At 72.7% G+C, this 113884-nt stretch carries 94 protein-coding genes and 1 pseudogene (1 of these 95 running past the window's edge); 46 read left to right on the top strand and 49 right to left on the bottom strand.

All coding sequences use genetic code 11. The features are described from left to right. The 7 genes from hydA to ACPT94_RS03270 all read right to left on the bottom strand — a co-directional run. Positions 1-95, bottom strand: the 5' portion of a protein-coding gene (gene hydA / locus ACPT94_RS03300) for a dihydropyrimidinase (protein ID WP_360330258.1). It extends 1309 nt beyond the left edge of the window; 95 of the gene's 1404 nt are visible here — the first part of the coding sequence; the start codon lies at positions 93-95; its stop codon lies off the left edge, out of view. Between the two features lie 96 nt (positions 96-191). Beyond that, a complete protein-coding gene (locus ACPT94_RS03295; RefSeq protein WP_360330261.1) occupies positions 192-1034 on the bottom strand; it encodes a nitrilase-related carbon-nitrogen hydrolase in 843 nt (280 codons plus the stop codon). Positions 1035-1214: 180 nt separating this feature from the next. Further along, positions 1215-2798 carry a PucR family transcriptional regulator gene (locus ACPT94_RS03290; RefSeq protein WP_360330264.1) on the bottom strand — a complete coding sequence of 528 codons (1584 nt, stop codon included), beginning with the start codon at positions 2796-2798 and terminating at the stop codon, positions 1215-1217. 27 nt (positions 2799-2825) lie between these two features. Then, a complete protein-coding gene (locus tag ACPT94_RS03285) occupies positions 2826-4109 on the bottom strand; it encodes an aspartate aminotransferase family protein (protein ID WP_360330267.1) in 1284 nt (427 codons plus the stop codon). Further along, positions 4106-4948: a nitrilase-related carbon-nitrogen hydrolase gene (locus ACPT94_RS03280; protein WP_360330270.1), complete on the bottom strand. Its 843-nt coding sequence runs from the start codon at positions 4946-4948 to the stop codon at positions 4106-4108. The genes ACPT94_RS03285 and ACPT94_RS03280 overlap by 4 nt, the downstream gene beginning before the upstream one ends. A 183-nt stretch (positions 4949-5131) precedes the next feature. Next, positions 5132-6733: a hypothetical protein gene (locus ACPT94_RS03275; protein ID WP_425245046.1), complete on the bottom strand. Its 1602-nt coding sequence runs from the start codon at positions 6731-6733 to the stop codon at positions 5132-5134. A 155-nt stretch (positions 6734-6888) separates the two neighbouring features. Further along, the gene (locus tag ACPT94_RS03270) at positions 6889-7140 is read right to left on the bottom strand and encodes a helix-turn-helix domain-containing protein (RefSeq protein ID WP_360330276.1); all 252 of its coding nucleotides are present in this window, start codon (positions 7138-7140) and stop codon (positions 6889-6891) included. A gap of 32 nt (positions 7141-7172) precedes the next feature. On the opposite strand from ACPT94_RS03270, the gene map reads away from it, so the two are divergent. Both map and ACPT94_RS03260 read left to right on the top strand, forming a co-directional pair. Next, a complete protein-coding gene (gene map / locus ACPT94_RS03265) occupies positions 7173-7943 on the top strand; it encodes a type I methionyl aminopeptidase (RefSeq protein WP_360330279.1) in 771 nt (256 codons plus the stop codon). A 252-nt stretch (positions 7944-8195) separates the two neighbouring features. After that, the gene (locus ACPT94_RS03260) at positions 8196-10748 is read left to right on the top strand and encodes an ATP-dependent Clp protease ATP-binding subunit (protein WP_360330281.1); all 2553 of its coding nucleotides are present in this window, start codon (positions 8196-8198) and stop codon (positions 10746-10748) included. Positions 10749-10763: 15 nt separating this feature from the next. On the opposite strand, the gene ggt is transcribed toward ACPT94_RS03260, so the two are convergent. Continuing rightward, positions 10764-12563: a gamma-glutamyltransferase gene (gene ggt / locus ACPT94_RS03255; RefSeq protein ID WP_425245045.1), complete on the bottom strand. Its 1800-nt coding sequence runs from the start codon at positions 12561-12563 to the stop codon at positions 10764-10766. 143 nt (positions 12564-12706) lie between these two features. Between ggt and ACPT94_RS03250 the strand changes: the two genes are divergently transcribed. Next, positions 12707-13468, top strand: a complete 762-nt coding sequence (locus ACPT94_RS03250) for a hypothetical protein (protein WP_425245044.1) — start codon at positions 12707-12709, stop codon at positions 13466-13468. A 320-nt stretch (positions 13469-13788) separates the two neighbouring features. On the opposite strand, the gene ACPT94_RS03245 is transcribed toward ACPT94_RS03250, so the two are convergent. From ACPT94_RS03245 to pcaDC, 4 genes are all read right to left on the bottom strand, one after another. Continuing rightward, a complete protein-coding gene (locus tag ACPT94_RS03245) occupies positions 13789-14208 on the bottom strand; it encodes a DUF6278 family protein (protein ID WP_425245043.1) in 420 nt (139 codons plus the stop codon). A 116-nt stretch (positions 14209-14324) separates the two neighbouring features. Continuing rightward, on the bottom strand, positions 14325-15104 hold the full coding sequence (locus ACPT94_RS03240) for an exodeoxyribonuclease III (RefSeq protein ID WP_360330293.1): 780 nt from the start codon (positions 15102-15104) through the stop codon (positions 14325-14327). 50 nt (positions 15105-15154) lie between these two features. Then, the gene (locus ACPT94_RS03235) at positions 15155-15790 is read right to left on the bottom strand and encodes an MBL fold metallo-hydrolase (RefSeq protein ID WP_360331123.1); all 636 of its coding nucleotides are present in this window, start codon (positions 15788-15790) and stop codon (positions 15155-15157) included. A gap of 40 nt (positions 15791-15830) precedes the next feature. Continuing rightward, positions 15831-17132, bottom strand: a complete 1302-nt coding sequence (gene pcaDC, locus ACPT94_RS03230; protein ID WP_425245042.1) for a bifunctional 3-oxoadipate enol-lactonase/4-carboxymuconolactone decarboxylase PcaDC — start codon at positions 17130-17132, stop codon at positions 15831-15833. A 473-nt stretch (positions 17133-17605) separates the two neighbouring features. Between pcaDC and ACPT94_RS03225 the strand changes: the two genes are divergently transcribed. Continuing rightward, on the top strand, positions 17606-18379 hold the full coding sequence (locus ACPT94_RS03225) for a carbonic anhydrase (RefSeq protein ID WP_425245041.1): 774 nt from the start codon (positions 17606-17608) through the stop codon (positions 18377-18379). Positions 18380-18518: 139 nt separating this feature from the next. Here the strand turns inward: ACPT94_RS03225 and ACPT94_RS03220 are convergent, their stop codons facing one another. The 5 genes from ACPT94_RS03220 to ACPT94_RS03200 all read right to left on the bottom strand — a co-directional run bounded on the left by ACPT94_RS03220 (position 18519) and on the right by ACPT94_RS03200 (position 26524). Then, positions 18519-20756, bottom strand: coding sequence for an SWIM zinc finger family protein (locus ACPT94_RS03220; RefSeq protein ID WP_425245040.1), 2238 nt, complete (start codon positions 20754-20756; stop codon positions 18519-18521). Then, a complete protein-coding gene (locus ACPT94_RS03215) occupies positions 20756-23587 on the bottom strand; it encodes a DEAD/DEAH box helicase (protein ID WP_425245039.1) in 2832 nt (943 codons plus the stop codon). Before ACPT94_RS03215 ends, ACPT94_RS03220 begins: the two co-directional genes overlap by 1 nt. A gap of 117 nt (positions 23588-23704) precedes the next feature. Beyond that, on the bottom strand, positions 23705-24298 hold the full coding sequence (locus ACPT94_RS03210) for a sugar kinase (protein WP_360330308.1): 594 nt from the start codon (positions 24296-24298) through the stop codon (positions 23705-23707). Further along, positions 24295-25443: an ROK family glucokinase gene (locus tag ACPT94_RS03205; RefSeq protein ID WP_360330311.1), complete on the bottom strand. Its 1149-nt coding sequence runs from the start codon at positions 25441-25443 to the stop codon at positions 24295-24297. Before ACPT94_RS03205 ends, ACPT94_RS03210 begins: the two co-directional genes overlap by 4 nt. Positions 25444-25786: 343 nt before the next feature. After that, positions 25787-26524, bottom strand: a complete 738-nt coding sequence (locus tag ACPT94_RS03200) for a GntR family transcriptional regulator (protein WP_360331126.1) — start codon at positions 26522-26524, stop codon at positions 25787-25789. 129 nt (positions 26525-26653) lie between these two features. Between ACPT94_RS03200 and ACPT94_RS03195 the strand changes: the two genes are divergently transcribed. Beyond that, the gene (locus tag ACPT94_RS03195) at positions 26654-27736 is read left to right on the top strand and encodes a Gfo/Idh/MocA family protein (RefSeq protein ID WP_425245038.1); all 1083 of its coding nucleotides are present in this window, start codon (positions 26654-26656) and stop codon (positions 27734-27736) included. Between the two features lie 276 nt (positions 27737-28012). Here the strand turns inward: ACPT94_RS03195 and ACPT94_RS03190 are convergent, their stop codons facing one another. From ACPT94_RS03190 to ACPT94_RS03180, 3 genes are all read right to left on the bottom strand, one after another. Further along, positions 28013-29197 carry a cytochrome P450 family protein gene (locus ACPT94_RS03190; protein ID WP_425245037.1) on the bottom strand — a complete coding sequence of 395 codons (1185 nt, stop codon included), beginning with the start codon at positions 29195-29197 and terminating at the stop codon, positions 28013-28015. An 88-nt stretch (positions 29198-29285) separates the two neighbouring features. Then, the gene (locus tag ACPT94_RS03185) at positions 29286-29954 is read right to left on the bottom strand and encodes a response regulator transcription factor (protein ID WP_425245036.1); all 669 of its coding nucleotides are present in this window, start codon (positions 29952-29954) and stop codon (positions 29286-29288) included. A 4-nt stretch (positions 29955-29958) separates the two neighbouring features. Further along, positions 29959-31254: a sensor histidine kinase gene (locus tag ACPT94_RS03180; RefSeq protein WP_425245035.1), complete on the bottom strand. Its 1296-nt coding sequence runs from the start codon at positions 31252-31254 to the stop codon at positions 29959-29961. A gap of 224 nt (positions 31255-31478) precedes the next feature. Here ACPT94_RS03180 and ACPT94_RS03175 point away from each other — a divergent pair, with 224 nt between their 5' ends. Next, positions 31479-31682, top strand: coding sequence for a hypothetical protein (locus ACPT94_RS03175; protein ID WP_360330326.1), 204 nt, complete (start codon positions 31479-31481; stop codon positions 31680-31682). 92 nt (positions 31683-31774) lie between these two features. On the opposite strand, the gene ACPT94_RS03170 is transcribed toward ACPT94_RS03175, so the two are convergent. The 3 genes from ACPT94_RS03170 to ACPT94_RS03160 form a co-directional block, all read right to left on the bottom strand. After that, the gene (locus tag ACPT94_RS03170; protein ID WP_425245034.1) at positions 31775-32170 is read right to left on the bottom strand and encodes a guanyl-specific ribonuclease; all 396 of its coding nucleotides are present in this window, start codon (positions 32168-32170) and stop codon (positions 31775-31777) included. A 96-nt stretch (positions 32171-32266) separates the two neighbouring features. Next, complete coding sequence (locus ACPT94_RS03165; protein WP_360330332.1) at positions 32267-32896, bottom strand: dihydrofolate reductase family protein; 630 nt, start codon at positions 32894-32896, stop codon at positions 32267-32269. 125 nt (positions 32897-33021) lie between these two features. Next, positions 33022-33855 (bottom strand): AIM24 family protein, encoded by an 834-nt coding sequence (locus tag ACPT94_RS03160; RefSeq protein ID WP_360330335.1) that lies wholly within the window; start codon positions 33853-33855, stop codon positions 33022-33024. Between the two features lie 147 nt (positions 33856-34002). On the opposite strand from ACPT94_RS03160, the gene ACPT94_RS03155 reads away from it, so the two are divergent. Beyond that, on the top strand, positions 34003-34785 hold the full coding sequence (locus ACPT94_RS03155) for an SDR family oxidoreductase (protein WP_360330338.1): 783 nt from the start codon (positions 34003-34005) through the stop codon (positions 34783-34785). Between the two features lie 324 nt (positions 34786-35109). Here ACPT94_RS03155 and alc read toward each other — a convergent pair whose 3' ends face one another. Continuing rightward, on the bottom strand, positions 35110-36234 hold the full coding sequence (gene alc, locus ACPT94_RS03150; protein ID WP_425245033.1) for an allantoicase: 1125 nt from the start codon (positions 36232-36234) through the stop codon (positions 35110-35112). 57 nt (positions 36235-36291) lie between these two features. Next, positions 36292-37629, bottom strand: a complete 1338-nt coding sequence (gene allB, locus ACPT94_RS03145; protein WP_425245032.1) for an allantoinase AllB — start codon at positions 37627-37629, stop codon at positions 36292-36294. Positions 37630-37910: 281 nt separating this feature from the next. Here allB and ACPT94_RS03140 point away from each other — a divergent pair, with 281 nt between their 5' ends. Then, positions 37911-38708 carry an IclR family transcriptional regulator gene (locus tag ACPT94_RS03140; RefSeq protein WP_425245031.1) on the top strand — a complete coding sequence of 266 codons (798 nt, stop codon included), beginning with the start codon at positions 37911-37913 and terminating at the stop codon, positions 38706-38708. A gap of 97 nt (positions 38709-38805) precedes the next feature. Here ACPT94_RS03140 and ACPT94_RS03135 read toward each other — a convergent pair whose 3' ends face one another. Further along, positions 38806-39120, bottom strand: coding sequence for a DUF5955 family protein (locus tag ACPT94_RS03135; protein WP_360330350.1), 315 nt, complete (start codon positions 39118-39120; stop codon positions 38806-38808). A 189-nt stretch (positions 39121-39309) separates the two neighbouring features. Between ACPT94_RS03135 and ACPT94_RS03130 the strand changes: the two genes are divergently transcribed. Beyond that, positions 39310-39909: a nucleotidyltransferase family protein gene (locus ACPT94_RS03130; RefSeq protein ID WP_360330353.1), complete on the top strand. Its 600-nt coding sequence runs from the start codon at positions 39310-39312 to the stop codon at positions 39907-39909. Between the two features lie 186 nt (positions 39910-40095). Then, entirely contained in the window at positions 40096-41721 is a 1626-nt protein-coding gene (gene aceB, locus ACPT94_RS03125) for a malate synthase A (RefSeq protein WP_425245030.1), read from the top strand. A gap of 3 nt (positions 41722-41724) precedes the next feature. Here the strand turns inward: aceB and ACPT94_RS03120 are convergent, their stop codons facing one another. The 3 genes from ACPT94_RS03120 to ACPT94_RS03110 all read right to left on the bottom strand — a co-directional run bounded on the left by ACPT94_RS03120 (position 41725) and on the right by ACPT94_RS03110 (position 43687). Further along, on the bottom strand, positions 41725-42000 hold the full coding sequence (locus ACPT94_RS03120; RefSeq protein WP_425245071.1) for an Rdx family protein: 276 nt from the start codon (positions 41998-42000) through the stop codon (positions 41725-41727). A 17-nt stretch (positions 42001-42017) separates the two neighbouring features. Beyond that, a complete protein-coding gene (locus ACPT94_RS03115) occupies positions 42018-42932 on the bottom strand; it encodes a HipA family kinase (protein ID WP_360330362.1) in 915 nt (304 codons plus the stop codon). Positions 42933-43150: 218 nt separating this feature from the next. Then, positions 43151-43687: a MarR family winged helix-turn-helix transcriptional regulator gene (locus tag ACPT94_RS03110; protein ID WP_360330365.1), complete on the bottom strand. Its 537-nt coding sequence runs from the start codon at positions 43685-43687 to the stop codon at positions 43151-43153. Positions 43688-43760: 73 nt separating this feature from the next. On the opposite strand from ACPT94_RS03110, the gene ACPT94_RS03105 reads away from it, so the two are divergent. Both ACPT94_RS03105 and ACPT94_RS03100 read left to right on the top strand, forming a co-directional pair. After that, positions 43761-43988 (top strand): hypothetical protein, encoded by a 228-nt coding sequence (locus tag ACPT94_RS03105; protein WP_360330368.1) that lies wholly within the window; start codon positions 43761-43763, stop codon positions 43986-43988. Positions 43989-44109: 121 nt separating this feature from the next. Continuing rightward, positions 44110-44817, top strand: coding sequence for a DUF4142 domain-containing protein (locus tag ACPT94_RS03100; RefSeq protein WP_360330371.1), 708 nt, complete (start codon positions 44110-44112; stop codon positions 44815-44817). Between the two features lie 392 nt (positions 44818-45209). Here ACPT94_RS03100 and ACPT94_RS03095 read toward each other — a convergent pair whose 3' ends face one another. Continuing rightward, positions 45210-46745 (bottom strand): IucA/IucC family protein, encoded by a 1536-nt coding sequence (locus tag ACPT94_RS03095; protein WP_425245029.1) that lies wholly within the window; start codon positions 46743-46745, stop codon positions 45210-45212. A 92-nt stretch (positions 46746-46837) separates the two neighbouring features. On the opposite strand from ACPT94_RS03095, the gene ACPT94_RS03090 reads away from it, so the two are divergent. From ACPT94_RS03090 to ACPT94_RS03080, 3 genes are read left to right on the top strand one after another with little or no spacing between them, the layout of a single operon-like run. Further along, entirely contained in the window at positions 46838-48379 is a 1542-nt protein-coding gene (locus ACPT94_RS03090) for an IucA/IucC family protein (RefSeq protein ID WP_425245028.1), read from the top strand. Positions 48380-48428: 49 nt separating this feature from the next. Then, positions 48429-49691 (top strand): VWA domain-containing protein, encoded by a 1263-nt coding sequence (locus ACPT94_RS03085; protein ID WP_360330380.1) that lies wholly within the window; start codon positions 48429-48431, stop codon positions 49689-49691. Next, entirely contained in the window at positions 49691-50494 is an 804-nt protein-coding gene (locus ACPT94_RS03080; protein WP_425245027.1) for a hypothetical protein, read from the top strand. The genes ACPT94_RS03085 and ACPT94_RS03080 overlap by 1 nt, the downstream gene beginning before the upstream one ends. Before the next feature lie 44 nt (positions 50495-50538). Here ACPT94_RS03080 and ACPT94_RS03075 read toward each other — a convergent pair whose 3' ends face one another. Further along, a complete protein-coding gene (locus tag ACPT94_RS03075; RefSeq protein WP_425245026.1) occupies positions 50539-51171 on the bottom strand; it encodes a winged helix-turn-helix transcriptional regulator in 633 nt (210 codons plus the stop codon). An 81-nt stretch (positions 51172-51252) separates the two neighbouring features. Between ACPT94_RS03075 and ACPT94_RS03070 the strand changes: the two genes are divergently transcribed. From ACPT94_RS03070 to ACPT94_RS03055, 4 genes are all read left to right on the top strand, one after another. Continuing rightward, complete coding sequence (locus ACPT94_RS03070) at positions 51253-52461, top strand: pyridoxal phosphate-dependent aminotransferase (protein WP_360330389.1); 1209 nt, start codon at positions 51253-51255, stop codon at positions 52459-52461. 19 nt (positions 52462-52480) lie between these two features. Continuing rightward, entirely contained in the window at positions 52481-53080 is a 600-nt protein-coding gene (locus tag ACPT94_RS03065) for a histidine phosphatase family protein (protein ID WP_425245025.1), read from the top strand. Positions 53081-53186: 106 nt separating this feature from the next. After that, complete coding sequence (locus tag ACPT94_RS03060; RefSeq protein WP_425245024.1) at positions 53187-53855, top strand: hypothetical protein; 669 nt, start codon at positions 53187-53189, stop codon at positions 53853-53855. A gap of 58 nt (positions 53856-53913) precedes the next feature. Then, entirely contained in the window at positions 53914-54336 is a 423-nt protein-coding gene (locus tag ACPT94_RS03055; RefSeq protein ID WP_425245023.1) for an acyl-CoA thioesterase, read from the top strand. A gap of 16 nt (positions 54337-54352) precedes the next feature. Here ACPT94_RS03055 and ACPT94_RS03050 read toward each other — a convergent pair whose 3' ends face one another. Beyond that, positions 54353-54754: a winged helix-turn-helix transcriptional regulator gene (locus tag ACPT94_RS03050; protein WP_360330398.1), complete on the bottom strand. Its 402-nt coding sequence runs from the start codon at positions 54752-54754 to the stop codon at positions 54353-54355. Between the two features lie 203 nt (positions 54755-54957). Here ACPT94_RS03050 and ACPT94_RS03045 point away from each other — a divergent pair, with 203 nt between their 5' ends. After that, positions 54958-56295: an MFS transporter gene (locus tag ACPT94_RS03045; RefSeq protein ID WP_425245070.1), complete on the top strand. Its 1338-nt coding sequence runs from the start codon at positions 54958-54960 to the stop codon at positions 56293-56295. A 67-nt stretch (positions 56296-56362) separates the two neighbouring features. Here the strand turns inward: ACPT94_RS03045 and ACPT94_RS03040 are convergent, their stop codons facing one another. Next, positions 56363-57223, bottom strand: a complete 861-nt coding sequence (locus tag ACPT94_RS03040; protein ID WP_425245022.1) for an NAD(P)H-binding protein — start codon at positions 57221-57223, stop codon at positions 56363-56365. 88 nt (positions 57224-57311) lie between these two features. Between ACPT94_RS03040 and ACPT94_RS03035 the strand changes: the two genes are divergently transcribed. Continuing rightward, positions 57312-58103: an AraC family transcriptional regulator gene (locus ACPT94_RS03035; RefSeq protein WP_425245021.1), complete on the top strand. Its 792-nt coding sequence runs from the start codon at positions 57312-57314 to the stop codon at positions 58101-58103. A gap of 13 nt (positions 58104-58116) precedes the next feature. Here the strand turns inward: ACPT94_RS03035 and ACPT94_RS03030 are convergent, their stop codons facing one another. Beyond that, positions 58117-59748: a serine/threonine-protein kinase gene (locus ACPT94_RS03030; protein WP_425245020.1), complete on the bottom strand. Its 1632-nt coding sequence runs from the start codon at positions 59746-59748 to the stop codon at positions 58117-58119. A 107-nt stretch (positions 59749-59855) separates the two neighbouring features. Here ACPT94_RS03030 and ACPT94_RS03025 point away from each other — a divergent pair, with 107 nt between their 5' ends. Then, entirely contained in the window at positions 59856-60041 is a 186-nt protein-coding gene (locus tag ACPT94_RS03025; RefSeq protein ID WP_425245075.1) for a hypothetical protein, read from the top strand. 193 nt (positions 60042-60234) lie between these two features. Here the strand turns inward: ACPT94_RS03025 and ACPT94_RS03020 are convergent, their stop codons facing one another. The 6 genes from ACPT94_RS03020 to ACPT94_RS02995 all read right to left on the bottom strand — a co-directional run bounded on the left by ACPT94_RS03020 (position 60235) and on the right by ACPT94_RS02995 (position 64144). Then, positions 60235-61605, bottom strand: a complete 1371-nt coding sequence (locus ACPT94_RS03020) for an 8-oxoguanine deaminase (protein WP_425245019.1) — start codon at positions 61603-61605, stop codon at positions 60235-60237. A 28-nt stretch (positions 61606-61633) separates the two neighbouring features. Further along, a complete protein-coding gene (pucL, locus tag ACPT94_RS03015) occupies positions 61634-62536 on the bottom strand; it encodes a factor-independent urate hydroxylase (protein ID WP_360330410.1) in 903 nt (300 codons plus the stop codon). 1 nt (position 62537) lies between these two features. Continuing rightward, entirely contained in the window at positions 62538-62939 is a 402-nt protein-coding gene (gene uraH / locus ACPT94_RS03010) for a hydroxyisourate hydrolase (protein WP_360330413.1), read from the bottom strand. A 7-nt stretch (positions 62940-62946) separates the two neighbouring features. Then, the gene (gene uraD, locus ACPT94_RS03005; RefSeq protein ID WP_425245018.1) at positions 62947-63456 is read right to left on the bottom strand and encodes a 2-oxo-4-hydroxy-4-carboxy-5-ureidoimidazoline decarboxylase; all 510 of its coding nucleotides are present in this window, start codon (positions 63454-63456) and stop codon (positions 62947-62949) included. Positions 63457-63530: 74 nt separating this feature from the next. Continuing rightward, complete coding sequence (locus ACPT94_RS03000; protein WP_360330419.1) at positions 63531-63899, bottom strand: helix-turn-helix domain-containing protein; 369 nt, start codon at positions 63897-63899, stop codon at positions 63531-63533. Continuing rightward, the gene (locus ACPT94_RS02995) at positions 63896-64144 is read right to left on the bottom strand and encodes a YkoF family thiamine-binding protein (protein WP_425245017.1); all 249 of its coding nucleotides are present in this window, start codon (positions 64142-64144) and stop codon (positions 63896-63898) included. The genes ACPT94_RS03000 and ACPT94_RS02995 overlap by 4 nt, the downstream gene beginning before the upstream one ends. A 196-nt stretch (positions 64145-64340) precedes the next feature. Here ACPT94_RS02995 and ACPT94_RS02990 point away from each other — a divergent pair, with 196 nt between their 5' ends. The 16 genes from ACPT94_RS02990 (at position 64341) to ACPT94_RS02915 (ending at position 80711) form a co-directional block, all read left to right on the top strand. Next, complete coding sequence (locus tag ACPT94_RS02990; protein ID WP_425245016.1) at positions 64341-65423, top strand: lytic transglycosylase domain-containing protein; 1083 nt, start codon at positions 64341-64343, stop codon at positions 65421-65423. Positions 65424-65515: 92 nt separating this feature from the next. Further along, positions 65516-66592 carry a sigma-70 family RNA polymerase sigma factor gene (locus tag ACPT94_RS02985; RefSeq protein ID WP_360330428.1) on the top strand — a complete coding sequence of 359 codons (1077 nt, stop codon included), beginning with the start codon at positions 65516-65518 and terminating at the stop codon, positions 66590-66592. A 102-nt stretch (positions 66593-66694) separates the two neighbouring features. Further along, complete coding sequence (locus tag ACPT94_RS02980; protein WP_425245015.1) at positions 66695-67660, top strand: ABC transporter ATP-binding protein; 966 nt, start codon at positions 66695-66697, stop codon at positions 67658-67660. Beyond that, a complete protein-coding gene (locus ACPT94_RS02975) occupies positions 67657-68427 on the top strand; it encodes an MlaE family ABC transporter permease (protein WP_425245014.1) in 771 nt (256 codons plus the stop codon). The genes ACPT94_RS02980 and ACPT94_RS02975 overlap by 4 nt, the downstream gene beginning before the upstream one ends. A 3-nt stretch (positions 68428-68430) precedes the next feature. Then, a complete protein-coding gene (locus ACPT94_RS02970) occupies positions 68431-69246 on the top strand; it encodes an MlaE family ABC transporter permease (RefSeq protein WP_425245013.1) in 816 nt (271 codons plus the stop codon). Positions 69247-69251: 5 nt separating this feature from the next. Then, entirely contained in the window at positions 69252-70499 is a 1248-nt protein-coding gene (locus ACPT94_RS02965; RefSeq protein ID WP_425245012.1) for an MCE family protein, read from the top strand. Further along, positions 70496-71539, top strand: coding sequence for an MCE family protein (locus tag ACPT94_RS02960; RefSeq protein ID WP_425245011.1), 1044 nt, complete (start codon positions 70496-70498; stop codon positions 71537-71539). Before ACPT94_RS02965 ends, ACPT94_RS02960 begins: the two co-directional genes overlap by 4 nt. Then, entirely contained in the window at positions 71536-72666 is a 1131-nt protein-coding gene (locus tag ACPT94_RS02955) for an MCE family protein (protein ID WP_425245010.1), read from the top strand. Before ACPT94_RS02960 ends, ACPT94_RS02955 begins: the two co-directional genes overlap by 4 nt. Next, positions 72663-73799, top strand: a complete 1137-nt coding sequence (locus tag ACPT94_RS02950) for an MCE family protein (protein ID WP_425245009.1) — start codon at positions 72663-72665, stop codon at positions 73797-73799. The genes ACPT94_RS02955 and ACPT94_RS02950 overlap by 4 nt, the downstream gene beginning before the upstream one ends. Then, a complete protein-coding gene (locus ACPT94_RS02945) occupies positions 73796-75091 on the top strand; it encodes an MCE family protein (protein ID WP_360330450.1) in 1296 nt (431 codons plus the stop codon). Before ACPT94_RS02950 ends, ACPT94_RS02945 begins: the two co-directional genes overlap by 4 nt. After that, a complete protein-coding gene (locus ACPT94_RS02940; RefSeq protein ID WP_425245008.1) occupies positions 75088-76362 on the top strand; it encodes an MCE family protein in 1275 nt (424 codons plus the stop codon). The genes ACPT94_RS02945 and ACPT94_RS02940 overlap by 4 nt, the downstream gene beginning before the upstream one ends. Further along, positions 76335-76943 carry a hypothetical protein gene (locus ACPT94_RS02935; protein ID WP_425245007.1) on the top strand — a complete coding sequence of 203 codons (609 nt, stop codon included), beginning with the start codon at positions 76335-76337 and terminating at the stop codon, positions 76941-76943. The genes ACPT94_RS02940 and ACPT94_RS02935 overlap by 28 nt, the downstream gene beginning before the upstream one ends. 42 nt (positions 76944-76985) lie before the next feature. Next, positions 76986-77756: a hypothetical protein gene (locus tag ACPT94_RS02930; protein WP_425245006.1), complete on the top strand. Its 771-nt coding sequence runs from the start codon at positions 76986-76988 to the stop codon at positions 77754-77756. 153 nt (positions 77757-77909) lie between these two features. Further along, positions 77910-78749: a TIM barrel protein gene (locus ACPT94_RS02925; protein WP_425245005.1), complete on the top strand. Its 840-nt coding sequence runs from the start codon at positions 77910-77912 to the stop codon at positions 78747-78749. Between the two features lie 56 nt (positions 78750-78805). Continuing rightward, positions 78806-79699, top strand: coding sequence for a 2-hydroxy-3-oxopropionate reductase (locus tag ACPT94_RS02920; RefSeq protein WP_425245004.1), 894 nt, complete (start codon positions 78806-78808; stop codon positions 79697-79699). A 394-nt stretch (positions 79700-80093) separates the two neighbouring features. Continuing rightward, the gene (locus tag ACPT94_RS02915) at positions 80094-80711 is read left to right on the top strand and encodes a DUF2207 domain-containing protein (RefSeq protein ID WP_425245003.1); all 618 of its coding nucleotides are present in this window, start codon (positions 80094-80096) and stop codon (positions 80709-80711) included. 66 nt (positions 80712-80777) lie between these two features. Here the strand turns inward: ACPT94_RS02915 and gcl are convergent, their stop codons facing one another. Next, complete coding sequence (gcl, locus tag ACPT94_RS02910) at positions 80778-82562, bottom strand: glyoxylate carboligase (protein WP_425245002.1); 1785 nt, start codon at positions 82560-82562, stop codon at positions 80778-80780. A gap of 179 nt (positions 82563-82741) precedes the next feature. Between gcl and ACPT94_RS02905 the strand changes: the two genes are divergently transcribed. Beyond that, positions 82742-83503, top strand: a complete 762-nt coding sequence (locus ACPT94_RS02905) for a hypothetical protein (protein ID WP_425245001.1) — start codon at positions 82742-82744, stop codon at positions 83501-83503. 27 nt (positions 83504-83530) lie between these two features. On the opposite strand, the gene ACPT94_RS02900 is transcribed toward ACPT94_RS02905, so the two are convergent. Beyond that, positions 83531-85132, bottom strand: a complete 1602-nt coding sequence (locus tag ACPT94_RS02900; RefSeq protein WP_360330472.1) for an AMP-binding protein — start codon at positions 85130-85132, stop codon at positions 83531-83533. After that, on the bottom strand, positions 85129-86796 hold the full coding sequence (locus tag ACPT94_RS02895) for an AMP-binding protein (RefSeq protein ID WP_425245000.1): 1668 nt from the start codon (positions 86794-86796) through the stop codon (positions 85129-85131). Before ACPT94_RS02895 ends, ACPT94_RS02900 begins: the two co-directional genes overlap by 4 nt. Before the next feature lie 145 nt (positions 86797-86941). Between ACPT94_RS02895 and ACPT94_RS02890 the strand changes: the two genes are divergently transcribed. The 3 genes from ACPT94_RS02890 (at position 86942) to ACPT94_RS02880 (ending at position 92097) form a co-directional block, all read left to right on the top strand. Next, positions 86942-87772, top strand: coding sequence for a LuxR C-terminal-related transcriptional regulator (locus tag ACPT94_RS02890; RefSeq protein ID WP_425244999.1), 831 nt, complete (start codon positions 86942-86944; stop codon positions 87770-87772). 190 nt (positions 87773-87962) lie between these two features. Next, positions 87963-90785 carry a helix-turn-helix transcriptional regulator gene (locus tag ACPT94_RS02885; protein WP_360330481.1) on the top strand — a complete coding sequence of 941 codons (2823 nt, stop codon included), beginning with the start codon at positions 87963-87965 and terminating at the stop codon, positions 90783-90785. A 520-nt stretch (positions 90786-91305) separates the two neighbouring features. Continuing rightward, on the top strand, positions 91306-92097 hold the full coding sequence (locus ACPT94_RS02880) for a S1 family peptidase (protein ID WP_360330484.1): 792 nt from the start codon (positions 91306-91308) through the stop codon (positions 92095-92097). 180 nt (positions 92098-92277) lie between these two features. On the opposite strand, the gene ACPT94_RS02875 is transcribed toward ACPT94_RS02880, so the two are convergent. Then, on the bottom strand, positions 92278-93507 hold the full coding sequence (locus tag ACPT94_RS02875) for a winged helix DNA-binding domain-containing protein (protein WP_425244998.1): 1230 nt from the start codon (positions 93505-93507) through the stop codon (positions 92278-92280). Positions 93508-93670: 163 nt separating this feature from the next. Here ACPT94_RS02875 and ACPT94_RS02870 point away from each other — a divergent pair, with 163 nt between their 5' ends. The 3 genes and pseudogenes from ACPT94_RS02870 to ACPT94_RS02860 all read left to right on the top strand — a co-directional run bounded on the left by ACPT94_RS02870 (position 93671) and on the right by ACPT94_RS02860 (position 96568). Beyond that, positions 93671-94855 (top strand): magnesium and cobalt transport protein CorA, encoded by a 1185-nt coding sequence (locus ACPT94_RS02870; protein WP_425244997.1) that lies wholly within the window; start codon positions 93671-93673, stop codon positions 94853-94855. A gap of 55 nt (positions 94856-94910) precedes the next feature. Next, positions 94911-95084: pseudogene (locus tag ACPT94_RS02865) on the top strand (helix-turn-helix domain-containing protein); the annotation flags it as partial. A gap of 254 nt (positions 95085-95338) precedes the next feature. Further along, positions 95339-96568 (top strand): GNAT family N-acetyltransferase, encoded by a 1230-nt coding sequence (locus ACPT94_RS02860; RefSeq protein WP_425244996.1) that lies wholly within the window; start codon positions 95339-95341, stop codon positions 96566-96568. A 130-nt stretch (positions 96569-96698) separates the two neighbouring features. On the opposite strand, the gene ACPT94_RS02855 is transcribed toward ACPT94_RS02860, so the two are convergent. The 3 genes from ACPT94_RS02855 to ACPT94_RS02845 form a co-directional block, all read right to left on the bottom strand. Then, positions 96699-97535 carry an alpha/beta fold hydrolase gene (locus tag ACPT94_RS02855; protein WP_425244995.1) on the bottom strand — a complete coding sequence of 279 codons (837 nt, stop codon included), beginning with the start codon at positions 97533-97535 and terminating at the stop codon, positions 96699-96701. 319 nt (positions 97536-97854) lie between these two features. Further along, positions 97855-107388 carry a hypothetical protein gene (locus ACPT94_RS02850; protein WP_425244994.1) on the bottom strand — a complete coding sequence of 3178 codons (9534 nt, stop codon included), beginning with the start codon at positions 107386-107388 and terminating at the stop codon, positions 97855-97857. A 140-nt stretch (positions 107389-107528) separates the two neighbouring features. Further along, a complete protein-coding gene (locus ACPT94_RS02845; RefSeq protein ID WP_425244993.1) occupies positions 107529-110057 on the bottom strand; it encodes a CHAT domain-containing protein in 2529 nt (842 codons plus the stop codon). Between the two features lie 91 nt (positions 110058-110148). Here ACPT94_RS02845 and ACPT94_RS02840 point away from each other — a divergent pair, with 91 nt between their 5' ends. Beyond that, positions 110149-112275 carry a CHAT domain-containing protein gene (locus tag ACPT94_RS02840; RefSeq protein WP_425244992.1) on the top strand — a complete coding sequence of 709 codons (2127 nt, stop codon included), beginning with the start codon at positions 110149-110151 and terminating at the stop codon, positions 112273-112275. A gap of 15 nt (positions 112276-112290) precedes the next feature. Here the strand turns inward: ACPT94_RS02840 and ACPT94_RS02835 are convergent, their stop codons facing one another. Beyond that, positions 112291-112662, bottom strand: a complete 372-nt coding sequence (locus tag ACPT94_RS02835; RefSeq protein ID WP_360330506.1) for a hypothetical protein — start codon at positions 112660-112662, stop codon at positions 112291-112293. A 195-nt stretch (positions 112663-112857) separates the two neighbouring features. Continuing rightward, positions 112858-113643: an alpha/beta fold hydrolase gene (locus ACPT94_RS02830; RefSeq protein WP_360330509.1), complete on the bottom strand. Its 786-nt coding sequence runs from the start codon at positions 113641-113643 to the stop codon at positions 112858-112860. Positions 113644-113884: the final 241 nt, after the last annotated feature.

Here is a 113884-nt window from a genome sequence, read left to right as displayed (position 1 = left end):
GCGGCGATACGGCCGTCCTCGATCAGGACGTCGGCGTGGATCTCGTCGGACGCGGTGATGACGAGGCCACCCCGGATGACGGTACGGCTGCTCATTCTCCCTCTCCTGCCGTGATCAACACTGGTGTGGTGCAGGTCGGTCGGTGCCGCCGGCCCGGCCCCGTGTGCCGGACCGGCGGACGCCCTGGTCGGCTACGGAGCGGTCAGCGGGGGGTACGCGTCGGGACGGCGGTCCCGGTAGAACTGCCAGCGGTCGCGGACCTCGCGCAGCTTGGCCATGTCGAGGTCGCGGACGACGAGTTCGGTCTCCTTGTCGCTGGCCACCTCGCCGACGAACTGGGCCTCCGGATCCACGAAGTACGAGGTCCCGTAGAAGTCGTTGTCGCCCAGTTCCTCGACGCCGACGCGGTTGATCGCACCGACGAAGTACTCGTTCGCCACGGCCGCCGCGGGCTGCTCCAGCTGCCACAGGTAGGCGGACAGCCCGCGCGAGGTGGCCGACGGGTTGAAGACGATCTCGGCGCCCTCCAGCCCCAGGGCGCGCCAGCCCTCGGGGAAGTGGCGGTCGTAGCAGATGTAGACGCCGATCCTGCCGACGGCGGTGTCGAAGACCGGCCAGCCGACGTTGCCGGGGCGGAAGTAGAACTTCTCCCAGAAACCCTTGACCTGCGGGATGTGGTGCTTGCGGTACTTGCCGAGGTACGAGCCGTCCGCGTCGATCACGGCCGCGGTGTTGTAGAGGACGCCGGGCTGCTCCTCCTCGTACATCGGCAGCACGAGGACGATGCCGTGCTCGCGGGCGAGGGCCTGGAAGCGCTGGACGATCGGGCCGTCCGGGATCCGCTCGGCGTACTCGTAGAACGCCGGGTCCTGCACCTGGCAGAAGTACGGCCCGTAGAACAGCTCCTGGAAGCACAGGACTTGAGCACCCTGGGCGGCCGCGTCGCGCACCGCCTGCTCGTGCACCTGGATCATCGACTCCTTGTCGCCGGTCCACGCGGTCTGGAAGACGGCGGCACGGATCACTCTGCTCATCGGGACCTCCGGTCGCTCGGTGTGCGGCGAGCCTAGAAAGTCCGAAAGCGGGCTTTGAGTTGCACGGTGTCACGTCTGCGGGCGTGCGGCGTGTCACCGTGTCACGCGTCGCTCGACCCATGTTTCACCGCCGTTTTCCCAGGTCGTTCCGTGTTTCCCGGCTGTTTCCGGGGTGCCGTGTCAGCCCTGTTGGGCGTCGTGCGCGAGGAGCGCGATGTGCACCGAGGCCGCCTGCTCGAAGTCGTCGAGATCGACACCGAGCCGCGCCTGGATCGCCTCCAGCCGGCGGTACAGCGCCGGCCGGGAGACATGGTGGAGCTGAGCGGTGCGGGACTTGTTGCGGCCGGTGGCGAGGTAGGTGCGCAGCACGGCGAGCAGGTCGTCGCCGGCCGCGCACAGCAGCCCGTCCAGCTCCCGCTCCGCGAAGGCCTGCACATGCGGGTCGTCCCGCAGCAGCCGTATGAGGCCGCGCAGGTGGACGTCCCTGAGGCGGACGACGGCCGGGAGGTCGAGGGCGGCGGAGGAGTCGGCGACGGCGTCCGCGACGTGCTGTGCCTCGCGCAGTCCGGCGGGCACGTCGTCCCAGGCGATCCGGGGACCGGCCGCGGCGACGACCGTACGCGTCCGTCCCGACTCGGTGCGCAGCCGGGCCGCGAAGTGCGCGGCGAGCGCCTCGGCGTCCTGGTCGCGGGCGAGGCTGAGCAGGACGGCGGTGGCCCCGTCGGCGAGCTCGGCGACCAGGCCGGGCAGGCCCAGCAGACGGAGCATCCGGTCGAGCTGGGCGGTGTCGGCGTCACGGACGACGAGCGGGACGAAGGTGCGCCGGTTGACGGGCAGTCCGGCCGCCCGGGCCCGGGGCAGCAGCTGGCGGGCCGGCACGACGCCGGAGACCAGGTCGGTGAGCAGGCCCTGCGCGGACTGCTCCTCCCAGCTGTGGGCGGAGCCGCCGCCGAGCATGCGGTGCAGGACGAGGGCCTCGGCGGCCCGGTCGGCGAGCAGCCGCCCGCCGGCGGTGTCGCCCCGGTAGCCGCACAGCATGATCTGCCCCCAGCGTTCGCCGCGTCCGCCCAGCTCGGCGCGGATCCAGCCGTCGCCCTCGCTGCCGCCGGCCTGGCGGGCGATGCGCTCCCAGTCGCGCAGCACGTCGTCGACGGCGGGCCGCTCCCCCGCGGTGGCCAGGACCCGGTGGGCGAGGTTGGTGACGACGACGGGACAGCCGGTGTGGTGGGCGACCTCGTCCAGCAGCCGCTGCAACGGGGCGCCGGCGGTGATGAGCCCGGTGAGCGCGGTCCGTACGGCCTCCGAGAGGCTGACGGCGGCGAACTTGCGCCGCACGAGCCGGGACTGGACCTCCTCGGTCAGCTCGGCGAAGGGGAAGGGCCGGTGCAGGACGACCATCGGCAGCCCGCACCGCTCGGCCGCGCGCCGCATCACGTCCGGCGCGGCGGGGAAGGCCCGGCCGAGGCCCAGGACGACGGCGGCTGCCTCGGCGCGGTACAGGGACTGGATGTACTCGGCCTGTCTGCCCTCGTCGCCGGCGAGCAGCACCCCGGTGGTGAGGACCATCTCGCCGCCGCTGAGCATCACCCCGACATCGGCGGCCTCCGCGACGTGCACCCAGCGCACGGGCCGGTCGAGCTGGGCCGCGCCGGCCACCACCTCGGGCTCCCCGGCCAGCACGCGCTCCAACGCGAGGACCTGACGGACCGACAGGGCGGGTTCCAGGGGCTCCACGGGCCCCCGGTACTCCGAGGTGGTGGTCATGGCGTAGTTCCCTTGCTCAAGATGCTGCTACTGCGTGCTCCGCAGCGCGCTTTCGAGGATCGCGGCGCCCTCCTCGGCCTCCGCGACGGTCAGGGACAGCGGCGGCGCGATGCGCAGGGCACTGGTGCTGTGGCCGCCGCCCTTGCCGATCAGCAGGCCGTCCGCGCGGGCGGCCTCCAGGACGGCGGCGGCCCGCTCCGGGTCGGCCTGGTCGGTGCCCGGCCTGGTCAGCTCGACGCCGATCATCAGCCCGCGCCCGCGCACCTCCCGCACACCCGGATCCTGGGCGGCGACGGACCGCAGCCGCTCGATGAGCAGGCCGCCGACCCGGCGGGCGTTGCCCTGGAGGTCGTGCTCCAGCAGGTAGGTGAGGTTGGCGAGGCCGGCCGCCATGGTGATCTGGGTGCCGCCGAAGGTCGAGATGCTGTTGGAGTCCAGACAGTTCATGATCTCGGAGCGGGCGATGACCCCGCCGATGGACATGCCGTTGCCGATGCCCTTGGCGAAGGTGACGATGTCGGGCGGACCGCTCCTGTCGTGCGCCTGCCAGCCCCAGAAGTGCTCACCGGTGCGGCCCCAGCCGGTCTGCACCTCGTCGGCGATCCACAGGATCCCGTATGCGTGCAGCACCTCACGGAATGCCGCGTACAGTCCGTCCGGCGGCGACGTGAAGCCGCCGACGCCCTGGATGGGCTCGGCGATCAGGGCCGCGGGCGGCCGGGTGTGGCCGAGGAGGTCCTTGAGGTCCTCGACGCAGGCCGCGATGAACTCGGCGTCGCTGAGCGAGGCGTACGGGCCGCGGGTCCGCACGCCTCCGTGGACGTAGAGCGTCTGCAGCGGGGACAGCGACGTCGGGGACCAGCCGCGGTTGCCGGTGATGCCGACCGCGCTGAAGGAGCGGCCGTGGTAGCTGTTGCGCATCGCCAGGATCGTGTTGCTGCGCCGGTACGCCGTCGCCAGCAGAAGAGCCGTGTCGTTGGCCTCGGTGCCGGAGGTGGTGAAGAAGACGCGGGCGTCGGGGATGCCGCTCACCTGGGCGACGCGCTCGGCGAGCTCGACCATCGGCCGGTTGAGGTAGAGCGTGGACGAGTGCAGGAGCCGCCCGGCCTGATCGCTCACCGCCTTCGTCACCTCGGGCAGCGCGTGCGCGGTCATCGTGGTGAGGATGCCGCCGAAGAAGTCGAGGTACTTGTTGCCCTCGGCGTCCCAGACGTGGCGGCCCTCGCCGTGGGTGATCTCCAGCGGGTTCTCGTAGTAGAGGGCGAGCCAGTCCGGCAGGACCCTGCGGTGGCGGGCGTAGAGATCGCTCATGGCTGCACCAGCCCTTCGTAGGCGTCGGGACGACGGTCGCGGTAGAAGGCCCAGGTCTGCCGCACCCGCTCGACGAGATCGAAGTCGAGATCACGGACGACGAGCTCCTCGTCCTTGTCGCCGGCGACCTCTCCGACGAACTGCCCGCGCGGGTCGACGAAGTACGACGTCCCGTAGAAGTCGTTGTCCCCGTACTCCTCCACGCCGACACGGTTGATCGCGGCGACGAAGTACTCGTTGGCCACGGCCGCGGCGGGCTGCTCCAGCTGCCACAGGTGCGCGGACAGCCCGCGATGGGTGGCGGACGGGTTGTAGACCAGCTGAGCGCCGTTCAGACCGAGCTGGCGCCAGCCCTCCGGGAAGTGGCGGTCGTAGCAGATGTAGACGCCGACCTTGCCGACGGCGGTGTCGAAGACCGGCCAGCCGAGGTTGCCCGGCCTGAAGTAGTACTTCTCCCAGAAGCCCTTGACCTGCGGGATGTGGTGCTTGCGGTACTTGCCGAGGTAGGAGCCGTCCGCGTCGATCACGGCCGCGGTGTTGTAGTAGAAGCCGGACTGCTCGATCTCGAAGACGGGGACGACGATCACCATGCCCGTCTCGCGCGCGAGCTCCCGCATCCGGCGCACGGTCGGCCCGTCGGGAACCGGCTCGGCCCAGCGGTAGTGCTCCGGCTCCTGGACCTGACAGAAGTAGGGAGCGTTGAAGACCTCCTGGAACCCGATGATCCTCGCGCCCTGCCGGGCCGCCTCACGGGCGTGCTCCTCGTGTTTCGCCACCATGGACTCGGTGTCGCCGGTCCAGGTGGCCTGGACCAGGGCGGCACGTACGACGTTGGCCATGAGCTGCTCCTTCGACGGGGAACGTCAGAGCCTCTACGCCCGTAGAAGCAGGCTGTAGAGGCACGAACGTAAGCCTCCGGGACGGGCTTGCCAAGACCATCGTCGTCAACCCGCGAAGTCCATCGCGTTTCACACCCCGGTGGGTGAGTCGTACGGCGCTCGGCGTACCGCGAGGCGCGCGGGTCAGGTGGGGAACCCGGCGACGCGGAGGGCGTGTGCGAGGTCGCGGTGGCGGTCCTTCGAGACAGCCCGGGCGGCCTCCAGCAGCAGCGGGACCAGTGCCCGCGGGTCGGGGGCGGCGCTGCGGGCCACCTCCTCGGGGGTCCGGCCCCGGACGTAGGCGTCGACCAGCGCCCGTGCCGCACGGCGGCGGCCCTGGGTCACCAGCCCGCGGACGGCCTCCCCGATCTCCTCGGCCGGGCGGACGACGCCCTGCCGCAGGATCTGCTCCCCGTCGGCCGCGCGCCCCGCCTCGACCAGGGCGTCCGCGACGGCGACGAGCCGGTCGGCGGGCAGTGAGGCGGCCTCCCAGAGCAGGGTCGTCCAGTCGGCGGTGAGTCCCGCGCGCTGCAGTTCGGCGGCGAGCAGCGGGACACGGTCGGCGGGCCCGTACGCCAGCTCCACGAGCAGCGCGTGCGCCTCGCCGCTGCGCCCCTCACCGCGCAGCCGTACCAGCCGCTCCACCGCCTCGGCGGTCTCCCGTCGCGGCGCCGTGTCCGACGGCCCGGGCCGCGGCTCCGGCCGCGCCTCCACCGCCTCCCCGACCCCGGCGAACCGGGCCCCGCGCGGACTGCGGCGCGAGGCTGCCGCGGGCGCGGGCAGTGCCGCCTCGGCGGCGGGCGGTACGACGACGGGCGCGGCCTCCTCCTCGACCATCCCGGCGAAGCGGGCGCCGCCCCGACGGCGTCTGCGCTGCTTGGGGGCGGGGGCGCTCTCGGCCGGGGCGGGGCCCGGCCCCGGGCTCGGAGTCGGGCCGGGGGTGGGGGCGGGGCGGGCGGCGACGGGTTCCGGAGCGTACTGGTGGTCGGTCGCGTAGGCGCTGTCGACGGACTCGACGAAGGCCCGGACGTCGTCGTACGAGGAGGCCGTCCCGGCGGCCTGGGCGTCGCCGTGCGCAGCGCCTGTCCCGGCGGCCCCGACGTCCTCGTACGAGGAAGCCGTCCCCGAGGCAGCCGTCCCAGGGCCCCTCGTGTCGCCGTACACGGAGGCCGTGGCGCTCACGGCGCTGCCGCCGGCCCGGTGTGCCGGTTGTGCCCCCCGCACCGGCCCGCCCCCCGCACGGCGGTCGCACTCCGCTATCCGGTAACGGAGTTCGGCGCAGCGGGCGGTGGCCCGTTCGTGGTCGTCGCGGGCCCAGGCGAGGTCGAGGCGGAGGGCCTCGGCCTCCTCGTGGGTGTGCGCGGCGTCGAGCAGTCGGCCCAGTTCGGCCTGCCGCTCGAGGGCGTGGTGCTGTTCGCGGAGCATGACGTCGAGCCGGTCGCCGAGGGCGTCGCGGCCGCCCGGACGGTCGTCGTGGGCGGTGAGGGCGGCGAGGTGGAGGGACCGGGCGCGTTCCGCCTCCTGGGCGGCGACGGGTGTGCCGTGCTCCGCGGCGAGGTCCTGGAGCAACGCCTCCACCACGTCCCAGGGCGGCACCTCGCGCCCGTCGAGGCAGGCCCGCATGCCGTCCGGGTCGCGTTGCCAGAAGATCGCGCACCAGCCGGAGCCCTGATGCAGGCGCGCCAGCAGGCCGTCCAGGTAGTTCGCGAACTCCCGCACCTGGCCCGGGAGTCGGTCCAGAGTCATCGCCCAGCTCCCGCCCGATCCGGAACACTCCGGTCCGTAGACAACACCAGCCGTGTTACAGCTGGGCTACGGGCAGTTTTCAAAGGGGACGCGACGGCCTCAGCGCGCGATCCGGGCCGCTGAGCGGCGGACGGGTTCTCCTCCGCGTCGGGCCCCTATACGACGACGAGCGCGCACTGCCCCGCCAGCTCGTCCATCGACAGCCCGAGGGCGCCGGCGAGGGCGGCGACCGTGAAGAAGGCCGGGGTCGGGGCACGCCCGGTCTCGATCTTGCGGAGGGTCTCGGCGGAGATGCCCGCGCGCGCCGCGACCTCGGTCATGCTCCGGCCGCCACGGGCCTCGCGCAGCAGCTTGCCGAGCCGCTCGCCGCGCTCGCGTTCTTCGGGGGTCAACGGGGTCCGCACCATGACACCATTCTAATACCGGTATAGTAATTGGCATGGTGGAACTGAAGACGGACACATCGATCGATGCCATGTACGAGGCGGGCCAGGTGGTCGCGCGCGCCCTGACGGCCGTGCGGGACGCCGCCGACGTGGGCGTCTCCCTGCTGGAGCTGGACGAGCTGGCGCACGGCGTGCTGCGCGAGGCGGGCGCGACCTCACCCTTCCTCGGCTACCGCCCGTCCTTCGCCCCGACGGCGTTCCCGGCCGTGATCTGCGCGTCGGTGAACGACGCGATCGTGCACGGCATCCCCACCCGCTACCGCCTGCGCGACGGCGACCTGGTCTCGATCGACTTCGGCGCCCAGCTGAACGGCTGGGCCGGCGACTCCGCGATCAGCTTCACCGTGGGCACCCCGCGCCCCGCCGACCTCCACCTGATCGAGACCGCCGAACGCGCCCTCGCGGCCGGCATCGAGGCGGCGGTCGTGGGCAACCGCATCGGCGACATCGCCCACGCGATCGGCACGGTCTGCCGCGCCGCCGGATACGGCATCCCGGACGGCTTCGGGGGCCACGGAATCGGCCGCCACATGCACGAGGACCCCGGGGTCCCCAACGAGGGCCGCCCCGGCCGAGGCCTCCCCCTGCGCCACGGCATGGTCCTGGCGATCGAGCCCATGCTGATCGCCGGCGGTGGTGACGGGTACCACGCGGCCCCGGACGGCTGGACTCTGAAGACGAACGACGGTTCGCGAGCGGCCCACGCGGAACACACCGTGGCGATCACGGAGGCAGGCCCACGGATCCTGACCGAGCGACAGTAGAGCACCCCGCCTGAAGGGGCGCGGGGCTGCTGACCGGGCAACGGCAGGGCAGCCCACCTGAAGGGGCGCGGGGAACTGCGCGACCAGCCCCGTACCGCCCGCAGCCGCCGCACGACCCGGATCCCCACGACATGCCGCTCACCAACGACCGTGACAAGGTAAGAACGGTGCCCTCACCCACCTCACCGGTGTAAGCGCCGCAGGCAGGGGCACCCGTCGTCACCGGCAGTGCAGTCGATGGAACGGAACGCCATGACCAGCGGCTTCACCAGCCCGGAGGGCTACAACGACCCCTTCGGTGAATTCCTGGCCCGCTTCTTCGGCGGGCCCCGCCCCGGCCCCCGCCAGATCAACATCGGCCAGCTCCTCAGTCAGCCGGCCAGGGAACTGGTGCGCGGCGCGGCCCAGTACGCCGCCGAGCACGGCAGCCGTGACCTGGACACCGAGCACCTGCTGCGCGCGGCGCTCGCGGCGGAGCCGACCCGCAGTCTGCTCAGCCGCGCCGGCGCGGACCCCGACTCCCTCGCGACGGAGATCGACGAGCGCTCGGGCCCGGTCCAGCATCCGCCGGGCGAGGCGCCGCCGCCCACGTCGCTCTCCCTCACCCCGGCGGCCAAGCGCGCCCTGCTGGACGCGCACGACCTGGCGCGGTCGCGGGGCGCCGGCTACATCGGCCCGGAACATGTGCTGAGCGCCCTCGCGGCGAACCCGGACTCCGCGGCCGGGCACATTCTGAACGCGGCCCGGTTCGCGCCCACGGGCGGCCCGCCCGAGCCCTCGGACGCCACGCTCACCCAGGCCCGCCCGGAGCGGCCCTGGCCCGCCACCACGCCCACGCTGGACAAGTACGGGCGCGATCTCACCGACCTGGCCCGCCAGGGCCGTATCGATCCGGTGATCGGTCGCGACGACGAGATCGAGCAGACCATCGAGGTGCTCTCCCGGCGCGGCAAGAACAACCCGGTGCTGATCGGTGACGCGGGCGTCGGCAAGACCGCCATCGTGGAGGGGCTCGCGCAGCGCATCGCGGACGGCGACGTGCCGGACGTCCTCTCCGGGCGGCGGGTCGTCGCCCTGGACCTGACGGGCGTGGTCGCCGGCACCCGCTACCGGGGCGACTTCGAGGAGCGCCTGAACAACATCGTCGACGAGATCCGCACGCACTCCGACCGGCTGATCGTCTTCATCGACGAGCTGCACACCGTGGTCGGCGCGGGCGGAGGCGGCGAGGGCGGCTCGATGGACGCGGGCAACATCCTCAAGCCGCCACTGGCCCGTGGCGAGCTGCACATCGTGGGCGCGACGACGCTGGAGGAGTTCCGGCGGATCGAGAAGGACGCGGCGCTGGCCCGCCGGTTCCAGCCCATCCTGGTGCCGGAGCCGTCGGTGCCGGACACGATCGAGATCCTGCGCGGGCTGCGGGACCGCTACGAGGCCCATCACCAGGTCCGCTACACGGACGAGGCGCTGGTGGCGGCCGTGGGGCTGTCCGACCGCTATCTCACCGACCGCCGCCTGCCCGACAAGGCCATCGACCTGATCGACCAGGCCGGCGCCCGGGTGCGTCTCGGCGCCCGGACGAAGGGCACGGACGTGCGGGCGATGGAGCGCGAGGTCGAGCAGCTCGCCCGCGACAAGGACCAGGCTGTCGCCGACGAGCAGTACGAGCAGGCCACGCAGCTGCGGGACCGCATCGTCGAGCTGAAGCAGCGGATCGCGGCCACGTCGGGGGACGACGAGGCCGACGAGGGGCAGCATCTGGAGGTCACCGCGGAGGCCATCGCGGAGGTGGTGTCGCGGCAGACCGGCATCCCCGTGGCAAGCCTCACCCAGGAGGAGAAGGACCGGCTGCTCGGTCTGGAGGAGCATCTGCACGAGCGGGTCGTCGGGCAGGACGAGGCCGTGCGCGTGGTCGCCGACGCCGTTCTGCGCTCGCGCGCCGGACTCGCCAGCCCGGACCGCCCGATCGGCAGCTTCCTGTTCCTCGGCCCGACCGGTGTCGGCAAGACGGAACTCGCGCGCGCCCTCGCGGAGGCCCTGTTCGGCAGCGAGGAGCGGATGGTCCGCCTGGACATGAGCGAGTACCAGGAGCGGCACACCGTCAGCCGTCTGGTCGGCGCCCCGCCCGGCTACGTCGGCCACGAGGAGGCGGGCCAGCTCACCGAGGTGGTGCGCCGGCACCCGTACTCGCTGCTGCTGCTCGACGAGGTGGAGAAGGCGCATCCGGACGTCTTCAACATCCTGCTCCAGGTCCTCGACGACGGGCGGCTGACCGACTCCCAGGGCCGCACGGTCGACTTCACCAACACGGTCATCGTGATGACCAGCAACCTGGGTTCGGAGGCGATCACCCGGCGCGGCGCCGGCATCGGCTTCGGCGCGGGCGGGGCCGATGCCGACGAGGAGGCGCGGCGGGAGCAGATCCTGCGGCCGCTGCGCGAGCACTTCCGGCCGGAGTTCCTCAACCGCATCGACGAGATCGTCGTCTTCCGTCAGCTCACCGGCGAGCAACTGCGGGAGATCACCGATCTGTTGCTGGAGCGGACCCGCCGTATGGTGCACTCGCAGGGCATCGCGGTCGAGTTCACCGGCGCGGCCGTCGACTGGCTCGCCGAACGCGGCTACCAGCCCGAGTACGGCGCCCGTCCGCTGCGCCGCACCATCCAGCGGGAGGTCGACAACCAGCTGTCGCGGCTCCTGCTCGACGGCCGGCTCAAGGAGGGCGACCGGGTGACGGTGGACGTGGACGGCGGGCGGCTCGCGTTCCGTACGAGTACCGGCGAACCGCCCGCCCCCGAGCTCTGATCCCCTCCCCGCGCGCTACGGCGCCGGGTGCACCACCTGCGCCGAGCCGCCGCCGCGCCGTACGGTCTCGGCGGCGGCGAGCCACTTGCCGTTCGGCAGCCGCTGGACGCCGGTGGCCGCGCCGATCTCGGGATTCGGCTTGAACGAGTGCCCGATGGCCTCCAGCCGCTTCGCCACGTCGCTGCCGTAGAGGCCGGGTTCGAGTTCGGTCTGGGCGGCGTTGCGCTGGCTGGCGCGGGGTGCGGCGATCGCGTCGACGAGCGGCAGACGGCGGTCGAGGAACTCGGTGAGGGTCTGCAGCACGGTGGTGATGATGGTCGCGCCACCCGGCGATCCGAGCGCCACGACGGGCTTGTCGTGCTGGTCGAGCACGATGGTCGGTGAGATCGACGAGCGGGGGCGCTTGCCCGGACCGGGCAGGTTCGGGTCGTGCACGGCAGGGTTGGCCGGTGCGAAGGAGAAGTCCGTCAGCTCGTTGTTGAGGATGAAGCCGCGGCCGGGGACGGTGATGCCGCTGCCGCCGGTCTGCTCGATGGTGAGCGTGTAGGAGACGACGTTCCCCCACTTGTCGGCCACCGTCAGATGCGTGGTGTTCTCGCCCTCGTACGTCGTCGGCGCGGCCGTGCCGCCGGTGGCGCAGGCCGCCGGGTGGCGCGGGTCACCGGGCGCCACCGGGCTGGTGAGCACGGCGTCGTCCTTGATGAGGCAGGCCCGCGAGTCGGCGTACCGCTGCGACAGCAGGTCCTTCGTCGGTACGTCCTCGAAGGCGGGGTCGCCGACCCAGCGCCCGCGGTCGGCGAACGCGATACGGCTGGCCTCGATGAAGCGGTGCAGGTACTGGGTCTCGCTCGCCTTGGAAAGGTCCGTCTTCTCCAGGATGTTGAGCGCCTCGCCGACGGTGGTGCCGCCGGAGGAGGAGGGCGCGATGGAGTAGACGCCGAGGCCGCGGTACGAGGTCCTGGTGGGTGCCTGGAGCTTGGCGCGGTAGGCGGCGAGGTCCTGGGCCGACAGCTTGCCGGGACGGGCGTTCCAGCCCGACCCCGGGTCCACGGGCGGGTGGTTGACGGTGTCGACGATGTCCTCGGCGATGTCGCCCTTGTAGAGCGCTCGGACGCCCTTCTTCCCCAACTCCGCGTAGGTGCGGGCGAGGTCGGGGTTCTTGAAGGTCGAGCCGACGGCCGGGAGCTGTCCGCCGGGCAGGAACAGCTCGGCGGTGTCCGGGAAGTAGCGGAAGCGGGTCTCGTTGGCGGCGGTCTGGCTGCGGAAGGTGGCGTCGACGGTGAAGCCGTCGCGGGCGAGGCGCTCGGCGGGCTCGAGGACCGAGTCGAGCTTCCTGCTGCCCCACTTGTCGAGCGCGGTCGCCCAGGTGGCGGGCGTGCCCGGGGTGCCGACGCCGAGGCCGCTGCTGACGGCGTCGGCGAAGGCGAGGGGCTTGCCGTTCTCGAGGAACAGGCCGGAGTCGGCGGTCAGCGGCGCGGTCTCACGGCCGTCGATGGTCTGCACCTTGCGGGACTTGGCGTCGTAGTAGACGAAGTAGCCGCCTCCGCCGATGCCGGAGGAGTAGGGCTCGGTGACGCCGAGGGCGGCGGCGGTGGCGACGGCCGCGTCGACCGCGTTGCCGCCCTTGCGCAGGACCTCGATGCCGACCGCGGAGGCGTCCGCGTCGACGCTGGCGACGGCACCGCCGTAGCCGACGGCGACCGGGACCTTCTCAACGGCTGTTCGCTGGGCGGCGGGTGGCGCGGCGGCCCCCACCGAGACCACGGCGGCCGAGACCGCCAGGACCGACAGTTTCCGCGCGACAGGGCGACGCATCCGTACCTCCAGTCCGGGACCGTCAGCGCAGCGTAACGAGATCGCGGGGGCCCCGACAGCCCCCTTCCGGGCACTGTCATACGACTGGCACACTTCGAACACGGGTACGCCCCAGTCGTGTTCGACCGCTAACATGCGCGCCCATGAACGACGACGTGCGCAACATCGCCCTGGGCGTGATCGCGGCCGGCATCAGTGCCGCGCTCGGCTGGGTGGCCCGCACCTATCTGTGGAAGCGGAAACTCCGGCGCAAGCAGGCGTTCTTCGGGCTGCCGGACAACTCGGAGTCGCTGCTCGTCGTCAACCGCGACCCGGCGACCTCCGAACCGGCCGTCCACCGTTTCGACGTCTTCGCCCTCCTGGAGCTCTCCGCGCTGATCAAGGACTGCGGCGCCAACGTCCAGATGGTCACGCAGGACGCGGTCCACCAGGGGTTCGGCGAGCGCACCGAGTTCTGTGTGGGCGGGCCGGGCTCCAACCGGCGTATGACGGCGCACATGTCGGCGATGCTGCCCGGTGTGCGCGTCAACATCGATCCCGAGCCGGGGCCGGACCGGGGCGCGTTCCAGATCGGCAGCGAGCGCTACCGCATGGATCCGGGCGTCACGGAGTACGTGATACTGGCCCGGCTCACCGCCGGCCAGCGCCGTGAGACGCGGCCGGTGTTCCTGTTCTGCGGGCAGCGCGCCATCACCAACCAGGCCGCGACCCGCTACCTCGCCCGCCACCACGAGCGGCTGCACCGCAAGCACGGCAACAGCTCCTTCGTGCTGCTGCTGAAGGTGGTCAACTCGCAGGCGTACGGCCCGGACGTGGTCGAGCTGGTCGCCGATGTGACACGGGCGGCCCAGGCTCCGCTGCCGGCGCAGGCGACCGCTCCACGGACCTCCCACCGCGCGTCCTGACCCGGGGCCACAACCCGTCCGGCGCGCGGCTGACCTCCTCCTCGCCGGCGAACGACCCGTCGTACGTGTCGACTCCGCTGCGCGAGCAGTGATCTGCGGCCGCGGCCGGGCGGGTGGGGCTCGGTGAACTGCCGCCTCTGCGGCCCGGACGAACGGCACATCGTAGTCGATGTCGCCGGTGCTTGAGGATCTTGGAGGGAAAGTCCCTGGCCCGGCCGCTGTGCGGGGCGGTGAGGAACCCGCCGGGGCCGCGGCGGCGGTGATGCGGCCGCCGGCCCGGGAGGTGAGCCACCTGACGGGGGGCCGACGACGCGCGGCTCTCAGGTCTCCGCGACCTCGCCGTACAGCTGGGACAGTTCGGGAACCCCGTTCGCGGCCCATTCGTGGCCGGCCGTCACCACGTCGAACTCCCGTCCCGACGCCAGCCGTACGACGGGGCGGCCGCCCGGCCAGACCTGCCAGACGGCGCCGGCGACGGTGCGCACGATGACCGTGCCGAGGTAGAGCCCGGCGTCGTTGCCGAGGAAGGGCAGGATCTCCTCGTCGTCACGCCATCTCGGCAGGAGTTGGTCGAGGGCCTCCAGGGCGGCCACGGTGTCGTCGAGTCGGACGCCCTCCTGGGCCGCCAGGGAGCGCAGGAGCTCACATTCGGAGAGGAGTTCGGCGACCCCCTCGGGGTCCGCGGCGAGTGTCGCTTCAGCGTCCTTCTTGCGCTTGCTGCCCAGGAAAGGGATGTTCATACGCCCAGCGTGACATTCGCACCGGCGTGCGCACCACAGGCGCGCGGGCAGCCGCCTCCGGTCCGCTCCCCCTTCCCGCCCCGCGTGGCGTCCTGACCCGTACGCGACATTCGGGACTACACGTCCAGGTCGACGACGACCGGGGCGTGGTCCGAGGCGCCCTTGCCCTTGCGCTCCTCGCGGTCGACGTAGGAGTCCTTCACGGCCTTGGCGAACGGCGCGTTGCCGTAGACCAGGTCGATGCGCATGCCGCGGTTCTTGGGGAAGCAGAGCTGGCGGTAGTCCCAGTACGTGAAGGGGTGCTCGTACTTCAGCGGGCGGGGGACGACGTCGGCGAGGCCCGCCTCGCGCAGGGAGGCGAGGGCGGCGCGCTCGGCGGGGGTGACGTGGGTGGAGCCCTCGAAGGCGGCCGGGTCGTAGACGTCGTCGTCCGTCGGCGCCACGTTGTAGTCGCCCAGCACGGCGAAGGGGCGGCTGCCCGCCGCGTCGCCGGCGACGGCGGCCTTCAGGGCCTCGAACCACTGGAGCTTGTAGGCGTAGTGCGGGTGGTCCACCTCGCGGCCGTTCGGCACGTACACCGACCAGACGCGGACCGGGCCGCAGGTCGCTGAGATCGCGCGGGGCTCCGGGGCGCCGTCGTAGCCGGGATCGCCGGGCAGGCCCTTGACGACGTCCTCGACGCCGACTCGGGAGAGCACCGCCACGCCGTTCCACCGGCCGGTGGCGTGGACCGCCGCCTCGTAGCCCAGCTCGCGCAGCTGGTCGAACGGGAACTGCTCCTCGGCGACCTTGGCCTCCTGGAGGCAGAGCACGTCGGTGCCGCTGCTCTCCAGCCAGGCCAGGAGCCTCGGCAGGCGGGCGGTGATCGAGTTCACGTTCCAGGTCGCGATGCGCATGCCTCACAACCTACCCGGAGCCTCTGACAACGCGGTCCGCCAGACCTCCGTCAGACCTCCGCCGAGGCTCCCGACGCCAGCCGGTGGTGCTCGGAGCCGCCCAGATTGCCGAGGTGGGTGTCGTAGATGGGGCGGGCGAGGTCGGTGAGGAGGGCGTCGTGGATGTCGTAGACGCGTTGCGGCGCGACCTCCCTGACGTAGTCGATGACCTCGGCGATCTTGCTCCAGGGGGCCTGGACGGGGGCGAGGAGGGTCTCCACCGGGTGGTCGGGGACGGTGAGGGCGTCGCCGGGGTGGAAGACGCGGCCGCCGTCGATCAGGAAGCCGACGTTGGTGATGCGCGGGAGGTCCGGGTGGATCACGGCGTGCAGTTCGCCGTGGACCTGGACGTCGAAGCCGGCGGCGGTGAAGGTGTCGCCGTGGCCGACGGTGTGGACCCGGCCCGGGAAGGCGGCGGAGATCTTCTCCGCGACCGACCCGAGCGTCCAGATCTGTGCGGCCGGGTCGGCCTCCAGGGCCGCCCGCAGCCGCCCCTCGTCGAAGTGGTCGGGGTGCTCGTGCGTGACGAGGATGGCGTCCGCGCCGATCGCGGCGTCCTCCTCGGTGAAGCCGCCCGGGTCGAGGACGAGTGTGCGCCCCTCCTTCTCCAGGCGGACGCAGGCGTGCGACTTCTTCGTGAGCTTCATGAGCGTCATGGGTCCATCCTGCCTCCGCCGGGCACCCGGTTCACTCGATGGGCGTGGTCTCCTCGCGGATGACCTGCTGCGCCACCCGGAAGGCGCTGTTCGCCGCCGGGACACCGCAGTAGACCGCCGCCTGGAGCAGCACCTCCTTGATCTCGTCCGGGGTGAGGCCGTTGCGCAGGGCGGCGCGGACGTGGAAGGCCAGCTCCTCCAGGTGGCCGCCGGCCACCAGCGCGGTGAGCGTGACGCAGGAGCGCGAGCGCCGGTCGAGGCCGGGACGGTCCCAGATCTCGCCCCACGCGTAGCGGGTGATGAACTCCTGGAAGTCGCCCGAGAAGTCGTCGGCCTGCGACAGCGCCCGGTCCACGTGGGCGTCGCCGAGCACCTCACGGCGCACCTTCAGCCCGGCGTCGTAGGGGTCGGGGCGGCCCATGACCTGCGGTGAGACGACCGGAGCGGCGGGAGCGATCTCGGCGATGGGCGCGGACTGCGGGGGTGCGGCCAGGACCGGCTTGAGGGGGACGCCGGGGAGGGCGGTCTGGCCCGTGCTGTGGTCGTAGGCGGGCTGCCAGGCGGTGGAGAAGTGCCGCACCAGCAGGTCGGTGACGGCGGCGGGCTGCTCCACCGGGACCAGGTGGGAGGCGCCGGGGACGACGGCGAGACGGGCGTCCGGTATGCCGGCGACCAGGGTGCGTGCCTCGGCGGGGCCGGTGACCTGGTCGTCCGAGCCGACGAGGACCAGCGTCGGCACGCCGACGTGCCCGAGTTCGGCGCGCACGTCGAACGCGGCGAGCGCCTCGCAGGCCGCGATGTAGCAGCCGGGGTCGGTGGTGCGCACCATCTGCACCGCCCAGTCGGTGATCGCGGGCTGCGCGGCGGCGAACCCGCTGGTGAACCAGCGGTCGGGCGAGCTGCGGGCGATGGGGTCGAGGCCGTTGGTGCGGACGATCACGCCTCTTTGCCGGAACTCGTCCGCCGTGCCGAAGCGCGGCGAGGCCGCGATCAGCGCGAGCGAGGCGACCCGCTCGGGACGGCGCAGGGCCAGCTCGACGCCGACGGCGCCGCCGAGGGCACAGCCCGCGTAGCCGAAGCGCTGCACACCGAGCGCGTCGAGGGTGGCGAGCAGCCGGGCGGCCAGGTCGGCGACCGAGCCCGCCGGGTGGGCCGGGGCGCCGCCGTGGCCGGGAAGGTCGAAGCGGAAGACCCGCCACTGCTGGGCGAGCTCGGGGACCTGACGGTCCCACATGTGCCAGGTGGTGCCGAGGGACGGCCCCAGGATCAGGACCGGGGCGTCTTCTGGCCCGTCAAAGCGGTATTGCAGGGTGCCGGACGTACTCTCACTCACCCGACTCACGCTCCCACATCTCACAATTCCTCACGTGCTTGGGTCGGAACTCCGTGCAGGCCGTCCCACGTTGTGACAGCCTCGCGAAGATCCTCCACATCGGGTTTCACATACCACCGCGCTTGCTGGTTGCCACGTTGGCGTGTCCGGCCCACCGAGCGAGGAGGTGGTCCGGCACCCCGCCGTTGGCCGGGTACGTGAGACACGACGCGCGTGCATCGTACAGACGCATCCCGCGAAGCTTCGGAAGCGCCATGAGCCGGTGGGTCCGCCGACGGGGTCGCGGGCGCCGCGAGGGCTCCCCCGGCGCGGTCACTCGACGTCATGATCCCGCACTCCTCGTGACTTGGATCAAGGTTTCCTCTCCGCTTGACCGACGCTGTACGGGCGCTAACCGGCCCCTCGCCACTGTGGAATCGCGGGCTCCGCTCAGGTGCCCGAGCAGAGGACACACCGGAAGTGGGGACGCAGTCATGGGTAACGCCGGGCACGCACAGCGCAGGACGCTCCTGACCGGGGGGCTGGTGGCCACCGCGGCACTCATCACGGGTTGTTCGTCCAAGTCGGACGGTACGGCCACGCAGAGGACGACGGTCGCGGGGGCGGCGGCGAAGACCGCCTCACCGTCCGCGAACACCCGGCCGGACTCGCCGTCGGCGGCGTTCGCGAGACTCATGGAGGGCAACAGGCGCTGGGTCGACGGGAAGCTGCAGCACCCCGGCCAGGACCCGAGCCGACGGAAGGCCGTCGCCGAGAAGCAGGAGCCCTACGGCGTGATCCTGTCCTGCATCGACTCCCGGGTGCCGCCGGAGCTGGTCTTCGACACCGGGCTCGGCGACCTGTTCGTGCTGCGCACCGGCGGGCAGGTGGTGGCCCCCGTGGTCACCGGTTCCGTCGAGTACGGTCCGCTGACGTCGGGGACCCCGCTGGTCGTCGTGCTCGGTCACCAGCGCTGCGGCGCCGTCAAGGCGGCGTACGAGGCGATGCGCGACGGCAAGGAACTGCCCGGCACCCTGCCGTCCATAGCCCACGCCCTGCGGCCGGCGTACCGGGCGACGCTGAGGAAGCAGACCGACGACCCCGTCGACGCCATGATCCGCATCCACGCCGAGCAGACCGCCGAGGACCTGCGGGCCAACAAGGCCCTCGCCCCCCTCATCAAGAAGGGCGAACTGGCCGTCGTGAGCGCCTACTACTCGCTCGACACCGGCCGCGTGGAGACCCTCACCGGAGCGCCTTCGGCCTGACGGACGGCAGGGCGGCGTCGGGCGGGGCAGGGAGAGTCCGGGTCCCGCCCGACAGCCGTGCCACGCGTGGAGCGGTGGGGAACCCGCAGCCGTGGGCGTCGCCTGCGCCGGGGCTCGCGTAGGCGGTGCGACGGGGCGCTCAGAGATCCTCGGAGCCGCCCAGGCCCGTCAGGGCGCCCACCGGGTCGGAGTCGGGGGTGCCGCGCGGCCACCAGTCGTCGTGGCCGGGCTCGGACTCGTACGGGTACCACAGCCCGTCTCGGCCGAAGCGGAGTTGGACATGACCGCGGGGATGGGTGAGGTGGTTGCGCCAGGGACGGAAGGCGGGGAGGTCGGCGGCGAGGAGGAGCGGGCGGGCCCGGTCGAAGCGGCCGGCCGGTGGGTCCCAGGGTTCCTCCAGGACGGCGAGTCCGTCCGGGCCGCCCTGCCGCCAGGCGGCGACGGCGCGCGCCAGCTCGGCCGGGGTGCGGCCGGCGGCGGAGGCGAGGGAGGAGTACAGGGCGCGGGTGGCGGCGGTGAGCCCGGAGCCCGGACGGGAGGCGGCGATGCGTACGGCGTCCTGCCACAGGGTCAGTTCGCCGATCTCGTCGTGGCCGGTGGTGAGCAGGGCGTGGGCGCGGGCGGCCGCGTCGGTCGCGAGCTGGTCCAGCGCGAAGGAGTCGGGGCCGTTCGGGACGGAGGGGTACGCCGGGGGCTGCTCGGGGTGCGCAGGCACGGGCAACGGGGGCGGCAGCGGCGGGAGCCGGCGAGCGGGGTCGAGCGCCTCGGTGGCCCGGACGCCCGGCAGGGGCTCCGGCTCCCGCTCCTGCGCGGCACGGGCCGCTCGGGTGGCGTTGCGGCGGGACAGCGCGTCGAGCAGCTCGCGCTCGCCCCGGCCGCGCAGCAGGAGCAGCACGAAGGGGTCGGCGTCGAGCAGCCGCGCGGTCTGGTAGCAGAGGGCGGCGGCATGCTTGCAGGGATGGCCCCGGTCGGGGCAGCTGCAGTGCGGTTCGAGATCGCCGGGGCCGGGGAGCAACGGCACCCCGCACTCGGCGAGGGACTCGGGCATCTCCCTGTCGAGAAGCGCGGCGATGTGACCGGGCCGCTCCACGGCCGCCTCCAGGAAACGCTCCCAGTCCTCGTCGTCGAGGGTGCGCAGCCGCACCTGCACGCGGTACGGCCGGGGACGGCTGCCCTGCACGTACGCGAGGACGAGACCCGGAGTGACCGTGATGGCGTCGACGTTGCCCTGCTCGGCGTAACCCCGGCCGCGCGCAAGACGCTTGGCGTCCAGGGCGCCCTCCTCGAGGGCGGTGATCCAGGCGTTGCCCCACCAGGTCTCGGCGAAGCGGCCGTCGTCGCCGGTGGATCGAGGCGCGAACGGCGGGAAGGTGCGGCGGTGGTCGTTGTCCCGGGAGGGCGCGGCCATGGAGCCGGGGGTGCGGGCGGGGGTGTCTGCGGGGGTGGGCGGGGAGCTGTGGGCGGGCAGGGAGGTGTGGGTGGGCGCTGAAGTGGAGGTGGGGGCGGAGACGGGGGTGGGCGCCGAGACGGGGGTGGGCGCCGAGACGGGGGTGGGCGCCGGTGGCGGTGTGGGCGTCGGTGCCGGTGTGGGGTCGGCTGCCGGGAAGGGGGAAGTGCCGACGTCGGCAGGAGAGTTGCCCTGCTCGGTCGTCTCATCCCCGGCCGTCCCCGCCGACGGCATCCGGAAGGCGTCCGCGAGGAAGTTCCGTACGTCCCGTGCGCGGTCGTCGGCGACACGGTCACGTGGGCGGGTGGGGCGCCGGGTGGCCCCGGCGGCGGGGCCTGTGCCCGTGCGGGGGGATCGACGCGCGGTCCCGCTCCCCGGCGCGCCGGCCTCCGCCGAGCCCTGACGAGACTCCGCTCGGGCCGCCCGCAGGGCCTCGCGGGCCAGGTCGGCGGGGCGCGAACCGGCCCTGTCCCGCGGCGCACGGGGCTCGTCGGCCGCCCGAGCAGCGGCCGTCTGCGGGGCTTCCGACTGCGGGGCCCCCGTCTGCCGGATCTCCGTCTGCCGGATCTCCGTCTGAAGGGCGTCCGTCGGAGAGGTCTCGGTCTGGGAGACCTCCGTCGGAAGGGCCTCCGTCTGCGGGGCGCGCGCCGTACGCCGCAGAGCGGCGCGGGCCGCGTCACCAGGCCGGGGGGTACGGCTCGCGGGTGGCGCCTCCGACGGCCGTTCCGGGGTCTCTCCCCGTTGCTCCGCCGTCTGCGCCTGTGACGCTTCCTCCAGCTGTTCCTTCGGCCGTTCCTCCAGCCGGCCCTCCGGTTGGCCCTTGGGCTGTTCCTCCTGCTTCGCCCGCGCTTGTTCCCGAGCCTCCCGCAGCGCACGCCGTGCCGCGTCGGCGGGCCGGGCGGCGGGCTCACCCGCCTCGAACTGTCCCATCACGCCTCCCTCCGCAGCCGGACCAGGTCGGACAGCTCACGGTCCGTCAGTTCCGTGAGGGCCGACTCGCCGGAGCCGAGGATCGCGTCGGCGAGGGCCCGCTTGGACTCCAGCATCTCGGCGATGCGGTCCTCGACCGTGCCCTCGGTGATGAGGCGGTGCACCTGGACGGGCTGGGTCTGACCGATGCGGTAGGCGCGGTCGGTGGCCTGTTCCTCCACGGCCGGGTTCCACCAGCGGTCGAAGTGGACGACGTGGCCCGCGCGGGTGAGGTTCAGGCCGGTGCCGGCGGCCTTGAGCGAGAGCACCAGGACGGGGGTCGCGCCGCTCTGGAAGCGGTCCACCATGCGCTCGCGCTCGGGCACCGGGGTGCCGCCGTGGAGGAGGTCGACCGGGACCGCGCGGCCGGCCAGGTGGGCGGTGATCAGGCGGGCCATGCCGACGTACTGGGTGAAGACGAGCGCCGATCCGTCCTCGGCCAGCAGGGTGTCCAACAGCTCGACCAGGAGAGCGAGTTTGCCGGAGCGGGCGGCGAGGGCGTCGCCGGTGGTGGGGGCTTCCTCCTTGAGGTACAGCGCCGGGTGGTCGCAGATCTGCTTGAGCGCTCCCAGGAGCTTGAGCACCAGGCCGCGGCGGGCGATGCCGTCCGCCGTCTCGATGGCGAGCATCGACTCGCGCACCACCGCCTCGTACAGCGCGGCCTGTTCCCGGGTGAGGGGGACGGGGTGGTCGGTCTCGGTCTTGGGCGGCAGCTCGGGGACGATCCCGGGGTCGGACTTCTTGCGGCGCAGCAGGAAGGGGCGCACCAGGCGGGCGAGTCGCTCCACCGCCTCCTGGTCCTCGCCCGTCTCCACCGCGCGCGCGTGCCGGGCGCGGAAGGACTTCAGGGGGCCGAGGAGCCCGGGCGTGGTCCAGTCGAGGAGGGCCCACAGCTCGGAGAGGTTGTTCTCGACGGGGGTGCCGGTGAGGGCGACGCGCGCGGGGGACGGGATGGTGCGCAGCGCCTTCGCGGTCGCCGAGTAGGGGTTCTTGACGTGCTGGGCCTCGTCCGCGACGACCATGCCCCAGGGCCGGCCGGCCAGCGTCGGGGCCGCCGAGCGCATGGTGCCGTACGTGGTGAGGACGAAGCCGCCGGTCAGGTCGTCCAGGGTGCGGTCGGGGCCGTGGTAGCGGCGGACGGGGACGCCGGGGGCGAAGCGGGTGATCTCACGCTGCCAGTTGCCGAGGAGGGAGGCCGGGCAGACCACCAGGGTGGGTTCGGTGCGGGCCCGCTTCAGGTGCAGGGCGATGACGGTGATCGTCTTGCCGAGGCCCATGTCGTCGGCGAGGCAGCCGCCGAGGCCGAGGGAGGTCATGAGGTCGAGCCAGGCCAGGCCGCGCAGCTGGTAGTCGCGCAGGGTGGCGTGCAGTCCCGCGGGCGGCTCGGCGGGGCGTACGCCGGTGGTGAGGCGGTCGCGCAGGGCGGCCAGGGCGCCGACGGGGACCGCCTCGACGGTCTCGCCGTCGACCTCCGCGGTGCCGGTGAGAGCGACGGACAGGGCGTCCACCGGGTCCAGCAGGCCCAGTTCGCGCTTGCGGGCCTTGCGGACGAGGGCGGGGTCGACGAGGACCCACTGGTCGCGCAGGCGGACGACCGGGCGGTGGGCTTCGGCGAGCGCGTCCATCTCGGTCTCGCTGAGCGGGTCGCCGCCGAGGGCCAACTGCCAGCGGAACTGCAGCAGTTCCTCGCTCTCGAAGAAGCCGGTGCCGTCGGTCGCCGAGCCCGGGGCGGGCCGTACGACCGCGGCCGCGGTCAGGTCCTGGGCGAGGTCCCTCGGCCAGTGCACGGCGACCCCGGCCGCGGCGAGACGGGTCGCGGCCACGCCGAGCAGGTCGCTCAGCTCGTCCTCGGAGAGGGCGAGGACGTCCGGCGCGTCCTGGTCGGCGAGCCGGGCCAGCGGCGGCCAGACGCGGGCGGCGCGCCGGACGGCGAGGGCCGCGTCCACGCGCGCGCGGGGGCCGAAGGCGGAGTCCGCCTCGCCGGCCCACAGGGCTGTCGCGTCGGTCACCAGCGTCGGGTCGGCGAGGCTGTGCACCTGGACGACGGCGGCGCCCGCACGGCGCGCTCCCTCGGCCTCGTCGAACAGGTCGTACGCCGACAGGTCCAGCCGGAGGGAGATCCGTACGCCCGCGTCCATGCCGGCGGCGACCTCCGCCGCCCAGTCGTGGGCGCCGGGCAGCCGCTGTGGCGGGCGGTCTGCGAAGGGTTTCCCGGACGCGTACGGGGCGGCGGGGGTGCGGGGCAGGGTGTCGGCGACGGCGTCCAGGAAGGACCGCAGGAGGGCCTCCGGCTGCGGCAGCCGGAGCGGGCCGGGGCCGGGCAGCGGTACGGCGTGACCCTCGTGGGGAAGGGCCGCGGCGATCGCACGGAGGTGTGCGATGTCCTCCGGGGTCAGCGGGCCCGCCCGCCAGGCGTCGTGGCCGGTGGGGGTGAGGCCGGGCAGCAGACGGCCGCGGGCGGCGAGCCGCAGCGCGTGCAGCGCGGCCGCGCCCCAGCAGGCGGTCGCGGGGTGGGCGGCGGGGTCGCGGCGGGCGCGCACCAGGAGTGGGAGCGCCGTGTCGAGGGGCAGCGACAGCGCGGGGGCCTGCCGGCGGCGGACGGAGGCGCCATGCCTGCGTACGACGGTCAGCTCGGTGCGCTCGGTGCCCGCCGGGGCGGGCAGCGGGCCGTCGTCCGGGTCCCAGAAGGCGATCCGGCCGTCGCGCGGGAGGGGAGCGGGCAGGAAGACGGCGGCGAGGCGCACGCCGATCGGCTCCGCCGGGTGCCCGGCGACCGCAGTCGTGTCGCGCATACGCAGTGTCCACCTCCCGCCCGCGTGTCGGATCAGTTGTCTTCGACTCTACGGGCGGGGTCTGACAATCGGCCCCGGAGACCGGGAGGGGCGCCGTGCCTGGCGGCCGTCGGACCGTCAGGGGACCGTGCGGGAGACGACGTACACCATGGGGTACACCGGGTTGCCGGTGTTCACCACCACGTCCAGCGTCGGCTTGGGGTTCTTCTGCTCGTGGACGAAGCCGAAGTTGTCGCCGGGGCGGGAGCCGGGGCCGGAGAACCGCCAGCCGGTGACGTGCTGGTCGCGCTCGCCGATGGTGATGTCGTCCTTCGTCAGGGAGGCCCGGCTGAGGCCGAGCTCGGCGAGGAAGGCGTCCAGGCCGGCGTGGGTGGTCTGGAACTGCACGTAGAGACGGCTGGTCTTCCAGTTGTTCGTCTCGTAGTAGGCGACCTTGTTCGACGGGTGCGGGACCGGCACCTGGTACAGGCGGCGCTGGACCCTCGACGGCCAGCCCTCGGTCAGCCCGGTCGCCGAGTACTTCGCCTCCTTGTCCTTGCCGCTGTCGCGGCTCTGGTTGGCGGAGATCACCAGGTAGCCGGCCGGGACGCCGATGAGCAGCACGATGATGAGCAGGGTGAGCGCCCTGCGGCGGATCACATGGCCCCGGGTCTCCTGCGGGCGGGAGGGCTCGTCCCCCGGTGAGGCCTGGTGCGGCAGGGACGCCGTCATGCGGTGTCCCGGGCCCGGCGGGCGGCCTCCGCGAACCGCTCGTAGCGCTCGTAGCGCTCCACCCGGCGCCGCTTGGCGCGGCGGAAGCGGCGGGCGACCAGACGGGCCAGGTCGGCGGCGCCGACCATGCCGGCCTCGGGGCCGAGCTGGGCACGCACGATCCGGGCCTCGGGGCGGTAGCCGCGGCCGGTGAGGTGGCGCTTGAAGGCGTCCCGCGCGGGGCCGATCAGCAGGTCGTCGGCGGCCGAGACACCGCCGCCGATCACGAAGCACGACGGGTCGAGGGCGGCTGCCAGGTTGGCGATGCCGACGCCGAGCCACTGGCCGATGTCCTGGAGCAGCTCGATGCACATCGCGTCGCCCTCACGGGCCAGCTCCGTGATCATCGGGCCGGTGATGTCACCGATCTGCCCCTTGACGTGCTCGATGATCCCGTACGCCACCGGCGAGTCGGCGGCGGCCAGCTCCTTGGCCTCCCTGACCAGCGCGTTGCCGGAGCTGTACTGTTCCCAGCAGCCGCGGTTGCCGCACGGGCAGCGGTGGCCGCCGGGCACGACCTGCATGTGCCCGAACTCGCCGGCGACGCCGTACTTGCCCCGCTTGACCTGGCCGTCCTCGAGGATCGCGCCGCCGATACCCGTGCCGAGGGTGATCATGACGAGGTGGTCCTCGCCGCGGCCGGCGCCGAAGCGCCACTCCGCCCAGGCGGCGGTGTTCGCGTCGTTGTCGACGAGGACCGGCACGGAGAGCCTGCCCGAGAGGCGGTCCCTGAGCGGCTCGTTGCGCCAGGACAGGTGGGGCGCGAACAGGACGCGGTTGCGGTCGGCGTCGACCCAGCCGGCCGCACCGATGCCGACGGCGTGCACGTCGTGCCGGTCGGACAGGTCCAGGACCAGTTCGACGATGGTGTCCTCGACGACCTTCGGGCTCTTGGACTTGTCCGGCGTCTCCGTGCGGACCTTCTCCAGGATGTTGCCGTCGGCGTCGACGACTCCCGCCATCACCTTGGTGCCGCCGATGTCGATACCGACCGTGGGCACACGGGGTGCGGTCAGATGGGAGCGGCGCTCGCGGGTACCCACGGTTCGCAGGGCGGGGGCGCGGCGGGAGCCGATGGGGGCGGTGAAGGTGCCGTAGGTGCTCATCGTCGCCGATTCTGCCTCACGCCCATGGGGGGTGCCGAGCGGGGGAGTAAAGGGGCGTCCTTGTGTTGTGCCGTCCGCGGACGCGTTGTGCCTGGTCACGCGCAGGCGGCGGAGTCGCGCATCGACACGGCCCACGACCCTCGATCCCGGGGCGGCTCGTGACGCGGACCGTCCGGGTCGTTTCCGTCGGCCGTCCGGCGTGTCGGTTTCTCCGGTGTGATCGTGGTCGGCACTCGGCGTGGCCGTCGGTTCGTCGCGGATTGTCCGGACAATGCGACCAATGCGGACCCGTGCAGGCACGCCCAGGACGCGGTCCGGGCACGCCCGGCACTCCCCGCCGCGCTCAGGACCGTACGAGCAGCTGGAACTCGAAGGAGTAGCGGGTCGGCCGGTAGATGTGGTCGCCGAACTCGACCGCGCGGCCCGTGTCGTCGAAGGTCGTGCGCTGCATGGTGAGCAGCGGGGCGCCCTCGGGCTCGGCGAGCCGCTCGGCCTCGTCGGCGGTGGCGGCGCGGGCGCCGATGGACTGGCGGGCGCTGTGCAGGGTGATGCCGGCGGCCCGCATCAGGCGGTACAGGCCCGTGGCCTCCAGTTGGGCGGTGTCCAGGTCGAGCAGGCCGGAGGGGAGGTGGTTGCACAGGTACGCCATCGGCTCCCCGTGCGCGAGACGCAGCCGCTCCACCCGCTGCACGTCGCCGCCCTCCGCGACGCCGAGCGCGGCCGCGACCTCGGCGGTCGCGGGGACGACGGTGTTGACCAGGACCGTGGTCGCGGGGCGCTGGCCGGCCGCCTCCAGGTCGTCGTAGAGGCTGCTGAGCTCCAGGGGGCGCTTGACCTGGCTGTGCACGACCTGGGTGCCGACGCCCCGGCGGCGCACCAGCAGTCCCTTGTCGACGAGGGACTGGATCGCCTGGCGCACGGTGGGGCGGGACAGGCCGAGCCGGGCGGCGAGCTCGATCTCGTTGCCCAGCAGGCTGCCGGGTGTGAGGGATCCGTGCTCGATGGCGGCTTCGAGCTGTTGGGACAACTGGAAGTACAACGGCACCGGGGAGCTTCGGTCCACGCGGAGTTCCAGCTGCACGGTCGGGTCCACTTCTGGTTTCGGCACGGGCCGAGCGTAGCTCCGCGGCCGGTTGACGGGAAGTTGTGTAGTTCGATTGTCCGGACAAACGCATTGACAGGGCGCGGGCTCCGACGCCACCTTGAACACATGCGCATCGGGGTCATCGGTACGGGCCGCATCGGCACCATTCATGCGAACACACTCAGCCGTCACCGCGAGGTCGGATCCCTCATCCTGACGGACACGGAGCCCGCGCGGGCGCAGGAGCTGGCGCTCCGGCTGGGCGAGACGGCCGCCCCCGGGGTGGACGAGATCTTCCGGTGGGGCGTGGACGCCGTGGTGATCACGACGGCGACCTCGGCCCACGCCGAACTGATCGGGCGGGCCGCGCGCTCCGGCCTCCCCGTGTTCTGCGAGAAGCCCATCGCCCTGGATCTGGCCGGGACCTTAGCGGCGATCGCCGAGGTGGAGACTGCCGGAACGATCCTTCAGATGGGGTTCCAGCGCCGCTTCGACGCGGGCTACACGGGGGCGCGGGAGGCGGTGCGCTCGGGGCGGCTGGGGCGTCTGCACACCGTGCGGGCGGTGACGTCCGACCAGTCGCCGCCACCGGCTGAGTGGCTGCCGGTGTCCGGGGGCCTGTTCCGGGACGCGCTGATCCACGACTTCGACGTGCTGCGCTGGGTGACCGGACGCGAGGTGGTCGACGTGTACGCCGCCGGCTCGGACGCGGGGCCCGCGATGTTCCGTGCGGCCGGGGACGTGGACACGGCGGCCGCCGTCCTCACCCTCGACGACGGCACCCTCGCCACGGCCACGGCGACACGGCTGAACGGCGCGGGCTACGACGTCCGCATGGAGCTCGCCGGCGAGCTCGACCAGATCGTCGTCGGCCTGGACGACCGCACCCCGATCGCCTCCACCGAGCCCACCGGCCCGCCGGCCGCGGACAAACCCTGGACCGGCTTCCTGGAGCGCTTCGCCCCCGCGTACGAGAGCGAACTGAACGCGTTCGTGGACGTCATCCGGGGCGGGCGCCCCAACCCCTGCGACGGCCGCGAGGTCCTCCAGGCCTTCCGGATCGCGGAGGCCTGCGAGATGTCCCGCCGGGAGCGCAGAGCGGTGGCGTTGGCGGAGATTCCCGGAGGGACGGGACCGGGAACGGGAACGGGTGCGCGGGAACCGGTGGGGGGAGCACCGGAACCGCACGGCACTCCCCGCCCCGGCTGACACCGCAATCCCTGCTTGGCCGGCACGGCGCACCTTGCCCGGGCCGACACAGCAAGCCCTGCCTGGCCGGCACAGCACGCCCCGGTCGGGCTCACACAGCACGCCCCCGCTTCCGCTGACACAGCACGCCCCGCTTCCGCCGACCAGCACGCCCTGCCTCGCCCGACGCCTGACACGACACCCCCCGGCCTCGGCTGACTCGATGCCCCCGGCCTGGGCCGACTCGGCGCTCCCGGCCTCGGCCGGCTCGGCGCTCCCCGGTCGCGGCTGAGTCGTCTACCAGCGCACCGGCAGGCTGCGCACCCCGCGCATCAGCATGCCCGGCAGCCACTCGCCGGGTGGGCCGTCCAGGGCCAGGCCGGGGGCGCGCTCCAGGAGGGAACGCAGGGCGATGCGGGCCTCCAGGCGGGCCAGGGGGGCGCCCAGGCAGTAGTGGATGCCGTGGCCGAAGGCGAGGTGGCCGCGGGTCTCGCGGCGGATGTCGAAGCGGTCGGGGTTGGGGTGGCGGGCCGGGTCGCGGTCGGCGGCGGTGAGCCCGATCATCACCGCCTCGCCCTGTGCGATGGGGGTGCCGCCGATCTCCAGAGGCTCGGCGGCGAAGCGGAACGTCGCGTTCTCCACCGGGCCCTCGTAGCGCAGGGTCTCCTCGATCGCTCCGTCCAGGAGGGTCGTGTCGGCGCGCAGGGCAGCGAGTTGACCGGGGTGGGTGAGCAGGGCGTGGACGGCGTTGGTGATGAGGTTGACCGTCGTCTCGTGGCCGGCGATGAGGAGGATGAACGCCATGCCGCGCAGCTCGCCGGGCGAGAGCCGGTCGCCGTCCTCCGTGGTGGTGCGGATCAGCTCGCTCAGCAGGTCGCCGCCCGGCCCGGCGCCCCGCTTGGCCTCGATCAGCTCGGTGAGGTACTCGGCGAGCCGGACGAAGGCGTCGTACTCGCTCTCCGCGCTGGTGGGCGCGACGGCCTCCGTCGAGAGCTTGCGGAACTCCGTGCGGTCCATCTCGGGGACGCCGAGCAGCTCGCAGATGACGGTGATCGGGAGCGGGTAGGCCAGGGAGTCGACGAGGTCGGCGCGGCCGTGCGGCAGCATCGCGTCGAGGAGGTCGTCGGTGATCTGCTGGATCCGCGGCCGCAGTTCCTCCACGCGGCGCATGGTGAAGGCTCGGGAGACCAGCGCGCGCAGGCGGGTGTGCTGCGGCGGGTCGGCGACCAGCAGGTACTTGCCGATCAGCTCCTCGTCGAGGAACGTGACGCCGATCCGGCTGCCGTCCTTGGCCAGCCGCGGGTCGGCGAGCGCCGCGCGCGCCTCCTCGTACCCCACGACGAGCCAGGTCACGTGGTGCGCGTCCGGCTGGGGCAGCCGCACCCGGTGCACCGGGCCGCGCTCACGCAACCGCGCGTACACCGGGTGCGGGTCCCTCCGGAACCCGTCTCCCCACTCCCCCAGATCGATCACGTCGGTCATACCGCTTCCCCCCTGCCGTCACTGCCTCAACGTGCGGGACGCCCGCCAAGTGCCCGCTCTCCACGAGGGATCCCTCGATCCCGGCTTCCTAGTGCCCCTCCTCCAGCAGCCTGGCGTCGTACACCAGCAACGCGATCTGCACCCGGTTGTTGAGGTCGAGCTTGGCCAGGACGCGGGAGACGTGGGTCTTGACGGTGGCGACGCTCATGAACAGTTCGGCTGCGACCTCGGCGTTGGACAGGCCGCGGCCCACGGCGACGGCGACCTCGCGTTCCCGCTCGCCCAGGGCGGCGATGCGCTCACGCGCGCGTGCCCGCCGGGTGTCGGCGGCCGAGCCGGCCGCGTGGTCCATCAACTGGCGGGTGACGGTGGGCGACAGGACGGGGTCGCCGGCCGCGACCCGGCGCACCGCGTCGAGGATCTCGGCCGGCGGCGTGTCCTTCAGGACGAACCCCGCGGCTCCGGCGCGCAGCGCCCGCAGCACCTGCTCGTCGGCGTGGAAGGTGGTGAGGACGACGACCTGCGGGGCGTCCTTGCGGGCGCGCAGCCGCTCGGTGGCGGTCAGACCGTCCACCGACGGCATCCGGATGTCCATCAGGACGACGTCGGGGCGGGTGCGGTCGACGAGCGCCTCGGCCTCGCCGCCGTCGGCGGCCTCGCCGACGATCTCGATGTCGTCGGCGCCGCCCATCATGAAGGACAGACCGGCCCGCACCAGGGGATCGTCGTCGACGAGGAGGAGTCTGATCGCAGTCATGGCCTTACGTAATCACGGTCGCGGCCGACGAGTCGTCCGCTTCCCGGGCCGGCCACGGCAGCCATGCCCGTACCTCGAAGCCGCCGTCGTCGCGCGGCCCGTGCTCCAGGCGGCCGCCGGTCAGCGTCGCGCGCTCGGTGAGGCCGATCAGGCCCTGCCCGGAGCCGGGGACGGGCGGTACGTCGCCCTCGGGGGCGGGGTTGCGGACGGTCACGGTGAGCCCGCCGCCGGGTCCGCCGCTGACGGTGACCGCGGCCTCGGTGCCGGGGGCGTGCTTGCGGGCGTTGGTGAGGCACTCCTGGGCGATGCGGTACGCCGTGCGGCCGACGGAGGCGGGGACGGCGGCGGGGTCGGTCACGCGCTGGTCGAGGGTGACCTTCATGCCGGCCTCCCGGGACTCGGCGACCAGCGCGTCCAGGCCGGCCAGCGTCGGCTGCGGGCGTCCCGGGTCGTCGGGTTGCCCGGCCCGCAGCACGCCGATGATCTCCCGCAGGTCCTGGAGGGCCTCGTGGGCGCTCTCCCGGATCACGCCGGCCGCCCGCGCGATCTCCTCGCGGGGCGCGTCCGGCCGGAACTCCAGCGCGCCCGCGTGCACGCTGAGCAGGGTCAGCCGATGGGCGAGGACGTCGTGCATCTCGCGGGCGATGGCCTCGCGGGCCAGCCGCTGCGCCTGCTCGGCGCGCAGCCGCGCCTCCGTCTCGGCGCGCCGGGCCCGGTCCCGCAGGCTCAGCATGAGCTGCCGCTTGGAGCGGACGAACATGCCCCAGCCGATGATCGCGAGGGTGAGCAGCACGGTCCACACCACCGCCGGCCCGTACTCCAGGTCGGGATCCGGGCGCGCCCAGATGAGCACCGGGATCAGCGCGAGCTGGACGCCGCCGATCCAGGCGACGTACCGGAAGGGGCGGTGCACGGTGAGGGTGAAGAGGGCGACCACGCCGGCGCCGGCCGAGGTGGTCGCGACGAAACCGAGGGGTATCGCCGCGACGGCGAGGGCGACGGGCCGGCGGCGGCGCAGCCAGACGGCGGCGCAGGAGAGCGCGCCCAGCAGCTGGTCGGCCACGTAGAGCGCGTGCGGGAGTCCCTCCTGTGCGGGAAGGGTGTCCGCCACCCCGATGCCGATGGCGACGGCCATGAGGAAGCAGCAGAAGTCGACGATCCAGTCGCGTACGGTGCGCCGGGGCCGGCGCCCGGACGGCCCGGCGTCGGGGTCCAACTCGGCGGCCACGGCGGACGGCAGCAGCCATCGGCGCTGCGGAAAGGCCGGCGCGGTCCGCGCGGCCTGGTCGTCACCCCTCATGGTCGATGAATCTACGCAGTGGGCCCCCGCGTCACCTCGCCTCGGACGGGATCGGCGACCAAAGCGGACCGGCCGTCCACGGAAGTCGACGAGACGGTCCGTCAAAAGGCTGACGCGGCCCCACCTTTCGGCGCGGAGGGCGGGGCGCGGGCGCGCCTTCCGTCGGACATGGCTCGCCCCGCGGCCGATGTGGGTGGGGGGACCGCGGGGCGAGAGTCCTTGCCATGAAGCAGTTGTTGGAATTTCTTGGATTCCTCGCCCTGTTGCAGGGCACCGGCGGCCTGGCGTACGAGCTCACCGGCAAGCTGCGCTGGGGCGTCACGCAGCGGTGGGCGCTCCTGGACGGCTACGAGATCTATGTCAGCATCGCGTTGATCGTCCTGGCGTTCGCCCTGTTCGCCGCCGCCGAGAGCCGGAAACCCCGATGAGCTCGGACCGGACTCGCGGCCGGGTCGCGCCCTTCCTCGGGTGCCGACGCCTCAGGTGCCGGCGCCTGAGGCGTCGACCGTGAACGGCCGGTTCAGCAGTCGTAGTCGATGAGGTCGAAGCTCGCGTAGTGGTCGGCGGTGTAGTAGTCCTCCTCGTACTGCTGACCGGTCACGATGCGACGGGCGCCGCGCGTGGAGGAGCCGGGCGTCTTGACCGTGTACTCGTGGTAGTAGCCCGTGGACTGCCTGGGGAGGACGCGTTCCCGGTTCTGGAAGACCGAGCCGTCCTGCGAGTACGGGAACGGTCCGCCCTGCTCGATCAGCCGCAGCGTGGTGTACGCCTGGGAGGGCAGGTCGCTGTAGCAGATGCTGCCGACCGCCGTCGCCGCGGCGTTCGCCGAACCGGCGGAGACGGTGCCGCCGACGAGCAGGGCGGACAGGAGGGCGGCCGCGCCGCCGGTACGAGTGATGTGTGGGGGGAATCTCATGCCCTCATGATGACGCGCGTAGACGATGGCATGTCAATGACAACTCCGAGGATTCTCCCGTCAAGTCCGTTGAGTTTTCGCGAAGTTAACCCGCGGCTAGCCGTTGTCCGGAAGTTCGTACGAACCGTACAGAGGGCGGCCGTCGAGGGCGTACGTCTGGATGGAGACGCCCGCCGCGGTGATCCGGCCGTCGATGTGCCGGAAGGCGGTGGGCGGGGCGCCCTCGGCGAACAGGCGCCGGCCCGTGCCGAGCACGACCGGGAACGTCAGCAGGTGAAGGGTGTCGACGAGATCCAGCGCGAAGAGGCTGCGGGCCAGGGCTCCGCTGCCGTGGACCTGGAGCTCCCCGTCGGTCTTCTCCTTCAGCGCGGTGACCTCCTCGGCGAGGTCGCCCTGGATCGCCGTGGCGCCGGACCAGACGGGCTCGGCGAGGGCGGTCGTGGTGACCACGTACTTCGGCAGGGAGTTCAGCCGGGACGCGATCGGGTCGTCCGGGTCGGTCACCTTCGGCCAGTACGAGGCGAAGATGTCGTAGGTACGGCGGCCGAGGAGGAAGGCGCCGACGCCGTCGAAGACCTCGTTGACGAACCGGCCGAAGTCGTCGTCGCCGTAGGGGACGCTCCAGCCGCCCTGCTCGAAGCCGTCCCTGGTGTCCTCGTGGGGGCCGCCGGGGGCCTGGTACACACCGTCGAGGGTGACGAAACTGGTGAGAACGAGCTTTCCCATGGCGGGTGCTCTCCTTCTGACGCTCTGGTGGGGTCCACTGTCATCAGGGCAGACCCCACCAGGGCCCGCAACTCATCGGTTCGTCCCGCTCGGGTTCCTCCCCCTCGGCTTCGTCCCGCTCTGGTTCATCCCGCGTGCGTCGAGAACAGTCCGCCCGTGGGTCCCTGCTTGTCCCCGCCCTGGGCCTTCTTCAGGGCGTTGGCGAGGCTCTCGATGGTGAGGGACTGGAGGATCACGCTGCCGTTGCCCTCCAGGGTGGCCAGGGAGAGGCCCTCGCCGCCGAAGACGGCGTTCATGATCCCCTGGCGGTTGAGGCCGCCGACGCGCTGGACGCCGTACTGGATGCCCTCCTCGAAGGCGACCACGCAGCCGGTGTCGACCTCGATGCGGCCGCCGAAGTCGGCCGGGTCGAGGTCGATGAAGTTGCCCGCGCCGGCGATGATCACTGTCCCGTACCCGGTGAACTTCTCCAGGACGAAGCCCTCGCCGCCCTTCATGCCGGTACGGCCGCCCTGGAAGGCGATGCCGAAGTCGACGGTGGACTCGGCGGCGACGAAGGCGTCCTTCTCGGCGAACCACGCGCGCGTGCCGTCCAGCTCCAGGGCGCGCATCTCGCCCGGGAGCACGCCGGCGAAGCCGACGGTGCCCTCGCCGCCCTGCGCGGTGAAGTACTGGAACGCCAGCGACTCGCCCGCGAGGGCGCGCTGGCCGACCTGCATGGCGGTGCCCATGGCCTGGCGCAGCATGCCGCCCATTCCGCCACCCGCGCCGCCGCCCGAGCCTCCGTTCCGGGGCTGCTGACCGCCGTCGTTCGACGGGCCGCCGAGACGGGTCTCCATGGTCACGTTCGTCGTCTTGAACAGGAACTTCCCGGCCTCGCAGTACACGGTCTGGCCGGGGTTCAGATGGACGACCGCCATCTGCATGGCGTTGCCGACGATTTCTTGCTGAAGAGTCACACGGGGTGAACGTGGGAGGCGGAGGCAAGAGTTCCGACGCCGCCGCTCGGGCCTGCCACCGCGGGCCGCCGCCTCGGCCTGCCGTGCGACGAGCTCCATGTCCGTTCGCCGCCAGCGCCGGCGGCCGGCGGCCGGTGGGATGGCTCCATGACGATTTCGAACGGAACCCTCGACAGCGACGGAATCCTGGACGGCGACGGAACCCTGGACGGCAAGGTGGCCCTGGTGACCGGCGGCAGCCGTGGCATCGGCGCGGCGACGGCGCTGCGGCTGGCCCGGGAGGGCGCGGACGTCGCCCTGACGTACGTGAACGGCAAGGAGGCGGCCGAGGACGTCGTACGGGCGGTGGAGGGCCTCGGGCGGCGTGCGGTGGCGCTGCGGGCGGACTCCGCGGACGCGGCGGAGGCGGCGGCAGCGGTGGAGCGTACGACGGCGGCGCTCGGCGGCCTCGACGTGCTGGTGAACAACGTGGGCGTCGGGCTGCTCGGGCCGCTGGAGGAGCTGTCGCTCGCCGAGGTGGACCGGGTGCTCGCCGTGAACGTGCGGGGGGTGTTCCTGGCCTCGCAGGCGGCCGCCGCCCGCATGACCGACGGCGGTCGGATCATCACGATCGGCACCTGCATGACACAGCGTGTCCCGGGCCCCGGCGGCACGCTCTACGCGATGAGCAAGTCGGCGCTCGTCGGGCTGACGAAGGCGCTGGCCCGGGAGCTGGGGTCGCGCGGGATCACGGCGAACGTCGTGCACCCCGGGCCGATCGACACGGACATGAACCCGGGGGACGGACCGTACGCGGCCGGACAGGCGGCGATGACCGCGGTGGGGCGTTTCGGGACGGTGGATGAGGTGGCGTCGATGGTGGCGTATCTGGCGGGGGCGGCCTATGTGACGGGTGCCGAGTTCGCGGTGGACGGGGGCCATGCGGCGTGATGCCGTAGGGGTGTTTCGCCCCCGTCGCCCCTACCACGCGTCCCCTCCCGGGGGCTGCCGCCCCCGGGCCCCCGCTTCGGCCCCGAACGGGCCTCGTCCTCAACGCATCGGGAAGCATCCCCGGACAGGCTGGGCTGGGTTCGCCCTGACCGGCGCTCGACGGCTGACGTCGGGCGGGGTGGCCCGGCTCGCTCTTGACCCGACCGAGTCGGGGGGTGGGTGGGCATGGGCCCGCGGGTCCAGGGGCGGAGCCCCTGGCGGGGTCGAAGGGGCGGAGCCCCTGGCGAGGGGACGGGCAGGGGCGGCGGGGCGAGGACAGCCCTGTCAGCCGCCCAGTTCCTGGTGCCGCGCCGCGAGGCGCCTCGCGCCCTCCTCCGTGAGGGAACCGAACAGCCGCAGTCGCGAGATGCCGCCGTCCGGGAAGATGTCCACGCGCGCGTGGGTGCCCACGGCCGGGGTCGGCAGGACGAAGCGGTGGTTGGTGTCGGGCTGGAGGCGGGTGCGCGGGAGGATCTCCCGCCAGTCGCCGGCGTCACCGTCGTCGGCGTCCTTCACCGACACCGACGCCCAGCCGGCGCTGTTCCCCTTCAGGTACGCCGTGTCGATCTCCAGGGCGCGGATCCGGGCCTGGGCGGCCAGGCGGTAGCGGATCCAGTCGTGGCCCTGGTCGCGGCGCCGGCGTGTCTCCCAGCCGTCGTCCATCTTGCGGGAGCGGCCGGGCTGGATGGTGTTACCGGCCGGCGAGTAGAAGCGGTTGGAGGCGTCCTCGGCCAGGCCGCCGTTCTCCAGGGCGACGACGTCGAAGGTGCCGAGGACCGAGAGCCAGGCGGGGTCGGGGACGACCTCGCCGTACACGCGGAGGCGGGCGATGCCCCCGTCGGGGTGCTGGTTGACGCGCAGATGGGTGAAGCGCTGCTCCACGGCGACGGAGAAACCGTTCGCCGCGTGGCCGCCCACCGGGGTGCGCGGGACCAGCGTCGTCCACTTCACGTCGTCCCGCAGCAGTTCCTCCGGGGACGGGGAGCCGGCGACCGACGTGGCCTCGACCGACACCGCCTGCGGGTAGTTGCCGCGGAAATGGGCCGTGTCGACGACGATGCCCCGGATCACACCGGGCGCTCCGAGGCGGACCAGCGCCCAGTCGTGGTCGTCGGCCGTGGGCCAGGGGTGCTCGGCGGAGGCGCCGCGGCGGCGGCGTGTCTCCCAGCCGTCCATGATCTTGCCCTTGTGCCCGAAGTGCTCGGGGTCGAACTCGGCCCGCCCGGGCAGCAGCAGATTCTCCCGGTGGGCGAAGAACTCGTCGTTGGCGGCGATGACGCCGGCGCCGAGGTGCCGGTCGGCGAGGTTGGCGTGGTGGGTGAACGGGAAGTCGGCGGTGCGGTGGTCCGCGTACGGGTCGCCGCCTCCGTAGGGGTTCGCGTCGCCGGTGAAACGAGGTATCGCCGTCACAGTGATCAGGGCTTCCTTTCGGGAGTCGGCCGGTGCGGGCGCGGGCGCACGGGGGTGTCAGTGGGGTCTGGTGAGCAGGCGTCCCTTCGGTTCGGTGAACTCGCCGTCCACGACGATGCGTTCGCCGCGCAGCCAGGTGGACTTCACGACGCCGTACAGGGTGCGGCCCGCGTAGGCCGTGACCCGGTTGCGGTGGTGGAGGGCCGCCGGGTCCACGGTGAAGGTCTCGTCGGGGGCGAGGACCGCGAAGTCGGCGTCGCGGCCCGCCTCGACGGCGCCCTTGTGGCCGAGGCCCACGAGGGCCGCCGTACGCGTCGACATCCAGCGGACGACGTCCTCCAGGCCGTGTCCGCGCTTGCGGGCCTCGGTCCACACCGCGGACAGGCTCAGCTGGAGGCCGGAGATGCCGCCCCAGGCCGTGGCGAAGTCGCCGGTCTTGAGGTCGGCCGTGGACGGGGAGTGGTCGGTGACCACGCAGTCGATGGTGCCGTCCGCCAGCGCCTGCCACAGCAGGTCCTGGTTGGCGGCCTCGCGGATGGGCGGGCAGCACTTGAACTCGCTGGCGCCGTCCGGGACTTCCTCGGCGGTGAGGGTGAGGTAGTGCGGGCAGGTCTCGACCGTGATCCGCACGCCCTCCGCCTTGGCCTGCGCGATCAGCGGCAGCGCGTCACTCGACGACAGGTGCAGGACGTGCACGCGCGCGTGGTGGCGCTTCGCCAGCGCGACGAGCCCGGCGATGGCGGTGTCCTCGGCGCGGCGCGGGCGGCTGGCGAGGAAGTCGGCGTACTTGGGGCCGCCCCGCTGCGGGGCGGCGTCGAGGTGGTGCGGGTCCTCGGCGTGCACGATCAGCAGGCCGTCGAAGCCGGCGATCTCCGCGACGCACCGGGCGAGCCCGTCCTGTTCGAGGTGCGGGAACTCGTCCACGCCCGACGGCGAGAGGAAGGCCTTGAAGCCGAAGACGCCGGCGTCGTGCAGCGGACGCAGGTCCTTGACGTTGTCGGGGAGCGCGCCGCCCCAGAAGCCGACGTCGATGTGCGCCTTGTCGGCGGCGACGTCCCGCTTCGTACGGAGGTTGTCGACCGTGGTGGTCGGCGGGAGGGAGTTGAGCGGCATGTCGACGAGGGTGGTGATGCCGCCGGCCGCCGCCGCGCGCGTGGCGGTCCAGAAGCCCTCCCACTCGGTGCGCCCGGGGTCGTTGACGTGCACATGAGTGTCGACCAGACCCGGGAGCAGGACGTCGTCGCCGAGGTCCTCCAGGCGGGCGCCCGACGGTACGCCGGCGTCGTGGGGCAGTACGGCCGTGATCTTCCCGGCGGACACGACGACCGTGGCGGCGCGCGTCCCTTCCGGAGTGATGACGCGCGTCGAGCGCAGCACCAGTTCAGCGTCGGACACCCGGACCCCTCTCTGCCGCCGTTGCACTTCCGGGAAACGGGATCTGCTCCCGTGTGCCTTCCACGAAACGGAATTCAACGTTCTGTTGAAGGAGTCTTCACTCCCGGTCGCACGCCGTCAAGGGTGCACTTCTTCATGGTGCACACCTCGACGCATCCTGGATGTTTCCACAAAGCGAAATTATGATTCCAGCACGCAGAACGTAGCTACGCACCACCGGGGAGTCAACCGACCGCCGGGTAGGCTTCAGCTCTTCCCGCCAGTTTCGAAAGGAACGCGCCGTGCCGACGTCCAGCGCCAGCACCTCCGACTCCGCCAAGTCCACCGGCGGAGGGGTCCAGTCCCTCGAGCGCGCCTTCGATCTGCTCGAGCGGATGGCGGACGCGGGCGGCGAGGTCGGCCTGAGCGAGCTGTCCGCGAGCAGCGGGCTGCCCCTTCCGACCATCCACCGCCTGATGCGCACGCTGGTGGTCTGCGGTTACGTCCGCCAGCAGCCCAACCGGCGGTACGCGCTCGGCCCCCGCCTGATCCGCCTCGGCGAGTCCGCCTCCCGGCTGCTGGGCACCTGGGCCCGCCCCTACCTGGCCCGCCTCGTGGAGGAGACCGGCGAGACCGCGAACATGGCGCTGCTGGACGGCGACGAGATCGTGTACGTGGCGCAGGTGCCGTCGAAGCACTCGATGCGCATGTTCACGGAGGTCGGCCGCCGCGTGCTGCCGCACTCCACGGGCGTCGGCAAGGCCCTCCTCGCCGGCTTCCCCGACGACGAGGTGCGCGCCCTGCTCCACCGCACCGGCATGCCCGCCGCGACCGAGAAGACGATCACCACCCCGGACGGTTTCCTGGCGGCCCTCCAGGACGTCCGCGGCCAGGGCTACGCGGTCGACGACAACGAGCAGGAGATCGGCGTCCGCTGCCTCGCGGTCCCGGTCCCCGACTCCCCCACCGCGGCGGCCATCTCGATCTCCGGCCCGGCGGGCCGCGTCACCGAGGCCGCCACGGAGGAGATCGTGCCGGTGCTCAAGCAGGTGGCGGTGGAGCTGTCGGAGGCGCTGTCGAACCCGGGGCCGGCCGCCTAGGCACTCGGCGGCCGGCCACCCATCACCCGTGTGAACAACCCTGCGGGTCGATACACCTGAACCCGCGGCCGTCGGCAGCCGGCAGCCCCCTGGCGGATCAGCGGCGCGGCGGCTCCCCGAACAGTTCCACCGCGTTCCGCACCTCCGACAACCCCCGGGCCAGCGCGCTCACCGAGCCGATCGCGCCTGCGATCAGCAGCAGGGAGCGGCGCAGGCGGGGGATCTCCGGAACGCCGTGGGTCGCCATCGCGGCGAGGGCGGCGAGTTCGTCCTCGGCGATCACCCGGTCCGGGAAATCGGACGGGTGCGCGGCGAGTTCACGGCGCAGCCGGGACACCGCGGTCCGCAGTTCCGCCACCCTCGGATCCTCGTCGCTGCCCGTCACCGGCTTCTGCCCCAAGCTACGCAACACAGCTCTCCCCCCTCGCACGCCCCTGTGCGCAAGTTCGTGGTGCCCAGCGTGCGTCCCCATGGCGCTGGTCAGGCACACCAGGAGACGCGGGTCAGTAAACGCCACCCCGCACCGGGTTCGCCACCGCGCGGACGGAAATTCAGCCGGACGAAACCACGCGGCCGTCGCCGCGTCAGGTATGCAGAACGTATGACGCACAAGGAACACGAGGTCGCCGGGCTGCTCCTCGCGGCGGGCGGGGGGCGGCGCCTCGGCGGGCGCCCCAAGGCGTTGTTGACGCACCGGGGGCGGCCGCTCGTGGAGCACGCGGTGGAGGTGCTGCGCGCGGCCGGCTGCGCGCGCGTGCACGTGGTCCTGGGGGCCGCCGCCGACGTCGTACGGGAGCGGGCGCGGCTCGACGGGTGCGTGCTGGTCGTGAACCCGCGGTGGGAGCAGGGCATGGGGTCCTCGCTGCGGGCCGGGCTCGATTCCCTCGCCGGGACGGGGGCGCGGGCCGCACTGGTCTCGCTCGTCGACCAGCCGGGCATCGGGGCGGAGGCGGCCGGGCGGGTGCTCGGCGCGTACGAGGGCGAGTCGTCGCTGGTGTCGGCCGCCTACGCCGGGACGCGCGGGCACCCCGTGCTGTTCGGGTCCGCGCACTGGGCCGGCATCGCGGCGACCGCGACCGGCGACCGGGGGGCACGTGCCTACCTGACGGCGCACGGCGAGGCGATCACGCTCGTCGAGTGCGGGGACGTGGCCGAGCCCTACGACATCGACACGGCCGAGGACCTGGCCCGCCTGGAGTGAACCACGTGGCACGCCGGGCCGGGCTGCTCGACCCGGAGAATCTTGAGATCAACAAACCATTGAACTTCCACGATGAGGAAACTAGTATCCACTTTCCAGAGGCGCTCGGTCGGCCATCGAGTGCTCTCCGCCCTACCCGGGTCTCCTGGCACCCGGTGCCTCGCTCGCTGAAGGAAGTGACAGTTCATGTCCGCACCAGCGCCGTCCCCGCTGGCCATCGTCGACGCCGAGCCCCTGCCCCGGCAGGAGGAGGTCCTCACCGACGCGGCCCTCGCCTTCGTGGCCGAGCTGCACCGCCGGTTCACGCCCCGGCGTGACGAGCTCCTCGCCCGCCGCGCGGAGTGCCGCGCCGAGATCGCCCGCACCTCCACCCTCGACTTCCTCCCGGAGACCGCCGCCATCCGCGCCGACGACTCCTGGAAGGTGGCCCCCTCCCCCGCGGCCCTCGACGACCGCCGCGTCGAGATCACCGGCCCCACCGACCGCAAGATGACCATCAACGCCCTCAACTCGGGCGCCAAGGTCTGGCTCGCCGACTTCGAGGACGCCTCGGCGCCGACCTGGGAGAACGTCGTCCTCGGCCAGATCAACCTCGCCGACGCCTACACCCGGAACATCGACTTCACCGACGCGAGGTCCGGCAAGTCGTACGCCCTGCGGCCGAACGAGGAGCTCGCGACCGTCGTCATGCGGCCGCGCGGCTGGCACCTGAACGAGCGTCACCTCGTCGACGCGGACGGCAGCCAGGTCCCCGGCGCCTTCGTCGACTTCGGCCTCTACTTCTTCCACAACGCCCAGCGCCTGCTCGACCTCGGCAAGGGCCCGTACTTCTACCTCCCGAAGACCGAGTCGCACCTGGAGGCCCGCCTCTGGAACGACGTGTTCGTCTTCGCGCAGGACTACGTCGGCATCCCCCAGGGCACCGTCCGCGCCACCGTCCTCATCGAGACGATCACGGCCGCGTACGAGATGGAGGAGATCCTCTACGAACTCCGCGACCACGCCTCCGGGTTGAACGCGGGCCGCTGGGACTACCTGTTCTCCATCGTCAAGAACTTCCGTGACGGCGGCGCCAGGTTCGTCCTGCCGGACCGCAACGCGGTCACGATGACGGCCCCGTTCATGCGGGCGTACACCGAACTCCTCGTCCGCACCTGCCACAAGCGCGGCGCGCACGCGATCGGCGGCATGGCGGCGTTCATCCCCTCGCGCCGGGACGCGGAGGTCAACAAGGTCGCCTTCGAGAAGGTCCGCGCCGACAAGGACCGTGAGGCGAACGACGGTTTCGACGGCTCCTGGGTCGCCCACCCCGACCTGGTGCCGATCGCCATGGAGTCCTTCGACAAGGTCCTCGGCGACCGGCCGAACCAGAAGGACCGGCTGCGCGAGGACGTCCACGTCGAGGCGGCCGACCTGATCGCGATCGACTCGCTGGACGCCAGGCCGACGTACCCCGGGCTCGTCAACGCCGTGCAGGTCGGCATCCGTTACATCGAGGCCTGGCTGCGCGGGCTCGGCGCGGTCGCCATCTTCAACCTGATGGAGGACGCGGCCACCGCGGAGATCTCGCGCTCGCAGATCTGGCAGTGGATCAACGCCGGCGTCGAGTTCGAGAACGGCGAGAAGGCCACCCCCGAGCTGGCCCGCAAGGTCGCCGCCGAGGAACTCGCCGCCGTCCGGGCGGAGATCGGCGAGGACGCCTTCGCGGCCGGGCACTGGCAGCAGGCCCACGACCTGCTGCTCCAGGTCTCCCTCGACGAGGACTACGCGGACTTCCTCACCCTGCCGGCGTACGAGCGGCTCAAGGGCTGACGCTCACGCGGGCCTGTCCGAGTGGCCCAGGGACTTCCCCGGGGCCACTCGGTCGCGTACGAGCCGCTTGACCGCCGTCGGCTCCGGGAAGCCCTGCTCGCGACGGTCCCAGACGACCTCGCCGTCCACCCGGACCACGAAGACCCCGCCCCTGCCGGGCTTGAGGGCCAGTTCGTCGAGCTCCTGCTCGAAGGTCGTCAGCAGTTCCTGGGCGAGCCAGGCGGCGCGCGGCAGCCAGCGGCACTGGGTGCAGTACTCGATCTGGACGCGGTGGGCCACGTCCACGGCGGGGTCCGTCATCCCAGGTGCACCGACCAATCCTGTTCCGCGGCCGGCTTGCCGTGCAGGTCGGGAACCCGCTTGAGCCAGCTCGGCCGTCCCCGCCGGGTCCTCGCCGCGCGCAGGGCCTCCTCGGCGGCGAGCTCCTCCCGGCTGGGGAAGTCGGTGGGCAGCCAGGCCGCGGAGGCCTGCACGCGCGCGTGCAGGTGGTCCACGTACGCCGTCCGGGCGTCGTCGGGGGTCGCGAAGCCGGGTTCGTCCGCGAGCCAGGCGTCCGGGACCTCGGCGACGATCTCCCGCAGCAGCTCCTCGGTGACCTTCGGCGCCAGCTCGGCGTCGGCGGCGCGCACGTCGGGCGCGTAGTGGCCGAGGGCGTGGTGGCGGAAGTCGTAGGCCTTCGCGGGGTCGGAGCCGTCCCAGCGGTGGTGGAAGACGAGCGCGGCGCCGTGGTCGATCAGCCACAGGCGCGGGGGCACGGTGCCGAGCGTCGGCCAGACCATCAGGTTGGAGCTGTGGACCGTACGGTCCACATTGACGGTGAGGGCGTCGAGCCAGACGATCCGGCCCGCCTCCAGGGAGTCGACGCGGAAGGCCTGGGCGACCTCGGGGGTGAAGTCCTCGGCGCCCGGCAGGTAGTCCATGCCGAGGTTGACCCCCGCGCTGGCGCTGTGCAGGTCCCGCACCTCCTGGTGGGGCTCACTGTCGGCGATCGCCGGGTCGAAGTGGACCAGGACCAGCTCCGGGAAGCGCAGCCCCAGGGCCCGCGCCAGCTCACCGACGACGATCTCCGCGACCAGCGCCTTGCGGCCCTGCGCCGACCCGGTGAACTTCACGACGTAGGTCCCCAGGTCGTCGGCCTCGACGACGCCGGGGACGGAACCGCCGGAGCGCAGGGGCGCGACGTAGCGGACAGCGGTGACTTCCTTCAGCATTTTTTCCAGGTCACCCACCCTTCGGCCCTGCGGTCCACGACTGACCCCCGGATTCGCTCGACTCGGAGAGTCTGCCACGATCAGCCCCGAGGAGAACCGGGGAGCCCCGACCGGCCCGGTGATCTCCCTGCCGCCCCAGCGGTCCGTCCAGGCGGCGCGCCTCTTGCTCCGGCCACAGAAGACCCGCCTGGAATCAGCGCGGGCGGCCGCGCGACGCGTCAGGCGTCGGGTGCCGCGGCGATGTCCGACGCCCAGCCCAGTGGATGCGGTTCCGAGTCGTTCAGCGCGGGGACGAGAGGCTCGCCCCCGGCCTCGTTGAACGCGGTGAGCGCCTCGATGAGCGCCCCCCGCTGCTGAGGGGTGAGCCGCTCGACGACAGCCGCGATCTCGGCGCGTCGCCGGGCGGTGACGTCCTCGACGGTGCGCCGTCCCTCCTCGGTGAGCCGCAGGAAGGTCTCGCGCCGGTTGTCGGGGTTGGTCTGCCGATCGGCGAGCCCGGCCGCGATCAGCCGGTCCACCATGCGCATCGCCGTCGAAGGGGCCACCTGAAGCAGGTCGGCCAGCTCCACCAGCTTGGTGGCTCCCCGCGTGGACAACACCACCAGCATCCGGAACTGCGGCAGCGTCACCCGCTCCTCGACCTCGGTCAGCGACCGGGCGGAGACCGCCACCAGCAGGCGCGAGGCGGTCAGAACCGCCCGGGTGACGGCATCGACATCGTCCGTGACCCCCACGGGGGCTTGGTGCTCCGGCATGCGTCCTTTCTACCGTGCGGGAGTGCGTCCCCCGTCACCCGATGGGAACGGATCCGCCCTCTCCGTGGCCGTGATGTCGGAGCAGGAACGCCGCGTCGTCGTCGTGAGGGTGGCCCGGAGGCATCCCTTCCTGCGGCCGGCCGCCGCCGGCCCGCAGCCGGCCATGAGGTGGCGGGCGACGGCCCGGCTGCCGGCCGACTCGACCGCCGCCACCCGATCCGAGTTCCGCGCACACCGTCACGCCGTCACCGCCCATGCGGCCGAGGCGCGCGTCCCGCAGCACGGCGCACCATCGACTTGACCGTTCCTTGAACATTCGCAAGCGCCGGGCCGTACCTCTTCCTGCGTGCCGTGCCGGCCGCACCAGGTGTCCGCTCCCACCACATGGAGGAACCGCTCTCTGCTCCGAACCGGGAGACCACATGAATTCGAACCGACACGCCGTGCCGACGAGGGCCTCGACGCGGACGGTCGCGATCATCGCGGCCGTGTGCGCCGTGATCGCCGCCGCCGTCATCGCGGTCCGGGCCACGGGCGACGAAGCCTCGGCCAGTGAGACGACCGCCGGTCAGGCCCAACACGTCGGCGGGCATTCCGTCGACGCCGGCACGGCGGGGCAGGCAGCCGCGGGCCAGAGCGGATCGGCCACCCTGACCGTCACGGAAGTGGACCGCACGTTCCTGGTGAAGGTGCGCCAGGCCGGACTCTGGGAGATCCCAGCCGGACGACTGGCCCAGACGAACAGCTCCAACGAGGTCGTCAAGCGCGCGGGAGACCACCTGATCGACGGTCACAGCAAGCTCGACCAGCTGGTCCGCGAGGACGCCAGGATCCTCGGCGTCGAGCTCCCCAACGAGGCCACCGAGGAACAGCAGGGCTTCGTCAAGCAGTTGGAGGCCGCCAAGGGCGAGGAGTTCGACAAGCTCTTCGCCAATATCCTGCGCTCCACGCACGGCAAGATCTTCGCGACGATCGGTGAGGTCCGGGCCGCGACGCAGAACGACCTCATCCGCCGGCACGCCCGCCAGGCCAACCAGACGGTCATGGACCACATGGAAGTCCTCGAGGACACCGGCCTCGTCGACGCCTCGACCTTCCAGGAGATCGAGAAGGCCGTGGCCCCGAAGTAGGAGCCACGCCGACCAGCCCTTCGTGCCGCGCCCGGAGCTGCCCGTCGTCCGCGCGAAGGGCTGGTGAGCCGCCGCCATGGCGAAGCCTTGGGAGGAGCAGCCCGAAACCACTGGCTCGCCTATTTTGCACTGTGCAATGATTAACGGGGGTCAGGCTGACGGCCGGTGACCCGCCACGCGCCCGGGAGTGACACCGGCACGGTTACGCGGCACAGGGCGGCACACCGGCCGTCGGCTGACCTTCCCCGACCGCCGCGCGGGCGACAGCCGCCGGCGCCACCGCGTCCTCCGGCCACACGCAGCAACCGCTCGGTCCGCCATGCCGGGAGGCGACCCCGGTCAGCCGGGTTCGCCGGCCCGCCGAAGCCGGGAAGTCCCCGGCCGGCCGGGAATCAGGTGCGGACCAGGGGGTTCGGAAGGGGCAGGTAGCGGGCGTCGGCGCCGTCCGCGCCGGTCCAGCGCAGCAGGAGGTTGGTCTTGCCGGGCAGGGTGGGCGCGGTGAGCAGGGCGTGGACCTCGGGGAGGTCGTGGCGGGCGAGCTCGCGGCGGGCGGCGGGCCAGGGGTCCAGGCCCGGGTGGTGCTCGGCCAGGGCGGCGGCGACCTCGGTGAGGTGGTTGACGACCAGGCAGTACACCAGTCGCTCCCAGCCGGCGGCGCGGGACACGTCCGGCAGCAGCTTGACGCCCTCGGCGTCCCGGAAGAGGGCCTGCGCGGGGAGGCCGTCGGCGTCGACGGCGACCAGCGTGTTCTGCAGGTGGGCCTCGAGGACGACGCCGTGGTCGGCGAAGGCCGTGAGCGCCGGGGGGACGACGACGGCGAGGTACGCCTCCCACCAGGCCGCCGGGTCCGCCGCGCCGGCCAGGGGGCTGTCCGGGGCTCCCTCCACGAGGCCCGCGGCGAGCCACGGGGTCGCGCCGGGCAGGACGTGCTCGCCGAGCCCGTCGCGGACGAGGACGGCCAGTTCCTCGAAGGCGAAGGCGGCCGTGCGGTGGCCGCGGTCGCTCAGCCAGGCCGCCCGGCCGTCGAGCGCCGCGAAGGCCTGGGTGACGGCCGCGTCGGTCCGGCGGAGTTTCAGCAGGTCGTGGCGCCACAGCCGGCGGATGTCGTTGGTGATGCGCACGTCGAGGCTGAACTTCAGGAACAGGTCCCGCTCCGGCGCGTACACCGTGCGCACGGCGGCGGTCGGCCAGGTCTCGAACGCGGTCGTGCCGAGCCGGACCAGGCGGCCGTCGGCGAAGGCCGGCGCGAGGGCGCGGCGTGCCAGGTCGAGCTGCCAGGGGTGGGCGGGCAGCAGCCGGTAGCCGGGCGGGGCCTCGCCGAGCGCGTCGAGTGCCCGGGTGTCGCCCTCCTCGACGACCAGGTCCTCGCGCAGTCCGAGGAGGACGAGCGGGAAGCGGGCGTGCGCCTCGGGGGCGTACGGCAGCCACGCGCCGACCGGGCCGCCGCCGCGTGCCTTGGGGGCGGGGTGGTGGGGGTGGCCGGTGACGAGGGACTGCTCGGAGCGCAGGTAGGCGTCGTCGGGCGCCGTGGCACGCGCGCGTGCGGTGAGCAGGGCGGCCACCGCGTCCCTGCTGTCGAGCATCTCGGCGGGCAGCTCGTGGTTGGCGAGGCCGGTGTGGCGGCGCAGCTCCGCCGTGACGAGGGTGACGAGGCCGGCGTGGTCCAGGCGGTGCCAGGCGCCGGCCGCGTGGACCTCGGGCTCGGCGGGGCGCCGGGTGCCGCGGACCCGCAGCGTGCGGCCGGAGGGCAGCCGGTACACGAGCCGTCCGCCGTGCTCGGACAGCGGCTCGGCCACCTCCCGCAGCAGACAGTTCAGCAGCGGCGCGGCCGCGTAGGCGTCGGCGAGGCCGTCGGCGCCTGCGCGTGCGGTGAGGTCGGCGGGCGCCACGGCCTCGGCGGGCGGGGGGATGAGGTCCACGCGTTGCACTCGTTCCCTACGGTTCTTTCGGGCGGAGACGATCAGTATCGCTGGCGTCGCGGCCCGCCCTGACGCCCTACTCGTACCCGAGGAGCCCGACCGTGCACCGTCCCCCCACCGCCGAGGCCGAGCTGGCCGCCGAGCTCGCCGCCGTGCGCCCCGCGCTCGGCCCACGGTTCGCGGCCGAGCTGCCCGGCGCCCGCGCGGCCGTGCTGACGCGGCTGTGGCGGGCGCTCGCCCATGAGCCGCTGCCGTGGATCGAGCGCCGCGAGCCGGGCCGGGAGGGCCTCGCGCTGCACCTCTCCGACGGCCGCCGCCTGCACGGCCCGCCGGCCGACCCGTACGCGACCGCCGCCTACGTGACCGCCGTACGCCTGGACAAGGCGGTGAGCGGGGGGACGGCGGGCGGCGGGGTGGTGTACGACGATCCCGCGCGGCTGATGACGGAGCTGGCGGTGCCGCACGGCGCAGGCCTCGCCGCGGAACTCGCCCACAGCGTCGCGTCGTTGGCCCTGTCCCGGGCCGGCCAGGACCCTCACTCGACGGGGTGGCCCGCGCGGGACTGGGAGTGGGAGCAGCGGGTCGTCGACGGGCACCCGTACCACCCCAACTGCCGTTCCCGGCCCGGCTTCTCGGTCGCCGAGCAGCTCGCGTACGGGCCGGAGCACCGGCCGCCCCCGGTGCGGCTGGGGCTGCTTCCGGTGCCGGGCGCGGAGTGTCTCGTCGCGGGTGAGTGGCCGGGGGAACTGCGGGACGGGGAGCGGCTGTTGATCCCCGTGCATCCGTGGCAGGCGCAGCATGTGCTCAAGCGGACCTGTGAGGAGGGGCTCGCGGCGCATCCGCTGATGTCGCTGCGCACGCTCGCCGTGCCGGACGGACCCCATGTGAAGACGGCGTTGAGCGCCCGCCTGACGTCCTCCGTGCGGGACATCTCCATCGGCTCGGTGGTCTCCTCGGCGGCCCTCTCGTCGTTCGCGGAGACGCTGGCGGCGCGCACGGAGGGATTGCTCCACATGACGCGGACGTTGGGCGCGGTGACCGCCGACTCCCCCGACCTGGCCGCCGTGTTGCGCGAGTCGCCGGCCGTGTACGCCGGGCCGGGCGAGCGGGTCGTACCGGTGGCGGCCCTCGCCACCACCGAGCTGCCCGCCTCGGCCGCCTGGCTGGCGGACTTCGCGCGCCTCACGCTCACCGTCGGGCTGCGGCTGCTGGAGCTGGGCGTCGCGCTGGAGGCGCACGGGCAGAACCTGCTGGTCGTGCTGTCGGCGTCGGGCGTCCCGCTGCGGCTGGTCTACCGCGACCTCGCCGACATCCGCGTCAGCCCGGCCCGGCTGGCCCACCACGGTCTGCCGCTGCGGGAGTTGCCGAAGCTGCCGGAGCGGATCCTCACGGACGACGTGCGGGCGCTGCGGCGCAAGCTGTTCGGCTCGCTGGTGGCGGGCGCGCTGGCGGCGACCGCCGGAAGCGGAAAGGCCCTGGGGACGGCTCTGGAGGCGGCCGTGCGGGAGGTGCCGCCCACCGCGGACCTCGCCGCGCTGTGCGAGGAGCCGCTGCCGGTGAAGGCGTTGACGCTGATGCGGCTGTCGCCGGGGGTGGCCGGTGACCAGTGGGCGCAGCTGCCCGGTCCGCTCCGGGCGCGGTAGCCCCGAGGTCGTTTTGTGGCCGGACACCTCTGATCAATAAGATCCGCCGATGATCAGAACACAACGGCTGGCGGCGGGCGTGTGCGCCCTGCTCGCCGCGCTCGCGGCCGGGATCGCGTTCCCGGCCGGGGCGGCCGCCGACGAGACCACAGCCCTCGCGCCCAAGGTCGACCTGGTCCTCGACGTCAGCGGCTCGATGCGGACCAAGGACATCGACGGCGGGACGCGGATGGCCGCGGCCAAGCAGGCGTTCAACGAGGTGCTGGACGCGACCCCGGAGAACGTCCTTCTCGGCATCCGCACCCTCGGCGCCAACTACCCGGGGGACGACCGGAAGACGGGCTGCAAGGACACCGCGCAGCTCTACCCGGTCGGCCCGCTGGACCGCACCGAGGCCAAGACGGCGGTGGCCACCCTGTCCCCCACCGGCTGGACGCCGATCGGCCCCGCCCTGCTGAAGGCGGCCGACGACCTCGAGGGCGGCACCGGCTCCAAGCGCATCGTGCTGATCAGCGACGGCGAGGACACCTGCGCACCGCTCGACCCGTGCGAGGTGGCCCGCGAGATCGCGGCCAAGGGCATCGGCCTGACCATCGACACCCTCGGCCTGGTGCCCAACGTCAAGATGCGCCAGCAGCTCAGCTGCATCGCCGAGGCCACCGGCGGTACGTACACCTCGGTGGAGCACACCGACGAACTCGCCGACCGCGTCAACCAGTTGGTGGACCGGGCGGCGGACCCCGTGGTGACGCCGGTCGCCACCCAGGGCGCGGACTCCTGTGCGAAGGCGCCGACGCTGAAGTCGGGTCTGTACACCGACCGTGAGGAGTTCGGCCAGGAGCGCTGGTACCGCGTGGACGTCGACCCGGGCCAGGAGCTGCGGGCCTCGGTGAGTGTGTCGGCGGACCGGACCATGAACCCCGACTACGGGGTGCTGCTGCGGGCGGTCACGGTCCACGACCGGGAGATCGTGCGCGGCGAGGCGGCGGGCAACGGCCGTACGGACGTGATCTCGACCGGTCTGCGCTACCCGAAGGCGGAGAGCGACGAGGACGAGGCACCGGCCGAGACCGTGTGCCTGCAGGTGACCAACTCCTTCTCGGCGGCCGCCGGGGTGAAGACCACGCCCGGTATGCCGCTGGAGCTGACCGTGGACGTCGTCGACGGCCCCTCGCAGGCGAGCGACGTGGCCTCCTTCGGTCTCGGCCGCGGCTGGTGGCTGCTCGGCGCCCTGGTGCTGACCGGCTTCGTCGCGGGTCTGCTCTGGGGCTGGCTGTCCCGTTGGCGTGTCGCGGTCTGGAGGACCAACTGATGCGGATCACACGCGTGGTGAGCGCGACCCTGCTGGCGCTCGGCCTGGCGGCCGGCCCCGCCGCGGCCGACTCCACCCCCTCGGCGAGCCCCTCGGAGGACAGCTCGGCGCCGACCGAGGCGGGTACGTCGTTCCGTACGGCGACGGAGGTCGACCAGGGCCGGACGGCGACGGCGAGCGGCTCCGCCGGCGACTACCTGTACTGGTCGTTCCCGGCCGACGCCGGCCAGCGTCCCACCGTCGAGGCGAAGGTGAAGCTCCCGCAGGAGCACACCGGCCAGACCTGGCAGATCGACGTGTACGACGGCCTGCGCCGCCGCCAGGCCTGCCAGTACGGCGCCCAGACGCGTACCGCCGCCCCGGGCGCCGCCTCCCTCGAGCTGGCCTGCGTCCTGCGCACGGTCCGCGCCTGGTCCGAGCCGTGGGCGAACGACCCGCTGCCGGGCACGTACTACGTCCGCCTGACGGTCGTCGGCCTGAAGACGGCCGACCTCGGTCTCCCGGTCGACGCCGAACTGCGGGTGGACTCCAAGGACATGGGCGGTTCGGCGGCGGTGGACGGCCGGCTGGCCGAGCCGCTCGTGCCGGGGGTCGCGGTCGAGTCGGAGGCGGAGAAGGACGACGCGTCGAGCTCGGCCGTACTGTCCAGCATCGAGCCGGACGACGGCTGGTCGTCCGGATGGTGGTCGGACCGCTGGGTGTGGACGGCGGTGGGCGGTGTGCTGGCCGCGCTCGCCGGGATCGGCGGGTACGCGCTGACGCGCGGCTCGGGCCGCCCCTCACGGGTCCCGCCGACCGCCTGACACCCTCTCGGAAGGCCCACCGCATCGTGGCGGTGGGCCTTCTCTCATGCCTCCCGCAGCGCCTTGGCGAGCGTGCCGTCACCGCTCACGCCGATCCGCCCGGAGCGCACCGCGTCGCGGAGGCTCACCTCCCCCTGCGCCAGGGCCGTGCAGGTGCCGGCGTCCAGGACGAGCCGCGCGTCGGGCTCCCCGGGGGCGGGCCCGTCGCCGTACACGGGACCCTCCACCGCACCGGCGAACAGATGGAAGTCCCCTTCCTCCAAACGGACTTCGACGAGTCCGCCGCCCTCCCCCTCCAGCGCGCGCAACAGGGGCAGGGCGAACCAGTGGGCGCGCACGGCGTCGGTGGGCCGCCGCTCCCCCAGCTCCGCCTGCCCCCACGCCCCGAGCGCCTGGAGGACGGGGAGCAACTGCCGTCCCCGTGCGGTGAGTTCGTACACGTAGGCCGCGCCGGGCGGCGGCAGCCGGCGTCGGCCGAGGAGCCCGTCGCGCTCCATGTCCTTCAGCCGTGAGGCGAGTACGTCCGTGCTGACGCCCGGCAGGTCGGCGTGCAGGTCCGTGTAGCGGCGCGGGCCGGCGAGCAGTTCCCGGACGATCAGGAGGGTCCAGCGGTCGCCGACGGCGTCGAGCGCGCGGGCGGCGGAACAGTACTGGTCGTAGCTTCGGCGACGAGACATGCGACGCAGTCTAGACATGTCATTGGACTTTCCAAGCGGGAACTTGGTAAAACCAAGCAACACCAGATACCGGAGGGACGCATGGAGTTCCGGCAGTCGAACAAGCTCAGCGAGGTCTGTTACGAGATCCGCGGCCCGGTGATCGAGCACGCCAACGCACTGGAGGAGGCGGGCCACAGCGTGCTGCGCCTGAACACCGGCAACCCCGCGCTGTTCGGCTTCGAGGCGCCGGAGGAGATCCTCCAGGACATGATCCGGATGCTCCCGCAGGCGCACGGCTACACGGACTCACGCGGCATCCTCTCCGCCCGCCGGGCGGTCGCCCAGCGCTACCAGAACCGAGGCCTGGAGGTCGACGTCGACGACGTCTTCCTCGGCAACGGCGTCTCCGAGCTGGTCTCCATGGCCGTACAGGCACTGGTGGAGGACGGCGACGAGATCCTGATCCCGGCCCCCGACTTCCCCCTCTGGACGGCCGTCACCACGCTCGCCGGCGGCAAGGCGGTCCACTACCTCTGCGACGAACAGGCCGAGTGGTACCCGGACCTGGACGACATGGCGTCGAAGATCACCGACCGCACGAAGGCGGTCGTGATCATCAACCCGAACAACCCCACGGGGGCCGTCTACCCGAAGGAGATCGTCGAGGGCATCCTCGACCTGGCCCGCCGCAACGGCCTGATGGTCTTCGCCGACGAGATCTACGACCAGATCCTCTACGACGACGCCGTCCACCACTCCGCCGCCGCGCTCGCGCCGGACCTGGTGGTCCTGACCTTCTGCGGCCTGTCGAAGACGTACCGCGTGGCGGGCTTCCGGTCGGGCTGGCTGGTCGTCACCGGCCCCAAGCAGCACGCGAAGGACTACCTGGAGGGCCTCACCATGCTGGCCTCCATGCGCCTGTGCGCCAACGCGCCCGCCCAGTACGCCATCCAGGCCGCGCTCGGCGGCCGCCAGTCCATCCACGAACTGACCGCACCGGGCGGACGACTGCGCGAGCAGCGGGACGTCGTCTGGGAGAAGCTCAACGAGATCCCGGGCGTGTCGTGCGTGAAGCCGAAGGGCGCGCTGTACGCGTTCCCGCGTCTGGACCCCGCGGTGCACAAGATCCACGACGACGAGAAGTTCGTCCTGGACCTCCTGCTCCGGGAGAAGATCCAGGTGGTCCAGGGCACCGGCTTCAACTGGCCCACCCCCGACCACTTCCGCATCCTCACCCTCCCGTACGCGGAGGACCTGGAGGCGGCGATCGGACGGATCGGGCGGTTCCTCGGCGGGTATCGGCAGTAGTCCCTCGTAGCCTGAGGGCATGGGTGATCTCTTCCTCGTCCGGCACGGCGAGACCGAGTGGTCGCGGTCCGGCCGGCACACCGGATCGACGGACGTCCCGCTGACCGAGCACGGGCGGGAGGAGGCGCGGCGGCTGGTGCCGCTCATCCGCTCGCACCGGATCGGGGCCGCGTTCGTCAGCCCCCTGTCGCGGGCGCGGGAGACGGCGGAGCTGATCGGGCTGCGCTCGGTGCGGGTCGACGCGGACCTGCGGGAGTGGGACTACGGCGGCTACGAGGGCGTGACCACCGTCGAGATCCAGCGTGAGCGGCCGGGCTGGTTCCTGTTCACGGACGGGGTCGCGCCGGGGCCGCCGGAGCGTCCCGGGGAGACGCCGGAGCAGGTCGGGCAGCGGGCGGACCGAATGCTGGCCAAGGTGGACGCGGCGCTCGCCGACACGGAAGGGTGCGTGGTGCTGGTGGCGCACGGGCATTTCCTGCGCGTGCTCACCGCGCGGCGGCTCGGTCTGCCGGCCTCGCACGGGGCGCTGTTCCAGCTGGCGACGGGGACGCTGTGCCGGCTGGGCACGGAGCACGGGCGGCCGGTGATCGCCGGGTGGAACGTCCGGCTGGCGGGCTGAGCGGTCGGGGCCGACTGTCAGACCGGCGTCGTAGTCTTCGAACGGGCTGATCGCAGCGGCTGCGGGGCCCTTGGGGAAGCATGCCGGGCACCGGGAGGAGCACGCCGTGACACGACCGCCGACCGCCGCCCAGCGGCGTGTGATCGACGCCGCCGATCCCGTCACCGGGCGCCTGAGGGGTACGGAGACGCAGCTCGCGGCGCTGGTGAAGCGGGGGCTCGCCTTCCGGCACCCGCGCCCGCCGCACGACCACTTCCTGACGCCGGCGGGGCACCGGATACGGGAGGCGGCGCCCGAGCCCTCCGCGCCAGGGCCTTCCGCGTCCTCGGCCCCCACCTCCGAGGCTCCGGCGCCCGAGGCCCGGGAGGCGGACACCGGCGTGTTCGCCGCGCGGGTCGGGGGCGAGGAGCGGCCGGACACGCGGCCGTCCCGCGCACGGGAGGTGCACAGTGCCTGGCAGGGGCTGCTGGAGCTGCGCCGGATGACCAACCCGGACGGGGCCGTGGACCGGCCGTGCGGCTGGGAGCGTACGCATCTCGTGCGGGCCGCCGCGCTCGCCCTGGAGGCGGCCGGGCACCGCCCCGCCGGGCCGGACGCCGACGGCTACCGGGTGCGCGCGACGCCGCAGCCGGAGGCCGTCGCGGTGCACGGGCCGGACGACGGGACACTGCGGGCCTGTGCGACGACACTGGAAGAGGCCGGCTGGCAGGTCGGCGAGCACACCGAACCCCGCACCAGAACGCGCTATCTGCTGGCTTCGCCCCGCCGGGTGTGACGGACATGTCAAGATCGGTGGACAGGGCATCGATACTCGTCGACGAGCAGGGGAAGCAGTGAGCGAGCCGTTCTCCGTCCGGATCACCGTCCGCGGCTACGAGACCGACGTACAGGGCCACCTCAACCAGAGCGTGTACATCAACTACGCGGAGCACGCGCGCTGGTCGCTGCTCCAGGCCGCCGGCATCACCCAGGCCCGGCTGATCGGCACGGGCGTCGGACCGGTCGCCCTGGAGACGACGATCCGCTACAAGAGCGAGCTTCTCGCCGGCGACGAGGTCGACGTGACGTGCTCCTTCGCATGGGGCGGAGGCAAGACGTTCCGCATCGAGCAGACCATCCGCAAAACGGACGGCACGGTCGCGGCCGAGCTGACGGCGGTGGGCGGGCTGCTCGACCTCAAGGAGCGGCGGATGGTGGCGAACCCGCAGGACCACTTCAAGGCGCTGGCCTCCGATCCGAGCCTGTTCGGCCTCTGACCGGCGCCGGCGCCGCCTACGCGTCGACCAGTTCCGGCGCGTGCTCGTCGTCGTAGGCCGCGCGTGCCTCGGCGATGTAGACCCTGTTGCGCTCGGCCCAGTCGGTCAGGCGTTGCAGGGTCTCGTGCAACTCCCGTGCCACGGGGGTGAGTTCGTACTCCACTTTGGGCGGCACCGTGGGGTGCACGGTGCGGGTGACGAGTCCGTCGCGCTCCAGGTTGCGCAGGGTGAGGGTGAGCATCCGGCGGCTGATGCCCTCGATGCCGCGCTCCAGTTCGGTGAAGCGGATCGGGCCGTGCGCGGCGGCGACCAGGATCTGCACGCTCCACTTGCCCGAGACCCTGTCAAGAACTTCACGGACCGGGCACGCGTGCGCGTTCACGACCTGCGGGGTAACACCGGTGTTCCTCTGGGACATCGAACTGCCTCCTTACGGCCCTCCCCATGGTGACCCACCATGAACTCCGTTACAAGACGTGCACCAAGGGCACGTACGGTTCCTACGGAGAATGCGGAGGCCGGCAGGCCATGTCCCTCACGGTCGAGTCACCGAACCGGATGTCACACCCCCGAACGTACTCCCGCTGGGCGTCCCTGGTCGTCCTGTGCGCGGGCACGCTGATGACGATCCTGGACGGCAACATCGTCACCGTGGCGATGCCAGCCGTCCAGAGCGACCTCGGCTTCAGCGGCCCGGGCCTGGCCTGGGTCGTCAACGCCTACCTGATCCCCTTCGGCGGGCTGCTCCTGCTGGCGGGCCGGCTCGGCGACCTGGTCGGGCGCAGACGGATGTTCGCGGCGGGCCTGGCGGTGTTCACGGCGGCGTCCGTGCTGTGCGGGGTCGCCACCAGTCAGGGGATGCTCGTCGCGGCGCGTGCCCTGCAGGGCGTGGGCGGGGCGATGACCTCGGCGGTCGTCCTGGGCATGCTGGTCGCGCTGTTCCCCGAACCCCGTGAACAGGCCCGCGCCATCGCGGTGTTCAGCGCCGTCGGCGCGGCGGGCGGCGCGCTCGGCACGTTCCTCGGCGGGGCGCTGACGCAGGCCCTGAGCTGGCACTGGATCTTCCTGATCAACCTGCCGATCGGCGTCGCCGCCTGGCTCGCCGCCGTCCGTGTCCTCGCGCCGGACGACGGCGCCGGGCTCGGCAAGGGCGCCGACTACCCCGGTGCGGCCCTGGTCACGAGCGCCCTCATGCTCACCGTGTACGTCATCGTCGGCGCCGGCGACCGCGACGCCACCGCCACCGCACTGCTGGCCCTGCTCGCCGGCGCGCTGTTCGTGGCGTTCGTCCTGCGCCAGGCCCGTGCCGCACGCCCCCTGCTGCGCCTGAGACTGTTCGGCTCCCGGCTGCTGAGCGGCGCGAACGCCGTCCAGATCCTGATGATCGCCACGATGTACGGCTTCCAGTTCATCGGCGCGCTGTACCTGCAACGCGTCCTGGGCTACAACGAGTTGGCGACCGGTACGGCGTTCCTGCCGGCGCCGATCGCGATCGGTCTGCTGATGCTGGGCCTGTCGGCGCGGACCATCGCCCGGTTCGGCGCGTACCGGGTGCTGCTGGCCGGGCTGCTCCTGATCACCGCCGGGATGGCGCTGCTGAGCCGTGCCCCGGCCGACGGCTCGTACGCGGCGGACGTCCTGCCGCCCATGCTGCTCCTGGCCGCCGGTTTCGCCGCAGCGATGCCCGCACTGACCGGGCTCGCCATGTCCGGGGCGCGCGAGGAGGACACCGGACTGGCCTCCGGGCTCTTCAACACCACACAGGTGGTGGGCGGTTCGCTGGGTCTGGCGGTGCTCTCGGTGCTGGCGGCGAGCCACACCGACGGTCTGCTCGCCGAGGGCACGGAGCTGGTGGCGGCCACGGCGGACGGCTACCGGCTGGCGTTCCGGGTCGCGACGGTGATCGCGGCGGGGGCGCTGGTGCTGGCGGCGGCGGTGCTGCGGGAGCGGCGGCACTGAAAGGGGCCCACGGTGCCCCGTAGGGGTGGGGCGGTGGACCGTGATGTCCGCCGCCCCTTCCCGGAACTCAGCCCGCCCCGAAAGCCTCCTCGTGGTCCTCGGCCCACTCGCGGTACGTCCGTGCCGGCCGCCCCAGCAGTTCGGGCACGTCGTCCGTGACGACGGCGTTGCCGCCCCGGCGGACGAAGGCGCTGCCGGCCAGGACACCCTCCGCCTGTGCCTCTGCGAGCCCCCAGGCCAGCAAGTGCTCACGCGTCTCCTCCGGCGAGAGGTCCCGCGTCGTGACCGGCCGGCCAAGGATCTCGGCGAGGACGGCGGCCTGGCCGGGGACACTGATGGTCTCCGGCCCGGTCAGCGTGTACGTCCGCCCCGCGAGCCGGCCGTCGACCAGGACCCGCGCGGCCACCTCGGAGACGTCCCGCGGGTCGATCACCCCCTGCCGACCGGGACCGCTCATGTTGGGCACCGGCTCGCCCGCCCGGATCGCCGCCGCCCAGCTCAGCGTGTTCGAGGCGAAGGACGAGGGCCGCAGGACCGCCCACTCGGCCCCGCTCTCGCGCACGGCCCGCTCACCGGGGAGGTGCCACGCGCCGGAGGGGCCCACCTCGGGGTCGCCCGTCGCGATCGCGGAGAGCTTCACCAGCCGGCCCACGCCCGCCGCCACCGCCGCCGCGACCAGGTCCTGGTCGTACCGGGTGTCCGGCCCGGGCACGCCGACCAGGAAAGCGGCCGTCACCCCGGCCGTCGCCGCCTCCAGGGACCCGGGGTCGCCGTAGTCCCCCCGGACGAGTTCCACTCCCGAGGGGACGCGGGCCTTCGCGGGGTCGCGGGCCAGGGCGCGCACCTTCTCGCCACGCGCCGCCAACTGCCGTACGAGTTCACTGCCGATGGTGCCCGTTGCACCGGTCACGAGGATCATGGACTCCACGGTGACGGGCGGTGCCCTCCGGTCTCTAGGAAATTCCGGCACGCTTCGGCCGCCCCCGCGGGCCCGCCCCGCGCTTACGGTGAAGGGCGTGACGAACGCCCTCGCCGAGCAGTCCCTGCCCGTCCCGGAGACGGCCCGCCCCTGGATCACCGACATGGCGTCGGTGCGGGTGACCGGCCCGCTCCGGGACGCCTTCACGCACGTACCGGACACCGCGACGCAGGTGGTCTTACGGGTGGAGGACGACGGGCGGCGGGACACGCTGGTCGTCGGGCCGCGCACCCGTGCCTCGTACCACGCGGACGCGGACAGGCGGGTGGTGTCCTGCGTGCAGTTGCGCCTGGGACCGGGCGCGGCGCGCCCGCTGCTGGGCGTGCCGGCGATGGACCTCGTCGGCAGAGTCCTGCCCCTGCGCGAACTGCCGTCCGCGACAGCCCGCCAACTGGCCCGTGACCTGGTGGACTTGGAGCAGGATGAGCTCGCGACCCACCTGGCGGCCACACTCCCCTCTCCCGCCGCGCCCTCCCGCGACCGGCTGTTGCGGGCCGCCGTGGCCGCCCTCTCGACCCACCGCGACCGCACCTCCGCCCCCGTGAAGGAGGTCGCCCGCGAACTCGCCGTCAGCGAGCGACAGTTGCGCAACCTGTTCGCTGAGGGCGTCGGCGTCTCCCCCAAGCACTACGCCCGCATCCACCGCGTACGACACGTCCTGGCCCACGCGACCACCGCCCCCTGGGCCGAACTCGCCGCCGCCACCGGCTACTACGACCAGTCGCACATGACCGCCGACTTCCGCACCCTCATGGGCGTGCCGCCGGGGGCGTTCTTCACGGGCCGCCTTCCCGACGCCCAGCCCTGCCAGGCCTTGGCCCGCCGTTGACGTACGACGGTTGTCAGACTGCCGCCCGCCAGATCGTCATGTCCCCGGTCACGAAGGCGATGTTCGGCAGCGCGGTCGACTTGGTCTGGATCACGAACAGCGCGATGTCCCCGGAGGAGTGCTTGATGCAGATCTCGCTGCCGTTCGCCGTCGCGGCCAGCGGGAGACGTCGGCCTTCGGGGTCGGAGAGGGCGATACGGCACGAGTCGAGGGTGGCCCCCGGCTTTGTGTACAGCAGGGCGAACTCGCTCGTGTCGCTCTCCAGCGCGCAGGTCTGCCCGCACACGAGGCGGATGTCGCCCTTGCGGTCCTCGCGCGGGACGCGTGGGTCCTTGAAGCTCAGCGAGGTCTTCCCGTCCAGCAGGACGAGGGGGTACGGGGTGGCTTGCGGCGACTTGGAGGCGGCCGGGGAAGGCTGCGACGCTTCGGATTTCCGGCCACCGGTCCCGGATGTCTCGCCACCGGCCCCCGAGGTCGGCGCGGATGCCGCCGGCGAATCCGACGCCGACGACTGTGCGCCCTCCTCCGAGCCGGGCGTCGACGGTGCGCCCGCAACCCATTCGCGGAACCTGTGCCCCGCGTCCGTGACCGTCCACGCCAGGCCCGTCAGCACCATCGCCCCCGCCGTCACGGCCGTGGTGGTGATGAGCGCGGTACGCCGCCTGCGCGCCCGGCGCTCGTCCGGCGCCGGCGGCCGCAGCGGCGCGACCAACGGCTGCGTGTGCACCGGGGTGGGATCGGGGAGCGGAGCCGGAACCATCACCTCCGGCCCCATGACGTCCCGCCAGACGGCCGGCCCGGCGCCCGCGTCGGCGTCCGCGCCCAGCCGCTGCCGACACCACTCGACGATCTCCGCCAAGCCGGCCCGCTCCCCCGGAGCGGCGGCCAGGCACCGGGCGATCAGCGGACGGAGCTGCTCGGGTAGCAGGGACAGGTCGGGTTGGTCATGCACGATCCGGTACAGCACGCCGACCGCGGAACCGTCCCCGTACAGCGGACGGCCCAGCGCCGCGAATGCCGCCGTCTGACCCAACGCGAAGACGTCGGTCGCCGCCGTGACCTCACCGCCGGACGCCTGCTCGGGAGCCATGAAGTGGGGCGTGCCGACGGCTGAGCCGGTGGCTGTGTGAGAGCTGAAGTCGGAAGCCAGGGAAATACCGAAGTCGATCACCCGGGGCCCGTCGGCGGCCAGCAACACGTTCGACGGCTTGAGGTCCCGGTGCACGATGCCCGCACCGTGGATGGCCTGCAGCGCCTCGGCCACCCCCGCCATCAGCCACAGCACCGCGGGCACCGGCAGCGGTCCGCGCCGGGCGACGGCCTCCGTCAGGGAGGGGCCGGGCACGTAGAGCGTGGCCAGCCAGGGCGGTACGCCGTCCGCGTCGGCGTCGATCAGCTCGGCGGTGTACGCGCCCCGCACCCGCCGGGCCGCCTCCGCCTCCCGGCGGAATCGTCGCCGGAAGGCCGGATCGTCGGCCAGTTCCGGCCGTACCACCTTGATCGCCACCGGTCGGCCGCCCTGCGTGTGCGACAGATAGACCCGGCCCATGCCCCCAGCGCCGAGCCGAGCGGCCAGGCGGTAGCCGGCCACGACGGGCGGGTCGTCCGCCTGCAGTGGCTGGAACACCTCGGTCGCGTTGTTCATCGGCCCGCTTCCCCCCTCATCCCCTGAATCCCTGGTCAATCGTGAGTTGACCGAGGCAGAAGCCTAAGCGGAATTCGGATGCGGAAAGCTCCGATCAACTGGGCGAGATGCCCCAGTCCAGGACGATCGGGTGGGCCGACGGCTCCCGCGTACATGGCGGCCACGTGCTGCAGGCCGGTGGTCGCCATCTGCACGGCGGGGAGTTTCTCGTCGACGGGGTGGACGTCGTCGCTGGGGTGGGTGTCGTCGACATTGCGGGCGGCGGGGACACGGCGGCTCCTCCGGTCGGTTAACACGTCGGCTCTGACATGGGTTTCATGAAGGTGGTGCGCGGTCGTGCGGGACCGAGGGAGGGGAGCTCCCGGGGCGCGTGCGTCCAGCACGCACCCCGGGCACGGCCGCCATGGACCCCGCTCGGGTCCACGGCTGCCGGTCGGGAGCCGTCCCTCCCGACCGGAGTTCAAGTGCCGTACAACGCTGTCTTGTTCAGTGACCGGCGATCTCGGCCAGCCGCTGCGCCTCCGCCCGCGTCGAGCGGGCGATCGCGTCCTCGTCGGCGGTGAGCAGGCGGCCGTTCTCGACGATCTGACGGCCGTTCACGAAGGAGGCGGTGACCGGGGCCGCCGCGCCGAAGACCAGCGCGGTCACCGGGTCGGCGATGGAGGCGTGGGCGAGGGTGTCCAGCCTCCACAGCACCAGGTCGGCCAGCTTGCCCGGCTCCAGGGATCCGGTCTCGCGGGCGCGGCCCAGGACCTGGGCGCCGCCGTAGGTGCCGAGGCGCAGGGCCTGACGGGCGGTCAGGGCGGCCTCGCGGTGGACGCCGAGGCGGTTGATGAGGAGCGCGTTGCGCAGCTCGGTGTGGAGTTCGCCGGACTCGTTCGACGCGGTGCCGTCGACGCCGAGGCCGACCGGGACGCCGGCGGCGAGCATGTCGGGGACCCGCGCGATCCCCGCCGCGAGGCGGGCGTTGGAGGACGGGCAGTGGGCGACGCCGGTCCTCGTGCGGGCGAAGGCGTCGATGTCGGAGTCGTTCATGTGGACGCAGTGCGCCATCCACACGTCCTCGCCGAGCCAGCCGGTGGACTCGAAGTAGTCGGTCGGGCCCATGCCGAACAGCTCGTGGCAGAACTTCTCCTCCTCCACGGTCTCCGAGCCGTGGGTGTGCAGGCGCACGCCGAGACTCCGGGCCAGCTCCGCGCCCTGACGCAGCAGTTCGGTGGAGACGGAGAAGGGGGAGCAGGGGGCGACGGCGACCTGGGTCATCGCGTCGAAGGAGGCGTCGTGGTGCTGCCGTACGGTCTCCTCGGTGGCGGTGAGGGCGCCCTCCAGGGTCTCGACGGCGAAGTCCGGGGGCAGGCCGCCGTCCTTCTCGCTGCGGTCCATGGAGCCGCGGGCGAGGGTGAAGCGGACGCCCATGTCGCGGGCGGCGCCGATGATCGCGCCGGAGAGGTCGCCGGAGCCCCGCGGGAAGACGTAGTGGTGGTCCATGGCCGTGGTGACGCCGCCGCGGGCCATCATCGCGAGCGAACCCTGCGCGGCCGCCCGCACCATCGGCTCGTCGATGCGGGCCCAGGTGGGGTAGAGCGCGACGAGCCAGTTGAAGAGATTGTGGTCGGTGGCCAGGCCCCGGGTGATCCACTGGTAGAAGTGGTGGTGGGTGTTGATCAGGCCGGGGGTCACCAGGTGGCCGGTGCCGTCGACGCGGCGTACGACGTCCGCCAGGCCCTCGGGGGCCCGGCCTTCGCCGACCGATTCGATCAGGTTGTCCGCCAGGACGACGTGACCCGAGGGGTACTCGGTGTCCTGCGCGTCCACGGTCGCGATCGCCGCGTTCTCGATGACGATGCGCTGAGCCATCGTTCGTCCTCTACTTTCCGTGTCCGCGTCAGAGGTTGGTCAGGTCCGCCGGGATCCTCGCCTCGCAGCCGTCCCGCAGGACGGTCGCCTCGATCAGGCCGTAGGGGCGGTCGGCGGCGAAGTACACCGCTCCGTCGGCGGTATCGTTCTTCAGCCCGAACGGCTCCAGGTCCACCAGGAAGTGGTGCTTGTTGGGGAGCGAGAAGCGGACCTCGTCGATCTCGTCGCGGTGGTCGATGATGCGCGCGCCCATCGCGTACAGGGTCTGCTGGAGGGACAGGGAGTACGTCTCCGCGAAGGCCTGCAGCAGGTGCTGCCTGACCTGTGCGTAGGACTCGTCCCAGTCGGGCGCCGACGGCGCGTCGCCGGACCAGTTGAAGCGCCAGCGACCCGAGACGGACGTGGCGAGGACACGGTCGTACGCCTCCGGAAGCGTCGTGTACTTGTCCTTGACGTAGCCCCAGAACTCGGAGTCGGTCGAGTTCATGACGGTCAGGTCCTTCAGACCGGAGACGACCTCCCACGACGCACCGTCGTACGTGATCTGGGCGAGCCGGGTCTCCTGGCCCGTGCGGACGAAGGAGTGCGCGCCCCTGCCGGAGTGCTCGATGCGCTCCCAGGCGTACTCCTCGATGCGGATGCGGGCCCGGTGAATCGGCTCCTGCGAGGTGACGAAGTGGCGGGCGAGGTGGATGCCGAACTGCTCGGCGGACTCGATGCCGTACTCCTTGGCGAAGGCGTACACCGTGTTCTTGGTGGTGTCGGTCGGCAGGACGTGGGCGTTCGAGCCGGAGTAGTGGACCTCGTCCATGTCGCCGCTCAGCGACACCGAGACGTTCAGGTCCTTGATGTGGTGGGTGGCGCCGTCCCGCGTGATCCTGACGACTCGGTTCTCGGCCTTGCCGTACTGGTTCTGTCCCAGAATGGGCATGCTAGCTCCCTCGGTATACGGAGTAGCCGAACGGGTTGAGCAGCAGCGGCACGTGGTAGTGCTCGCCGGGGTTCACGGCGAAGGTGATCGCCACCTCCGGGAAGAACACGGCACCGCTGTCCCGATTCGCGGGGGCGTCCTGCTGCGCATCGGCTTGCTTCTTCGCGATGTTCTCGAAGTACGCCTCGACCGCGAAGTCGAGCCGTACGTGAGTCGTCCCCTCCGGCAGGTCCGGGAGGTCCCTGCACCGTCCGTCCGCGTCGGTCGCGGAGCCGCCGAGTGCCCGCCAGTCCGCGGCACGCCCCGAGCGGGCGGACAGGTGGACGGAGACACCCTGGGCGGGGCGGCCGACGCTGGTGTCCAGGATGTGCGTGGACACCGAGGCGGTGGTGCTGGTGCTCATGCTGCTCTCAGTCCTCTTCGACGAGTCGGGCCAGGCGGACACGGTTGATCCTGCCCAGCTCGGTTCGGACGATCTCCCGCTCCCGCTCCGGCGTGTTGCCGATCCGTTCCCTGACCGCGTCGCGCATCTGCTCGCCGGTGCGGCCGGTGGCGCAGATCAGGAAGACATGGCCGAACTTCTCCTGGTAGGCCAGGTTCAGTTCGAGCATCTCCGCCCTGAGTTCCTCGGAGGCCCCGGCCATACCGCGCTGCTCTCGGGCGGACGTCGGGTCGCCGGGCCTGGGGCGGCCGATCGGGGGGTGCCCGGCCATCGCCTCGTCCAGATCAGTGGCGGTCAGCTCGGCCATGGCGGCGTCGCTCGCCCCGTAGAGGTCGGCGGCGGTGGCGTAGGGGCGGGCGCCGAGCAGCCGCTCCACCCAGGCCGTGGCCGCGCAGACCTCGTGCAACTCGGCCCGGGCCGCCTGTTCCTCCAGGGCGTTGAGGCGGGTGAGCCCCGAGGGCTTGGCAGTCGACGTCATGCCGACAGCTAACGCCCTCCACACACAACACGTCAACAGTTTGTTGAAAAATCGGCGTTACGGAGAGCCTCCGGTCAGCCGTCCTTCTCCCGGTTGAGGTAGTTGTAGACGGTGAAGCGGCTGACCCCGAGCGCGCTCGCCACGGTCTCCACGCCGTGTCGCACGGAGAAGGCGCCGCGCGCCTCAAGCATCCGGACGACCTCCTGCTTGGCCTTGCGGTCCAGGTCGGCCAGCGGCTTGCCCTTCTTGCGCTCCATGGCGGCGAGGATGTGGTCGAGGGAGTCGGCGAGCTGGGGCAGCCGTACGGCGACGGCCTCGGCGCCCTCCCAGGAGAGGACGACGTCGTCGGGGCCGGCCTCGTCCGGCGGGAGCATCTCGCCACCCATGGCGTCGACCAGTGGCTTCACGGCCGTGATGAAGGGCTCGTCGCCGGCGCCGCTCACTGGCCCTCCTCGAGGACGTTGACCTGGAGCGAGATCCGGGTGGCGCCCGCACCGAGCGACTTGCGCAGCAGGGCGTCCACGGCGGCGAGCACCACGTCGGCGCCGCCCTCCGCGGTGTTGCCGAACGGCCCGACGTCGACCGCGTCCAGGTCGGCCGCCTCGATCACCTCACGGGCGGCCAGCGCGTGCGCGGGCGCCTCTTCGAGGTCGAAGGGCTCGGTCGTGAACTCCACTCTCAATCGCACTGTGCCCCCATGGCATCCGCTCCGGCCGGCGCGTTCCGCCAGGTCCGCGGTCAGGGACGGGTCCGCCCCGGCCGTTCGGTGTCGACCTTAACCGAACGGTGCCCCGCACCTGCCCTTGACGGAGAGCCCGGTTCGCCGCGACGGATCCCGCGGTTGCCGCGACGGAACCCCCACGTCTCCCCGTAGAGCAGAGCAGATGACCGATTCCGCGCAGGAGGGGACCGCAGACATGGCGCAGCGGGCAGTCAGACGGGGCAGGGCAACGGCGATCGCGGTGGCGGCCATGGCCGCGCTGACCGCCTCGCAGGCACCGGGGGCGGTGACCGCGCGGGCCACGCAGCCCGCGCCGGAGGCGCCCGTCGAGCGCGTGCCGAGCGTGTCGGGCGACACTCCGTACCGCACGGAGCTCCCGCCGCTGCGGGGCCCGGAGCGGCGGGAGGCCGAGAAGCGGACAGCCGGGGTGGCGCCCGTCGCCGGGGCGCTGCCGGCGAGCGTGTTCGCCGCCTACCGCCGGGCCGAGGAGGAGCTCGCGCGGACCGACCCGGGATGCGGTCTGCGCTGGCAGCTGCTGGCCGCGATCGGCCAGGTGGAGTCCGGGCAGGCGCGCGGCGGCCGGGTCGCGGCGGACGGCACGACGCTGACGCCGATCCTCGGCCCGCGGCTGGACGGCGACGGATTCGCCGAGATCCGGGACACCGACGGCGGCGCACACGACGGCGACACGGCGTACGACCGGGCGGTCGGCCCGATGCAGTTCATCCCGTCGACCTGGGCGGTCTGGGGTGCGGACGGCAACGGCGACGGCCGCGCCGACCCGAACAACGTCCACGACGCCGCGCTCGCCGCCGGACGCTACCTGTGCGCGGGCGACCGGGATCTGTCCCAGCCCGCCGACCTGGATCGCGCGATCCTCGGCTACAACCGGTCCCGGGCCTATCTGCGGACGGTCCGGGCCTGGTACGAGTACTTGCTCGACGGGCACCGGGTCGTTCCCGACGCCGCCGCCTCCCCCGCCGAGCCTTCCCCGGCGCCGTCGCGGACCCGGTCCGCCACGCCCGCTCCGAAACCGTCACCACGCTCGGAACGGGGCGGCGCCTCGCCCACGCCGACGGCCCCGGTCGCACCCTCCTCGCCCTCCCCCGGCCCGTCTCGTACGGCGATCGCGCCCGAGGAGCCGGAGGAGCCCGTGGCCCCGCTCCCCAGCACCGGCGTCGGCCTGTCCCCGGACGATGCGCTGCCGCTGGTCGGGGGTGATGACGGACCGTTGCCGACTCGATAGCGGCTGCCCTCTCCTCAACCGCGGATACTCGGCGGTAATGTCGCCACCCGTCGGGAAGCACCGGCCCGGCGGGTGAGCGCGAAGGGGCCCTCATGGCGACGACGGACATGCCTGCGGAGACGGAGATACAGGCGGCCCACGACCGTTGGCAGCGTATGTGGTGCCATCGCGAGCACCTGCTCAAGGTGGCGCGCCGCAGGTCGGTGAGCCTGGAGGACGCCGAGGACGCGGTGCACGAGGCGATGCTGCGCGCCGCGGAGCGCCCGGACCTGGACGACGAGCGGCTGGCCGCGTGGCTGACCACGGTGACGATGCGGCTGTGCGTCGACCGCCACCGCCAGGTCAGCCGGGAGGCCGAGGTCCACCGCAGCCCCACGCTGGTGGAGCCGGGCCCGGTGCCGGTCGAGGAAGTGGTGTGCGACCGGGCCGAGGCCAAGTGGCTCGCCGTCCGCAGCGGGGAACTGCCGGCCCGCCAGGCAGAGGCGCTGAGGCTGAAGTCGGAGGACCTGGACGTCAACCAGGTCGCCGTCCGGATGGGCCTGAGCTACCGGACCGTCGAGTCACTGCTGGCCCGCGCCCGGCGGACGCTGCGCAACTCGCTCGCCGGCACGCTGGGCCTGGCCCTCTTCCTGTGTGGGCGCGGCAGGCCGCGGGCGGGCGGCCACGCCCAGGCCGTGGCGGTGGCCTCGACGGCGGCGACCCTGGTGGTGGCCGGGTTCGCCCTGCCGTACGTCCACGACTGGGACGGTCGGGGCACGGGACCGCAGCCCTCCGTCTCGCCGGCCCCGGAGGCCTGGCAGCGGCCGTACAACGAGGACCGTGTGCCGCCCTCGCACGGACACGGGCGTCCGGCGGTCTCGTCGCCCGCTGCTCCGCGGGCGACGCCCGCCCCCGGCGAGGGGGCGCTGCTGCCGCTGTCGGTGACGTCCCTGCCGGAGGTCGAGCTGTCCGTGGGGCCGCAGCTGCCCGCTCCCGAGGTGCCGGACGTCGCACCGGGGGTGCCGGACCTCCCCGTCGCCCTCCAGGCCCCGGACACGGTCGACCTTCCGCGGACCGTGCCGGACATCCCCGCTCTGCCCGAGGTCGCGGACACCCCGGACGCTCCGGAGGCTCCGGACGCTCCGGAGGCCCCCGCGTTGCCCTCCGCCCCGGTGAGCGCGCTGCCGTAGCCCCTCCTCGAAAAAAATCCGGGTCCGTCGCGACGGACACCCCGCCCAGCCCCGTAGAGCAGATGTCAAAGCTGCTCCACAGCCGGCTGAAGGGTGGACCGGATGGGTGTCGAGATCTGTGTGGAGGGACTGACCAAGTCCTTCGGTCACCAGGTCATCTGGCAGGACGTCTCGCTGACGCTGCCCGCCGGGGAGGTCTCCGTGCTGCTCGGCCCCTCGGGGACGGGCAAGTCCGTGTTCCTCAAGACGCTCGTCGGGCTGCTGAAGCCGGACCGGGGTTCGATCCGGGTCGCGGGCCGGGACATCACCAAGCTGCGGGAAAACGACCTGTACGAGGTGCGGAAGCTCTTCGGTGTGCTGTTCCAGGACGGCGCGCTGTTCGGGTCGATGAACCTGTACGACAACGTCGCCTTCCCCCTGCGCGAGCACACCCGCAAGCCCGAGAGCGAGATCCGGCGCATCGTGCTGGAGAAGATGGACATGGTCGGGCTGATCGGCGCCGAGGGGAAGCTGCCCGGCGAGATCTCCGGCGGAATGCGCAAGCGGGCCGGGCTGGCACGGGCGCTGGTGCTCGACCCGGAGATCATCCTCTTCGACGAGCCGGACTCGGGTCTCGACCCGGTGCGCGTCGCGTATCTCAACCAGCTGATCGTCGACCTGAACGCACAGATCGACGCGACCTTCCTGATCGTCACGCACGACATCGCCTCGGCGCGCCAGGTCCCGGACAACATCGGGCTGCTGTTCCGCCGTGAGCTGGTCGTGTTCGGGCCCCGCGAGAAGCTGCTGACCAGTGACGAGCCCGTCGTACGACAGTTCCTGAACGGCCGGATGCAGGGGCCGATCGGCATGGCGGAGGAGAAGGACGCCGCCCAGGTCGAGCAGGAGCTGGCCCAGCTCGGCGAAGGCGAAGGCGGCGGCCGCGGCGGCAAGGTCACCGGAACTCCCGGCGGCCAGGCACTGACTCCCCGTCTGCTGCCGGGCCCCGGCATCACCCGGCCGCCCCGCTGGGAGGCGATCGCGAGACGGGAGACCGAACTGCGCCGGAAGGAGGTGGCGGACGCGTGAGCCTGTCTCCGACCGGGGCGCTGCGGCACTCGGGCAACCTGTTCGCGATGGCCCTGGACATCCTGCGGACCCTGCCGCGACGCCCTTTCCAGGTACGGGAGTTCATCCAGCAGGCGTGGTTCATCGCGTCCGTGACGATCCTGCCCACCGCTCTCGTCTCGATCCCCTTCGGCGCGGTGATCGCGCTCCAGATCGGCAGCCTGACCCGGCAGCTCGGGGCGCAGTCGTTCTCCGGTGCCGCCTCGGTGCTGGCGGTCCTGCGCGAGGCTTCGCCGATCGTCACCGCGCTGCTCATCGCCGGCGCGGGCGGCACCGCGATCTGCGCGGACCTCGGGGCGCGGAAGATCCGCGAGGAGATCGACGCGATGCAGGTGCTCGGCATCGACCCGATCCACCGGCTGGTGGTGCCGCGCGTGCTGGCGTCGATGGTCGTCGCGGTGCTGCTCAACGGCCTGGTGTCGGTGGTCGGTGTCGCGGGCGGCTACTTCTTCAACGTCGTCCTCCAGGACGGCACGCCCGGCGCCTACCTCGCCTCCTTCACCACGCTCGCCCAGCTGTCCGACCTGTGGGCGGCCGAGGTCAAGGCGCTGGTGTTCGGGGCGATCGCCGCGATCGTCGCCTCGTACAAGGGACTGACCGCGAAGGGCGGCCCGAAGGGCGTCGGCGATGCCGTCAACCAGTCCGTGGTGATCACTTTCATGCTGCTGTTCGTGACGAACTTCGTGATGACCGCGGTGTACTTCCAGGTCGTCCCGCAGAGGGGTTAGCACATGGGACTTCTGCAACGCCCCCTGCGCTCCCTGGAGAAGCTGGGTGCCCAACTCTCCTTCTACGGCCGCTCCCTGGCCTGGACCGGGCGCACCCTGCGCCGCTACAAGAAGGAGATCCTGCGGCTGCTGGCCGAGGTGAGCTTCGGCCGGGGCGCGCTCGCCGTGGTCGGCGGCACGGTCGGCGTGATCGCCTTCCTGTCGTTCTTCACCGGCACCGAGGTCGGCCTCCAGGGCTACGCCGCCCTCAACCAGCTCGGCACGTCCAACTTCGTGGCGTTCCTGTCGGCGTACTTCAACACCCGCGAGATCGCCCCGCTGGTGGCCGGGCTCGCGCTGTCCGCGACTGTCGGCGCCGGATTCACCGCGCAGCTCGGCGCGATGCGGATCAGCGAGGAGACCGACGCCCTGGAGGTGATGGGCGTGCCCTCGCTGCCGTTCCTGGTGACCACGCGCATGATCGCCGGCTTCGTGGCGGTGATCCCGCTGTACGTCGTCGGGCTGCTGTCCTCGTACCTCGCCGCCCGAACCATCACCACCGGCTACTACGGGCAGTCGACGGGCACGTACGACCACTACTTCCACCAGTACCTGCCGCCCGTCGACGTGTTCTGGTCGTTCGGCAAGGTGATCGTCTTCGCCGTGCTGATCATCCTGGTGCACTGCTACCACGGCTACTACGCGAGCGGCGGCCCGGCGGGCGTCGGCGTCGCGGTGGGCCGCGCGGTGCGCACCTCCATCGTCGCCGTCAACGTCGTGGACTTCTTCCTGTCCCTGGCGATCTGGGGCGCCAACACGACCGTACGGATCGCGGGGTGACATCGATGAGAGTGCTGAGACTGCGGCTGTACGGAGTCGCCTTCATCGCGGTGCTCGCGCTGCTGCTGTCGCTGGCCGTGGCCGTCTACCAGCAGGCGTTCACGCCCGTCGTGCGGGTCACGCTGGAGGCCGACGGCCTCGGCAACCAGCTCGACCGGCGCGCGGACGTCAAGCTGCGGGGGCTGCTCGTCGGGGAGGTGCGCGGGGTGCGCGCGGACGGCAGGAAGGCGACGCTCGACATCGCGCTCAAGCCGGAGCACGTGCGGCTCATCCCGGCGGACGTGCACGCGCGGCTGCTGCCGAAGACACTGTTCGGCGAGAAGTACGTCGACCTGGTCGTGCCCCGCGGTTCGTCCGCCCGGGCCATCCGCGCGGGCGACGTCATCACCCAGGACCGCACGCGGGCCGGCATGGAGCTGCAGCAGCTGATGAACGACCTGCTGCCGCTGCTGCGGGCCGTGAGACCCGGCGAGCTCAACGCCACCCTCTCGGCGTTCGCGGGCGCGCTCGAGGGACGCGGCGACCGGATCGGCGACAACCTCACCCGCGTGGAGGACTATCTGCGGCGCCTCAACCCGCATCTGCCCTCGCTGGAGGAGGACATCTCGCGGTTCGCGGACGTCGTCGAGACGTACGGGGACGCGGCGCCCGACCTGATGGCGATTTTGCGCAACACCGTCACCACCAGCCGCACGATCGTCGAGAAGCGGGACCGGCTGGCCGCCGCGCTCGCCTCGACCACCGGCGTCGCGGGCACCGCCGAGGACTTCCTGGACACCGACGGGGACCGGCTGATCACCCTCGGCCGGGTGTCCCGGCCCACGCTGGAGCTGTTCGCCCGCTACTCGCCCCAGTACCCGTGTCTGCTGGAGGGCCTGGTCCGGCAGGAGAAGGTGTCGGAGGAGGCGTTCCGGGGCGGGAAGATGCGGATCACCCTGGAAGTCGTCCGCCGGCGGCCCGCGTACGAACCGGGCGAGGAACCGCGCTACGGCGAGCGGTCCGGGCCCGACTGCCGGGGCCTGCCCCACCCGACGGTGCCCGCACCACCCACCAAGCTCGACGACGGTACGAAGTCAGGGAGGGCCGGCAGTGTGCTGCCCGGAGGGATCGACGTGTCCGCCACCGAGGCCGAGCAGCGGGCGGTCGGCTCGCTCGTGGCACCCGTCATGGGCGTACCGGCGGACGAGGTGCCGCCCGTCGCGACGCTGCTGTTCGGGCCCCTGGCCCGGGGGACGACGGTGAGCGTCGCATGAGCGTGAGGACGACGGCAGCGCGGCAGACCGCCGCGCCACTGGTCAAGTTCAGTCTCTTCGCGGTGGTGACGATCCTGGCGACCACCTTGCTCGCCGCCACCATCGTCAACCTCGACTTCTCGCCGGAGCACACCTACCGTGCGGTGTTCAGCGATGTCACGGGCCTGGAGGAGGGCGACGACATCCGGGTCGCCGGGGTGCGGGTCGGCGAGGTCGAGGACATCCGGATCAAGGACCGGACGCTGGCGGAGGTCGCCTTCACGGTCAGCGCGGACCGACCGCTGCTCACCAGCACCGGCGCGGTGGTCCGCTACCGGAGCCTGGTCGGGCAGCGGTACATCGCGCTGACCGAGGGCACCGGCGACGGCACCCGGCTGCCGCCCGGCGGGCGTATCCCGCTGTCGAGGACCCAGCCGGCGCTGGACCTCAACGTGCTGCTGAACGGCTTCAAGCCGCTGTTCGCCGCACTCAGTCCGCAGGACGTCAACCAGCTCGCCACCGAGATCATCAAGACGCTGCAGGGCGAGGGCGGCACCGTGAACAGCCTGCTCGCGCACACGGCCTCGCTCACCACCACACTCGGCGGGCGCGACCAGCTGATCGGATCCGTGATCAACAATCTCAACTCCGTCCTGGAGACGCTCGACCAGCGCGGCGGCCGGTTCTCCGACCTGCTCAAGCAGCTGCGGCGGGTGATCTCCGGCCTGTCCGCCGACCGCAAGCCCCTCGGCGAGTCCCTGGTGAGCATCGGCGACCTGACGGAGGCCACCTCCGGGCTGCTCGCGGACGCCCGCCCGCCGCTCAAGGACGACATCGCCGGGCTGACCGAGCTCACCGGAACGCTGAACGACAACGAGAAGACCGTGGAGGGCGTGCTGAGGCGGCTGCCGAACAAGCTCAACGAGCTGACCGGGACGGCGTCCTACGGCTCCTGGTTCAACTTCTACCTCTGCGACTTCGACGGCCGGATCGTGCTGCCGAAGACGCGGGAGGTGCTCACTCCGGAGCTGCATGTGGCGCGGGCGAGGTGCGGCGGATGAAACTCCAAGTCCCCCGTCCGAAGCTCCCCCGTCCGAAGCTCCCCCGTCCGAAGCTGCCCCGGCCGAAGCTGCCCCGGCCGAAGCTGCCCCGTCCGGAGCTGCGACGCCCGCGCCTGAAGCCGTTCCGTGTGGGGGCACCTCCCACGCCTTTCGGGCAGTGGGGGAACAACCCCGTGGTGGTCGGCGCCGCCGGGCTCACCGCGCTCGCGCTGTTGACCGTCGCCGCGTTCAACGCCGACGACCTTCCGGTGATCGGCGGCGGCGAGACCTACAGCGCCGCCTTCGCGGAGGCGGGCGGGCTCAAGCCGGGCGACGAAGTGCGCATCGCCGGGGTCAGGGTCGGCAAGGTCGAGGAGGTCGATCTGGACGGCGACCACGTCAAGGTGACCTTCAAGATCAAGGGCGACCCGGAGTTCGGCACCACGACCGGCGCGTCGATCCGGGTGAAGACGATCCTCGGGGCGAAGTACCTGGCCCTGCACCCCGAGGGGCCGGGCCGGCTCGCTCCCGGCAGTGAGATCCCGCTGAAGCGAACGGTCCCGGCGTACGACGTCGTGCAGGCATTCAGCGACCTCACGACCACCACGGAGGAGGTGGACACGGAGCGGCTGGCCAAGGCCCTGAACACGATCTCCACCACCTTCGAGGACTCCCCCGAGGAAGTACGGGCCTCCATCAAGGGCCTGTCCAAGATCTCCAAAACGGTGGCCGAGCGGGACAAGGAGCTGCGCGGGCTGCTCGACCACGCGAGCGGAGTGACGGGGGTGCTGGCCGAGCGGTCCGCGGACCTCACCGCGCTGGTCGGCGACGGCGACAAGCTGTTCAAGGAGATCAGCAAGCGGCGCAAGGCGATCAACAAGCTGCTCACCACCTCGGCCGCGCTCGGCATCCAGCTCTCCGGGCTGGTCGAGGACAACGACAAGGAGATCGGGCCCGCGCTCAAGGGCCTGAACCGCGTCGTCGAGATGCTCGAACGGAACCAGTCGAGCCTGGACCGGAGCGTCAAGCTGCTCGCGCCGTATGTGCGCCTGTTCACCAACACTCTCGGCAACGGCCGTTGGTTCGACAGCTACGTCCAGAACCTGGTCGCCGCCCCGGTGGTGCCCCGGACGGGAGGAGACCGGTGAAGAAGCCCAGGATCACGGGGCGGCGGGCGGTCGTCGTCGTCCTCGCCCTCGTCGTCGGCGCCGCGTTCGTGGTGTGGCCTCGGTCGGAGACCGTGCGGGTCACCGCGTACTTCCCGCGCACCGTCGGCATCTACCCCGGCTCCGACGTCCGGGTCCTCGGCGTCCGGATCGGCGAGGTCGCGGAGATCACGCCGGAGGGTGGGCGGGTGCGGGTGGTGCTGGAGTACGACGCGGGCCGCAAGGTCCCGGCGGACGCCCAGGCCGCCATCATCAACTCCTCGGTGGTCAGCGACCGCTACGTGCAGCTGCTGCCGGTGTACCGCGAGGGTCCGGCGCTCCGGGACGGCGCCGTCATCCCCGAGTCGCGCACGGCCGTACCCGTGGAGCTGGACCGTGTCTTCGACAGCCTGCACACCACGTCGGAGGCGCTCGGCCCGAAGGGGGCCAACGAGGACGGCTCGCTGGCGCGGCTGCTCGGGGTGAGCGCGGACAACCTGGAGGGCCAGGGCGAGGACCTCCACCAGACGGTCGAGAACCTCTCGCTGGCGGTCACCACGCTCTCCGACGGCCGGAGCGATCTGTTCGGCACCGTACGGAACCTTCAGGTGTTCACCGCGGCGCTGGCGGCCGACGACAAGAGCGTGCGGTCGTTCAACACCACGCTCGCCAAGGTCGCCGGTCAACTCGCCGATGAACGCAAGGACCTGGCGGAGGCCCTGAAGCACCTGGGCACGGCGCTCGGTGACGTGTCCGGCTTCGTGAAGAAGAACAAGGAGTCACTGACGTCGAACGTGAAGGGGCTCAGCAAGGTCACCGAGGTGCTCGTCACCCAGCGGGCGGCACTGGAGGAGCTGCTGGAGGTCGCCCCGACGGGCCTGTCGAACCTCCAGAACGCCGGCAACCCGTCCTCCGGCACCCTCGACACCCGCAACAACCCCGACCATCCGCAGGACCCGGCCGCGCTGCTGTGCTCCATCCTGCGCACGACCGGGGACGAGGGCGGCAAGAACCCTGACTGCCGGGAGCTGGAGAAGCTGTTCGACTCCCTGCCCGAGGTGCCGAAGGCCCCGGCCGTGCCGAGCACGGGCCCGGTCGACCGGACGCTGGGCGGAATCCTGGAGGCCGACGCATGAGCGGGATTCCCACGACGAGGACCGTCGCCTGGGCGGCGGCCGGCTCACTGCTGCTGTCCGGCTGCCAGTTCAACGGCTGGTACGACGTGCCGCTGCCCGGAGGCGCCGCCGCGGACGGTGACGCCTACCGGGTCACCGTCGAGTTCCGCGATGTCCTGGACCTGGTGCCGCAGTCCGCGGTGAAGGTCAACGACGTCACCGTGGGCGCCGTCGAGAAGGTGGAGCTGGACGGCTGGCACGCCACGGTGCGGCTGCGGGTCGCCGACTCGGTGAAGCTGCCCGGCAACGCGGTGGCCGAGCTGCGGCAGACGAGCATGCTCGGCGAGAAGTATGTGGCGCTGACCTCCCCCATGGGCACCGCGCCCGTCGGCCGGCTCCGGGACGGCGACCGGATCCCGCTGGCCCGCAGCGGCCGGAACCCCGAGATCGAGGAGGTGCTGTCCGCGCTGTCCGCGCTGCTCAACGGCGGCGGCGTGGCCCAGCTGAAGACGATCACAGTGGAGCTGAACAAGGCGCTGGAGGGCCGGGAGAACCGGGTCAAGGGGCTGCTCAAGGAGCTGAACACGTTCCTCGGCGGCCTGGACGGGCAGCGCAAGGAGATCGTCCGCGCCCTGGAGGGCATCGACCGGCTCGCCAAACGGCTGGCGAAGGAGAAGAAGACCATCGCCGTGGCCGTCGACACCCTGCCGCCCGCGCTGAAGGTCCTCGCCGACCAGAGACGGGATCTGACCAAGATGCTCACGGCCCTGTCCGACCTCGGCACGGCGGGCACGAAGGTCGTGAACGCGTCGCACGACGACACGGTCGCCGACCTCAAGGCACTGCGGCCGATCCTCGTCCAGCTGAACAAGGCGGGCAACGACCTGCCCAACTCCTTGGAACTGCTGACCACTTATCCGTTCCCACGCAACGCCGTGGACGCCGTCAAGGGCGACTACGTCAATCTGGCGGTGACCGCCGACCTCGATCTGTCGAGCATCTACGGCAACCTCGCCGACGCGCCACACGGGAGCGGGGACTCCCCGAAGACACCCGGCCTCCCGGACACGCCGGAGCTGCCGGACCTCCCGAAGGTGCCTGGCGTACCGAAGCCCGCTCTGCCGGGCACCCCGGGCCTGCCGGACACGCCCGCCGAGCCGTCGGCACCCTCCGGCGACGGCGGCGGCCCGCTGTGCCCGCCCGTGTGCACCGGCACGCAGGCGGCGTACGGGGACGGGCGCGCCGCCGACGGCCTCCGGCCGGGCATCGACCTCGCGCTCGCGGAGCTCTTGCTGAAGGGGATACTGCCGTGATCACACGTACGGTCAAGGCGCAGCTGCTGGCCTTCGCCACCGTCACCGCGGTGGGGGTGTCGTACGTCGGCGCCGAGTACACGGGCCTGGTGGACGGGCTGCTCGGCCGCGGCTACACCGTGCGGGCCGACTTCGCCGACTCCGGGGGCATCTACACCGGTGCCGAGGTCACCTACCGCGGGGTGCCGGTGGGCCGGGTCGGCGCGCTGCGGCTGAGCGGCGACGGCGGTGTCTCGGTGGCGCTGGAGATCGAGGACGGCGCGCGCATCCCGGCGGACACCCTCGCCGTGGTGGCCAACCGTTCGGCGGTGGGCGAGCAGTACGTCGATCTGCAGCCGCGCCGGGCGGACGGCCCCTATCTGCTGGCGGGCAGCACGATCCCGCGCGGCAGGACCCGGGTGCCGCTGCCCACCACGGACATGGTGGTGAGCCTGGACCGGCTGGTGAATTCGGTGGGCAAGGACGATCTGCGGGTCACCGTGGACGAGTTGGGCAAGGCCTTCGCCGACACCGGGCCGGACCTCAGCCGGCTCGTGGACTCGGGCAACGCGCTCGTCGAGTCGGCGTCCGACGCGCTGCCGGAGACGATCGACCTCATCGAGGACTCACGGACGGTCCTGAAGACGCAGGCCGACCAGGGTTCGTCGATCAAGTCGTTCTCGCGTGACCTCGCCGCGCTCACCGCGCAGTTGAAGGCGAGCGACGGCGACCTGCGCAAACTGATCGGCAACGCGACGCCGGCCGCCCACGAGGTGAACTCGCTGCTGAAGTCGACCGGCCCCAGGCTGTCGGTCCTGCTGGCGAACCTGATCAGCGGCGGGCAGGTCACGCTGGCGCGGCTGCCCGGAGTGGAACAGGCCCTGGTCACCTTCCCGGTGGTGGTCTCCGACAGCTACACCGTCCTCCCCGGCGACGGCACCACCCACTTCGGGTTGGTGGTCGACGCCGACGATCCGCCGTCGTGCACGCGGGGATACGACACCCCGCGACGCGACCCGGCGGACACCAGCACCCGCCCGGCGAACACCGAGGCGCGCTGCACGGAGCCGCGTGGCAGCGACAGCTCGGTGCGGGGTGCGCAGAACGCCCCCGGCGCACGGTCCGGCGCGAAGGGCGCCGACCGGGCCGCGTACGTCTCGCCGTACGACCCGCAGACCGGTCTCGCGACGGGGCCGGACGGAAGATCCGTCGAGATCGGCTCGACGGGCGGCCAGCAGGCCGTGTTCGGAAAGGAGTCCTGGCAATGGCTGCTCGTCGGACCGATGGCGTGAACGGGAGCCTGTTCGCGGCGTTCCTCAGCTCGCCGGCACGGCTGGTACGGCCGCTGCTGCGGCTCCTGGCCGGGCGGGCGGACGCCCGTGGCCGAGGCCTCGTGCGCGCCCGGTTGCTGCCGGCGGGGCTGGTGACGGCGACGGTGCTGACGACGGCGGCGGCCGTCTGGCTGAGCGTGCGGGTGTACGAGCAGCGCCAGGCGGAGCAGCGCCGCCAGGACATCCTCGCGGCGGCCCGTCAGTCGGCGCTGAACTTCACCTCGCTCGACTACCGGCACTACGACCGGGACAGCCAGAACGTGCTCAAGGGCGCCACGGGCGAGTTCAAGGAGCAGTTCGCCGCGCAGACCACGGAGCTGACCGAGCTGGTCGCGCAGAACAAGTCGGTGTCCGAAGGCCAGGTGCTGGAGGCGGGCATCGTCCGGGCCGACGACCGATCGGCCCGTGTGCAGGTGGTCGCCGACAGCAAGGTCACCAATGTCGCCGTGCCCCGGGGCGAGCCCCGCACGTACCGCCTGCAACTCGACCTCGTCCTGGAGAACGGCCGCTGGCTGACGTCCGACGTGGAGTTCGTCGGCTGACCCGCCGTCCGCCCCGCTGTACGACCAGTAAGGAGAACGACCGTGGCGAACCTGACTTCCAAGCCCCGCGGCTCCGGCTCGCCCACCCGGCGCGCCCTGAGCGCGGCGGCCCGGGCGGCGGCCAAGCGTGCGGAGCGCGCCGAGCGGATCAACGAGAACGAGGTGGACGAGGGGAAGGAGCCACGGCGGGCCGAGGACCAGACGTCCGGACGCACCGTGCTCATCGAACCGCCGGACGGCTGGGACGACCCGCCGGAGCCGCGACCGGACTCCGCCGAGGACGACGACGTGCTGCCGGCCCGCCCCGGGCGGGGCCGCAGGGTGCTGACGGCGTCCCTCGCGCTGCTCCTCGTGGCAGGCCTGGTCGCGGTGGCCGTCCTCGGGTGGCAGTTCCGCGAGGGACGGGCCACTGAGCAGGCCCGCGAGCAGGCGCTCGCGGCGGCGCGTGAGGCGGCGCCCGTCGTGCTGTCGTACGACCACCGCCACCTGGACCGCGACTTCGCCCGGGCGCGCGCCCTGCTGACCGGGAAGTTCCGCGACGAGTACGCCAGGACGACGAAGGCGGTGGTGGGGCCGACCGCCGAGAAGTACGACGGGGTGGTGAAGGCGACGGTGGTGGAACCGCCCGACGGTGGCGCCCCGGCGGCCTCCGTGGTGTCGGCCTCGCCGGACCGGGTCGTCGTGCTGCTCTTCGTCAACCAGGTCACCGAGAGCACTCAGGTCACGGGGTCCCGCGTGGATCTGAACCGGGTGCGGATGACGATGTCCCGTACCTCCGCCGGCTGGAAGGTGAGCGCCGTCGACGCTCTCTGACCTGATCCCCGGCAGAGCCCCCGCGTGAGACCGCGCGGGGGCTCTTTCTGTTCCCGGCTCTTGACAGCCGTTCCCCACGAGCGGCATTCTTCCATTATTCAGAAACAGAATTCCACGATACGAAATACATCCAGGAAGGGAGCGCCGGTCCCCATGGGATGCGCAGAGCAGCGTTTCACCGTCAACCTGTCAATCCTCTTCACGGAACTCCCGCTCCTGGAGCGCCCCGCGGCCGCCGCCGCGGCCGGTTTCACCGCGGTCGAGCTGTGGTGGCCCTGGGTCGACAGCCCCACCCCCGAGCGGTCCGAGCTCGACGCGCTGAAGCGGGCGATCGAGGACGCGGGCGTCCGGCTCACGGGCCTGAACCTCTACGCCGGCCGGCTCCCGGGCCCGGACCGCGGCGCCCTGTCGATCCCTGGCGAGGAGTCGGAGAGGTTCCGCGCCAACATCGACGTGGCCGCCGCCCTCGCCGAGGCCCTCGGCTGCGGCGCGCTCAACGCGCTGTACGGCAACCGCGTCGACGGCGTGGACCCGGCCGAGCAGGACGCGCTGGCGCTGGAGAACCTGGTGCTCGCGGCACGGGCCGCCGACCGGATCGGCGCGGTCCTGCTGATCGAGGCCCTGAACCGGCCCGAGTCGCCGCTGTACCCGCTGGTGAGCGCCCCCGCCGCCGTCGCCGTCGTCGACGAGGTCAACCGGGCGACCGGGCTCGGCAACGCCAGGTTCCTGATGGACCTCTACCACCTGTCCATGAACGGCGAGGACCTGCCGTCGGTGATCGAGCGGTACGCCGACCGGACCGGCCACGTCCAGATCGCCGACACCCCCGGCCGCGGCGCCCCCGGCACGGGCACGCTCCCCCTGGCGGACCTCCTCGACCAGGTGCGGAAGGCCGGTTACGAGGGCCGGGTCGGGCTGGAGTACAAGCCGGGCGACCGTCCGGGCACGGAGGCCTTCGACTGGCTGCCGCGCGAGGCACGCGGATCGCACTGACCCAGCGGAAGCAGTTCGCAACCTCCTGACGTCGCACCGCAGCAGAGAGGCACCCCATGAGCAACCAGCTCCCCAGGATCGCCTGGATAGGCCTCGGCATCATGGGCTCCCCCATGTCCGAGAACCTGATCAAGGCGGGCTACGACGTCACGGGCTTCACCCTGGAGCAGGAGAAGCTGGACCGCCTGGCCGCCGCCGGCGGCACCGCGGCCGGATCCGTCGCCGAGGCCGTCCGGGACGCCGACGTCGTGATCACGATGGTGCCCGCCTCCCCGCATGTCGAGGCCGTCGCGTACGGTCCCGACGGCGTCCTGGAGAACGCGAGGCCCGGCGCGCTGCTGATCGACATGTCCTCGATCACCCCGCAGACCTCGATCGACCTGGCGCGGGCGGCGCGGGACAAGGGCATCCGCGTGCTGGACGCGCCCGTGTCCGGGGGCGAGGCCGGTGCCGTCGAGGCCGTGCTGTCCATCATGGTCGGCGGCGAGCAGGCCGACTTCGACGCCGCGGGGCCGGTCTTCGAGGCGCTCGGCAGGACCGTCGTGCTGTGCGGTCCGCACGGCTCGGGGCAGACCGTGAAGGCCGCCAACCAGCTGATCGTCGCCGTCAATATCCAGGCGTGCGCCGAGGCCGTGGTCTTCCTGGAGAAGTCGGGCGTGGACCTGGGGGCGGCACTGGAGGTCCTGAACGGCGGGCTCGCCGGCTCGACCGTGCTGACGCGGAAGAAGGACAACTTCCTCAACCGGGACTTCGAGCCGGGCTTCCGGATCGACCTGCACCACAAGGACCTGGGCATCGTCACCGACGCCGCCCGTGGTGTCGGCGCGGCCCTGCCGGTCGGTGCCGTCGTGGCGCAGCTCGTCGCGAGCCTGCGGGAACAGGGCGACGGTGGCCTGGACCACTCCGCGCTGCTGCGGGCCGTGGAGCGCCTCTCCGGCGTCCGGGTCTGATCCCGGTTTCCGGGCCGTCCCGGCGCCGGCGTCCGTCCCGTCGCGCCCAGGCGCCACCGCGGACCGGAAAGAGTCCCTGACCATCGCTCCGACACCAGACCCCGTCCGGCGGCGCGAACGTCCTGTCGCGCCCAGCCTCGCGCCGCCGGACGGTCCCACCCGCCCCGCGCTCCCCCGCCCGGTCGATCCCGGCGAGGGAGCGCGAAGGCGTTGTCCCCCGGCCGGGGCGGTCGGTGCAAAGCGAACGGCGGGAGACGCAGGACGGGTACGTCAACCTCAAATCAACCTCTGAACATGGTTCAGGAGGCTTCAACAGACGCTGGGCATGGGCACATTGTGGTCACGCGGGGCCCGCCGGCACGGGGGTGGCGGGCTCCGCCCCAGGGGGTGTGCCATGAGCGAAGACTCAGCGATCCAGCTCCAGCCGCACGAGATCGCGCTGCTGCGGGGCGGCCCCCGCGCCGCCGTCACGGTGGCCGCGGTGGGCCTTCACCTGCGGGGTGTGGTGCAAGCCGGCCTGCCCGGGACGATGAGGACGGCGGAGGCGGTCCCCGCGGACGCGATCCCGGGACAGGCCCCGTCCCCCCTCCCGCCGCTGGAGAAGACGGTGCACGAGTCCCTCCGGAAGCCCTGCGGGTTGCGGCAGTTGGTGAAACGGTCGGACGTCCGCCTGGCGGTGGCCCTGATGCGTGTCCCCTTGGCGGAGGCCGGCCTGCTGCGCTATCCGCTGCTCGGTCCGACCCGAGCCGCCCGCCGCCGGGTACGGGCCCTGCAGGAGCTGCACGCCCGGCCCGCGGGACGGCACGGCCTGACGGACCACGACAAGCTGCTCGCCGTGGCGCTGCACGGCGAGGCGGCCCTGCGCGTGCTCGTGCCGCGCTTCGCCCTGCGGGCGGGGCTGCTCGCCCGGGCCGAGGTGGTGGACAAGGGCTTCCACGCGCGGTCCCCGCGGGGCGGGGGTACGGGCGGGGTGTCGTACTCCTGCGGCAGCGGGGGCGGCGGCTCGGACTGAGGCATGTGGAAGGGGCGGCCCATCCCCCCGGCTGGGCCGCCCCTTCTCCCTTACGCACGCGGCGCGTCAGACCTTCAGCGCCCTGATCGACGTCGGCGCGTGCCCCGGCTCCGTCGCGATCTCCTCGAACTCCACGACGTCGCCGATGTCGTTGGTCGTGGACATGGAGATGTTGGTGACGCGCTCCAGGATCGCCTCCACGACGACCGGCACCTGGAACGCGGCGGCGAGCTTCCTGGCCTGTTCGAAGGCGGCGCCCAGTTCGTTCGGGTCGGTCACGCGGATCGCCTTGCAGCCGAGGCCCTCGACGACCTTGACGTGGTCGACGCCGTAGACGCCCAGCTCGGGCGAGTTGATGTTCTCGAACTCCAGGTTGACCTGGAAGTCGATGTCGAAGGCGCGCTGTGCCTGGCGGATGAGGCCCAGGTAGGAGTTGTTGACGAGGACGTGGACGTACGGGATCTTGTGCTGCGCCCCGACCGCCAGCTCCTCGATCATGAACTGGAAGTCGTAGTCCCCGGACAGCGCGACCACCGGCGTCTCCGGGTCGGCCGTGGCCACCCCCAGCGCGGCCGGGACGGTCCAGCCGAGGGGGCCGGCCTGGCCGCAGTTGATCCAGTGGCGCGGCCGGTAGACGTGCAGCATCTGGGCGCCGGCGATCTGTGAGAGGCCGATGGTGGTGACGTAGCGGGTCTCGGGGCCGAAGGCCTTGTTCATCTCCTCGTAGACGCGCTGCGGCTTGATCGGGACGTCGTCGAAGTGCGTACGGCGCTGGAGCGTGGCCTTCCGCTCCTGCGCGGCGGCCGCCCAGGCGGAGCGGTCGGGCAGCCCGCCGGCCGCCTTCACCTCCCGTGCGGCGTCCACGAAGAGCTCCAGTGCGGCCTTCGCGTCGGAGGCGATGCCGTAGTCGGGGGCGAAGATCCTGCCGATCTGGGTGGGCTCGATGTCGACGTGGACGAACGTCCGCCCGGCCGTGTAGACGTCGAGCCTGCCGGTGTGGCGGTTGGCCCAGCGGTTGCCGATGCCGAGGACGAAGTCGGACTCCAGGAAGGTCGCGTTGCCGTAGCGGTGCGAGGTCTGCAGGCCCACCATGCCGGCGTTCAGCTCGTGGTCGTCGGGGAGGACGCCCCAGCCCATCAGGGTCGGCACCACCGGAACGCCGGTCAGCTCGGCGAACTCGACGAGGAGTTCGCAGGCGTCGGCGTTGACGACCCCGCCGCCCGCGACGATCAGCGGGCGCTCGGACGCGTTGAGCATGCCGATCGCCTTCTCGATCTGCGCACGGGTCGCGGCCGGCTTGTAGACGGGCAGCGGCTCGTAGGTGTCCGGGTCGAACTCGATCTCGGTGAGCTGCACGTCGACCGGCAGGTCGATGAGGACCGGGCCGGGGCGCCCGGAGCGCATGAGGTGGAAGGCCTGCTGGAAGACGCCGGGGACCTGCGCGGCCTCCAGCACCGTGACCGCCGCCTTCGTCACCGGCGCCGCGATCGCGGCGATGTCGACGGCCTGGAAGTCCTCCTTGTGGATCACGGCGGTCGGGGCCTGGCCCGTGATGCACAGGATCGGGATCGAGTCGCCGATGGCGGAGTACAGGCCCGTGATCATGTCGGTGCCGGCGGGGCCGGAGGTGCCGACGCAGACGCCGATGTTGCCCGGGTGGGCGCGGGTGTAGCCCTCGGCCATGTGCGAGGCGCCCTCCACGTGGCGGGCGAGGGTGTGGGTGATGCCGCCGGAGGCCTTCAGGGCCGCGTAGAAGGGGTTGATCGCCGCGCCGGGGACACCGAACGCGGCGGTGACCCCCTCACGCCTGAGGATCTCAACTGCCGCGCGGGCAGCGGTCATTCGAGCCATCGAGTACTCCTGCTTCGGCTGTCGGATCGGCTCTCCCGTCGCGCCCCGCGGTGAGCACTTCCGCGATCACTATTCCGTATCGCGGAAAATAAATTCTACTATCTGGAAGCAATGTAAGGGGATGGGTGAAGGCCGTCAAGAGACGGACAAGCGGGGGTTTTCGGAGGACGATGGGGGCCATGTCCGAGAGCGTCCCGGTGCGCTGCCCGGCCTGCCGGCGCGAGCGCGTCTACACCGCGCCCTCCTATCCCTGCGCCTGCGGCGCCACGGTCGCACCGCGCCTCGACCCGGGAACGGCCCCGAGGCCCGTCGCCCACCGGGCGTGGGAGGAGGAGTGGATCACCGTGCCCTGCCCGGCCTGCGGCCGCCACGACCGGTGGCCACGGCCCGAGCTGGGCTGCCCGTGCGGGACGGTCCTGCGGATCCCGGTGAGCGACGTCGCCGGCGCCCGCGGACAGGAGAGGACCTCCACGCCGAAGTCCCCGCCGACGGCACAGGAACCCGACCCGGCCCACATGGCACCCCCGGCACCGGCACCGTCCCCGCCCACCCCACCCCGCCGCCCCTTCCGCCCCGTCGCCGTCCGCACCGCCCGTGACGCCGTCACCACCGTGGCGCTCTACCTCCGGTGGCTAGGCCACCGGGACGTCCGCCGGGCCGACCAGCGCCCGACCTCCGGTATCGGGCTCTCCGCGCGCGGTCTGCTGGCACAGGTCGACCCCAGCGTGCACCCGGCCTCGCCGCGGGACGTGGAGTGTCTGTGGCTGACGGCCATGACGGACTCCACGGACTGCGTGTACTTCTCCCTCGCCGGCTACACCGCCGAGGCCCGCGCCCGCGCCGGCGCCCTCTCCGTCCCCCTCTTCGTCCTGGACCCGACGGGCACGCCCCGGCCGGTCAACGAGGCGGCCGGGGCCCTCGACGCCCGGGGCGGCGCCTGAAACCAGGCCCGCACCCCCGCGCCGGCGCTACGCGCCGTACGCCTCCCGCAGCTCCACCTTCCGCACCTTCCCCGACACCGTCATCGGAAAGACCTCCAGCACCTGCAGCCGGCTGGGGATCTTGTAGTGGGCCAACCGCCCCTCGCAGTAGGCGCGGACCTCCTCCAGGGTGGGCGGTGCGGCCGGGTCGTGCGGGATCACGCAGGCCAGGACCTCCTCGCCGTAGGTCTCGTGCGGCACGCCGACGACCTGGACGTCCCTGATCTTGGGGTGGCCGTAGAGGAACTCCTCGATCTCGCGCGGGTAGATGTTCTCGCCGCCCCGGATGATCATGTCCTTGATGCGGCCGACGATCTCGACGTAGCCGTCCTCGCGCATCACGGCGAGGTCGCCGGTGTGCATCCAGCGGCCGGCGTCGACGGCCTCGGCGGTCTTCTCGGGTTCGTTCCAGTAGCCGAGCATCACGCTGTAGCCGCGCGTGCACAACTCGCCCGCCGTGCCGCGTGGTCGCGTCACGCCCGTCGCCGGGTCGACGATCTTCACCTCGATGTGCGGCAGCACGCGGCCTACCGTGCCCGTGCGGTGTTCCAGGTCGTCGTCACGGCGGGTCTGGGTGGAGACCGGTGAGGTCTCGGTCATGCCGTAGCAGATCGACACCTCGGCCATGTTCATCTCGGCGACCACCCGCTTCATCACCTCGACCGGGCAGGGCGAGCCCGCCATGATGCCGGTGCGCAGCGAGGAGAGGTCGTAGGTCGCGAACTCCGGGAGGTTCAGCTCCGCGATGAACATGGTCGGGACGCCGTAGAGCGAGGTGCACCGCTCCTGCTGTACGGCCTCCAGCGTCGCCTTCGGGTCGAAGGACGGGGCCGGGATGACCATGCAGGCGCCGTGCGAGGTCGCCGCCAGGTTGCCCATCACCATGCCGAAGCAGTGGTAGAAGGGCACCGGGATGCAGATGCGGTCCTGCTCGCTGTAGGCGATCGACTCACCCACGAAGTAGCCGTTGTTGAGGATGTTGTGGTGGGAGAGGGTGGCTCCCTTCGGGAAGCCCGTCGTCCCCGACGTGTACTGGATGTTGATCGGGTCGTCGCAGGACAGCTCGCGCCCCCGGGCCGCCAGTTCCTCCGTCCGGTCGGGGGTCGCGCGGGCGAGCAGCGCGTCCCAGCTCGGGTCGCCGAAGTAGACCGCCTCCCGCAACTGCGGGCACCTGCCCCGCACTTGCCCGACCATCTCCCGGTAGTCGCTCGTCTTGTGGCGGAGGGAGGCGAACAGCAGGGAGATCCCGGCCTGGCCGAGGACGTACTCGACCTCGTGCGTGCGGTACGCCGGGTTGATGTTCACCATGATCGCGCCGATGCGGGCGGTGGCGTACTGGACCAGCACCCACTCGGGGCAGTTGACCGCCCAGATGCCCACCCGGTCGCCCTTGGCGACGCCGCTCGCGAGCAGCGCGCACGCCAACCGGTCGACGTCGGCGGCGAATTCGGCGTACGTCCAGCGCCGCCCGGACGGCACGTCGACGAGCGCCTCGCGGTCCGGCCGAAGGGCGACGGCCCGGTCCAGGTTGGCGCCGATGGTGTCACCGAGCAGCGGCGTCCCGCTCGTCCCGTGCGTGTAGGAGTTCACCGGAAGTCCTCCTCGCGGTACTCGTCGGCCGACCCCGCCGCCGTCGCCTCGCGCAGCTCGATCCGGCGGATCTTGCCGGAGACGGTCTTGGGCAGCGGCGCGAACTCCAGACGCCGCACGCGCTTGTAGGGCGCGAGAACCTCGCGGGAGTGCTCGAACAGCACCTTCGCGGTGTCGGGCCCGGGCTCCCAGCCCTCGGCCAGGACGACGTACGCCTTGGGCACCGCCAGCCGCAGCTCGTCCGGGGCGGGGACGACGGCCGCCTCGGCGACGGCCTCGTGCTCCAGCAGCGCGCTCTCCAGCTCGAAGGGGCTGATCTTGTAGTCGGAGGCCTTGAAGACATCATCCGCGCGCCCGACATACACGACATATCCGTCTTCGTCGCGAGTGCCGATGTCACCCGTGCGGTAGTACCCGCCCGCCATCGCCTCCGCCGTACGGTCGGCGTCGCCGTGGTAGCCGGTCATCAGACCGACCGGCCGCGCCGACAGGTCCAGCGCGATCTCGCCCTCCGCGGCGCCGGGCGCGCCCGACACCGGGTCGAGCAGTTCCACGCGGTAGCCGGGGCTCGGTCGGCCCATGGAGCCGGTCTTCAGGGGCTGACCGGGGCTGTTGGCGATCTGCACGGCCGTCTCCGTCTGGCCGAAGCCGTCCCGGACAGTCACGGCCCAGGCGTGCCGTACCTGCTCGATGACCTCGGGGTTCAGGGGCTCCCCCGCGGCCACGGCCTCGCGCGGCGGGGTGCGCAGCTGGGTCAGGTCGGCCTGGATGAGCATGCGCCAGACGGTCGGCGGCGCGCAGAAGGTGGTCACGCCCGCGCGGTCCATCTCGGCCATCAGCCGGGCCGGGTCGAAGCGCGTGTAGTTGTGGAGGAAGACGGTCGCCTCGGCGTTCCAGGGGGCGAACAGGTTCGACCAGGCGTGCTTGGCCCAGCCCGGCGAGGAGATGTTGAGGTGCACGTCACCGGGCTTGAGGCCGATCCAGTACATGGTGGCGAGGTGCCCGATCGGATACGACACGTGCGTGTGCTCGACGAGCTTGGGGCGGGCCGTCGTCCCGGAGGTGAAGTACAGCATCAGCGGGTCGTCGGCGAGGGTCGGGCCGTCGGGCAGGAACTCGGCGGAGGCGGCGTACGCGTCCTCGTACGGCTGCCAGCCCTCCGGCAGGCCGCCGACGGCGATGCGCGTGTAGTCGCCGGGCACCTCGTCGAACTTGCCGGCGTCCTCGGCGCGGACGACGACGTGCCGCACCCGGCCGCGCTCGACGCGGTCGCGCAGGTCGGCGGGGCCGAGCAGCGGGGTGGCGGGGATGACGACGGCGCGCAGCTTCATCGCGGCCAGGGCGGTCTCCCACAGCTCGGCCTGGTTGCCGAGCATGACGAGGATCCGGTCCTCGGCCTCGACACCGCGCTCGCGCAGCAGGTTGGCGACCCGGTTGGACCGCTCGGCCAGTTCGGCGAAGGAGAGCCGGACCTCGGAGCCGTCCTCCTCGACGATGTGCAGGGCGGTGCGGTCGTTCCCGTCCGCGATGACGTCGAACCAGTCGAGGGCCCAGTTGAAGTGCTCGGGCCGGGGCCACTCGAAGCCCTCGTAGGCCGTGGCGTAGTCCTCGCGGTGTTCCAGCAGGAAGTCCCGCGCCCTGCGGAACTGCTCCGTCGCCGTCATCTGTCCTCCTGTGTGCCGGACCATTGCCGGGCGGCTCTCTGCCATCGTGTAATCCGTGATGCAGGTCTCACTACCCCCGAACGGGGGTGTGGGCCATGGTGAAGACCCCGAACGGGGGTCTGTGCCATCGGGAGAGGGCGGGCACATGGCAGCAGCGGACGCGGCCGGAGCGGTGGAGATGCGCGGTGCGCTGGCGCGGCTGCGGAGGGCGACGGGGCTGCCGGTCGCCTTCGGCGGGCTGGTGGAGCCGGGGCGGCAGCGGATGCGCATCAGCGAACTGAGCGGCGCCGCCACACCCGCGCTGCGCGGCCTCGCGGTGACCTCCGGCTACGGCCTCGGCGGCAAGGCGGTGGCGCTGGCCCGCCCGTGCGCCGTCGCCGACTACTCCCTCTCCCGTCAGATCAGCCACGAGTACGACGCGGCGGTCGCCGAGGAGGGCCTGCGCTCGGTCCTCGCGATCCCCGTCGTCGTACGCCGCCGGGTGCGCGGAGTGCTCTACGGCGCCCTGCGCACGGCCCAGCCGCTCGGTGACCGCACGCTGAACGCGGCCGTCGACGTGGCGCGGGACGTGGAGCAGACGCTGGTGGTGGGGGACGAGGCACGCGACCTGCTGTCCGCGGCGCGACCGGAGCCCGGCGCCGGATCGGCGGCCGGCTGGGAGCAGGTCCGTGAGGCCCACGCGGCCCTGCGCGCCCTCGCCCCGCGCATCACGGACCCCGCGCTGCGCGAAGAACTCCTCGACGCCTGCGGGCTGCTGACCGGGGGGACACCGGGGCAGGGGGTGATCCTGGCGCCGCGCGAGCTGGACGTCCTGACCTGCGTGGCGGCGGGCGCGACGAACGCGACGGCCGCCGAGCGGCTGGGTCTGCGCCCGGAGACGGTCAAGGGCTACCTCAGGTCGGCGATGCGGAAGCTGGGGGCCCACACACGCGGAGAGGCGGTGGTCGCGGCACGGAGGGCGGGGTTGCTGCCGTAGGGCTCGCGGCGTCTCGGTGAAGCGCTCGGATCCGGCCAGGGACAGCCCCTGACGACGACCGTCCATTCACCGGACACCTCGATGAATTTCCCTATGCCCCCGCTGTTATATCCCTCACCACGCCGTCCCTCCGAATTTCAATGGGACGTTGCCTAGAATTTGGCCCGGACACGACACACGGAGGGGAGCGGTGACCGTGCGACGGGACTTCAAGGAGCCTGCCAGGTGCCGCCCCGACCTGGTCATCGGCCGGGAGGAGCTGTTCGGCTCCGCCCGTGACCAGTTGGTGCGCGGCGGCAGTGTGCTGCTCCACGGGCCCGCAGGAATAGGAAAGTCGACCGTGCTGCGGGCATTGGCCGCGGATTACGGCGAGTCGGCCCGCACCGTCTTGCGCTGCTCGGCGACCGAGTCCGAATCCCACCTCCCCTTCCTCGCCCTGGCCGATCTCTTCGGTCTGGTCCTGGACGAGGTCTCCGACAAGCTGCCCGCCGCCCAGCACACCGCCCTGGAGTCGGCGCTGACCGGCCGAGGCGAATCGACTCTGCAACGCGACGGCCTCGCCCTGCGCCTGGCCGTGCTCTCCGCGCTGCGCGCCCTGGCCGCCGCCGGCCCCGTCCTGGTCGTCGCCGACGACCTGCAGTGGCTGGACTCCGCCAGCGCCGAACTCCTCGGCTTCGCCGCCCGCCGCCTCGGCGACACCCCCGTCCAGCTGCTGTGCGCGGTCCGGACCGAGGGGCAGGAGTACGACCGCCATCTACGCGCGTCCCCGCCCGACACCCTCGCCGTCCGTCTCAACCCCCTCTCCCGCGCCCAGGTCTCCGCGCTGCTCGACCACCGCGGCTACACCGACCTGCCCCGCTCCACCGTCCGCGAGATCCACCGCACCAGCGGCGGCAACCCCCTGTTCGCCCTGGAACTGGGCCGCGCCCTCGGCGAGAACCCGACCCCGCCGCGCCCCGGCGAGCCGCTGCCCGTGCCGACCTCACTGCGCGCCCTGGTGCTCAACCGCCTCGGCATGCTCTCCGACGAGGCCCGCCGCACCCTGCTCGTCGCCAGCGCGGGCGCCCGCCCCACGCTGGCCCTGCTGCACGCGGCCGGCCGGGAGAACGCCGAGGCCGAGACCGCCCAGGCCGCGGCGCTCGGACTGCTGGCGACGGAGCCCGAGGGGCCGGCCGTACGGTTCGCGCATCCGCTGATCTCGGCCGCGCTGTACGCGGAGGCGCCCGCGCAGGAGCGGCGGGCCGCGCACACCGCGCTGTCCACGGCCGCCTCCGACCCGATCGAGCGGGCACGCCATCTCGCGCTGTCGACCACCGGGACCGACCCGGACGTGGCCGCGCGGCTCGCCGGGGCCGCCGCGCTGGCCCGCGACCGCGGCGCGCCCTCGGTGGCCGCCTCGCTCGGGCTGCTCGCGGCCCGGCACGCCCCGCCGGACGGCACGCCCGCCCCCGACGAACGCCGGTTGCAGGCCGCGGAGGACGCGATCACCGCCGGGGAGGTGGACCTCGCCCGGGACATCGCCCGCGAGGTGCTGACCCGGGCCACGGCGCCCGCCGAACGGGTCCGGGCCTGGATGGTGGTGATCGAGGCGGCCGGGCAGGCCCTGGGCGACGTCGACGCCGTCTACCCGCAGGTGCTCGCCGACGCCGGCGACGACCCCGGGCTGCTCGCCCAGGTCCACTATCAGCTCGCCTGGCGCGGGCTGGTCGTCCAGGGCGACTTCGCCGAGGCCCGCCGGCAGGCGGCGCACGCCGCGGAGCTGGCCGCGCGCGGCGAGGACCGGCGCACCGAGCTGATGGCGCTCTCCTTCCAGGCCTCGACGGAGATCCTCATGGGTCATCCGGACGCGCCCGCCACCATCAAGCGGGCGCTGAAGGAGCCCCAGGACCCGTACGTGACGTGCCATCACAACGGCGTCGGCATGGCCCGGTTCCGGTGGCTGCTGATGAGCGACCAGCTGCCCGAGGCCCGGTCGACCATCACGGCGCTGCTGCGTGAGGTGCGCCGGCGCGGCATGGTCGAGAGCGAGGTGCACTTCCAGCGTTTCCTCGCCGACATCGAGCTGCGCTCCGGGCACTGCGGGCGCGCCCTCGACCTGGCCCGGGAGAGCCTGCGGCTGGCCCGCGACTCCGGCATCGGCCTGGGCGCCTCCGCCATGCTCACCTCCCTCGCGGAGGCCTCCGGCGGCGATGTCGACCGGGCGCTGGTGCTGGCCCGGGAGGCGGTGGACCGCGCCGAGGAGGACGGCGACCAGATGTACCTCTCGCGGGCCCTGGCCGCCCTGGGCTACGCCCAGCTGGTCGCCGGGGACGCGGCGGGCGCCGTCGGCAGTCTGCGCCGGGTGCGGGAGCTGGAGCAGGGCCTGGGCATCACCGACCCGGCGCGCGGCCGCTGGCAGGGCGATCTCGCCGAGGCCCTGGTCCGCGTCGGCGAGCCGGGCGAGGCGCAGGACGTCATCGACGTCACTCGCGAGCACGCGCTGCGGCTGGGCCGGGAGAGCGTGCTGGCGGTGCTGGACCGGGCGGAGGCGCTGGTCCGGGCGGCGCAGGGCGACCAGGAGGGCGCCGTCGCCCGTCTGACGTCGGTTCAGGACCGGCTGGCCAAGCTGGGGTACGGCCTGGAGGAGGCGCGGGCGGCGTTCGCGCTGGCCCGGCTGCGCACCCGGCGGCCGGGGCCGACGTCGTACGAGGAGGCGGCGCGGCTGTTCCGGCGGTGCCGGGCGCTGCCGTGGCTGCGCCAGGTCGACGCCGCCGCGGCGGCCGCGGAGATCCCCGCGGAGCCGTCGGCGCCGGCCGCGCCGGTGCCCGCGTCGGACGCGCTGGAGGGGCTGGCCTCGATGGAGCGTCAGGTGGCCGCCCTGGTCATGGAGGGCGCGACCAACCGGGAGATCGCCGCGCGGCTGTTCATCAGCGTCAAGACGGTGGAGGCGACCCTGACCCGGGTCTACCGGAAGCTGGGGATCCGCTCCCGGGTGGACATCGTCCGGCTGGCGGCGGGACGGCACGCGAAGTAGGGATCGCGCGGGGCGACCACGAGCGCGTCGAGGGGTGGTAGAGCGGCGCGCTCGTCGCCCCGAGGGAGGACAGCGCGGCGCGCTCGTGCGGGACGAGGGGCGGCACGGCGGCGCGCTCGTGCGCGTCGAGGGACGACAGCGCGGCGCACTCGTGCGGGACGAGGGGCGGCACGGCGGCGCGCTCGTCGCCCCGAGGGAGGACAGCGCGGCGCGCTCGTGCGGGACGAGGGGCGGCACGGCGACGCGCTCGTGTGCGCCGAGCAGCGCGGCGCGCTCGTGTGCGCCGAGCAGGCTGCGGGGGGTCATGGCGCGGGCGCACCACGCGGGGTCGGCCGAGGGCGACCGAGGGTTTTCCCTCCCCCAACTCCCTTAGGGGGTTCCCTCATTGGGGGCACGGCTTCCCGCCCCTAGCGTAAGGGACGTGCCGCTCGCCCGGGCACACGGGGGTCGGTCCCTCCCCCCGTGCACACCCCCACACCCGCGCGACCCCCCACCGGCGACTCCCCCAGCAAGGAGATCCATGTTCGGGCTCAACCGTGCCAAGAAGGCCGCGGCTCTCGTCGCGGCCACCGCTGCCGCCGCCGCGACGGCCCTGCTCAGCGCCCCCACCGCTGTCGCAGCGCCGCAGCCGATCGTCGGCGGTACGACGACCACCACGACGGCGTACCCGTTCATGATGCAGATCACGGACGCCTCGCAGAACCAGTTCTGCGGCGGCACCCTCGTCTCGCCCACCAAGGTGGTCACGGCCGCCCACTGCATGGTCGGCGAGACCACCAGCAGCGTCAGAGTCGTCGGCGGTCGCACCTACCTCAACGGCACGAACGGCACGGTCAGCCGGGTGAGCAAGATCTGGATCCACCCGTCGTACACGGACGCCACCAACGGAGACGACGTGGCCGTCCTGACCCTCTCGACGTCGATGCCGTACACCAAGGCGTCGTACGTCTCCTCCTCCCAGACGAGCGTGTACGCGGCCGGCACCACGGCCCGCATCCTCGGCTGGGGCACGACCTCCTCGTCCGGCAGCTCCTCCAACCAGCTGCGGACGGCGACCGTCCCGATCGTCTCCGACACGAGCTGCCGCAGCTCGTACGGTTCGGACTTCGTCCAGTCCGACATGGTTTGCGCCGGATACACCTCCGGCGGCGTGGACACCTGCCAGGGCGACAGCGGCGGTCCCCTGCTCATCGGGGGCGTCCTGGCAGGGATCACTTCCTGGGGCGAGGGCTGTGCGGCGGCCGGTTATCCGGGTGTGTACACCCGGCTGACCACCTTCTCCAGCCTGGTGACCGCGCAGATCAACTCGTAGTCACCTGCCCCACCAGTTCTCCTGAGCACCCCTCAGGTGACAGACCAGGGGGGGGGGGGGGGGGGGGGGGGGGGCCGCGCGGGGGGGGGGGGGGGCGCCCCCCCCCCCCCCCCCCCCCCCCCCCCCCCTCTCCATGTCCGGGACGGCCTGCCCGCCGGGCCGGGGACCGGCCACCGGCCGCTACCGGATCACTTCGCCGTAGCGGACGTCGTACGACGACCCGCCGTGCATGACCTCCATCAGGCGCGCCGCCTCGGCCGTCACCTCCTCCTTCTCGCCCTTGCCCAGCGTGCCGAAGGCCTCGATGACGAGGGCGTTCCCCTCGAGCTTCCAGACCCCCGCGAGGAAACCGTCGACGAGGAGGGTGCGGTAGGCCTGGTTGCCCTGCCAGCTGCGACCCCGGTGCTCGGACGGCACGACACGGGTGCGGTCGGCGTGGGAGAGAAGCAGGTTGTCGAACTCGGGGAGGAAACGCGGCGGGGCGGGGGTCTCCGCGTCGGGGCGAGGGGCGTCGGGGAGGTCGAAGAGTTCGACGCCGCTCTCGTCGCGGAAGGTGAGGAGCTGGGGGCGCAGGCGTTCGAAGGTCTCGCGCAGCCGGGTCAGGCCGGCCCAGGTCTGCATGTCCTTGACGGAGGCCGGGCCGAAGGCGGCGAGGTAGCGCAGGACGGTGGCGTCGGGCGCCGGGGCCGGTTCGGTGGGGCGGCCCAGCCAGTGCTCGGCGGTGGTGAGGGCGACCTGCCCACTCCTCCCCCACAGTCCGCGCGGGGTGACCTGGACGAGCGGGAGCTTGCAGCGGGCGGCGATCGCGAGGGCCTGCGGGTCGGCGTCGGGCCACTCGGCGACCAGCGCTTCGCGCAGCTGCCCCATGGTGCGCGGCTCGGTCTCGACGAGATCGCGGGCGAGGGCGGCCAGCCGGTCCAGGTCGACGCCTTCGAGCCCCTTGCGGAAGTTCGTCAGCTCGCGGTCGCGGGCGGCCTGCACCAGCGGCCGCAGGGTGAGGCAGTCGTCGGCGGTGTGGGTGTGGATGGTCGAGCGCAGGGTGACGATCCGGACGACCTCACGGTGGGCCATCAGCGTGGACAACCGCTCGGGGGCGAAGCCGTCGAGGCGGGCGGCGAGAGCGTAGTAGGGCGGTTTGACGTTCTGGGCCTGCAGACCGACGAGGTGCTCCACGGCGGCCCGCGCGGACATCGGGGAGCGGCGCAGGAGGAGCTGCCGGTCGAGGGTGGCGCGGTTGAGGGCGCGGGGGGAGAGCACGGGCGCGGCGGCGGAGGCCGCCTTCGTCGCCTTCCTCGTCGCTTCTTTCGGGGTCGACGCCTTGGAGGCCGATTCCTTCGAGGCCGATTCCTCGGAGGCCGATTCCTTGGAGGTGGCTTGCTTCGAGGTCTCCGCCTTCGCCGTCTTCGTCATACGGGCACGCTAGCGAAGCTTGCGGACACCCCCTGTCCTCCACTCTCACCGAACCAGGGGGCCTCCCCCCGCCCGCGTGTCGTTTGTCCCGTATATCCTGCCGGTGATCACGCAGACGGAGGCTCGACCGACTCGACACCGACTCGACCGAGAGGCAGCCGCGATGCCCGAGCGCCCTTCCCGCCGTGCCGCGAAGAACCGGGACCGGCAGACCCCCAGGAAGTCCGTCTGGCGCCGCGCCCTGCCCCCGCCGCAGCCGTCCCGGGCGCAGCCACCGGAGCCACCCGCCGACGCGTCGTCCGCGGACCCGGCCGAGAACGGGGGCGTCGTCAGCGTGGTCCAAGCGGTCCTGTACCGCGACGGCGTCCGCGTCTCCGCCCCCGCCTCCCTCGCCGAGACCTACCGCGAGCTGCGCGAACGTCCGGCCGGCATGGCCTGGATCGGCCTCGCCCGCCCCACGGCGGCGGAACTGCACTCCCTCGCGGCGGAGTTCGACCTGCACCCGCTCGCCGTCGAGGACGCGAAGGAGGCCCACCAGCGGCCCAAGCTGGAGCGCTACGGCGAGACCCTGTTCGTGGTCCTGCGGGCCGCCCGCTATCTCGACGCCCCCGAGGAGATCGACTTCGGCGAGCTGCACGTCTTCGTCGGCCCCGACTTCGTCATCACCGTCCGCCACGGCGCCGCCCCCGACCTGTCGGGGGTCCGCCGCCGCATGGAGGAGACTCCGGAGCTGCTGAAACTCGGCCCCGAGGCCGTGCTGTACGCCATCCTCGACGCGGTCGTCGACGGCTACGTACCGGTCGTGTCCGGCGTCCAGAACGACATCGACGAGATCGAGACCGAGGTCTTCCGCGGCGACCCCGAGGTCTCCCGCCGCATCTACGAACTCTCCCGCGAGATGGTCGAGTTCCAGCGCGCCACCCGCCCCCTCGTCGGCATGCTGCACGGCCTGATGGCCGGCTTCTCCAAGTACGGCACGGACGAGGAACTGCAGCGGTATCTGCGGGACGTCGCCGACCACGTCACCCACACCAGCGAACGCGTCGACGGCTTCCGCCAGGCCCTCACCGAGATCCTCACGGTGAACGCCACGCTGGTCACCCAGCAGCAGAACGCGGAGATGCGGGCGCTGGCGGAGGCGGGGTTCGAGCAGAACGAGGAGATCAAGAAGATCTCGTCCTGGGCGGCGATCCTGTTCGCTCCGACGCTGGTGGGGACGATCTACGGGATGAACTTCGAGCACATGCCGGAGCTGAGCTGGAGCTTCGGATACCCCTTCGCCATCGGACTGATGGGGGTGGTGTGCGTGAGCCTGTACCTGGTTTTCAAGCGGCGGGACTGGCTCTAGTAGTGCTGTGACGAGAAACGCAGCAGGGACCGAAGGGCCGGCGCATCGTGGGGCGGGCAGCACCAGCACGTTGACGTTCCGCAGGGCGATGATGCTGCCGGCCTCCGCAGGAGGGAACACCGTCCCGGTGATCGTCAGGATGGTCCGGGCCGACGAGGACACCGTCCGCGACGTGATCCACCGTTTCAACGCGATCGGGCCGGCCCGCCCGACACCCCGACGTGCCGGACGCCCGACACCGCAAACGGGCCCGCATCCGCAGCGAGAAGGGCATCCGCTGGGGCGGACGCCCGCGGCCGGTCACGGCCTGACGCCTCGCTCACGACCGCCGCACTCACCCCCGGCGCCGGGCTGGGACCGGGCTGTGCTGTGACCGGCCGCGGGTTGCGCCGTAATTCGTTTGACCGGGCCACGGGTCAACGCTGCATTGTGGCCCGGCACCACCAGTCGTGGTGCCGGTATCCCTAGGAGGCGGCGGCAGCGATGGAGATACGTCCCACGACCGACAAGGATCTCGACGTCTTCGTCGACACACTCCATGCCGCGTTCGGGCTCTTCCCGGAAACCCCGGTCGAGGGTGGCGGGCTCTGGTGGTCGGCGCTCGAAATCGACCGCTGCCTGCTCGCCGTGACGGCGGACGGGCGGCCCGTCGGCACCGCCGCCGCGTACTCCTTCGAGCTCACCCTGCCCGGTGAGACCCTCGTCCCGGCCGCCGGTGTGACCGCCGTCGGCGTCCTGCCCTCGCACCGGCGCCAGGGCGTGCTCAGCGCGATGATGCGGCATCAGCTCGCCGAGCTGCGGGCCCGCGGGGAGTTCCTCTCCGTGCTGCTGGCCTCCGAGGCCTCGATCTACGGCAGGTTCGGCTACGGACCGGCGACCTACACGCAGCGGCTGACGGTGCAGCGCCACCGGGCCGCCCTCGCCCTTCCCCGGGCGCGCGGAACGGCCGACGCGTCGGCGACCGGCCCGGACAGCGGCTCGGTCGAGGTGCTGCGTCGCGCCGAGTGCGGCAAGATCCTGGAAGAGGTCTACGACCGGTATCGCCGCGCCCAGCCCGGCGCGCTGTCCCGCCCGCACCGCTGGTGGGCCTTGCGCGCGGGGCAGCCCCCGATCTCTGCGGCGCCGCGTTACGTCGCCGTCCACCGGGACGCGGACGGCGTCCCGGACGGGTACGCCAGCTACTCGATCGAGTCCGGCACCTTGACGGTCGACGAGACCATCGCCGGCGACGACGCCGTCTTCACGGCTCTGGCCCGGTTCGTGCTCGGCCACGACCTGGTCTCTCAGGTCGTGTTCAAGCAGGTCCCGCCCGGGCACCCGCTGCGCTGGCAGCTCGCGGACTTCCGCGCCGGCGAGGTGAGCGGCGACATGGACTGGCTCTGGGTGCGTCTCCTCGACGTCCCGCGTGCGCTGACCGCGCGCGGCTGGTTCGCGGACGGCGAGCTCGTCCTCGACGTCGAGGACCCGTTCCTCGGCGAGCACGGCCGCTACCTGCTGACCGTCCGGGACGGCAAGGCCGACTGCGTCCCGACGGACCGGGAGCCCGACCTGTCCCTGGACGTGCGCGACCTGGGATCGGTCTACCTCGGCGGCACCGCCCCGAGCACGCTCGTGCGTGCCGGACACATCCGGACCCACCGCCCGGACGCGGCCGCTGTCGCCGACGCCCTCTTCCGCACCGACCGCTCCCCGCACTGCCTGCACTGGTTCTGACCGCACGCCACTTTGTGGTGATCGGTCGCAGGCGCAGCGCAGGAGGAACGCGAACCGCCCGCCCGGTTCTCCGGACGGGCAGTGGGCCAGGGGAGGCCCTGCGCACCGCGGGACGACGGTCCCGCGGCGGTCACTTCCGCAGGAAGGTGAGGAGAGCCGCGTTGACCTCCTCCGCGTGGGTCCACAGCAGGCCGTGCGGGGCGCCCTCGATCTCCACGTAGTCCGCGGACGGAAGAGCCTTGTGGAACGGCCGGGCGGTCCCCTCCACGGGCAGGATGCGGTCGCCCGTGCCGTGCAGGATCAGGGCCGGCACGTCGATGGCCGGGATGTCGGCGCGGAAGTCGGTGTACCAGGTCGACGGCGCGGCGGCGGCCGCGTGGAAGCCGCCGCCCGCGGCGACGTTCCAGCTGTTGCGGACGGCCTCCTCGCTGATCCTGCTGCCGAGGTTCTCGTCGAGGTTGTAGAAGTCCTTGTAGAAGTCGGTGTAGTAGGCGTAGCGGTCCGCCTTCACGGCCGCGACGACCCCGTCGAAGAACTCCTTCGGGGCCACCCCGTCCGGGTTGTCGTCGCTCTTGAGCAGGCAGGGCTCCAGCGAGGCCAGGAAGGCGACCTTGGCGACCCGGGCGGTGCCGTAGCGGGACACGTACCGGGCGACCTCACCGGTGCCCATCGAGAATCCGACCAGGACGGCGTCGGTCAGGTCGAGGGTCTCCAGCACGGTGTTCAGGTCGGCCGCGAAGGTGTCGTAGTCGTATCCGGTCGTGGGCTGGCTGGACTGCCCGAACCCGCGACGGTCGTAGGTGATCACGCGGTAGCCGGCGTCGAGCAGCACGGCGCTCTGCCGCTCCCAGGAGTGGCCGTCGAGCGGGAAGCCGTGGATGAGGACGACCGGCTGCCCGGTTCCGTGGTCCTCGTAGTAGAGGTCGATGGTGGTGGAGTTCTCCTGGCCCACGGTGATGAACGGCATGCGGGGACTACCTCGTTTCCGAATGACTTGCGGGGAACTCGGTCACGCTAGGCCGGACGCCGCGCCGCCAGTTGTCGCGCAGTGCACCGCTCCTTGCCCACAGGCGCAGAGATCACGGACGTGGCAGGCCAGGAGGGCATGAGGGAGCGGGCGCTCGCGTCGGCGGATCATGGAGGTGCCGGAGCCGGAGAGGGGCCGGTTCGCCCACGGTCCGCAACCCCTGGGGGTTACGTGGCGACGGGACGGCGTGCCGCGGACCGCGGTGGTGTGACGGCACCACGCGCGAGGTCTGCCGGAACGCCGTCCCGGGCGTCTCGGGTCAGGTCTGCCGGCTCTGCCGTTCCGCCGCCCGCACCACCTCCCACGCGAACTTCCTGCCCGCGGCGGTGAGCGGCTCGAAGGCGGGCAGCAGCGTCAGCGGCACCTGCTTGTCGACGACCTCCCGCACCGCTCGGTTCAGCAGGGAGATCTGGCCTTGCAGCAGCCGCCGCTGGGAGACGGCCGAGTGGACCGGGGCCAGCAGACCCGTACCCAGTTCCGCCAGTGGCCGCAGGATCCGGGCGTCCTCCCGCAGGATGTGCGCCGAGGGCAGCCGGCCCACCGCGGCCAGCAGCCCCCGGGCCACCGCGGCGGCCTCCGGCTCGCCCTCCCCCGGCCTCGTCGGACCGGTCATCGCCTCGCCGAACTGCACGACCGTCTCCAACTGCTTCGACGTCAGGCGGGGAGCGATGTCCACGGCCCGCAGCCGGCGCCAGGAGCCGCCTCTCTCCAGATGGCGCTCCGGTACGGTCAGCCACTGTGTGACCAGCGCCTCGGTGTGCAAGGAGCTGAGCGCTCGCTGACCGATCCGGGCGAGCAGGAAGACGACCCAGCCGACGGGCAACGCGCCTCTCGCGCCCCCCGCGTCCTTCGAGGCCAGCCGGGCCCCGATCGCGCACGCCGCGAGCGCGGGAGCGGCGTCGACGGGCGCGTCCCGCTGAAGGAGCGTGGTGCGCCCCTCCACGGACTGGAGCCACTCCACGACGGCACGAGCCGCGTGCCGCTCGGCGTCGGCGGAGTCGACGGCACGCGAGTTCAGCAGGCCCCACGCCCGCAGCACGCGCTGCTCCTCCGACTCCTCGGTTTGCGGCAGCGGTTCCTCCACCGGGCCCTCGCCCGGGCCGGGTCCGAACCTCCCCGCGACGCCCTCGGCATGGCTGCGTCCGTACGCCGCGAACCGCTCGGGCACCAGCCCTGCCACGGGCTGGGCGCCGGCACCGGAGTTCAGGCGCAGCCTGCCGAGGGCGTCCGACATCCACTCGGGCAGGTCCGTCACCGTCAGCCGGCTCTCCGGCTCGACCAGCGTCAGGACCGGTTGGCCCTGCCGGTACTTGAGCGTCGCCACCTCGGCCATCAGCGACGCGCCCACCTGATGCGGGCAGGTGGCCACGGGCGCGTACGTGGCGAGCATGCCGAGGGGCTCCACGGAAACCAGGTGCCGACCGGACGGCTCTGCGGCGCTCACCAGCCGGACCTGCGTCTTCCGCCCCGGCGCCAACCCCCGGAACGCCCGCTCGACGAGCGGCAGACCGCGCAGCGTGACGGTGCCGGGCCCGTCGCGCAGCACGGTGAGACGGCGCCGACCCCGAAGGTGTTCGAAGAGGGTCGTCCCCTTCACCTCGGTGGTCCAGCTGCACTCCCGCGCGGGCAGCCAGTACGCACGCTGCAGTCGTTCGTCCCGGACGACCACGCCCAGGGCCCGGTCCTCGCCGTCGTTGACCGGCAGCCAGGCCCGCACCGGGATCTCCTGCTCCTCGCCGGGGCCGGGCGCCTCCAGGGGGCCGCCCGCGGGCTGACCGCTCGACAGCACCTTGGCGTTCGCGTTCCAGTACAGCCGTACGTGCTCGGTGTCCCGCACGAACGCGGCGGCCGCCGCCGCACCGGCCTTGTCCGGCAGTCCGGGGACGATCTGCTTGATGTGCAGCCGGAAGAGCGCCGAGCCCGACCGCACCGCCACGAAGCCGCGCCCGAGGTCGGCCACCGGCTGCGCCAGCACCACGCCCTTCGGCCAGATACTGCGCGGCTGCGCCCTGCGCGACACGGTCAGCACCGGTTCCGGCCCGGACGAGACCTGCTCCACCGTGACCGGGACACTGCCCAGCGCGCTCAGCAGCGCGCTGGGCCCGCGCTCGGCCGAGGCGAGTTCGGCACGCAGCCACGCACATCCGGGCCAGGCGTCGGCCGCCTGCTCGTCGGCCAGCCTCACCCGGGCCCGGGGCAGTCCCAGCACCCGCAGCCCGCCCCGCTCCGGATCGGACGCGAGCAGGACGACGTCGTTCGTGGAGACCGAGTCCGCGTCCGCCGCCGTCACGGTGTTGGCCCGGTCCAGCCACACCGCCGCGCCCACGGGATGCGCGTCCAGCACGGCCCGCTCCGCCGGGAACGGGAACGCGCCCGACCCCTCGCCCAGGAACAGCGCGCCCGCTGTCTCGTCGTGGTGGGTCACCGGCAGCAGCATGCGCCGCGCGGCCGGAGCCGACAACGCGCCGCGCGCCCCGGGACGCCAGGTGTCCAGCACCAGGTGACCGCACTCGCTGACGCCGCCCTCGACCCGGCCGTAGATGAGGTCTCCCGGGCTGAACAGCGACCAGTCCAGGTCCGACAGCGAGTGGCCGTCGGTGAACCGCACCAGCTCGCCGCGGACTTCGGCCACCCGGCCGGGGGCGAGCTCCAGCCACACGCTGCGCCGATCGGCCCGGGCGACGGCCCACGCGCGGGGCTTGCCCGCCGCGAGGTCGTCCCTCGGCTCCTCCAGCAGTTCTGTGGCCGGGTAACCGAAGCGCTGCAGTGACTCGCTCTCGTGCCGCAGGGTCCAGCGCTTGCCGCTGCGCGAGAAGAACACCGGCTCCGACGTGGCGCGGGCCCGGGCCGGCAGCCTGCGGGTCCGCGGCTCGTCGCGGTCCGGCACCCACTGCCTCGTGGAGGTGTCGTGGTAGGTCCAGCTGCGGGTGCGGCACGCCTCCGCGACACCGCGCGCGGTGTCGTCCATGAAGGACAGCTGGGCCCAGGGCACCGGCGCCTCGGACACGGCCGGCTCGGTCCCCGCGGGAGCCAGCCGCCTGCGGCGCGCCCCCGCCACGACGTCGTCGGAGTCGAAGGCCAGCGTGCCCGCCTCCACGTCGTTCAACGGCACGAGGACCTTCGACGCGTACTTCGCCGCCTGCTGGTCCACCTGCACCGCGGCGATCTTCGGATGGTCCTCCCGCAGCAGGACCGCGCCGAAGTTCTTGGTCGCCGTGGCGCTCACGCCGGGCAGACCGGCCAGAGTGAACCGGTTGGGCTCGTCCGCCCGCTCCAGGTCCTGCTGGGTCCGCAGAGCGTCCTTGGGGAACACCACCACCGGGCGGGGCTGGGTGCCGAGGTAGGTGTCGTCGGCGGGGATGGCCAGCCGTACGGCTATGCCGTCCCGGCCCACGCGTTGCAGGCGCACCACCGATCCCGGGGTGACGTCCTTGCGGGACTGCGTGCCTGCCATCGGGAAGACCACGCCGGGCCGCACCTCGATGGTGCGGCCCCAGGGGTCCACCACGCCGAAGCAGCTGCCGCCCCGGTTCTCCAGGTATCCCCGCAGCGCGCGCAGGGGGCGCGTCCGGGGGGACTTGGTGGAGCCGTTCCACCTGTTGGGCCTGCCGGGCGTCGGCCGCAGCAGCTTGACGAGCATCTTGGCCCGGCCGAGGTAGGCGTCCTCGCCGTCCGTCTGCAGGGCTCGCCTCAGGACGCTCTCACGGTGCGAGAACTCCCGCCGTGTCACGGTCACTTCCAGCGGATCGCCGTGCCGCTCCCACTCCTCTGCGTCCGGCAGCCCGAACCGCAGGAGACAGTCGTTGGTGGTGGGGTGGATCAGCCCGGCCTCCAGGTACAGGCTGTCGCCCTCGTGCAGTCCCGGGCTGTTCCTGTCCGGCGCGGGTCGCGGAGGCACCAGCTCGAACTTGCGGACACGCCCCCGCGCGGACCCCTCTTCGGGGACCAGTCGGCCCAGGATCCGCTGCTGCCGCCGGTCCGGCCCGTACCGGGCGAGGAGCCGCCGAGCGTCCTCGGGGTCGAGATACGCGCCCACGGTGCGGCCCACGACATGCTCGTCCGCCCGGTCGGCGTCGATGCCCCGGCTGCGGGTGTGAACGCGCAGCACGGCCACCCGGCCGCTCTCGTGGTCGAGGTCGAGTTCGAGCAGGTGGACGACCTTGTCCTGGGCCTCCTGGTCGATCTGGTACTCGACGCCCTTGGTGATGTCGGGCAGGGCGATCGACACGGCGATACCGCCGGGCGCCTCCGCCTCCGTGACCTGGCGGAACGACATCGCGTCGATCCGGTCGCCGTGGAACAGCGCCAGGCCCGACGGATCGACCGGGCCGCCCCCGACGGTCAACGCGGCGTCGGGGACGTCCACGAACCAGCCGAAGCCCCACTCGAACCGGTGGACGAGGCCCGCCTCGGTGTTCTCCACACCGACGTAGAAGGGCCGACGGTCGTGCTCGATCGGGCAGACGGTGCCGTCGGCGCGGGCCGCGGGGAGGACTTCCGCCATGAACCCCTTCACCGTCAGCGGTTTCACCCTGAGATGAGAGAACCGGTAGCCCGCTCCGTGCGGGACCGGCACGGCTCGGGTGCGGCCCTCCAGATACTGCCTGCCGACGACGAGCGTCCGCGGTTCGTCGGCCGCGGCGAGCCAGTTCCGGTACGAGCCCTGGTCGTCGGGGGCCCGCAGGGTGCCCAGGTAGAGCCGGTCCTGCACCAGAGGGCCTGTGATCGTCTGGTCGGGGCCTTGGAGGAAGCGTTCCCAGTCCGCCTTCGGGTCCGCGGCGCGCCTGCCGTCCTCGGGGCGTCGGCGCGTCGGGGTGGCGGGGACCAGGACGAACTCCCGCTCGACATCCAGAAAGCGGGCGGTGCCGTGTGCGACGGGCAGGGTCACATCGGTGTCGCGGGGCCGCAGGACCGTCCGCTCCACCCGCACGGTCTGCGCGGTGGCGCCGAGCACCATGCCGGACACGGTGCCCACCAGTGGCTGGTCCCCCGGGTCCACGACCGCGCGGTTGCGGAAGAGCCGTTCCGCCTTCGCCCGATGACCGGCGAGGGCGCCCTGCTCGGGTTCCCCGCCCAGGGCGAGGCGCGGGAGCGAGCGGTGCTGCAGCAGCGTCCTGCCCCGGGTGCCGTCGAATCCGACGGCTTCCCCGACCGGGGTCCACACGTCGTCCCGGGTGTTGTCGTCCTCCCACTGCCACAGGGCCCTCAGCCGCAGTCTGCGCTGGAGCACGGAGAAGACCCAGCCGTCGGCGGTCCGCCGTGCGAGGAGGTGGTCGCCCGCCGAGGGGGACTCCTGGTCGAAGGAGCGAACCGGGACCACTGCCTCCACGACGTCGTGGCCCAGGCGCAGCCAGATCCGCAGCAGGGTGAGGGCGTTGTCCGCGCCGAACATGCGGCTCATCACCAGCCCGTCCACGGTGTCGGCGCGGTCGATCGCGTCGGTGTCGTCCAGGCCTGAACAGCACCGGGTGAGGTCGGCGAGCGGTTCGGGATCCCGGTGCGGGCGGGGCTCCCGGATTCCGTCGTGGGTGACGACCGCCTTGCGCCGGGCGTTGTGCGACAGATCGTAGAACGTGCCCGTCAGGGTCAGCGAATCGGTGGCCGCCAGACCCACCATGCCCGAGTCCAGCAGCACGAGGTTGTCGCTGCGCGCCGGCTTCTTGCCCAACTGCCGGACCAGGTCGACGACCGTGCCCGGCCGCAGTCGGGCCAGCGCCGCGTAGCGGTCGGGGCGCGGCTCGGTCTCCCTGATGCCCGTCTCGTCGACGGGCTGGGCGTGCACCCTGGCCCTGCGGGCCTGGGGCTCGCCCCAGGTCTCGACCCGGCACAGGACAGGGCGGTCCTGGCGCCTGGGCTGGCTCAGCATCTTGACGGAGATCCGCCGCGGGAAGCCCTCCGTCTCCGGCACCTCCATGGTCCAGCCGGTGGACCTGCCGCCGTCCGCCCGCTGTCGTACGGCCTCGTGGTACAGGTCCTGTTCCCGGGTGTCGTCCGCCTCCTCCTCGCCGTCCGTCTGTTCCGTCTGCCCCTGCGGGGCGACGGGAGCCGGGGGTTCGAACAACGCCAGCCATCTGAGGTTGCGGTCGTCGAACGGGGAGGCGCCGGTCGGGGCGGCGCCGGACGGCACGTCCAGGAGCCGCAGCCGGCTCTCCCCCGGGCGGAACTCGGCGTGCACGACGAGGCCCGGCCCGGACGCGGAGCAGGCGTCGTCCAGCCGGTTCCAGTCGTCGGGCTGCCAGGCGGTGGCCCCGAGGACGTAGGCGCGGCCGGGGGAGGTGACGAACCGCCAGGCGGGTCCGTATCCGGAGCGGTCGGTCGCCGGACCCTCCAGGACGAGCCGCAGGACCGTTCGTTCGGAGCGGTGGACGGCGTCCGCTTCTTCGGGGCCGGCCGCCACCGAGAGCTCGGCGAGGCCGGCGTCGAGCGGCACCCAGTGCTGGTACTCCTCGTGGAACACCGCGAGCGTCCGCAGTGGGCGGCCGCCCGTCTCGTCCCCGGCGAAGGCGCGGGAGAGGTCGGGGTCCCAGCGTCGTCGGGCCGCGACGTCGCGGGGGGACTCGCCGGTGGGATAGCGGTCGACCTCGATGCCCTCGACACTCAACGACAGCCAGGGGAAGACATCCAGCGGGGTCAGCTCCGCGGGGCGCACCTCTCCGGGGGCCGGCGCCTGCGAAGCGAGGGACACGACCTCGTGGCCCTTACGGGGTTTCCCCGGCTCGACGCGCCCCGGCTCGACGCGCACGGCCACCGGGTCCCCGACCCGCCGGTACCGGTGATGCTCGGCGAGGTCCACGCCGACGAGGTTGGGAAGACCGCAGTTGATCCACAGTTTCGGCTCCTGCCCGAAGGCGTCCTTGGCACAGACGAACCCGAGGACGTAGGTGTGCTCGTCGAAGTCCGGCGACTTCGTCTCGAACAGATTGCGCACCTCTCTGCGCTCTCCGCTCCCGAGGGCGTGACCGGACCTGCGGGACTTTCCGACGAACGCCGTGCCGAGCTGGAGCCGCGGCGCGTACAACACGGTCTCGCCGTTCCTCCGGTCGGCGGTGGCGGCCACCGCCGCTCGCGGACGGCCCGCGTCGGAGCCGATGTCCTCGCGCGCGGCGGGGAACTGAGGCGGCTTGTGGGCGCGGAACCAGAGCCGTTCCATCGCCGCGCTGAGGGGTTGCGCCTGAGCCTCCAGCGACTGGTGGGCCGTCTCGCGCAGGAAGCGGACGAGGCCGGCCTCGGTCCCCCGTGCCGAGACCCGCTCCGCGTAGGTGACGAAGGGGTTGCCCGCTTCGACGGACAACCCGCCTGGCCCCCACCGGTGGTAGAGGGAGTACAGGGCGCGCCGGCGCAGGCGGTTGGCACTGCCGGCCGGTATCGGCGACGAGCCGGTCAGCGCGTGGAAGAGCTTGTCGTAGTAGAAGGGCGCACCGGCGCTCAGGTCGATCACCACGTCCACGACCTGCTCCAGGACGCGCAGGGCGCGCTCCTGCGAGGCCGGCCCGCCGACCGGGGCGGTGAACATGTCGAACATCCGGCCACGCACCCAACGGGGAAGATGGGCGGGCATGTTCAGCGACTGCACGATCTCGATCCACGACGACACCCACTCCGCGTATGCGTCCTGGTCGCCGAGAGCCGGCTCCTGCAGGAGGGCGGCCAGTCGCAGGGTCCACAGCGTGACGGGGATGATCCCGAACTCGTCGTGGACGTATTTCTCCAGCTCGGGGGCCATGTCCGCCCACTCCTGAACGGAGAACGCGGTCCGGTCGGGATCGGTGGGGCCGCTCAGCAGCAGCCTGCGGTAGTTGAGCCCCTTCAGCCTGCTCCCGAGGGCGGGATCGTCGAACTGAGGCCGTCCGCCCACCCAGTCCCAGCGCAGCGTGCTGACCGGCTCACCGGGGTAGATCTCCCGCCGCAGCAGGGCGGCCTGCACGGCTGCCGGACGGTAGGGTTCGCCGGCCTGCGCGTCGGCGAGGTCGAGGAGGTCGCGGGCCGCCTCCGGCACCCCGTCCGCCTCAGGCGTGAACCAGCGGCCGCTGGCCTCCACCCGGAACTCCTCGTTGCCGCCGGCGGCGGCCTCCTGGAGCCAGCCCAGCGCGATGCCGAGGGCGGTGCGGTGCGTCTGGTAGTTCCGCAGCGGCATCGGCAACGGCTCGGCCCGGCGCGTGGCTCCGGGCTCCGCCACGTGCAACCGGCTCACCACCCGGACGATCTCCGCCGGATGGACCGAGGGCCGTTGCCCGGTGCCGGTCCGGTCCGTCTGCGCGCGGACGTGCAGCATCAGCGCGGCCAGGTGGCCCGTCGGAACCGATGCCGGTGCGGTGCCCTTGGCGATCTCCTCCAGGAGCACGCGGTAGCGGTTGCCGAGCACGTCGCGGATGTGGACCAGGAGCATCAGCAGACGGTCGCGGCCCCCGTCACCGGCGGCCGGGTCCGCCCCGACCCGGGACAGCAGGTGCACGGCCAGGAGGCCGGCGCCGAGCAGCCGCACCAGCTGCTCGGCCCCGACGGTGTCGTGCTGCTGCCCTTGGGGCGCGGGAAGGACCCAGGGCGACCACACGCGGGCCGCCGTCGCGGCGGGTGTGGTGGCCGCGGGCGCGTCGTCCAGGTAGAGCGTGGGCATCCGCCAGTCCGGCGTGCTGCCCCGCAGGCGCAGCAGTCGGCCGACGTGGAGCTGGGCGTGCTCGTAGTCACGGCCGAACGGCACGGCCACCCGGATCCGTTCGCCCCGAGGCGGTCCGTCCGGGGCCTGCCAGCAGCGCTGCAGCAGCGCGCTCGTGGACTGCGGATACAGCTCGGCCGCGAGCTGCAGCAGCGCGGCCTGCCAGAGCACCGACGGCATGGCGGACCGACGGTGGTCCTCGGTGCCGCCCAGCCGGGTGTAGGCCAGCCGCCGTCGCTCCTCGGACCCGGCGGCGTCGGGCACGATGCCGGTGCGGCGCCAGTGGGCCAGCCGGCGGCCCAGCCGGGCGCACGTCATCGCCTCGGCCTCGATCCGGTCGAAACCGCCCGCGTCACCCGACGCGGTGAGGGCGAAGAACACCCGGGCGACCGTGACCAGCAGGTCGGGCTCCAGGTCCAGGCTGCCGCGCGCCGCCCGGCCCAGTTCGTCCACGATCGATGCCGCGTCCTGCGGCGCGAGCACCGCCGACAGTTCCGCGGCCTTGATCAGGGCGAGCCTGCCGTGCCGCCCGCGCAGTGAGTCGCTCAGCAGCTTGGAGGGATCCTCCAGTTCGTCCGCCACCCGCTGGGCGCGGAGGTCGGCCAGGAAGCGGGAGACCGTCATCAGGACGGTGGGCACCAACTGGTCCAGCAGGTCGTGATACGGCGGCGCCGACGGGTCGGTGGACAGGTCGGTGATCTCGCGCGCCGCCTCCAGCGCCTCGCGCAGCAGCCGTACGGCGGTGTCGCCGTCGTCGGAGACCGCCGCGTTCAGCAGGGCGCCCATCGACGGGCGAAGACGCCGCGGCACGACCGCGACGATGCTGCCGAAGTACCCGGTGACGCGGTCGGTGACTTCCCGCACGCAGACACAGCGTTCGTGCCCCGGTTCCTCCGCCCGTTCGTTCGCGTAGCGGTCGTGCTCGCTCACGCACTGCCGGAGGGCTCTGAGGACGTGGGGCAGCGCGTGCACGGCCAGGGCCGTGTCCGAGGCGGCGAGCCGGTCGACGGCCGCGGAGATCAGCTCCCCCGAGTGCGGCTGCCCGATGGGCTCCTGAAGTGCGGCGATGACATCCAGATAGTCGGCGGCGGCCACTGGCGGCAGGCCGAGCGCGGAGCAGAAGTACCAGTTTTCGAGCACAGACGTCCCTTCGGCTTCGCGGGCTGCGTGGCCCGGCGCATGAAGGACGCCCCCCGATGGAGCCCGCAACCCCTTGGGCAGGGTATGCGGTGCGCCACACTGACATCAGTGCTTTGCTCCAAATCCACTGATACGGAAGGTCATCCGCCGCTGCCGGCCGGGACCTGGGGCAGAAGTGGCCGCAACGCCCGCCGCAACGCGTGCAGTTCCTCGTCCAGGATGTGATCGACGGGGGTTGCCGAAGTGCCCCGCAGGCCCACCATGGCTCGCCGTGCGGGCGGCATGGCGTAGAGCCAGTCGACCTGGGCGTGGGTCAGCTGACGGCGGGTCAACAGCGCCCAGCTGCCGAGCCGACGTCCCAGGGGATCGAGGGCGGTGAAGTCCGTCGCCGCCAGCAGGCCGGCGCGGTCCAGTGCCACGGCCGCGGCGGGCCGGACGAGGTCGGCGGCGGTGAGGCCGGTGTCGCGCCGCGCCGCCTCGGCGGCCTTCTCCACCTCGGCGGAGGGGCCCGCGTCCAGCCAGGCCTCCAGCTGGGGCGTGTCTCGCAGCCCACCCCGCAGCATCCCCAGTACGACGGCGTCGACCAGACGCTCGGGCAGCGGCAGGCCGAAGAACTCCTCCGGGTGGGGCAGCCGTCCCGCGAGGCGGGCGGACTGGAGCCAGGCTGCCATGTCGGTGTCGTCCAGGGCGGCCACGGCCAACGAGGCCCAGCGTGCCGGAGAGGTGCGCCGGGCGGCGTGCCCGAGGAGCAGCTCGCGTGCGGACCCCGGCGCCGCCCTGCGCAGCCCTCGGAGCACCGACGCCTCCGCCTCCGGGTCGCCCCAGGGTTCCCCGGTGTCGTTGAGGTGGACGACCACGTCCACCGCGTCGGACACGTCGGCCGGGAGAGGCGTCCGCGTGGGCACGTCGTCGCCCCGCCCGTCGAGCAGGCCGCGCAGCGCTGTGCTCAAGTCCTTGCTGCCGCCGTCCTCTTCGGACGTGACGGTCCGCAGCAGATGCTCGTCCAGTCCGAGCCGGACGGCCACGGCCCGGGCCGACCGAAGTGCCGCGTCGTGTCCGCCGCCGACCACCTGGACCACGACGCCCCGCAACTCGGGCAGAACGCGCCGCAGGTCCTCCACGTACCGCAACCAGTCCAGGTCGCCCGGATGTTCCGCCGCCCGCCGCACGACCAGTCCCGCCGGGGCGCCCGGTGCGTAGGCCGGAGACAGTGTCAGGCGCAGTGCGCCGTCGGTCGGCGAGGGGAGATGACGGCCGGGGGAATGGGTGTACCACTGGCGACGGGTGGTGCCCGGGTCCGCCTCCGGCGCCGCTGCGAGCCCTCTTCGGTGCAGCAACGCCTCCGCCCGGTTGAGCAGTTCCGCCAGGTCGTCCCCCGAGGGATCGGCGATCACCTCCGTGAACTCCCGGTCGCGCAGGCACAGATGGGCGTCGAGCCGCACCATGTAGCGGTCGTCGGGCCAGAGGCTCTCGTCGGAGGCGCGGGCGACGTGGAGCGGTATCCGGTGCGCCGTGGACGGCAGTTCGGGGGCGTCCGTCTCGGGGGCCTGTTCCAGGCGCAGCGGCCGGTCGGGGCGGCTGGTGTAGAGCACCGGCCGCGCCTCGCCCCGGGCGAAGCCACGGCTGCCGCGTCGCACGGCCAGGTCGACGTCGACGCGGTCGACCAGGGCGCGGAAGAACGCGCCCGCGAACTCCCTGGCGCGGCCGTCGCTGACCGTGCCGTTCACCGCCACCACGTACGGCACGCCCGCCCGGGTCAGGACCTCGGCGAGCGGGAGCGCGGGCCCGGTCTCCCCGCCCGCCACCACGGCTCCGGAGCCACAGGCCATCAGCACCACCAGAGGCACCCGCTCGCGCACCAGCCAGCCGGCCAGCTCGGTCCCGTCGAGCCAGTCCGCGGCCGGTGAACCGGTGTGTTCGGCCACGACCAGTCCGCCGTCGACGTGGTGGCCGCCGAAGTACAGGGCCAGCGGTCCGGCGGAGAGCCGGCGGCGGATGTCGTCGGCCCCGGCCGGGGAGCGTGTCGTGCTCACCTCGAAGCGGGTGCCTCTGCCGAGGACCGATGCCACGGAGTCCAGGTCGCCGTCGCCCTTGGCGTCCCCGGGCGGCGCCGGGACCCGGCGGGTGCCAAGGCGGGTGGTGACCGGCCCGTGCACCGAGGTGGCCCCGGCGAGCAGCACCGTGTTGCTGCGGCCCGTCGGCGTGCCCGTTCTGGCGTCGTCGCAGGCCACCTCGCGCACCAGGGAGAAGCGGGGGTCGGAGGCCAGGTCGTGGTAGTCCCCCTCGGTCGGGGAGTAGCCGGTCTCCACCCACTCCTGCCAGGGCCGCGGGTGGAGGTCGGGCGAACCGGCGGGCACCCAGACCGCCTCCCATGCCAGGGAGCCCAGCGGCAGCGGGTCCTCGGGCATGGAATGCAGCCGCAGTCTCAGCCGCAGCACCTGGCCCGCCTCGAGCCGGGCGACCTCGTCGCGCACGCGTCGGCGAACAGGGGGCGACAGCGCCTCGCCCAGGTCATCGGCCAGAAAGACGTCGGGGCGCAGGTGCCGTGCGTCCAGCGGGATCGGCGGATCGGCCGGCTCGGCGTCCTCGGCCCGGAGCACGGCACGCACCCCGGCGCCGCCCGCCGCCCACTCCAGGTCCACGACGACCTCGCGCACCACCGCGTCCACGTCCGGCCTCCTTCCCACAAGCGCTCCGGTCGAGAACCGTTGCCGGGGCACAATTATCCGCGGTCCCCGCAGACAGCCGTGAAAGGTCATCATGAGCGCAGGCGATCGGCCGGCACGACAGTGGATCGAGCGGGCGGAGGTGCTGGCTCTCCGGGAGTCCGCCCGCTGGAAGGAGATCTCCCCGGCCGCACAGGAGGCGCTGGACGCCCTGCTGGCGGAGGAGGACCTCGACGCGCAGGGCTTCCGGATGCGCGTGGCCGCCTTCAGACGCGCGCACCAGGACGCGTGGGACGTGCTCATGGACTTCCTGGACGAACGCGAGAGGGCGCACCGGCACGTTCCCGACTCCGCGACGGTGCCGGGTGGTGCGTACGACCGGGACACCGCGGATCGCACGCCCCAGGCTCCGCCCGCGCTTCCCGACGACGGTGCCGACGAGGACGAGCGTCATCTGAACCTCTGCCTGACCTGGCCGCTGTCGCGTGAGGTGGTCGGCCCGCACTGGCAGCTCGGTACGGGCGGCAGGTACGAACTGCGCGTCGACATCGGGCAGCCGGCTCCGGACAGCCTGTTGCGCGACGCGGACCGGCCCTTCCCCGAGGAAGCACTCGCTCACGACGTCGACGGCGGCGACTGGCTGCAGGTCACCGTTCTGAGCGAGGACTTCGCCGTCCCCGTGGGCTGGTACGCGCTGTTCCTGCCCCCGGACCGACCCAGTTGGGTGTGCGCCTGCGTGCCCGACGGCCCGCACGGCTGCCGGCCCCAGCACCGGGACAGGCATCTGCGCATCCCGGTCACCGCACCCCTGGTCCCCACCCACGACGCGCGCCTGCGGGTCCTGGTCTCGCATCGCGGCAACCAGCTCCAGTCGGCCACGGTCACCGCCCGGGTGGGCGAGCGGGAGGAACCGGGGACCGGCGCGACGACGGCGCGGGTCGACTTCACGCTCACCGCCGGGTTCGACGGCCTCGAGGAGCTGCCCGACCGGGACACCGCCATCAGGATCTCCCGCGGCGTCGACGGCTCCGTCATGGTCGACATCGGTGGGGGCCACCAGCCGGTCAGCACGTTCTGGCTCACCGAGGCGCAGGTCGAGGGCGCTCTGTTCCGAGCCCGGTCGGTACTGACCGACGTCCACGCGGCACCGGACCCCCTGGCCGCCGACGCGCGGCGCGTGGACCGTCTCGACGGTGGCAACGGCAAGGAGTACCAGGAGTTCGAGGACGACCTGTGGCGGCTGGCGGCGGTGGGCTGGGACCTGCTGCACCTGCTCGCACCGGTGCCGGCCCAGCGCGCGGCCCTGCGTGGCGCCCTCAGCGCCCCGGCCGCCATCCAGGTCTGCCGTCAGGAGGGGCAGCCCCTGCAGTTCCCCTGGGCGCTGGTCTACGACATCCCGATCGACGCCGGTGGGGAGCGGCGGGTGTGCCGGACCGGCGTACGGCAGGCCCTTCGGGGCGACGGCTCCCTCCGGTCCTGCCAGGACGAGGCGAGTCACCGGCTCAACTCCCTGTGCCCCTACGGATTCTGGGGATACCGGCACACCATCGAGCAGCCGCCTTCCCGGCGGGGAGGCGGGCGCCTGGCGCGGTTCGCTGGTCGGCGTGCCGCGGAGCCGGAACTCACGGTCGGACGCAGCCTCTCGCTTCACCCGGAACTGGCGTCCCAACACCTCACATCACTGCGAGGCCGGTTCGGCGACGAGCGGATCCACGACTGCGACAGCCGAGAGGCGCTCCGGCACGAGCTGTCCCGGGGCCGCAGCGACTGCATCTACTTCTACTGCCACGGGCGCCGGGCCAAGGACGCCTCGGGAGCCACCGGGTGGACGGAACTGGAGATCGGCCACGAGGACCGCGTCGCACCCACCCAGATCTCCGCCTGGGCGGCCGACGACTGGGGGAACTGGGCGCAGACGTCCCCGCTGGTGTTCCTCAACGGCTGCCATACCGCCGACGACACCCCGTCCACCTGGCTCGGCTTCGTCGACCTCTTCTGCGACCTCGACGCCTCCGGTGTGGTGGGTACGGAGATCTCCGTCAGCCAGCGCTTCGCCAACGAGGTGGCCGACCTCTTCTGGGGGCACTTCCTCGTCGGCACCGACGTCGGCACGGCGCTGCACCGGGTACGGATGGAGCTGCTGCGGAAGGGGAACCTGCTCGGTCTGGCCTACACGGCCTACTGCTCGGCCGAGTTGCGGCTCAACAGCGTCGGGCGGTGAGGGAGTCGGTACGGCTCACTCGTCGCCCATCCAGGTCGACGCGGGTGCGGGCGCCTGGGACGGCACGGCGTTCACCGGCTGGTGCTCCGCCGCCGCGCGTTCACGGGCGCGAGCGGCGGCCGCCCTGCGCTCCAGGTGGTCGACCAGCAGCGAGACGAGGAAGTAGCCGAAGAAGCCGGCCGCCAGACCCAGCCCGTAGCAGGCGAACAGGTCGGGCTCGGGGAAGCGCGCGTTGATCACCGTGCCGCCGCCCAGCGCGGCGACCACGGTGACGAGGTCGGAGACACGGGACCCGTCCTTGGCCCGCCGCAGGGTGCGGTACGCGATCCAGCCGATGACGAGTCCGAACGCGCCCGAGCCGACCAGGCTGAGTGTGGAGAACTGCACGGGACCCCCTTCGCCCGCACCCGCGGACATGCCGTCGATGTGATCCGCAGCACACTAGCGCATGCGGTAGGGCGGTATGCCTGCCCTGTCCTGGCCTCCGAGGGGGGAGCGGGGTGGTGCGCCGCATCGTGGACGTGCGTACGCGCTGGTGCGGCTCCGTCGGCGGACCGTCGACTGCCAGGACCGGACCGCGGGTCAGCCGGCGGCCGTCCTGTCCGCCCAGTCGGCGACGAGCCGGATCGTGCGGTCGACGTGTTCCTCGTGCAGGTAGTGCCCTGAGTCCGGCCAGTGCTCCACGCGGGAGCCCGGTAGGCGCAGTGTGCCGCGTTCCCAGGTGGCCGCTTCCCCGGAGGTCCACACGGTGAGCGCCGGCCGGGTGCGCCGGCGGAGGTACGCCTCGCTGTGGGGACGGACGCCGACCGCGCCCGGGTCGGTGTACATGCCGGCGTACGCCTGGGCGACGACATGGCCGGGCGTGCCCAGCATGGTGCGGACGTGGGCTGTGCACAGGCCCCGCGGAGCGTCCGGGGAGAACGCCCCGGCCACGAACTCGGCCGCGGCGCGGGCCCCGCGTTCCCGGTACGCGGCGAGCCGGGCCGGGATCGCGTCCACTTCGGCGCCGTGTGCGCCGTGCGCCGGATCGAGGGCGACCACCGATCGGACACGGGTGGGGTGGCGTACGGCCAGCAGGTTGACCACCTGACCGCCCATGGAGTGCCCTACGGCGACCACCGGGCCGGCGCCCAGGGAGTCCACGAGGGCCGCCAGGTCGTCGGCCATCTCCACCGGCGTGTTGCCCTCGTCCGGCACCGGGGACCGGCCGTGCCCCCGCAGATCCGGTACGACGACCCTGAACCGCCCGGCCAGCGCCTCGGCGTGCGGTGACCACTCCCTGCCGTCCCCGCCCCAGCCGTGCACCAGCAGCAGGGCCGGGGCGTCGGCGGGGCCGAGGTCCGTGTGGAACAGGGGGACGCGGTTCATCAGGCGCTCTCCTCCCGGTAGGTCGCGTACGCGGGGTGTGAAGGTCAGCCGTTCGGAGCCGCGCAGGACGGGGTTGTGGATCACGTGGTGTCCGATCAGCGCTCGGAGCGAGAAGAAGACAGAGGGCGGGCCGGTGCGGTCCCCCGTACCGCACCGGCCCGCCGGTCGGATCAGCCCCGGTACAGCACGAGCGTGCTGCGCGGGCCCCGCCGCGGGCGGACGCCGGCGCCCAACGTCTTCC

Source organism: Streptomyces aurantiaciflavus (genome assembly GCF_049808595.1).
In the GTDB taxonomy this organism is placed as follows: Bacteria; Actinomycetota; Actinomycetes; order Streptomycetales; family Streptomycetaceae; genus Streptomyces.
This window is presented reverse-complemented; position numbering and strand designations above follow the sequence as displayed.

Excerpts from the sequence above, each read along its gene's own strand:
- ACPT94_RS03130 (WP_360330353.1), top strand. The coding sequence starts at position 39,310 with ATGACGCACAAGGAACACGAGGTCGCCGGGCTGCTCCTCGCGGCGGGC.
- pucL (WP_360330410.1), bottom strand. The coding sequence starts at position 62,536 with ATGCCCATTCTGGGACAGAACCAGTACGGCAAGGCCGAGAACCGAGTC.
- ACPT94_RS03225 (WP_425245041.1), top strand. The coding sequence starts at position 17,606 with ATGGGTAACGCCGGGCACGCACAGCGCAGGACGCTCCTGACCGGGGGG.
- ACPT94_RS03250 (WP_425245044.1), top strand. The coding sequence starts at position 12,707 with ATGAACGACGACGTGCGCAACATCGCCCTGGGCGTGATCGCGGCCGGC.
- map (WP_360330279.1), top strand. The coding sequence starts at position 7,173 with ATGGTGGAACTGAAGACGGACACATCGATCGATGCCATGTACGAGGCG.
- ACPT94_RS03080 (WP_425245027.1), top strand. The coding sequence starts at position 49,691 with ATGCGGATCACACGCGTGGTGAGCGCGACCCTGCTGGCGCTCGGCCTG.
- ACPT94_RS02980 (WP_425245015.1), top strand. The coding sequence starts at position 66,695 with ATGGGTGTCGAGATCTGTGTGGAGGGACTGACCAAGTCCTTCGGTCAC.
- ACPT94_RS02890 (WP_425244999.1), top strand. The coding sequence starts at position 86,942 with ATGGCAGCAGCGGACGCGGCCGGAGCGGTGGAGATGCGCGGTGCGCTG.
- ACPT94_RS03215 (WP_425245039.1), bottom strand. The coding sequence starts at position 23,587 with ATGCGCGACACGACTGCGGTCGCCGGGCACCCGGCGGAGCCGATCGGC.
- ACPT94_RS02880 (WP_360330484.1), top strand. The coding sequence starts at position 91,306 with ATGTTCGGGCTCAACCGTGCCAAGAAGGCCGCGGCTCTCGTCGCGGCC.
- ACPT94_RS02985 (WP_360330428.1), top strand. The coding sequence starts at position 65,516 with ATGGCGACGACGGACATGCCTGCGGAGACGGAGATACAGGCGGCCCAC.
- ACPT94_RS03115 (WP_360330362.1), bottom strand. The coding sequence starts at position 42,932 with ATGCTGAAGGAAGTCACCGCTGTCCGCTACGTCGCGCCCCTGCGCTCC.
- ACPT94_RS02870 (WP_425244997.1), top strand. The coding sequence starts at position 93,671 with ATGCCCGAGCGCCCTTCCCGCCGTGCCGCGAAGAACCGGGACCGGCAG.
- ACPT94_RS02905 (WP_425245001.1), top strand. The coding sequence starts at position 82,742 with ATGTCCGAGAGCGTCCCGGTGCGCTGCCCGGCCTGCCGGCGCGAGCGC.
- ACPT94_RS02970 (WP_425245013.1), top strand. The coding sequence starts at position 68,431 with ATGGGACTTCTGCAACGCCCCCTGCGCTCCCTGGAGAAGCTGGGTGCC.
- uraD (WP_425245018.1), bottom strand. The coding sequence starts at position 63,456 with ATGACGTCGACTGCCAAGCCCTCGGGGCTCACCCGCCTCAACGCCCTG.
- ACPT94_RS03260 (WP_360330281.1), top strand. The coding sequence starts at position 8,196 with ATGACCAGCGGCTTCACCAGCCCGGAGGGCTACAACGACCCCTTCGGT.
- ACPT94_RS02945 (WP_360330450.1), top strand. The coding sequence starts at position 73,796 with ATGAGCGGGATTCCCACGACGAGGACCGTCGCCTGGGCGGCGGCCGGC.
- ACPT94_RS03085 (WP_360330380.1), top strand. The coding sequence starts at position 48,429 with ATGATCAGAACACAACGGCTGGCGGCGGGCGTGTGCGCCCTGCTCGCC.
- ACPT94_RS03045 (WP_425245070.1), top strand. The coding sequence starts at position 54,958 with ATGACGATCCTGGACGGCAACATCGTCACCGTGGCGATGCCAGCCGTC.
- ACPT94_RS03030 (WP_425245020.1), bottom strand. The coding sequence starts at position 59,748 with ATGAACAACGCGACCGAGGTGTTCCAGCCACTGCAGGCGGACGACCCG.
- ACPT94_RS03240 (WP_360330293.1), bottom strand. The coding sequence starts at position 15,104 with ATGCGCATCGCGACCTGGAACGTGAACTCGATCACCGCCCGCCTGCCG.
- ACPT94_RS03165 (WP_360330332.1), bottom strand. The coding sequence starts at position 32,896 with ATGGGAAAGCTCGTTCTCACCAGTTTCGTCACCCTCGACGGTGTGTAC.
- ACPT94_RS03275 (WP_425245046.1), bottom strand. The coding sequence starts at position 6,733 with ATGACTCTGGACCGACTCCCGGGCCAGGTGCGGGAGTTCGCGAACTAC.
- ACPT94_RS03185 (WP_425245036.1), bottom strand. The coding sequence starts at position 29,954 with ATGACTGCGATCAGACTCCTCCTCGTCGACGACGATCCCCTGGTGCGG.
- ACPT94_RS03295 (WP_360330261.1), bottom strand. The coding sequence starts at position 1,034 with ATGAGCAGAGTGATCCGTGCCGCCGTCTTCCAGACCGCGTGGACCGGC.
- ACPT94_RS03290 (WP_360330264.1), bottom strand. The coding sequence starts at position 2,798 with ATGACCACCACCTCGGAGTACCGGGGGCCCGTGGAGCCCCTGGAACCC.
- ACPT94_RS03070 (WP_360330389.1), top strand. The coding sequence starts at position 51,253 with ATGGAGTTCCGGCAGTCGAACAAGCTCAGCGAGGTCTGTTACGAGATC.
- ACPT94_RS03285 (WP_360330267.1), bottom strand. The coding sequence starts at position 4,109 with ATGAGCGATCTCTACGCCCGCCACCGCAGGGTCCTGCCGGACTGGCTC.
- ACPT94_RS03245 (WP_425245043.1), bottom strand. The coding sequence starts at position 14,208 with ATGAACATCCCTTTCCTGGGCAGCAAGCGCAAGAAGGACGCTGAAGCG.
- ACPT94_RS03205 (WP_360330311.1), bottom strand. The coding sequence starts at position 25,443 with ATGAGCACCTACGGCACCTTCACCGCCCCCATCGGCTCCCGCCGCGCC.
- ACPT94_RS03025 (WP_425245075.1), top strand. The coding sequence starts at position 59,856 with ATGCCCCAGTCCAGGACGATCGGGTGGGCCGACGGCTCCCGCGTACAT.
- ACPT94_RS03105 (WP_360330368.1), top strand. The coding sequence starts at position 43,761 with ATGTCGGAGCAGGAACGCCGCGTCGTCGTCGTGAGGGTGGCCCGGAGG.
- ACPT94_RS03195 (WP_425245038.1), top strand. The coding sequence starts at position 26,654 with ATGCGCATCGGGGTCATCGGTACGGGCCGCATCGGCACCATTCATGCG.
- ACPT94_RS02935 (WP_425245007.1), top strand. The coding sequence starts at position 76,335 with ATGGCTGCTCGTCGGACCGATGGCGTGAACGGGAGCCTGTTCGCGGCG.
- ACPT94_RS03175 (WP_360330326.1), top strand. The coding sequence starts at position 31,479 with ATGAAGCAGTTGTTGGAATTTCTTGGATTCCTCGCCCTGTTGCAGGGC.
- ACPT94_RS03270 (WP_360330276.1), bottom strand. The coding sequence starts at position 7,140 with ATGGTGCGGACCCCGTTGACCCCCGAAGAACGCGAGCGCGGCGAGCGG.
- ACPT94_RS03280 (WP_360330270.1), bottom strand. The coding sequence starts at position 4,948 with ATGGCCAACGTCGTACGTGCCGCCCTGGTCCAGGCCACCTGGACCGGC.
- ACPT94_RS03170 (WP_425245034.1), bottom strand. The coding sequence starts at position 32,170 with ATGAGATTCCCCCCACACATCACTCGTACCGGCGGCGCGGCCGCCCTC.
- ACPT94_RS02965 (WP_425245012.1), top strand. The coding sequence starts at position 69,252 with ATGAGAGTGCTGAGACTGCGGCTGTACGGAGTCGCCTTCATCGCGGTG.
- ACPT94_RS02990 (WP_425245016.1), top strand. The coding sequence starts at position 64,341 with ATGACCGATTCCGCGCAGGAGGGGACCGCAGACATGGCGCAGCGGGCA.
- ACPT94_RS03075 (WP_425245026.1), bottom strand. The coding sequence starts at position 51,171 with ATGTCTCGTCGCCGAAGCTACGACCAGTACTGTTCCGCCGCCCGCGCG.
- ACPT94_RS02840 (WP_425244992.1), top strand. The coding sequence starts at position 110,149 with ATGAGCGCAGGCGATCGGCCGGCACGACAGTGGATCGAGCGGGCGGAG.
- ACPT94_RS03190 (WP_425245037.1), bottom strand. The coding sequence starts at position 29,197 with ATGACCGACGTGATCGATCTGGGGGAGTGGGGAGACGGGTTCCGGAGG.
- ACPT94_RS02830 (WP_360330509.1), bottom strand. The coding sequence starts at position 113,643 with ATGAACCGCGTCCCCCTGTTCCACACGGACCTCGGCCCCGCCGACGCC.
- ACPT94_RS03065 (WP_425245025.1), top strand. The coding sequence starts at position 52,481 with ATGGGTGATCTCTTCCTCGTCCGGCACGGCGAGACCGAGTGGTCGCGG.
- uraH (WP_360330413.1), bottom strand. The coding sequence starts at position 62,939 with ATGAGCACCAGCACCACCGCCTCGGTGTCCACGCACATCCTGGACACC.
- gcl (WP_425245002.1), bottom strand. The coding sequence starts at position 82,562 with ATGGCTCGAATGACCGCTGCCCGCGCGGCAGTTGAGATCCTCAGGCGT.
- ACPT94_RS03100 (WP_360330371.1), top strand. The coding sequence starts at position 44,110 with ATGAATTCGAACCGACACGCCGTGCCGACGAGGGCCTCGACGCGGACG.
- aceB (WP_425245030.1), top strand. The coding sequence starts at position 40,096 with ATGTCCGCACCAGCGCCGTCCCCGCTGGCCATCGTCGACGCCGAGCCC.
- ggt (WP_425245045.1), bottom strand. The coding sequence starts at position 12,563 with ATGCGTCGCCCTGTCGCGCGGAAACTGTCGGTCCTGGCGGTCTCGGCC.
- ACPT94_RS02860 (WP_425244996.1), top strand. The coding sequence starts at position 95,339 with ATGGAGATACGTCCCACGACCGACAAGGATCTCGACGTCTTCGTCGAC.
- ACPT94_RS03155 (WP_360330338.1), top strand. The coding sequence starts at position 34,003 with ATGACGATTTCGAACGGAACCCTCGACAGCGACGGAATCCTGGACGGC.
- ACPT94_RS03050 (WP_360330398.1), bottom strand. The coding sequence starts at position 54,754 with ATGTCCCAGAGGAACACCGGTGTTACCCCGCAGGTCGTGAACGCGCAC.
- ACPT94_RS02855 (WP_425244995.1), bottom strand. The coding sequence starts at position 97,535 with ATGCCGTTCATCACCGTGGGCCAGGAGAACTCCACCACCATCGACCTC.
- ACPT94_RS02875 (WP_425244998.1), bottom strand. The coding sequence starts at position 93,507 with ATGACGAAGACGGCGAAGGCGGAGACCTCGAAGCAAGCCACCTCCAAG.
- ACPT94_RS02895 (WP_425245000.1), bottom strand. The coding sequence starts at position 86,796 with ATGACGGCGACGGAGCAGTTCCGCAGGGCGCGGGACTTCCTGCTGGAA.
- ACPT94_RS03220 (WP_425245040.1), bottom strand. The coding sequence starts at position 20,756 with ATGGGACAGTTCGAGGCGGGTGAGCCCGCCGCCCGGCCCGCCGACGCG.
- ACPT94_RS02955 (WP_425245010.1), top strand. The coding sequence starts at position 71,536 with ATGAAACTCCAAGTCCCCCGTCCGAAGCTCCCCCGTCCGAAGCTCCCC.
- ACPT94_RS02920 (WP_425245004.1), top strand. The coding sequence starts at position 78,806 with ATGAGCAACCAGCTCCCCAGGATCGCCTGGATAGGCCTCGGCATCATG.
- ACPT94_RS03210 (WP_360330308.1), bottom strand. The coding sequence starts at position 24,298 with ATGACGGCGTCCCTGCCGCACCAGGCCTCACCGGGGGACGAGCCCTCC.
- ACPT94_RS02915 (WP_425245003.1), top strand. The coding sequence starts at position 80,094 with ATGAGCGAAGACTCAGCGATCCAGCTCCAGCCGCACGAGATCGCGCTG.
- ACPT94_RS02960 (WP_425245011.1), top strand. The coding sequence starts at position 70,496 with ATGAGCGTGAGGACGACGGCAGCGCGGCAGACCGCCGCGCCACTGGTC.
- ACPT94_RS02925 (WP_425245005.1), top strand. The coding sequence starts at position 77,910 with ATGGGATGCGCAGAGCAGCGTTTCACCGTCAACCTGTCAATCCTCTTC.
- ACPT94_RS03110 (WP_360330365.1), bottom strand. The coding sequence starts at position 43,687 with ATGCCGGAGCACCAAGCCCCCGTGGGGGTCACGGACGATGTCGATGCC.
- ACPT94_RS03180 (WP_425245035.1), bottom strand. The coding sequence starts at position 31,254 with ATGAGGGGTGACGACCAGGCCGCGCGGACCGCGCCGGCCTTTCCGCAG.
- ACPT94_RS03020 (WP_425245019.1), bottom strand. The coding sequence starts at position 61,605 with ATGGCTCAGCGCATCGTCATCGAGAACGCGGCGATCGCGACCGTGGAC.
- ACPT94_RS03235 (WP_360331123.1), bottom strand. The coding sequence starts at position 15,790 with ATGAAGCTCACGAAGAAGTCGCACGCCTGCGTCCGCCTGGAGAAGGAG.